Origin of the sequence: Paenilisteria newyorkensis, assembly GCF_000766145.1 — a bacterium.
In the GTDB taxonomy this organism is placed as follows: domain Bacteria; phylum Bacillota; class Bacilli; order Lactobacillales; family Listeriaceae; genus Listeria_A; species Listeria_A newyorkensis.
The window spans coordinates 1-108,493 of sequence record NZ_JNFB01000047.1 but is presented as its reverse complement, the minus strand read 5'-3'; the positions used below and the strand labels follow the sequence as shown (position 1 = coordinate 108,493).

Genomic DNA, 108,493 nt, shown 5'->3' with positions numbered 1-108,493 from the left:
ATTTTACTAGTATTACTTTTGGAAATAGCTTTCTATTTCCGCCCTGCGATTCTTACCTAGAAACATCACTGTCTCTACTGGTTTTATCTTTGTTTCTGTTCAGTTTTCAAAGGTCAATCTCTCATTCGCTTTCATCTAGCAGCGACCTTCTTATAGTATCATTAGGGCTAATCTTTGTCAACAGTTTTTATCTTTTTTTTGAATAAAAGTTTAAATGTTGTTTTTTAGCTGATTTTCAAACGAAATGCTTGGAAATCCTTTGCTATTAGCCGTTTTCCTAATTACTTATAAGAGGCACGATAACTAGAATACCATGTATATTCTATAAACGCAATAGTATTTCGTAAATTTATTTATAATTATTTATTCTATTGCATATTCACTATGTTGTATGGATAATCAAGCCTTTTTCTAAAAAACGATCCTTTAATGAAGAATCTAATTCATTTCCGGTGATGATGCTTGAAATATCAGCGAAATCTGCGTATTTGTATAGTGATATCCTTCCGAACTTAGTGTGATCCGTTACTAGGAAAACTTCTGTTGCGGAATGGAGCATCTGGACTTTTGCTGGCACTAGATACTCGTCGTAGTGCATGAGGCCTTTTTCTAGATCGATGGCTGGCGTCGTCACAAATGCTTTATGAACATGGAGATTCCGCAGGGTTTCTTCTGTAATCATACCGTTTAGCATGTAGGTTTCAGGATATAGAACGCCGCCTGTTACGATAACCTTGATGGAGGAATGGCGTAGTATTGTTGCTACGTTAATATCATTTGTGATGACTGTTAGCTTGGTTCGGGCTTGGATAGCTCTGGCGATATGGCCTGTTGTTGTACCGGAATCAAGAATGATTGTGTCGCCGTCTTCGATAAGAGATGAGGCGTAGGATGCGATACGCTGTTTTTCTTCATATTGGACTTCTTCGCGTTTTTGAAAATCTGGTTCGGATATGATTTTCTCTTCTATCATGACGCCGCCGTGTGTTCGCTTGAGTTTTTTTTCATCTTCTAGGGTTGTTAGATCGCGGCGAATCGTGACTTCGTGGACTTTGAAATGGCGGGCTAGTTCGTTGACACTTGCTATTTTTTTATTTTTGACGTAGTTTAGGATGGCTTGTTTTCGTTCGATGGACAGCATCTTTATCTCCTTTCGTGATGTGATTAATTAAAAAATCTGCGTGGCACTTCCTAGGTTCTGGAGGTTTCACGCAGATTTGGGATATTATTTCAAACGTTTTTCTAGTTCTGCTTTCATTTCTTCGTAGCCTGGTTTACCTAATAACGCGAACATGTTTGCTTTGTAAGCTTCTACTCCTGGTTGGTCGAATGGATTTACACCGTTTAGGTAGCCACTCACGCCAACTGCGATTTCAAAGAAGTATACTAGATAGCCGAATGAGTAGGCATCTAGTGATGGGATTTCTACTACAAAATTAGGTACATCGCCATCTGTATGTGCTAATAGGGTACCTTGGAAGGCTTTGTCGTTTACGTAGTCAACCGTCTGTCCTGCAAGGTAATTCAGTCCATCAAGATCATTGTCTTCTTTATTGATTGTGATTTCGTGACGGGCTTTGGTTACTTTGACAACTGTTTCGAAAATGTTGCGGCGTCCTTCTTGGATATATTGACCTAGGGAATGCAAGTCTGTGGAGAAGTTAGCACTGGATGGGTAGATTCCTTTTTGGTCTTTTCCTTCGCTTTCGCCGAATAGTTGCTTCCACCACTCGTTGAAATATTGTAGGCCTGGCTCGTAGTTAATAAGCAACTCGGTAACTTTACCTTTACGGTAGAGTACATTGCGGGCTGCTGCGTATTGGTAAGCGATGTTTTTGTCTAGTTCTGGGCTACTGAAATCTGCACGGGCTGCGTCAGCTCCTTTCATCATCGCTTCGATGTCTACGCCGCTTGCTGCGATTGGTAATAGGCCAACAGCTGTAAGCACGGAGAAACGGCCACCAACGTCATCTGGCACGACAAATGTTTCGTATCCTTCTGAGTTTGATAGTTCTTTTAATGCGCCTTTTGCTTTATCAGTTGTGGCGTAAATGCGGGATTTGGCTTCTTCTTTGCCGTATTTCTTTTCTAAAAGTTCTTTAAATACGCGGAATGCAATTGCTGGTTCCGTTGTTGTACCTGATTTAGAAATAACGTTAACAGAGAAGTCTTTGCCATCAATCACGTCGATTAGGTCGTGTAAGTAGCTTGAACTAATGCTGTTCCCTGCGAAAAATACTTGTGGTGCTTGGCGTTTTTCTTTATCTAGTACGTTATAGAATGCGTGATTTAGCGTTTCAATCGCCGCACGGGCGCCAAGGTAAGATCCGCCGATACCGATAACGATTAGGACTTCCGAATCTGCTTTGATTTTTGCTGCTGCTTTTTGGATGCGGGCGAATTCTTCTTTGTCGTAATCGCGGGGTAAGTTGATCCATCCTAGATACTCGTTTCCTGCGCCAGTGCCGTTATGTAGTGCGTCATGTGCTGCTGTGACAGCTGGTTGTAAATAGTCGATTTCATGTTGCTCGAAAAATTTCAATGCGTTTGAATAATCAAATTGAATATGTGTCATCGTTTTCCCTCCAAATTTAGTGCCTATTTATAGTACTTACTTTATATCAACTGTGCCGATTTAGCAAGAATTGTGTGTCCTAGTTTTCTTGTGGCAAAATATACGGAACACCGTTTTCTAGAACGAGTTTGTTGATTGCAACATCCTGTTCTTGAATGAGGTCATCTGCTTGCGGAATCGAGGTCCACCTAGCATGAAAAACGCTATCATCTTTTTCCACAGTCAGAAAATCTCCTGTCGCGGTTGCTTTATAGACAAATAAGCAGACGTGTTCCCAAGCCGTTCTGCGTTCTTTAACGTACAATAAACTATCAATCGTACAGCTAATTCCTGTTTGTTGTTTGACTTTCGAGATCAGCGCTTGTTCTAGTGTTTGATCGGTTTCAACCCGACCGCCTGGAAATGCCCATTTTAAATCGCGATTTTTCACGAGTAGAATGTCATCCTTTTTTTCATTGTAAATAAACCCCTTTACCAATAGTACCCTCTTCATGAACAAACCTCCCTTAAGGCCTTATATTTAAAATTATCTAAAAATTCAAACCCGCGAAGTAATCATTAACTATGTTGTCTAAAATGTTTGTTAATTAAAAACAGAAAACCTTATGATTAGGAAACTCCTAAGTGAAGTCTCCTAAGGTTCATTGGTTTTACTTGTCTGCTTTGTCTACCCATTCTTGTAGTTTGTCACGTAGCGTATTGAATCCTTCGTCTGGACCTGATGACATTTGTTGTTGCGGGCGTTTTGTTTCTTGTTTTGCTTTTGCTGGTGCTTCTTCTGTCGCACGGATGGACAGGCTGATTTTATTTGTTTCATTATTGATTTCTAGAATTTTGACTTTTACTTCTTGTCCAACTTCTAAAAACTCATGCACGTCTTTTACAAAACCGTGGTGGATTTCTGAAATGTGTACTAGCCCTTGTGTTTTGTCGTCCAATGCAACGAACGCGCCGTAGCCTTGAATTCCTGCTACCTTACCTGTAATAATATCGCCAACTTTAAATTCACTCATTCTCTATTCCTACTTTCTGACTTTCAATAATTACAAATTATATCACTACGCCCTAAAATACACAATTATTAGATTTGATTTTGTCCATTGTTTCGCATGAGATTATGATACAATGGGACTGAAAAGCGTATTTTCGAGGAGGATTTAGTGATGAGTCATTTTGATGAAGTAATCCCGCGTATTGGGACAAACAGCGAGAAATGGGACGATGTGAAGAATTTATTTGGAACGGAAGCTATTATTCCGATGTGGGTGGCAGATATGGATTTCAAGCCGCCGTATGCTGTTCACCAAGCCTTTCAAAAGTTGCTGGATCATGGGATTTTTGGGTATTCGATGACGGTTCCTGGTTTAAAGCCGAGCATTATTGACTGGTTGGCTACACGACACGGTTATCGGGTCGATGAGTCGGCTATTTTTCTGAATGCTGCGGTTGTTCCTTCTATATCTATGGCGATTCGTTCGTTAACGGAAAAAGGAGACGCGGTTTTGATGCATTCGCCGGTGTACCATCCGTTTTTCTTAGTGACTGCACAGACGGAGCGCGTTGTGACGTTGACGCCGCTAATTTATGAAGATGGCGCGTATCAAGTCGATTGGGCTGATTTTGAGGAAAAAGTGAAGCAGGTTGAGTTGTTTATTCTTTGTAATCCACATAATCCTGGTTGCCGTAGTTGGACGCGCGAGGAGCTTCAAAAAATGGTCGCGCTTTGTGAGCGTTATGGTGTGCCGATTATTTCGGATGAGATTCATTCGGACTTGACGATGCCAGGTGTGACGCATACGCCGCTTGCTGTTGCTACGCCGGATTATGAAGCGCAAATTGTAACCTTGATGGCGCCGACGAAGACGTTTAACTTGGCTGGGATAAAGGCTTCTTTTTTCATTACGACAAATCCGGAATTCCAAAAGAAGTTTGACTATGAGGCGAAATATACGTCACGTCCAGAGCTGAATTCGTTTGGTGCGGTTGGTATGGAGGCGGCTTATCGTTTTGGTGCTGAGTGGGTGGATGAGTTGCGCGATTATATTTTTGCGAACTATCAATATACGAAGGCTGAGATTGAAAAGCATTGTCCGGCGGTTGGCGTGACGAAGCTTGAAGCGACTTATTTGATGTGGCTGGATTGCCGGTCGCTCGGACTAGATGACAAAACGATCTTGCAAAATTTGATTGATGCTGGTGTCGGCGTGCAGATGGGCTCTGATTTTGGCGTCGCGGGCTCGGGCTTTGTACGCTTGAATATTGCTTGTCCGAAAGAGACGTTGCAAAAAGGTGTCGCTTGTTTGATTGCTGGCCTGAAAAAGTCCAATTGATCGGTTTTTCACGAGTTGTTTGTTATACTTGATGAGGAAAATTAAAAAAATGAGGAGTTGGAAAATATATGTTTTTAGGACTTCGTGAATTGCTTTATTCGAAGTTACGTTATTTTTTGGTGACGGGGATTATGATCTTGATTGTTCTGCTTTCCTTGTTTTTATCGGGGCTTGCGAATGGTTTGGCGTACGATAATGCGTCCTCGGTCGCGAATAATGATGTGCCATATTATGTTTTGGCTAAAGATGCGCAAGGCAAGGTGGAGCGTTCGCTTTTTCCTGAATCGGATTTAGCCGGGATTAAGGATGGCGAGAATGTGAAGGATGCGGCGGTTCTTGGTCAATCGATGCAGACGTTGAAACGCGCGGATGATGGAAAAAAATTCAGTATGGCGATTTTTGCGATTACGCCTGGTAGTTTTTTGGAACCGAAAGTGACGTCGGGCTCACAGATGAGTGTGACGAAGCCGGATGGTGTCATTCTTGATGCCTCGCTAAAAGGTGATTTGCAGGTTGGCGATGTGCTAGAGGACGATATTTTGAATAAGCAGATGACGGTTATTGGTTTTGCGAAGGACCAGAAGTATAGCCATGCTCCTGTTGTTTACATGAATATGGCGGTTTGGCAGGCGATTAACCCGAGCCTTTACCACCAAAAAATTCCGCAAACGAGTACGGTGGCGATTCTTGCCAAGGATGCGGATAAGGATGTTTCGATTGATAATAAGGATTTGACGGTTATTACGCATAAGGATTTCCTCAGTCAGATTCCTGGTTATTCGGCGGAGCAAATGACGTTGAACATGATGATTTTCTTCTTGATTGTGATTGGTGGCTTTATTTTGACGGCTTTCTTCTATATTATGACATTACAAAAAACAGGGCAGTTCGGAATTTTGAAGGCGCTTGGAACGAAGACGAGCTATTTAGTGGCAAGCGTTGTGTCGCAAGTAGTGTTGATTTCGGTCGTGAGTATTGGGATCAGTATCGCTGCAACGGCTGGACTTTCAACGATTATGCCTGACGCGATGCCGTTCCGATTAACTGGCTTGACGATGACGCTTTACAGTGCGCTATTTTTCGCCGTAGCGGTTATCGGTTCGCTTTTATCACTCATCAAAATTGCTAAAGTAGACGCGCTGGACGCGATCCGGGGAGGCGATCAATAATGACAGCTCTTTTAAAATTTGAAAATGTAACGAAAACCTATCCTTCTGGTCCAACGACGATTCATGCGTTGCGCGAAACTAATTTTGAAGCAAATGCTGGGGAATTAATCGCGATTGTCGGACCTTCTGGCTCTGGAAAAAGCACCTTCCTGTCCTTAGCTGGGGCATTGCTGACGCCAACATCAGGGGAAATTGCGATCAACGGGAAAGTCATCAGCGACTTGTCGAAAAAAGCGCAGACGGAATTACGTTTGTCCGAGGTCGGATTTATTTTTCAAGCGGCACATCTTGTTCCTTATTTAAAAGCACAGCAACAACTCGAGTTTATCGGCAAATTGGCTGGGCAGGAAAAGCAGGATGTTGCTCAGAAAAGTGAGGCCTTGTTGACGCAACTCGGACTCGGCGATCGGTTGCAATTTTATCCGAAAGATTTGTCTGGTGGGGAGAAACAACGGGTGGCGATTGCGCGCTCGCTGATTAATGAACCTGCTGTGATTTTGGCGGATGAACCTACCGCGAGCTTGGATTCTACGCGAGGTCGGGAAGTCGTGGAATTGTTGCGTGCGGAGGTTGAAGGTAAGGATCGTGCGGTTATTATGGTGACGCATGATGAACGTATGTTGGATTTATGCCATCATGTGTACCGGATGTTAGATGGCGTTTTGACGAAAGATTAATAGGTAAGCGGTATGCCTTGCGTATGAGGTGTGTCGCTTTTTTAGGCTCACAAAAAAGCTGGAGTTAGAAGCGGCGATTGCCAACTAATAACTCCAGCTTTGGTTCGTTTATTTATTATTCGCCCATTAATTTCAAAGCGTGATCTAAAACTTTTTCACCATTCATTGTACCGTAAGCTGTCATGTCGATAACATCAACTGGAACACCTTTTGGTTCAGCCAATTTATCGACCGTTGATTTTTGGTAACGAACTTGTGGGCCAAGCAATACAACATCAGCTGTATCAATAAGTCCATTGATTTCAGAGATAGAATACGCAGCAATTGTCGCTTCTAATCCTTTTGCTTCTGCTGCTTTTTGCATTTTTGTTACTAATAAACTTGTAGACATTCCTGCCGCACATACTAATACGATATTTTTCATCAAAAATCTTTCCTTTCGATTTTAGGGTGGCTTACTTTTGCTATATACTCATTATACTCATAATACAGCGTTTACACAAGGTTGAGCTCCACGCGCGCCGAGAAACGCTCATTTCCGTCGTTAAAAGCTCTGCTCCGATGCTCATGTACAAATCGTACACTCCGCTTCGGTGCTCGCTTTTGCCTAGGAGCTAAGCATTTCTCGGCGCGCGTGGGTTTTGTGGCTTATCTAAATTTTTAGCAATGCCGAATTCGATAAGACCGCATCTCTCAATCGAGCGGTTCCCGCCGATTTACAGGATAGTGATTTTGTCGATGGTTACGTCGTGGACTGGTTTGTCTTGGGCGCCTACGCTTACGGATTGGATTTCGTCTACTACGTCCATGCCTTCTACTACTTGGCCGAATACTGTGTGGCGGCCGTCTAGGTGTGGTGTTCCGCCGGCTTTATAGGCTTCGATTACTTCGGCTGGAAATCCTGCTGATTCCATTTGTTTCGCCATTTGTGGGTGTAGGTTTTTATTTGTTACGATGAAGAATTGGCTGCCGTTTGTTCCTGGGCCTGCGTTTGCCATGGATAGGGCGCCGCGCATGTTGAATGCGTTTGGTGAGAATTCGTCTTCAAATGGTGCTCCCCAGATGCTTTCGCCACCGTAGCCTGCGCCTTCTGGATCGCCTCCTTGAATCATGAAGTCAGCGATAACGCGGTGGAAAATGATGCCTTCGTAGTAGCCGTTTTCTGCGTGTGTTAAGAAGTTTTCTACTGCTTTTGGTGCGATTTCTGGGAACAGTTTGATTTTGATTGTTCCACGATTTGTTTCCATCGCTACCAGTTTTTCGTTTGCTGCTACTTCTTTTGTTAATTGTGGATAATATGTCATTTTTTAAATCTCCTCTTTTTGTTTTAGTTGACTGCTCTTATTTGAACCAGATTATGAGTAAGTTCACAAATACAGCGAGTACATATATACATAATAAACTAGCTGCGCCCCAAATAACAATTTTTTTGACCATGGTGCCTCCTCTTCCTTAGAGCGTTTATTTTTGTTTCTGTCCTTCTTTATTCTATAATGGAATTAGTGATTTGGAAACTAATAAGGAATAGAGATGGTTTTTATGTCGATTAAAAAACGGAATTTGTACATTTTAATGGTGGCGAATTTGTTGATTTCTGCCAGTACGACGATGATTATGCCGTTTTTATCGTTGTATATTGAAACGTTTGGTGATTATAGTGAGGCCTATGTGCAACGCTGGGCTGGGTATATTTTTGGGGTGACTTTTTTAGTCGCTTTTATTTTTTCACCGATTTGGGGACGGATTGGGGATAAGTATGGGTTTAAGAAAATTTTGATGTTTACGGCTTTCGGGATGAGTGTGAGTATTTTCCTTATGGGTTATGCTCATTCCGTCACATATATGATGATTTTGCGTATATTTATGGGGGTCGTGACTGGATTTATCGGGATTTCTAATGCTTTTATTGCGAGACAGACGGACCGGAATGAGGCTGGAAAAGTGCTGGGGACTTTGCAATTAGGCGGTGTGACTGGGATGTTGTTTGGTCCGCTACTTGGTGGGGCTTTGGCAGACTTCTTCGGGTTTTCGAGTACGTTTATTATTACGGGAATCGCGATTTTCGTTGCGGCTTTGCTTGTGACGTTTGGCTTGAAGGAGATTCGACCGGATTTAGAGGGTGTGAAAAAAGTGACCTATTCACGTCGGGAAGTGTTGAAGCATATTTTCCAATTACGCGTTTTGATGATGGTGATGATTATTTCGTTGTTGATTCAGGTCGCGAATTTCAGTGTGCAACCTCTACTCGCGCTTTATGTTGGGGAGTTGACGCATACGGATAATGTGGCGTTGTTGTCTGGGCTTGCTTTTTCGGCGGCTGGTTTTGGGAATTTAGTGATGACGCGAAAATGGGGAGAACTTGGGGATAGGTATGGGTACGAGAAAATTTTGAATATCTTGCTGATTATGGCGGCTTTGTTTGTTTTACCGCAGGCTTTTGTTCCGAATTTGTGGCTGTTTATTTTCTTCCGGTTCTTGTTTGGTATTGCGATTGGCGGGATGGTGCCTTGTGTAACGGCTTATATTCGGCTGTCTGCTCCGGGTCAGATGCAGGGCGAGATGCTTGGCTATAATCAAAGTGCTCGTTTTCTTGGGAATGTGATTGGGCCGATTCTTGGTGGGACGATGGCTGGTTTTGTAGGGATGAGTAATGTTTTTGTCTTTACGAGTTTTATGTTTGTCGTCGCGTTTGTGCTTCTTTGGTTTAGCTTGAGATCCGATCGAAAACGCCATGTAAACGTGGACTAATTGCTTAATCGTTGTTCTTTTTTCTAGGGCAACGATTTTTTTATTTTTCATCTTTCTACATATTTATAGAATTCGAAAAATATTACTCTTTTCACACGTAGCTCAAGATTCTACCCTTTTTTTCATGTAATTAAGTATGCTATAATAAAAAATGTGACAAACAACGCGTGTTCCATGTCTTATTTTCAAGACATACCCACGAGCACAGAATCACAGCCTATTCTTTATCTTCGGGTTTTTCAGTTGAAGCTTCTATGCTTTCATAAATAAATTGTGATGTTTCGTCATGTTATATCTTATTTTCACCAAGGAGGGAGAACTTTTGTCATTTCTACACCTCGCCATTTTCTTGCCATTTCTCATGGCCATGCTTATTCCCATTTTTTATCGATGGACTAAACAACTGCATACTGGATGGATTGTTTTGCCGATTCCTGTCATCTTATTTATCTACTTTTTGACGTTTATTCCGCAAACAATGGACGGGGTTGTCACACAGACGATGCCTTGGATTCCATCACTCGGTATTAATTTCACTGTCGTTGTAGATGGGCTCAGCTTATTATTCGCTTTGCTTATTACAGGGATTGGATCGCTCGTCACGTTTTACTCTATTTTCTACTTAGGTAAAAAGAAGGAGCGTTTAAACAATTTTTATGCATTTTTGTTTATTTTCATGACAGCAATGCTCGGAGTTGTGCTAAGTGATAACCTAGTTGTCCTCTATTTATTCTGGGAAATGACGTCGATTAGTTCATTCCTATTGATTGGATATTGGTATCATCGGGAAAGATCGCGTTATGGCGCGCGAAAATCATTACTTATCACCGTATTTGGAGGCTTAATGCTTCTCGGTGGGATTTTATTACTTCACCTTATTACTGGTTCGTTCTCATTACGCGAAATTATTTCGGAGGCCGCGCTTGTTCAAAGTAGCTCACTCTTTATTCCAGCGATGATTTTTATTTTGCTGGGGGCGTTCACAAAATCGGCGCAGGTTCCGTTTCATATTTGGTTGCCTGACGCGATGGAAGCGCCGACGCCGGTTAGTGCGTATTTGCATTCGGCGACGATGGTCAAGGCTGGTATTTATCTGGTTGCTCGTTTTACACCTCTTTTTGCGGTGTCGGGGGCTTGGTTTTGGACGATTTCGTTGGTCGGGATTGTAACGCTGTTCTGGGGTTCGATTTCGGCGACGAAGAAAACAGATTTGAAGGCGATCTTAGCCTATTCTACGATTAGTCAGCTCGGCTTGATTATGACGCTACTTGGTGTCGGGGCTGCTGCGCTTCATTTTGATTCTTGGCATGATAACATTTATATTGGCGCGATTGTGGCTGCCGTGTTCCATCTGTTTAACCACGCCACGTTTAAAGGTAGTTTGTTCATGATGGTCGGGATTGTCGATCACGAGACTGGGACACGGGATATTAAGCGTCTTGGTGGTTTGATGCAGATTATGCCGATTACGGCGACGATTGCTTTCATCGGAACGTTTGCGATGGCGGGCTTACCTCCGTTCAATGGTTTTTTGAGCAAGGAGATGTTTTTCCAGAGTATGGTCGATGTGACCTCGCTGAACCTGTTTCATGCTGAGACATGGGGCGTAGTTTTGCCGGTCATTGCTTGGATTGGAAGTATTTTTACGTTTGTTTATAGCATGATTATTTTCTTCAAAACTTTTGGTGGCAAATTAAAACCGCATTTGTTACCGAAAAAACCGCACGAGGCTCCGATTGGCTTATTGTTACCGCCAATTATTCTGTCAGCGCTTGTCGTCATTACTGGCTTATTCCCGAATTTGATTGCAAAACCGCTTCTTGAGCCTGCGGTGAAATCAATTATGCCTTCGCTTTATGGGACGGATTATTCGATTCATATTAGTTTCTGGCATGGCTTCACGATGGCGTTATTGATGACAGCTGGGGTTATTATTTTAGGGATTCTCCTATATAAAACCGCGAATTGGTGGCGACCTTTTATCTCGGAGAAAGTTCCGGCGTTTTTCCGTTGGGGCAAGGCGTATGATAATGGCATGTATTATATGGAGCAAGGCTCGTATCGCTTTACTTTGTGGGTGATGACTGGCTGGTTGCGGACGTATTTGAACTACATGTTGACGGCTTTCATTATTTTGATGCTCGGTACGATTTTTGCGACGGATGCGCTTAATTTCGATCTTTCGGCGATCTCGCGTGTGACGATGATGGACTATGTTCTGGTGCTTGTCGTGATGGTGACGCTTGTTGGTATCGTATTTTCGAAGTCGCGCATTACCTCGATTATTTTGCTCGGTGCGATGGGTTATACGATTAGTATTTTCTTCATTGTCGCTCGGGCGCCCGATCTTGCGTTGACGCAGCTCGTGATTGAGACGATTTCGGTTGTGCTTTATTTGCTGGTTTTCTATCACTTGCCGCAGTTCAGTAATATTGAGGAGAAACCGCGATGGCTTTCTGTGAAGACGTTTATTAGTGTCGGTGTCGGGCTCGTCGTTTTCTTGATTTCGCTTTCGGCCTACGATACGACGTTTTACGATTCGATTTCGCAGTATTATATTGACAACACGTACACGAAAGCAGCTGGGAAAAATATTGTCAACGTGATCCTCGTCGATTTCCGTGGCTTTGATACGCTTTTTGAAACGGCTGTGCTCGCGATTGCATCCATTGGTATTTTTGGAATGATAAAATTACGGTTAGCTAGGAGGGAAAAAAATGAAAACAAATGACGTATTGCTGCGTAATGTGACCAAGGTTGTTGTGTTTATTATTTTCCTGTTCTCGCTTCATCTGTTTTTAGCTGGGCATTACAATCCTGGTGGTGGCTTCGTTGCTGGCTTGATTTCGGCCGGTGCGGTGACGCTTACCTTGATTGCGTATGACTCGCAGACCGTGAGAAGTATGTTAAATATTAATCCGATTATGATGACAGGTGTCGGCTTATTGTTTGCGGTCGGCACTGGCATGATTGGTATTTTAGCTGGTGATCCTTTTTTGACGCATAAATTCGGTCATGTGGATTTGCCGATAATTGGGGACACATCGCTTCACACGGCGACGATTTTTGACTTAGGTGTTTATCTGGTCGTTGTTGGTGTGACGCTTACGATAATTCAGACGATTGGGGAGAGTGACTAGATGGAACTGTTGATGTCGATTTTAATTGGGCTCATGTTTATGGCAGCCACTTACCTCATTCTTTCAAAAAGTTTGTTGCGTATTATTCTCGGAACGGCGATTCTGAGCCACGGGGTTAACCTGCTTATCTTAACAATGGGCGGTTTGAAAAAAGGGAAGGCTCCCCTGCTTGATACACCGGGGCTTTCTGCTTACAACGATCCATTGCCTCAGGCGCTCATTTTGACGGCGATTGTTATTAGCTTTGGGGTGACGGCGTTCTTCCTTGTACTTGCTTATCGGGCTTATCAGGAACTAGACAGCGAGAGCGTTTCGAAGACAAGGGGGCATGAATCTGATGATGACTAACCTTGTTTTAATGCCCATCTTGATTCCGTTTTTCGGCGCGATTTTCTTGATGTTACTACCGCGAAAAGTGATTCTGCAACGTGTATTGGCTATCATTACGAGCGCTGTGCTGATTGGTGCTAATATTTTTCTCGTGTATTACGTCTATCAACATGGGATTCTCGTTGTAACACTTGGAAATTGGCCAGCGCCGTTCGGAATTTCGATTGTTGGCGATATGCTAGCGATTCTGCTTGTAACAACGACGAGCCTAGTGCTTCTCGCTACGCTGATTTATTCTTTCTACTCTATCGGAAAACCGCGCGAACGATTTCTGTATTATCCGGCTGTCTTATTTATGATCGTTGGTGTTAACGGCTCGTTCCTGACGGGTGATATTTTTAACTTGTTCGTGTTCTTTGAAGTGATGTTGATGGCGTCTTATGTGCTGCTCGTTCTGGGCGGGACAAAGGTTCAACTGAAAGCGACGGTCAAGTATTTGCTGATTAATGTGATTGGTTCTGCCTTTCTGGTCATGGCGATTGCCCTTCTCTACTCGATGATTGGTACGCTGAACATGGCCGACATTTCGCAAAAAATTTCTGAGATTCATGGCGGAAATACAGGGATGATCACGGTTGTTGCGGTGTTGTTCTTGTTCGTATTTGGACTGAAAGCTGGGATTTTCCCGTTATACTTCTGGTTACCCGGTTCTTATTTCGCACCACCGATTCCAGTTCTCGCTTTATTTGGCGCTTTGCTTACGAAGGTCGGGGTGTACGCGATTATTCGGGTTTACACGCTGTTCTTCTACAACGAGACGAGTTTTGCGCTACCGTTATTGTCTACGCTAGCACTCATTACGATTGTGCTCGGCGTCATTGGCGCGATTAGTTACAACGATATGAAGACGATTATGATTTACAATATTTTGATCGCGGTTGGTGTGATTCTATTCAGTGTCTCACTCATGACCCGCGAGGCTATGACTGGCGCGATTTTCTACCTGATTCACGATATGCTGATTAAAGGGACACTGTTTCTCGTTATCGGTACTATCATTGCGATTACCGGCTTTTCCAGCATCAAAAAATTCAGTGGCCTCATGAGCGTGAAACCATCGCTCGGCTGGACGTTCTTCATTGGGGCGCTTGGTCTTGCTGGTATTCCACCACTCAGCGGCTTTATTGGAAAACTGCTAATAGTGGAAGGCGCTTTTGCTGTTCAGAATTATGTTGGTGGCGTCGTTGTCCTTCTTTCTAGCCTGTTCGTCCTCCTTTCGATGATTAAGATTTTCTCCAAAGGGTTCTGGGGCGAGAAAAAAGGCACGTTTAAATTAGATATTCCGTACCGAAAAATGATGGTACCCGTCTTGATGTTGCTCGCGATTTCTGTCGCTTATGGTATCTTTTCAGAAGGTATGTATCCGCTGATTGAAAAAGCGGTTGATCCATTAGTTGACCCATCGATTTATATTCAAGCGGTACTGGGGGAGTGATGCAAAAATGGCGTTTCAATTAATTATTAATATTATTCTTGCCTGTTTGTGGATGTTCCTGCAGTCAGCTTTCACGATGGGAACTTTCATTCTTGGTTTTATCATCGGGATATTCTTGCTGTTCTTCATGCGCCGCTTCCTTGGCTCTCGCTTTTACATTTGGCGAATTTTAGCGCTTGTGAAATTGATTTTTAACTTCTTTAAGGATCTCATTATTTCGACCGTGATGGTGGCACGTATTGTTTTGAAAAAAGATATGAACATTCGTCCGGGGATTTTTCGATATGAAACAACGCTTGAAACCGACTGGGAAGTGACGATGTTGGCGATTCTAATTACGCTGACGCCGGGGACGCTTTCTATCGATATTTCTGATGACTATAAAGCAATTTACGTGCATTCGCTTCACGTTCCGAATATTGAAGAGGAAATTGCGACCATTCGTAAATCCTATGAAGGCGCGATTATGGAGGTGTTCCATTGATTATTATAAACACAGTCCTAGCCATTGCCCTGTTTATGTATTCTGTCTCGATTTTCCTTTACCTATATCGGATTTTAAAAGGACCAACGACCTCCGATAAAGTGGTGGCGCTTGACTCGATTGGGATGAACCTTGTCGCGATTGTCGCCCTGCTTTCGATGCTGCTCGATACAAGTGCGTATTTGGACGTTATTCTCTTGATTGCCTTGCTAGCCTTTATCGGGACTGTTTCGTTTGCTAAATTTGTAGAGAAAGGTAAGGTGATTGAACGTGAACGTGATAATTGAGATTATTATTTCGATCATGATTCTAATCGGTGCCTCGCTCAGTATTTTGGCCGCGATTGGTGTCATTCGCCTTCCCGATGTCTATACGCGAACACATGCAGCGGGTATTAGCAATACGTTTGGCGTCAGTTTACTGCTTTTTGCAACGGTTGGTTACTTTTTTCATTCAGGGGAAGGCTTTAACGCACGGGTTTTGCTTGCGATCCTGTTTATCTATTTGACCACGCCGATTGCTTCTCACTTGATTAACCGTGCAGCTTACGATACGGGTGTGCCACTGGCGATTCGAATTCGTGACCAACTGCGTTCCGTCAAAAAAGACGAGATTAAAGAGCGGAAAAATATTATTATTAAGCAAGAGCAGTTGGAGCGCGCGCGTCAAGAACGTGAGGAACTTGAGGAACAACTCGATTGGGACTTGCGTGAGGAGAAGATTGATCAGCGTGAAGAACTAGAGGATATTGCTCGTGAACAAGAGGAAACATTAATTGAGCTTGAATCTGATGACTCGGAGCAAGAGATAATCGAACTTGACGAAGAAAGTGATACAGATAAAAAAGAATAGAAAAAATGCCATGCCCCGCGAAAAAATGGGGACATGGCATTTTTTATGATCGTTTTTGTTTGATCGCTAATGTGCAGCGACTGATGGCTATTAGTTTATTGTCTGCCTCACTGCGAATCTCGACTTGCCATACGTGTGTCGTCCGTCCGATGTGGATTGGTGTCGCCGTAGCAAGCACGTAGCCATCTTGTACAGAGGCAATATGGTTTGCATTAATCTCAAGCCCGAATGCAATTTCGTTCGCGTCAACATGCTTTGTGGCCGCTATGCTCGCCGTCTGCTCAGCAAGTGCCACCGATGCCCCACCGTGCAAATAGCCAAACGGTTGCCGCGTTTTTTCATTGACTGGCATTCTCACGGACGCTGCATCCTTCGTCAATTCCACCAATTCCATTTCTAAGTATTCACCTAAACTCATAATCGTGTCCCCCCTCGCCTTACTTATTTCCCCATTATAGCCGAAAAAAGTGAGACTGACAAAAGCCAGGCTATCCATTTAATTAGAGCTAAAGTAGGTTTCCCTTCCCTTTTCTTGTGGTACAATACTAATATAACTGTTTACTAGGGAAGAGGAGATCGCCATGTTAATCAATGTACCTTTAATTGCTTCACTCATTGCTATTTTTTTCGCGCAATTTGTCAAAGTACCGATCCATTTGCTCGTTTATCGTAAAATGCAGTGGAGTCTGATGTTTTCAACGGGAGGTATGCCTAGTTCGCATTCGGCAGCTGTAACAGCGCTCATGACTACGCTCGCCATCACGTACGGGATTGATTCTCCTTATTTCGCGATTGCTGTTGTTTTCGGGATTATCGTCATGTTTGATGCTACCGGTGTTCGTCGCCAAGCTGGGGAACAAGCCGTCGCGCTCAATAAATTAGCCCGCGATTTCCATGAATTCGTCGAGCACGCAAAAGGGTTAACAGAACCTGGACAAGAAGAAAAGCAACAACACTTGAAAGAAATGCTCGGTCATAAACCAATGGAAGTTTTCTTTGGCGCTTTGACTGGTATCGCGATTGGCTTTCTTGTGGATTATTTATTCGGACTTTTATAGAACAACAAAAATAGAAGCAAGAATCAGGACTTTGTGAACCTGATTTTCGCTCCTATTTTTAATTTTATTTATAAAACTTAAATTTACCTTTATTCATCATGACACCAGTTCCACCAATTTGGTATAACGCGCGGTCATCGATTACTTTTTTCATCACAGACGCTGGGTAGCCTTTCAAGCTTCTGCCCATAACAACGCCGATAGCATCGTTGTCTCCGATAGAACATACTGTACCTTTTTCGTGGTATACGAACGGCGCTAAGTCATTCGTTAAGCCTTTTACCAATTTGGCAAGGTTCACCGCAGCAATATCCGCTTGTTGCATCGCGATTTGTGCTGTTGGTGGATACGGACGATCATTTTCAGGGTTAATCATTAACGAGCAATCCCCGATAATCAAAATTTCTTCGTTGCCTGGAACCGTCAAATCGTCGTTTACTTTCACACGACCACGGCCTGCTTCGAATCCAGATGCTTCGATAACGCTATTCCCACGTACACCAGCTGCCCAGATAACAGTCGCTGCTTTGATTTCCACATCTTCTGTTTCGCTTTTTGCGTATTTAATACCGTCTGCTGTAGCTTCCTTCACTGGCGTTCCAACGTTGAATTCTACACCACGGTCTTCTAAAACGCCTACGCCATAGTCTACTAGTTTTGCATCGAATTGTGGCAACACTTTTGGTGAAGCTTCCATACAAACAATGCGGACTTTTTCACGTGGCACGTCATATTTTTTCACAAGTTCTGGAATGCGGTTTGTTAGTTCCCCTAAGAACTCAATCCCCGTGAAACCAGCGCCACCAACGACGATAGTCAATAATTCATCGCGTTGTTCTGTTTTCCATTTTGCAAAACTGCCTTCAATTTGAGCACGAATTCTCTTAACAGAATCAATACTTGTAATCGTGTACGCGTATTCTTTCAAACCGCTGATACCGAAAGTTTCTGCTTCTGATCCAAGTGCAATCAGCAAGAAGTCGTACGAAATATCCCCTTTGTTCGTCAATGTTACTGTTTTGTCGTCTTTGTTGATCTTCTCCACAGTATCTTGAATGAAAGTTGTTTTTGTTGGGTTGACTACTTTCGCGATAGGATACATTAGTTGTTCTGCTTCTAATGTTCCTGCGGCAGCTTCATGTAACCATGTTGTTTCATGATGATAGTCATTTTTGTTCACCAATACTAATTCTGCTTCAACATTCAATTGTTGCAACTTACGCAACGTTTTCAAGCCGCCATACCCAGCTCCCAGAATGACGATTTTTGGCTTACTCATCTGTATCACATCCACTTTCCCATTGTATTTTTCTCACAAAAAACTGCACCAGGTCAATGCCTAATGACAATTATGTAGATTGCGCTTAAACATCTACGTCTCAAGAGGAAGGCAAAAAGCCCTCACCCTATATCATAGCTCTTTCAAGTCTTTTTTTCAAGAGAAGAAGCTCACAATGTAATAAAATTCTGAAAAGCTATTGCCATACTGTTTCCGTTGTTTTTGTGGTAGAATGGTTTTATTCGAGAGAACATTTATTATGGGAGGTTTTTTTGTGGACGATCAAACAAAAATTTATGATATAACGATTATCGGTGGTGGGCCAGCTGGGCTATTCGCGGCTTTCTATGCAGGTATGCGAAAAGCGAACGTAAAAATTATCGAGAGCTTACCTCAACTAGGCGGACAGCTTTCCACGCTTTATCCCGAGAAATATATTTACGATATTCCAGGTTTCCCGAAGGTCCGCGCGCAAGAGTTGGTCAATAACTTGGTCGCTCAAATGAAACCTTTTGATCCGACGATTTGTCTGGAAGAAGCCGTTGCAAGCGTTGAGAAACAAGCAGATGGCACGTTTGAGATCAGCACGAATCAGGATACGCATTATAGTAAAGCGATTATTATTACAGCGGGCAACGGTGCTTTTCAGCCTCGCCGTTTAGAGCTGGACGACGCAATGCAATACGAAGGCAAAAATCTGCATTACTTCATCAATGACCTGAGCCGTTTTTCAGGACGCCGCGTAGCCGTTTGTGGTGGTGGTGATTCCGCAGTAGACTGGGCTTTAATGCTAGAGCCGATTGCAAAAGAAGTTTCGATTATTCATCGACGCAACGCTTTCCGTGCCCATGAACACAGCGTTGAGAAGTTAGAACAGTCCTCGATTACAATCAAAACACCATTCATCCCGACCGACATTATCGGTGATTCCGAGAATTTGACGCAGATCGTTTTAGAAGAAGTAAAAGGCGACCGGAAAGAAGTTCTTGAGATTGATGATTTCATCGTGAACTACGGTTTCGTTTCCTCTTTGGGGCCGATTAAAGAATGGGGACTTGATATCGAGCGCAATTCGATTGTTGTCAATTCCAAAATGGAGACGAACATTCCCGGCATTTATTCCGCAGGCGATGTTTGTACGTACGACGGCAAGGTAAAACTGATTGCAACAGGATTCGGCGAAGCACCGACCGCAGTGAACAATGCGATGAATTACATCGATCCAAAGTCCAGGGTACAACCGATGCACTCGAGCTCGATGTTTGACTGAAGTGCTGAGACAGCCCGTTAGCCTCGACAGAAATTGTTAGAGGGCGCAGTGAAAGTCCTCCTTTGACTTTTATGGAGGCCACGAAATTTCCGAGAGGCTGGCTGTTGAAGCTGGATCCGAAGACGCCAGACATAAACTCACAGCTAACTTTGACTGAAGTGCTGAAAGAGCCCATTTAGACTCGACAGAATGCAAGAAACGAATGCTGGCTCTTGAAGCAGGATTTGACTAAAGCGCTGAGACAGCCCGTTATGTTGATTCACTAAATCAGCAGGCAGTTGAACAAAGTGAAACTGCCTACCTTGACTTTTACGGAGGCCACAAAATCTCCGCAAACCTGACAACTATATTACTACTAAATCAAAGAAATCTAATCCTAGAAAGGAAGTTTTCAAATGAACATATTAGTAATAGGAGCCCATGGACAAATTGGAAAACAAACCGTCGAGCTACTGGCCAAAAATGCAAATTTTACTGTTGTAGCAATGATTCGCAAAGAAGAACAACGAGAAGCACTAGAACAACTTGGCGCAAAAGTAATCATTGCCGATTTAGAAAACGACTTTAGTTCAGCCTATAGCGGCATCGATACGGTTATTTTCTCTGCTGGATCTGGTGGACATACCGGCCCCGAAAAAACCATTGCCATCGATCAAAACGCAGCGATTAGAGCCGTCCAGTACGCGGAAAAACATGATATTTCCCATTTTATCATGGTTAGTTCTGTCGGTGCCGATCAACCAGAACAAGGCCCTGAATCACTCAGAAACTATCTCATTGCCAAAGGAAACGCTGATAAGGCGCTCCAACAAAGCCAGCTAAATTACACAATCATTCGTCCCGTCACGCTCACAAACGAACCCGCAACAACACGAATTAGCGAGCATACGACAGGTCACACAACCATTACACGAGCCGATGTTGCCCTTTTCCTAAGCACCATTGTCGATAACACCAAAACATACAAACAAACCTATACCATTCAAAACGGTGAAACACCAATAGATCACTTTATTAAATAAAAATAGGCTAGTTCCGAAGCGTCGCCACACTCTTTGGAACTAGCCTATTTCCTATTAAAAAGGATTATCCTCTAAAAACTGATAAATATTCGCGACCAAATCTGCCGGTGTCTCTCCTCGAACCACTTCCCCATCCACTAGTGCAAACATAGAGGAAGCACACAAATCACAGTACGTCAGACAGTCGTACTCAATCACATCAAGGCTCGCATCAGCATCTAATGTATCAAATGCCTCCTGCGCCCCCGAAGCTAAATTATTCACACAAAACTCAACAATCGGATTCATGATTTCCTCCAATCCAATTTACGCTGGTTGATAGCCACGATCCGTCATCATCGCATAGATATCCTTCAACCGCGGATTCCCCTCAGCGATGACATCACCATCAATCACAATCACAGGATACATATAATCCTCTTCCACGATCATCGTTGCAATCCGCTTCATCTCAGCTTCTTCCTGTGGCGCAAAAATATCGACATATTCCACTTGAAACGGTTGCTCCGGAAACTTACGACCTATCGCCGCCCTAAGCCATTCCTCCGTCTCCTTAGAAGATGGAGATCCAACACAGCTCGCACAAATATTCGACGACCCATAAACAAAAATTTTCGCTTCTTTTTCCATCTTTGCTCACCTCTCTTTTATTCTACAAAATATAGGCTCCAAAAGCGAGTAAACCGGTTTCTTAATTGAATTATAAAACTATTTCGATATGTAATTGTTGACACGCTATTCTGTCTATATTATACTTACAGATAGTTACTTTAATGCGTTCAAGTAGTACACTAAGAAATCTTATTTGTTTGTTACCGTGCTTAATCCACACGGTTAACATAAAAGTAACACTCCCTTTTTTAGTCAGATTTACCCATCTGACTATATAAACTTGCCCCGTCCCTTCTTGAGCCTTAGGGACGGGGCATTTTCATTTGTTGTGGGGCATATACTATGTAAATCGGCGGCAAGCGTTCGCATTTCAAATAAAATTTAGTCGTTTTACGAGCAAAGAAAACAATAAAAAATTTATGCAGTACAATTTTAAGTGCCCTCAAAAAGGCAAGTTATTTTTCATATTTTTATTAACAAATATTTCTATTATCAGTTTCACTGGTCACTTCTTTAAAACCTATCCTCCGCTTTGGACACTATCCCTTTCTTTTTTTTCTGATGCTGTTATAATAGGGGATATAAGTGAGAATTATTCACAGTTAGGAAGGAGTCGAATGCCATGAATAGCGAGATGTATGCGGAAGTGGATACTGCTCTTAAGAAATTTAGACCTTTTTTAGTCAGAGATGGCGGCGACTATGAGCTCGTTGAAGTGACGCCTGATGGTATTGTAAAAATTCGGTTATTAGGGGCTTGCGAAACGTGCCCAAGTTCAGATATGACGTTAAAAATGGGAATTGAACTCACTTTATCGGAAAAGGTAATGGGTTTTAAAGAGGTTGTTCAGGTTTTTTAAAAGGAAGCTTGTGCCGATTTTGTTTGAGTTGGGAGAGATAGAAATGGTTGAGAAGCAAAGTGAATTAGAGAAAAAAGCGCGGGAATGGCTCATAGAACGCGGGGTAACAATCGATGATATCGCCGACTTGGTACTATTTTTGCAAAAACAATATCATTCTGCGTTGAGTCTCGATATTTGTCGTGAGAATGTGGAGCGTGTGTTGCGTAAGCGTGAAGTCCAAAATGCGATTTTAACTGGAATTCAGCTTGATGTCTTGGCTGAGGAAGGAAAGCTCGTCCAACCGCTACAAAACATTATCAGTGCTGATGAAGGACTGTACGGCATGGATGAAATTCTAGCGCTGTCTATCGTCAATGTATACGGTTCTATCGGATTCACGAACTACGGCTATATTGATAAAGTGAAACCTGGTATTTTAGCGAAACTAAACGAACATGATGGTGTGCAGGTGCATACATTCCTTGATGACATCGTAGGCGCGATTGCTGCTGCGGCCGCGAGTCGATTAGCGCATAGTTATCATGATGATATCGTACAATAAAAATACAGAAGCATCGCCGGTCTGATTCTAGACTTGCGATGCTTCTTTGCTTATTTTCACAACTTCGACTTGGCGAATCGAATTCTTGTTCATGCTTTGAATCATGAAGCGCCAGCCACATTCCTCTAAAAAATCTCCCGTTTCCAGATCAAAACGTTGGTAAAGTAACCATCCTGAAAGCGTATGAACACCCGGACTGCTCAGCTCGATTCCAAGTTCTTCCTCAACAGATACCAATGGCTCGTTGCCCTCGATAATGAAATGGCCCTCAGCAATCTTCCTGACTCCCTTCGGCGATGTCGCCTCTTCCATATCCCCGACGATGATTTCCATCACATCTTCCAGCGTAACGAGCCCTGACGTCCCACCATATTCATCGGTCAAAACAACGAAAGACTGCCCTTCCTGCTGCATTTTGAACAGCAATTCCTGTAACTTCATCCCCTCAAAAACCTGCATAATCGGCGTCATAAATTCCTCGATCGGCTGATCTAAAATCGCTAAATCACGCCCTAGTCCTGCCATCACAACACTTACTTGCAACATCCCAACAATGTGATCCTTATCGCGCTCCTCTGTTACCGGAAAGATATGATACGTCTCTTGTGCCGTTAACTCGAGCAAATCACGAACCGAGTCCAACTTACTAATCGTAATCATTTTTGTCCGCGGAATCATCACTTCTTGCGCTGGAACATCGTCTAATTTAAAAATATTTTGCATGTAGCGAAACTCTTGTGGGTTCAGTAAACCTTGTTGGTAACTGTCATCCAGTACGATTTTTAGTTCCGTCGGCGTCATCCGGTCCATATCCTCGTCACCCGACTTCACGCCGAATAACCTCGTAATCAAGTTGGCCGAGTGGTTGAGTAGCCAGTTGAGCGGGAACGTTATATAATACCACCAAATCAGCGGGCGCGCAATGAATAATGCTACTTTTTCCGTGCTGTGGATCGTGAATGTTTTCGGCGCGAGTTCCCCTAAAACCACATTCAAAAACGTAATCAAAATAAAAGCCGTGAAAACCGCGATTGGTCCTTCGATCGAAGCTGGGATTGGCAGCATATCAAAAAGTGGCTGTAACCATCCGCGCATCGTTGCCTCACCGACCCACCCCATGGCAAGCGCTGCGAGTGTGTTTCCTAATTGGCAAGCCGCAAGATAATCGTTCATTTGTGCCGTCACTTGCTCCACATATTTCGCACGCGGATTCCCGCTCATCACAAGCTGCCGCACCGTGGGCTTTCTAATCGCAACAATCGCGAATTCGCTCGCTACAAAAAAAGCTGTCATCACGATTAAAAATATGACAAAAATATCATTAAATACCGCCATCCCAACATCGCTCCCCATTAAATAAGAAAAGACGGCACTTTCATTAAGTATCCGCCTTTTTTCGTATAATTATAATTCCCATTCCGATAATTTCATCACGCGGTGAATCGGTTGTACTTCTTTTGTCGCCAATTGTTCTGGTGAGGTAAAACCAGTATGCACGATCAATGTATCAATGCCATAGCGAATCCCAGCTAAAATATCGGTCTCATAATTATCGCCAACCATGATGACACGCTCTTTTTTCACACCGAGTTTCGCAATCGCTTGCTCCATGATAATCGCTTCCGGTTTTCCAATAAAGATTGGCTTCATGCCTGTAGCAATAGCCACGACGGACGTGATCGAACCATTTCCCGGCAACAAACCGCGCTCTGTCGGAATCGCCGCATCCCCGTTCGTCGAGATAAACATCGCACCCGCACGAACTGCCATTGTCGCCGTTGCCAGTTTCTCATAGTTGATGTCGCGGTCAATCCCCATCACCACAAAATCAGGGTTCTCCGCCGTCAATTCAAAACCAGCTTTCTCGATTTCGTGTCGTACACCCTCTTCGCCAATCAAGTAAACCGTCTTTTTCCGATCTGCCTGCTCCAGCATAAACTGAACCGTCGCCTGCGATGTTGTAAAAACTTGATTCGTCGTAGCGGGAATATCGAATTTGCGCAAAGTCGCCGCTACCTGTTCTGGCGTTTTTGACGAGTTATTCGTTACATATAAATACGGAATATGCGCCTGATCCAATTTCTCAATAAAGCCCTGCGCCTCTGGTATCGGCTCACTTCCAAGGTACATTGTCCCATCCAAATCAATTAAATAGCCATCATATTTCACTATCGCCCTACCTCTTTCTCATTTTCGCCTATTTCACTACTTTTTTAATCACAAAATATTTGCAGCCAAAATTGCAGTACTCATACAAATACTCTTTTAACGTGCTAATTTTCGTATCGTAGGTCGCTTTTCGATTATCGTCATCAAAAAAACCTTTCAAACGAAGCTGATCATAGCCCCAATCGCCGACAATATAATCGTAGCGCGCCAAAATATCGCTGTATCGTTCCGTCAAAGCCTCTTCATCAAAAGCATCCCGGTTATCCTCAATAATTTCATACGTCGTATTCTGAATCGTAATCATGGTTCCAGTCAACCTCCCTCACCGTATTTTTCTTTTAATTTCCATGTCATCACATCACGTAATAACTCTGGCGTGTAGACTTCTTTTCCAGCCACCCGTTTAATAATCGGGAAAAATGGCGCATAGACAAATGTATCGTGCGTCACAACACGGTATATTTTCTCCGGATCAATCACTGCACCGTCCCATAACACCATATCCAATTCCGCATCATAGGTCATTCGTTTCGTCAAAATAGTCCCGAAAACCTCGCCACGAAAACCGAAACCGCGCAACGGTATATCACGTAACTCCGCTTCTTTTTCCGCAATCTCATGAATCAAAACATCGAGCTCCACGCCCGTCATCGAAAGCACAATAAAGTTCAGCGGATGAGGCAACAACTGGTGAATATCGTACGCCGTCACAGTCCCCTTTGGCAAATCGGTCATATAAATACCCGCATTCGTCAAAAAAGTCTCTGCACCAGTCCACTCACAAGCCGCTTCATGAAAGAGCTCGGAAATCTCGGAGCTTTTAAACCAATTATGCGCTAGTTGATGCGGAAGTGCAACCACTTTCTGATCCAATTCAGCCTTACCTTTTTCTAGAAAAGTAGCTACTTGAAGCTCTTCATCCGCAGGCGCCGGCAAATCTGCCACTGTGTGCACTCGCGCCTGTTTTGACACTAATTTGCCAGTCACTTCATCAAAATCGAGCGTCACTTTGCCAACATATTCACCCCAGCGACCAGCTGCAGCCAACAACGCGCCTCCTACTTCTTTCCCATGTTCCAACAAATGATGCGTGTGCCCGCCTAAAATAAGATCGATTTCCGGTATTTCAGCTGCAATTTTTTCGTCTAAAGGCAAACCGAGATGGCTGAGCAAAATCGTAACGTCCGCCTCAATTTGACTGACTTCCCGTTTAATCGCTTGAATCGGTTCTTCAATTCCCCATCCGAGCGATTCATAATACTCCGTAAAGCAAGCAGTTGCCCCAATAATCGCAATTTTGATACCGTCACGCTCTATATAAAGATGCCCTTTTGCGAAGTGTGCGAGTTCCGTCTGTGCCTGATCTTCGTACACATTACAGCAAACAACCGGAAATTCTGCCCGATCATATAAGTGCGCCAATTCCTCATGCCCCAACGCCGCGCCTTCATTATTTCCAATCGTCACCGCATCATACGGCAAGCCATTCAACAAGTCTACATTGCCTTGCCCCATCGAACCTTCTGTAAAAGGATGCACGCGATCAATAAAATCACCAATATCAAAAAATAAATCATCCTGCGCCGCCAATCGCTTTTCATGTAAAAAAGCAAAGATACGCGGCCATTTTTCCAGATGACTATGAATATCATTTGTATGCCAAATCGTTAAACGTTTCATGATAAACATCCCCTTCTTTCGTCTCCTTCTATTGTAGCCTAAATGGTCGCTTTTGACACGTCACAAAACTGCTTTTGTTCCTTATGTCCCTTTTCAATTACTCTAAAAAGGCGTATGATGAACAGTATACAATAAAAAGGAGGTCTGATTCCTTGGATATCTATCAAATTTTTGCCCTTTTACTCATTGCTATTTTTGCGGGCGTGCTTGGTTCCGTGCTTGGTCTTGGGGGTGGGATTATTGTCACACCAGCGCTTACACTGCTGTTTGGCATCGATATTAAATATGCCATTGGCGCCAGTATTATTTCCGTTATCGCAACGAGTAGCGGCTCAGCCATCGCCTACATAAAAGATCGTATCACCAATTTACGCGTCGGTATGTTTCTCGAAATCGCGACCACGCTTGGCGCTATAACCGGGGCGTTTGTCGGCGGTCTTCTCTCTGCCACGGCGCTCTACATGATTTTCGGCTTCCTGCTTCTCTACTCAGCCATCACAATGATAAAAAAAGTTGGCTCCGAGTTTCCAACCAATGTAAAGCCCGACCCAATCGCGACAAAACTGCGACTTCACGATACGTATTACGATAAAGCATTGCGGCAACAAGTCGATTATGAGGTTGCTAACGTTCCCGCAGGATTCGGCGTCATGTACGGAGCTGGGATTGCCAGTGGTTTACTCGGCATCGGAAGTGGCGCTTTTAAAGTCATGGCACTAGACGTCTTCATGAAAATGCCACTCAAAGTTTCAAGCGCGACCAGTAACTTAATGATGGGCGTCACGGCCGCAGCCAGTGCCACCGTCTACTTGTTCCGTGGCGACATCGATCCCATGATTGCAGGCCCCGTCGCAATCGGTGTTCTCATCGGCGCAACTCTCGGTACCAGAATCATGCAACGCCTAAAAAGCAAAGTCATCCGTCTCGTATTTATTCCTGTTTTAATCTACGTAGCACTGCAGATGATTTTAGAAGGATTGGGGTGGATCTAAATGACCGATAAATCAACAACAGACGAAGAAATGCACCGCGTAGAAGCAGTTGTCAGTGGCCTATTACGAATCGGTGTCCTTCTGAGCGCCGCAATCATTCTCATTGGCCTGCTACTACTCCTATTTACAGGAGCGAGCGGCTATCCAGGAACAACCTATCCAACAACGCTAACAGCCATTTTTACAGGCATCGGCGAATTCAAGCCATACGCGATTATCATGTTTGGGCTCTTCTGCCTCATTTTAACACCAGTCTTACGCGTGGTGGTATCTCTCATCACCTTCTTAAAAGAAAAAGATTACCTGTATGTCGCTATAACCGCGATTGTCCTCATCATCCTAGCAATTAGCTTTCTAATCGGCACTACAGGCTAACAAAAACAGTAGTTGCGCTCTGATATTAGAGTCCAACTACTGTTTTTTATCGCTATAAACTGGTGCTTCTTCTCGAATAAGCACATCATAATTCTGCTCCTGCGCCAAAATTCGATGCAGCACCACTTTCTTCTCATCTGTCAGCACTTCATAAAAGACAAGATACGCCTTACCAATCTGAACTTTACGATATTCGCGGCAATACTTCGGATCTTGTAACACCATTCCCATCAAAGGAAAAGTGGTAAGCCTCGCCTCAACTTTAGCCAACCTCTCAAAAAACTTCTCTTTCTGGCTCTCACTGCAGTACTGATAGTCTAAAAAGTGCATAATAGCCGCCACATCTTCTTGAAAAGCATCTGACCATTCTAATGAAATACCATGGCTCATATACTATACCTGTTTACTATTGACTCTTAGCTTTGCCCAGCCAATACTCGAGGTAACCGTTCGATTATTTTGCTTATCATCCTGTGATTCTCTTAATTTATTCAAAATATCTAATTCATTGGAAACTATGATTCTGTCCAGTGTCGGAGGGATAGTGTGTGTGTTATTTTTTCTTGTCATTTGTGTCGCTCCTTTTCTTTTAGTCTCTCTATCATAACACATTATGTGTACTATCTGCAAACAATATCCTAAAGGAGTGAAAATAGCTTTTTACATAGGAACAAGCTATTTTTTTCAGCTATTTAAATGTCTAAAAAATAAAAAGAAGGGGTAAAAAGAATCCCCTCCAAAAAATCATATATCAAATAAATTCATCTGCATTGGTGCAAGTCCTTCATAAGAGATATCTAACGCTTTTTGCAGTTGTTTCGCATTGTCGGCTGCATCTCCACCAGAATTATTATTAAAAATCACAATAACTTCTTTTGAATGTTTCTGTAAGTGTCTAATATTCTCTGCCCAATAATTGATTTCCTCGTCATTGTAACGGTAAAGCGTCCTAACTTCGCGCCATTCAGGACTATTTGCTTTCATCCAGCCCGCGCTGTTCCTACCATGCAAACGCACTAGTGTCATCGCTTCATTTGTCGCTCGTAGTACAATCGGAACGCTCCCATTCCCAACTTGTGGCTCATCCACAACTGTATGAATAAAACCCAAATCTTTTAACAAAGCCAGCGTTTGCGGTTCATTCGTCTCCGTGTACCAAGTCTTATTCCGAAATTCAATAGCAAGCGGCAAGTCTCCCATTTTTTCACGAACAGCTCGTAAATAGGTCACGTTTTCTTTCGTACAACCAAAATACGGCGGAAATTGAAACAAGATTGCCTTTAACCTTCCAGATTCACTCATCGGCGCAATCGCATCCATAAAACGGCGATACATCTCTGTCTCCGAATCATAATACTGCTGCCACTCTTTATGCTTCGTCATCGCCTGAAAAGCCTTCACAACAAAGGTAAACTCTTCCGGCGTCCGCTCGATCCATCGTTCCGTCGTAAGCGGTGAAGGAATAGCATAAAAACTCGTATCCACCTCCACCATCGGAAAATTGCCCGCGTAATCCTCTAATTTATGTTTACTCGTACTGGAATATAATGTAGCGTGATCACTCCACCCCGTAAGCCCAATCGTTATCATCGCAAAACTACCCCTCTCTACCGTTTAGATTTCATTGCTCGCGTAATCGTCAAACCTTCCTGATTCGCAAAATTTCGGTATTCTGGACTATCCATCGCCACTAACTTCACATACCCATCTTGATTAAAATGTAGCCCCCAACCGTATCGTTTTCCCAGTGGTGACGTCCGCATACACGCTTGACTCTTCCCAAAAAAAGCAGCTCTTTCCGATTCACGCGCCTCCTCAGGAATATTTTTATGCAACATATGCGTCTCAAAAAGCACTTCTTCTTGCGTATATTTATAATCATGCCCATTTAAGAGTTCAAACTGAATCTCACCAACCGTTTTATTTTGGCGCTTACCGTTCGGAATTTCACCATGATCCGCTCTAGTATCTTCTGCAACCAGAATAAACGTATTATAATAATTCAAATTCATTTTTCGCACCTACTTCTCATTTTTATTGTACAATAGCAAAAAGGAGGAACGCCATTATGATTTTAGAAAGCGCTCTACTTCAAGTCACACAAGGCGACACGACGGCGTTCGAGAAAGATTTCGCCACTGCATCAAAAATTATCAGCGCCATGCCAGGTTACATTAGCCATGAACTGCATAAATGCCTCGAGGATTCTACCGATTATTTGCTTCTCGTTCAGCGGAAAACCTTAGAGGCCCACACAGAAGGCTTTCGAAAGTCGGATGCCTACGAAAACTGGAAAACGTTGCTCCACCACTATTATAACCCTTTCCCCAAAGTGAAGCACTTTACACGAATTATTTAATACTAAAAACCCGAGGACACAGCACCCTCAAGTTTAGCTTCATATCATGGGTTCATTTTTGTCATTGGCGTAATGAAGCATTTTAAAATGAGCATCTAACACCGTCTGCGCGTCTTTTTGTAGTCGCTCTAGCAGTATTTTTTTATCGCCTTTTTTCGGTACTCGCACTTTTATGTCTAAAGATTGTGCTAATAATTTGGCGTCTAATTGTTCTGGAACTAGTAATTCTTTTGGCGGCAGATGATTCGGATCGTTGTAAAAAGCCATGAGAAAGCTTTCTATCATTTCGTTTACTTCGCCGACAAACTCAAAAACTTTAGAATTCCGTCCAACAATAGCTCCATTTCGGACAAAAATCAGCTGAATCGCGCAAAACTGCTCATGCTCGACAAATTGCATCAGATCACGATGCCCAACATCGCGCGTCCATACTTTCTGTTTTTCTGTCACGCGCTCTAAAACATGCAATAATTCGTGGCTTTCTTTCGCGCGCTCAAATTCCAAATTGTCCATTTGACGCTGCATTCGAGCTTCAAGTTCGCGTCTTACATCACGATACCCACCATTTAAGAAATCTGTAACATTGTTAATCTGCACCTCGTATTCTTCTTTTGAAACTTCCCGCGCACATGGCCCGATGCACATCCCGATATGGTAGTAAAAACAGGGACGACCTCTTTTTCCATTGCAATGGCATAATGGATAGATTTTTTGCAATAATTCCAACGTTTCCTCTGCCTTATAGCGACTGGCGTAGGGACCAAAATAAAGCGCGCCGTCCTTCGCTATTTCTTTTGTCAATTCGAGATGTGGATTTTTTTCATTCGTTATTTTGAGGTAGATGTATTGGATTTCGTCTTTTAACATGACATTAAATGGCGGTTGATACTTCATAATAAGCGTCATCTCGAGCATTAAAGCCTCTTGTTCCGTCTCTGTGATAATCAGCTCAAGATCGTGGATATTATGAACTAAACGCGCCGTCTTTCCCATCTGTTTTTTCGTAAAATAGGATTTCACACGCTGTTTTAGATTTTTCGACTTACCTATATATAAAATTTCACCTTTTTTATCCCGGTATATGTAGCAACCAGGTAGTTCAGGTAATGTTTTTAATTTTTGTTTTAAGGTTGTTTCCACGACTACACCTCCGAGACGTACGTTGACACTTTTATTTTAGACTTTGCCAGAGTTTTTGTAAAGCTTACTTGGATATACGAAAACAAAGCCTATTTCAAAAATAGACTTTGCGATTATTATTTATATGGAGTAGTTAACTTCTTACAGAACCAATTCCCATGGTCCCCATTCACCTGCACCAGGAACATCTCCTTGTGTCCACCATTTTGCTTTATACGTTCTACCTTGGTATACCGCAGTGTCTCCAGCAACATAAATGGTATCCGCTTTCCATGTATCTCCGGCTGGTAATTGGTTTACTGTTACTGACACTGCATTACTTGTTGCTGTGCTAGTTCCAGTAGCTGAACTGTCTGTGTTAGTCACAATGCAATAATAATAACTTGTGCCCACTGCGCTTGTTGGTGCATTGTATGTGGTACTTGTTGCGCCACTTATTGCTGTGCCACCAGTGTTCACTTTGCTAGAAGCCTTGTACCATTGATAGCTAAGTGTCCCTTGTGATACATTTGCTCCTATTGTAAGAGCTGATAATCCGCCCACAGTGACTGCCTTATCAGTTGGTTGAGTCGTAATTGTTGGTGTTACTGCACTACTTGTGGCGCTAACGACTACAGATACCGCATTACTTGTCGTCGTTGCAGTCTTGATTCCGGTTGCACTGTTGTCCGTATTCGTTATGACACAATAATAGTAGTTGGTGCCTTCTGTATTTGTTGGTGCATTATATGTGGCACTTGTTGCACCGCTTATTGCTGTACCGCCACTGTTCACTTTGCTAGAAGCCTTGTACCACTGGTAGCTAAGTGTCCCTTTAGATACAGAGCTCACTACCGTTAAATCCGCAGTCCCGCCTATCCTTACATTTTTGTCAGTAGGCTGACCAGAGATTGTCGGAGCTTTAGCATCTGGTGACGGTTGAACTGCATCATTTGCTGCTTTAATAATTGGAGAAATCGTGTTTACAAAGTTGTTTCCGTTCGCTTCATCCCATCCAATGGACCATGTCATAATTCCGCGGTAAGTAGGATATTTGGCAAGCAGTGTATTTAGAGCGGAAGCATAGACGGAAACGCTTTGTGCCCCATTACCTGCACCATTCGTGGAAGGAACGCCGAAAGCAACTTGATCAGGTCGTAATCCCGCAAAAGTCCCCTTATCCATCGTTACAAATCCTGTAATAAGCATCTCAGAAAGGCGCGTATATCCTTCTGCTGAGTAAACTTGGGCAAAAGGTGCACCGGCATTTGCTGATGGTTGTAACCAAGCGAAGTCACCGTTGAAACCGTTATAGTATTGTGGGTGAATATATGTCAAAATATCACGAGTGGCGTTAAGAACCGGAAGAAATGCTCCACCATTCCCTGTACTGATTGCCCCATTTTGAACATAGCAATACTCAGGAGCAGCGGAAATAATGAAATCAGATCCGTAAGTCGTTTTTAAATTACGAAGCAAATATTCAAGGTTTATGGACTGTTGGGATGTCAGGTTCCCAATTTTATCAGTACTCATAACTGCGATGGAACTACCCTCAAAGTCAACGTCAAAGCCATCAAATCCGTATTCATTAATAATATTTTTAACGCCATTCAGAAAAGTATCGCGCTGGGCAGCATTGTCCATGTGAACAACACCGTTTTGTCCGCCACAAGAAATAACAACTTTCTTACCTTGAGCCTGTAGCGTTTGAATGTCTGCTTTAAAAGCCGCTATCTGCTGAGCTTCTGTGCCTGCGTAGACTGCTGAAAGGTCCATTGATAGATTTGGAGTGTAGTAGTTCCCTTTCGTCTCAATAAATGAAACGTTAATGACATCCCAGCCAGAACTTGCTTGGGCCAATGTTTTTTTAGATCCCCCGTTACCGCCCAGCCAATAGCCTATAGTTACGTGTGGTTTAAGCTGTGTACTTGATGCCGCAGACACATGTGTTGTGAACGCCATCACAGCGGAAAGTACTAGAATAATAGCTAAGCCTGCTGTCAGAATATTTCTTTTCAATGATATGTTCATGAAAAATCCCCCTAAATATAATAATTCTTATTACCATGGTTGGATACTCTGATACTATTTCCCTTTAAAATAATTCTGTGAAAAGATTCCCTACATTAAATAAATGCTAACTTTGATAAGTAACCAGTCGATACTTTTTTCCGAATAGTTAAAACCATATTCTTTTACTCATATTCTTATTACACAATCACCCTTTCGTATCATGCTATTTTTCACTAGACTTTTCCACGTTGATAGGGAATCATCTGTGTATTAATTAACTAGTAGATGAACATATTCTCACTTCTAAAAGAATACGCTTCCATGAAGATTATTATCAAAAATTCCCATAGATTTATATTAAAATAAAGTTATATAAATGTCAATTTTAAGCGCTAATTGCTGATATGTTGGTGTAATAATTCTTTCTCCCTATGCATGGAGACATGTTCAGGTTATATATATCTACCACAAAATTGCGTAACATTAACAGATTCAGCTAGAAAGGTTAGATACGTTATTATCAAAATTAACGCTAATGCGGTGATGAAAATAAAAGAAAATGGAACATCCGTTGATACTAACCAACTTTTGTCCCATTCTCTTTAACTTATTCTATGTTTAATGCTATTCTCTTCACTTCTTGATGCTGTGCATTGTAACCAATTATACGTACAGATGCATTATTATTTGTAATAAGCGTATCCACATTTGTAAACGAATAGTTTCTAGTCTTTTTATCAACTGTCGCTGTTTGCACAATTTGCCCGCCTACTGATAATTTTACTTCTGTAATATCTTTACCGTAGTTTCCGTGGATTTTGCTATCTCCCAATGTATAGTCCTCAGTTGTCAATACATAATTATACAATGCCAAACCTGTCGTATCTATGTCAATACGGTTTATTTCTTTATATTGACTGTCTACAGCAACAACCTGTACAACATCCAATGGACTCGCGACAAAGGAAGCTATATTGGTAAACGTGTACTCTCCTGAAGACGTATTCGCTTGTGTAATTATTTTACCATTCACCCATAAGCGCACTTTGAAAACATCCTTACCATAGTTACCTGATAGCTTCTCATCTCCAATTCTGTATGTCTCTGCGGTAATTGTATTATCTATAGTTGAAGTACCAGTGAGAGTAGCTGCAATACGCTTCACTTCTGTATATTGCGTGTCCACACCAACAATTTCTACCTCATCACTTGTCATCCTGATATAACCTGCTACGTTAGTAAATGTATAACTGCCATCTGAGTTTGTTGTCGCTTGTGCCACAGCTTTACCATTTACCCATAATCGTACTTTCCAAATACTTTTACCAAATGTTCCAGTTACCGTATCACTGCCTATTTCGTAAGAGTCTACTGTAAGGGTATCATCAAACATCGATTCTCCAGATGCTGTAACTGTTATGCGGTTTTTCTCTACATACTTTGTATCAACACCAACAACTTCTATCTTATCTGTTGGTTTTATAATATAACTTGCAGCATTCAAAATTTCATATGTGCCATCTGCCTTAGTAATGGCTTGAGTCACAGCTTTACCATTTATCCACAATCTCACATAAGAAATTCCTGTGCCAAAGGTTCCAGTTAGCTTCGCATCTCCCATATTATACTGTTTTGCGGTTAAACCTTCTGGCGTTAAAACTGTTGTAATCTGTACGGCAATTGTTTTTACTAACTCTGGGTTTGATACTGAAGTTACTGTAATAACTGCTTCTCCTGCACCTTTTGCTGTCCAGTTTCCTGATGCATCCACCGTTATTACTTCTGAATCACTTGATTGATACGTTACAGCCTGATTAGCTTTAGATGGAGAAATGGTCGCTATCACCTGTCCACTATCTTGGTCGCCCGCTTGAATTTGATTCACGCTTGTTTCTATTGATGTTGCTGCCTCTTTTGGTAGTAAAGTTACATATCTATCTAAAAGCGTTGTCTTCATTGGTTCAGATAAGACATCAATAGCAAGAAGTAAATCATCTTTCACTTCTGCATAATCATTATTTACAATTAAAGGATTAGCTTGAATCATTTCCGCTAAAGTATGAATCCTGGCTACTAAGTCTTCCTCTGCATTATTTCTTAGATTGTCATTCACTAGACCTGCTTTGGTGACAGTGAACGTGTTCGTCTTTTGTGCTGTGTTCACAATTGGCAGGTTATCTACTTTCAATCTCACAGGCTCTGCATGGTATACTCGTACTTTATAACCAACCTTGATAGTAGGTGTATCTTTACTAGGCACTGTGCCTGAACCAGACATTGATTTCGTATAAATCACATTATTGTTCAAGTCTAATATTTCTAGCTTGGCATATTCTGTAGATCCAAAGTAAACATGTGGGCTGGTAGATGTTAATGCCATTGTCAATTTTTCTTTATTCAAATCAACAATAGCTGTGGCAAATTCACCGTCACCTAAACCTAAGAAATGAATCGTTTGGCTTATTAGAGGGCTTGCTTTTTTCGCAGTATAAGTGACAGTCACGTCGTTCGTTGCTTCTTTCACTCGTAAATAGTGCGTATCAAAGCTATATTTCACAGCTTTCCCTGTTGGTAAATTAATAGTATAGATTCCATTTGGCAATGTTCCAATATTTAAATCTTTGGAAGTAATCTTCACTCGTTTGATTTCTTTTGTACCGTTAGTTAGTACTAAATATTGACCTTCTAATTGCGAAAAATCGTCTATTTTCAAGTGAATCATCGCACTCCCAGAAAGCTCACTAGATGCCAATTGATCTGTGTCAACTAATGCAAAAGGTGTTTCAAGCCCTAATCTATTTTGAATTGTTGTTAGCTGAGAAGCTGGTACTAATTCTGTTATTGGTGCTACTGGTTTATAATTACGCGAACGGTTATCTTCTTGTTGTTGTGTAGACATCGTTCCTCCAAATGATAAGATGGTTGGAGTAAAATCAAAACCACTGGCTTGTCCATAATAACGGGAAATTAAATCAAGTAGGTAATGATTGCTGGGTTCATATCCAGGTGTGTTAGCCATTTTTCGATGCTCTTTGTTGAATAATATAAAGGCATCATCTCCAGCTTTATTTTGTAAAGTAACCATAGCAAGAAGCTTAGAACTTACATCCCAATTGTTAACAGGGGTATGTGTGGTTTGCCAAAGATTGATAACTCTTCTTTCCATACCAGGTTTATCTCCATAATTGTATAACCAGCCGTCTTGAAAAATTCTTGTTCCCATTGTTTTTTTCTCATAAGCAGCCGCATAAATATTATTCCACACCTCACCTACATTAAAACTACTGTCATTCATAAATGATCCTTGGTATCCATGAGCGATTTCATGTAGCCCACCCCAGCCCTTAGACAAATAAAAATCCGCTAATGAATCGCTGTTTTGTGCTGTGTGATCTCCACCATAGTAAGCAGCTCCAGCACCATGGGCGTTAGCTTTCATGAAATACTTATTAGAGATATTTTTATCTGTCGGGTTTTCAGGCGTAAATGATAGACCATCCAATTTGTTATATGTCTCAAAAACATCTGTATAATAGTCAATAAGACCATCAATAGAACTGAAATCTCTCATTCTTTTCATGTAGGCTTTGTCCTTTTTAGGAACAAATGTTTGGAAATATTTAGAGTATATCAAAGCGAATTCTGCATTCGAATTATCCCACTGTTGAAAGAATGCAGCTTCATTATCACCTTTATGATATATTGGTAATGTCTTCATCGTATTCGTTACTTTATATTCAAGAACAGGTGCTTCTTTTCCAAAAGTAGTGTCAATAAAAGGCACTGCTGTATAAGCATTGCTGACCACTTGCCAATTGGATGTAATGTTCACCGATTTCTCTTTTTGGGAATCATCATTTAATAATTCCATTGTTAACCTCTCTTGAAAATCAGGGTTGGTTTGTCTAATCTCTAGTTGAACATTAGCGGGCAGAATGATGCCTAAATCTTGCTTATCATGGTAAATCCCCTTTGAAATACCAGCATTATCTAACCATGTTGGTTTCTCTAAAACATATAAAGATTTCGTCTGTACAGAATCCGCATGCACTTGTTGCGCAAACCCTCCCAATACAATTAAAATCATTAATAATAAACTTGCTTGAATTTTTTTCATACCTGCTCCTTTTTGTAGTTTCATGATAACTACGTCCTTGTATTTTAGTCATATAATTATGTGACTCTCTCAGCATACCATCTGGGAATCAAATAAAAAATACAATATATCCACTGAATAGATAGATAACATGTAGATTCTATGACAATTTAATATAAATAGAGATACAGTATGAATAAAAAAATAAAGATTCTAGTCATTTAGACAATATCTCTAAACAGCTAGAATGCTTATTTTCTATTTTTGAAATTAACAAAGTGAACCTGAATAAAAATTGGTAACAGTATGTTTCAGACTTCCTCATAATCCTGATTATTACAGGGCCTTAGATTATCGTTATCATAACGGTAAAAAGATTCGCGTATTATCAAGTTCTTCTGTAAGGAAGAAATATATAGCTCATACATCTTCATCAATCATCATTTCTTGGTTGTGATTTTCTCTTGAAACAGCGACCAAAGCTAAACCACGGCTACTTCTAACTAATACATTGACAGCTGATGCAAAAAATCTGATCGTTTCTAAAAATTTTTTCACCAGTACTACACCTTATGTATATTGAGGAACACAAAATACGTGTCCGAGAATTTCGGACACGTATTTGCTAAACAGTTATTAATATCTATACAGATTACATGAAATAGCTTCTGAAATTTTGGTTCACAAGCTATTTGACAACCACTGCTAAAACCTTACCCAATACTACCTTCCATCTCGAACTTAATCAAACGGTTCATTTCGACGGCGTATTCCATTGGTAATTCTTTTGTGAATGGTTCAATGAAGCCCATGACAATCATTTCTGTTGCTTCTTCTTCGGTTACACCACGGCTCATCAGATAGAATAGTTGTTCCTCGGATACTTTGGAAACTTTCGCTTCGTGTTCTAAGGAAATGTCGCTATTTAGGATTTCGTTGTATGGAATCGTGTCTGATGTGGATGCGTTATCCATAATCAGCGTATCGCACTCGATGTTGGAGCGAGAACCGGCTGAGTTACGGCCAAAGTGCACGATACCGCGATAGGTTACGTTACCACCTTGTTTGGAAATCGATTTGGAAACGATGGTTGACGATGTGTTTGGCGCCAAGTGAAGCATTTTTGCTCCGGCGTCTTGACGTTGGCCTTTACCGGCAATCGCGATGGAAAGTGTCATACCGCGTGCACCTTCTCCGCGAAGATGAACCGCTGGGTATTTCATCGTTAATTTCGAGCCGATGTTTCCGTCAATCCATTCCATTGTCGCATTTTCATCACAGAAAGTACGCTTGGTTACGAGATTGTAAACGTTGTTAGCCCAGTTTTGAATCGTTGTGTAACGGCAATAGGCATCGCGTTTTACAATGATTTCAACGACAGCTGAGTGAAGGGAGTTCGTCGTGTAAACGGGTGCGGTACAACCTTCTACGTAGTTTACGCTCGCGCCTTCATCCACGATAATCAGTGTACGCTCAAATTGTCCCATGTTCTCCGAGTTAATACGGAAATAAGCTTGGAGCGGTGTATCCACTTTCACGCCTTTTGGAACGTAGATGAATGAGCCACCAGACCAAACCGCCGAGTTAAGCGCTGCGAATTTGTTGTCGGTTGGCGGGATTACTTTTGAAAAATACTCGCGGAAAATGTCTTCGTTTTCTTTGAGCGCTGAATCTGTGTCTTTGAAGACGATACCGATATCTTCTAGATCTTGCTTCAAGTTATGGTAAACTACTTCGGACTCGTATTGCGCGGAAGCACCGGCAAGGTATTTCTGCTCTGCTTCTGGAATGCCGAGTTTGTCGAAGGTACGCTTGATTTCATCGGGAACCTCGTCCCAATCGTTTACCGTGTGATCCGATGGCTTCACGTAATAGCGAATATCTTCAAATTTCAGTTCGGATAAGTCGCCACCCCATTGCGGCATTGGCATTTTATAAAATTGTTCTAGGGACTTCAAGCGGAAATCGAGCATCCACTGGGGTTCTTCTTTAATCGTCGAAATTTCGCGTACGATATCTTCTGTCAAACCACGTTCACTACGGAATACAGATGTATCTTTATCATGGAACCCGTATTTATATTCGCCCATTTCTGGAATTTCAGTCATAGTCAAGATCCTCCTTTAAACTTATTATTTCTTTCCTTCAAACTCGAAAATCGCACGTTCCATGGCTTTCCATGAAAGAGTCGCGCATTTGATTCGAGCTGGGAATTTCGCAACGCCTGATAAAGCTTCGACGTCACCATTTTCGTCGATCACATCGTGTTCATGACCTTGCACCATTTCTGAGAAGTCACGCGACATTTTGAGGGCTTCTTTTTCTGATTTTCCGATAATACTCTCGGTCATCATCGAAGCACTCGCCATCGATATCGAGCATCCGCTACCTGTGAATTTTGCGGCAGTGATAATTTCATTTTCCACTTTGAGATGGAGATGGATTTCGTCACCGCACGTTGGGTTATTCAGGTCAATTGTGACACTTTCGTCGTCGAGCGTGCCGTTGTTGCGCGGATTTTTGTAGTGATCCATAATAACTTGGCGATATAGTTGATCTAATTTGCGACCACTCATAGTCCGAAATACTCCTTTGTTAGCTTGAGGCCAGCAATAAACTGGTCGACCTCCTGCTTGGTATTATATACGTAAAAACTTACTCTGGCTGTGGAGGACGTGTCCAGCCACTTCATGAGCGGCTGTGCGCAATGATGTCCAGCGCGTATAGCCACGCCTTCTTCATCGAGCACCGTCGCAATATCGTGGGGATGTGCTCCTTCTAAATTAAACGTAATCAGTCCGCAGCGCTTTTTCGCGTCTAGTGGACCATATATCGTAATGCCGTCTAGCTTCTGCATTTCTGCTATCGCATAGGCGGTTAATTCTTCTTCATGATTGTGAATCAGGTCAAAACCGATCGTTTCCAAATAATCAATCGCGGCACCAAGACCAATCGCTCCCGCAATGTTCGGCGTCCCGGCTTCCATTTTCCACGGCAATTCTTTCCATGTCGCATCTTGCAATTCTACAAAATCGATCATTTCACCGCCAAATTCAGTCGGGTTCATCGCGTCAAGCAATTCTCGTTTCCCGTAAAGCGCGCCAATTCCAGTCGGAGCCATCATTTTATGACCCGAAAAAGCGTAGAAATCAGCGTCCAATGCGAGAACGTCGACCTTCATGTGTGGCACAGCTTGCGCGCCATCCACAACAGTAACAGCGCCAACCGAGTGCGCCAAATCCGCAATCTCGCGAACCGGTGCAATCGAGCCAATGACATTAGAAACGTGCGCAATCGCGACAATCTTCGTTTTTTCGTTGATTACTTTTTGGGCATTGGCAAGCGTAATCGTCGCGTCCGCGTCCAAATCGATATAGACAAGCGTCGCGCCCGTGCGTTTCGCCAATTGTTGCCACGGAATCAAGTTACTATGATGCTCCAAGTGGGAAATCACAATCTCATCCCCAGCCTGCAAATTCGCATCACCATAACCGTTCGCGACCATATTGATCGCCGTCGTCGTCCCGCGCGTGAAAATAATTTCCGCCGTTTCGCGAGCACCGATAAAGCGCGCCACCTTCGCACGACTACCTTCATAAGCATCCGTCGCGCGAGCAGCCAACGTATGCACACCGCGGTGAACATTCGCGTTTTCCCACTCATAATACTTCATGACCGCATCCAAGACCTGCTTCGGCTTTTGGGAAGTAGCTGCATTGTCCAGATAAGCAAGCGGTTTTTCATTGATTTCTTGCTTTAAAATCGGAAAATCAGCCTGAATTTTTTGGGTTAGCGTCATGTTAGCGCACTTTCCCTTCGATTACTTCCTTCAATTGAAGTTTCACGCTTTCGATTGGTAGTTGGCGCACCACTGGATCAAGGAAACCGTGAATAACGAGGCGTTCTGCTTCTTGTTTCGAGATACCACGACTCATTAGATAGAAAAGTTGCAACGGATCCACACGACCAACTGACGCCGCGTGCCCAGCTACTACATCATTTTCATCAATCAAAAGAATTGGATTGGCGTCTCCGCGAGCTTTTGGACTAAGCATCAATACGCGAGACTCTTGTTGCGCATCCGATTTCGACGCGCCGTGTTTAATATGACCAATACCGTTGAAAATTGTTGTCGCGCTATCTTTCATAACACCATGTGACAAAATCGTACCTAGTGAAGCCAATCCGTAATGCGTCACGCGTGTCGTAATGTTTTGCGTTTGTTTACCACGACCAACCGTCACCGTTTTCACGTCACTGACAGAGCCATTGCCCATCAAGTTCGTCGTATTTTCATTAATCGTGTCGCCATCGTTCATCAAACCAAGCGCCCACTCTACACGGCTATCATTGCCAACATGTCCACGGCGGCTAACATAAGTCGTAGCGCCACTTCCCAAGTTGTCCACCGCACCGAATTTAATTTGCGCATTATTTTCCGCAATCACTTCAGCGACAATATTCACGATACCTTTATTCTCCGCGTCAAGCGTCACATAGTTCTCCACGTACGTTACGGCGCTATTATCATCCGCAACCAATAACACATGATTCACGAGTGGAGACGCTGCGTTTCCATGTGCAAAAACCGCTTGAATCGGCTCTTTCACTTCCACGTTTTTCGGGACATACAAGAACAATCCACCATTCACAAGCGCCGTATGGAAGGCCGTCAAACGACTTTCATCCACTTTCACCGCTTCTGTCATAAAATATTTCTGCACGAGTTCCGGATGTTCCTTCGCCGCCGTGATGATATCCGTAAAAATAACACCCGCATCTGCTAACTCTTGGCTTAAATGAAGTCGCGCTGGGCGGTTATCGATTTGGACGTATACATTCGCGTCCTCCGCAATTAAAGCCTGCACACTTTCAGGTAACGCTTCGTTCGTCACACCCGTTTGAAAAGCCTCATAAGCCTCAAACTTCGTGAAATTCCAGCGATCAATCTTCGTTTTATCTACAAATGGCAATGCTAATTCTGATGCTTGTTGCCATGCGTTTATCCGTAGCTCTGTTAACCAGCCAGGCTCGCCTAAATCGCCTGAAAAAGCACGGATAAAATCATCTTTTACAGCTAAATTTTCTGTCATGATTTATCCCTCACTCTCTTATTTTTGGTCAACGGTTTCTTCTTCTTCGTCAAACTCGATACCAAGTTCTTGCTTAATCCAGTCATAACCTTCGCCCTCTAAGCGCTTCGCAAGTTCAGATCCGCCACTTTTCACGACTTTACCTTGCATCATTACGTGCACAAAATCAGGCTCGATGTAGTTCAGCAAACGTTGGTAATGGGTAATAATCAAGCAACCAAAACCTTCGCCGCGCATTTCATTAATTCCTTTTGAAACAACTTTCAGCGCATCGATATCAAGACCTGAATCGATTTCATCTAGAATCGCGATTGTAGGCTCAATCATCAATAATTGCAGAATTTCGTTACGCTTTTTCTCCCCGCCAGAGAAACCTTCGTTCAAATAACGCTCCGCCATTTCTTCGTCCATTTCCAAAATCGCCATTTTTTCGTCTAATTTGCGGATATATTGCATAAGCGGAATTTCTTTACCTTCTTCACGACGGCTGTTAATCGCAGCACGCATGAACTCGGCGTTTGTAACCCCACTAATTTCACTTGGATATTGCATGGCTAGGAATAGACCAGCACGAGCGCGTTCGTCAACTTCCATTTCGAGAACATCTTCCCCGTCAAGTTCGATTGTTCCTTGCGTTACTTCATATTTAGGATGCCCCATTATTGCTGAGGATAGTGTCGATTTACCAGTTCCGTTAGGTCCCATTATTGCGTGGATTTCCCCAGTAGAAATTTCTAGGTTTACCCCTTTTAAAATCTCTTTGCCTTCTATTTCAACATGTAAATCTTGAATTTTCAACGTTGACATTAAAAATTACCTCCTAATTTTTTCGCATTATTTTTCAGTACGTATGGTTCTAGTTTAGTATAATTCTAATCTAATTACAACTATCCGAAATACTTTCTTTTTTAAAACGTCTTACTTTGTGATGTAGCCTTGTTCTTCCCTCCATCGCTCATATTATCACTCACTCGCTGGCACTTGAGAAAATCACCATTCGCGTCCTCTACCAGTGTACCAAAATGCAACACCGAAAACACCCAAAAAGGTTTTAAAAAAGGATTGTCGAAACGAGCCCTATATGCTATGGTTATGTTAGCGTCATAATTTTGAAATATTCAAGAGTATACTTGATAATCAAGCAACAAGAATTAATGGAGGCATATTTAATATGAAGAAAGCCATCATCGCATTAACTTTGATTGTTCTATCGGTAGCTATTTTTTTAACCGCGTGCAGTTCGCCGAAATCAGAGTTCATGGCATCCTTTCGAAATATCGTAAAGAACAAACAATATACTGCTACATTCATGCTGCAACCTAAGGCAATATCCGGTTTTGAGGCACTCGACCGCTTGAATCCAGAAGCCCTAACCGCAAGCAATTTAACTGTGAAAACATCGCGTGATACAGAACGCGATTTAACCTATAGCACATTTGGCATCCATATCGGTGGTGCGCCAACGATGGATTTGACCGCGCATTCCTTCCAAAACGGGAGCACAGGAAAAACGTTTGTGCCTGTGAATGATTTTTTTGAAACAGCTGCACCCGTTACGAACATGCTGGATTTGGCGACCGATTCGGTTTACTCGAAAGTACTTTCTGAAAATGAAGATTTAAAGGGCAAATACATTGATCTACTTCAAACGTTGCAGAATGTCACGGGTCAAGTTATTGATGAAAACACGGTCGATGAACAAGCCGATCAACTCCAAGCTATCGAAGGAAAAACCGCTTTTCTTCTTTATAAGAAGTTAAACAGCTTGGATAAAAGTCATTATCAAACGGTAAATGGGACGATTAAACTCACGCTTAACAAGAAAGAACTCGCAGAATTGGCCAACGCTTGGCTGGAAGAATTCCATTCCAATCAGGATTTTATTAGTATTTATGCAGAAATAGCTGGCCTGACGGAATCTCAAGCGAAAGAAGGCTGGGAGAATCGTAGTAGCGAGATGCAAGACGCATTGAAAAGCCTGATTCAGAATAAGAAAATACAGCTTAGTACTATCATGACGGTGTACCCCGATTCTGATAAAGGCGTCAAGAAGCTCGTGATGGCCTTCGATTATGCCAATCAGGATAAGCAGCAGAAGCTAAAATTCGATTTTACGATGAATTTGCTAGATTTCGAGAAAATACCAACACCACCAACGAAAGAGGATATCCTCACGAAAAAAGAACTCGATAACGTGATGACGGACATCATCCGCGCCCAACGAAAATAGCTATGGCACATGTGCCATAGCTATTTTCTCATTTTACCGTCTCGCAATATTCACCGTCGTAAACACGAATTTATCATAGCGGTGGCGCGACTTCGAATACTCAAACGCCATCCCATTATTCAAATAAACCGTCTGCTCGACTTCAATCACGGGATCCATCTCCGAACAATCAAGGTAATCAAAATCGAGTTGCCCAGGCTTATCCGCTCGAATTTGCTTATAAGAACTGGCGATTTTCAAGTTTAACCGTTCGCGAATATACGTATAAATCGAATGCTCCAAAACTTCTTGCGTCACGCCCGGAATCAACGCAACAGGCATGCACGTGTGCTCCAAAACATAAGGCTCACCGTCCACAAGTCGCGCCCGAACAATATCGTAAATCGGCGTTTCCAAATCAATATTTAACCGCTCCGCTACATACTTATCCGGAAACGTCACCTGAAACTGCACGATCTTACTTGCCACATCGCGTCCTTCCAACAACTTCGTAAAGCCGTTCACTTCCTGGCTATGAATATTCAAGCGGTCCATATCCAGCGCAGACTTAATAATAAACGTCCCATGCCCGCGCTTTCGATACAGCAACCCTTCCAAAACAAGAACTTCCAGTGCCTTCTTCATCGTCATGCGACTACAATCAAATTCTTTGGCAAGCGTCATCTCATCCGGAATCGGTTTATCAAGCGGATATTTCTTCGCGAAAATACGCTTTTTCAACTCCTCCGCGATAAAACTATATTTAGTCTGATTATTGGCCATGACGCTAAACACCTCTTTTTCTTTCTATTTTACCATAAAAATTACTCGGCATCCTCAAAACCGTGATTATCAGAAAGCTCTTTATACCAACGCCCGGAAGATTTAATCGTACGCTTGTAATCTTGATCGAGATTCACTTCAACCAAACCATAACGATTTTTGTACGCGTTCGCCCAAGACCAGCAATCCATAAACGTCCACAGATGATACCCTTTACAGTTCGCACCTTCCGCCATCGCTTTATGCAACCACTTCAAATGATCCTTAATAAACGCAATCCGGTAATGGTCATCAATGTAGCCTTCCGCCGTACGATAACGATCTTCGCCCTCAACGCCCATCCCATTTTCAGAAATAAAGAACGGAATGTTACCATAATTATCACGCAGATTAATCGCAATATCGTAAATCGCTTTCTCAAAAATTTCCCAGCCACGATACGGATTCATTTTGCGATATGGCATTTCGTAGTTATCAAATAAGTGCTCCGGCATAAATGGCGCATCAGGATGAGCCGCATATTCCTTGGCTTTCACACGGCGCGGCTGGTAATAATTCACGCCCAGAATATCGATAATATTGTTTTTAATAATCGCCAAATCTTCCTTCGTATACGTCGGCAAAATATCATGTTCCTTCAAAATTTCTACCAAATCAGCAGGAAACTCGCCTTTTGTCACTGGATCAAGGAAACTGCGGTTGAAAATTAAATCCGCGATATGTGCCGCACGAATATCAGCAGGATTTTGACTACGCGGGTAAGATGGCGTCAAGTTCAGGATAATCCCGATTTCACCATGTTGCTCGAGCACATGGTACTCCTTCACCGCAAGCGCATGAGCCACCGTCGTGTGATACGCCACCTGTACCGCACGTTTGAAATCTACAACATTCGGATAATGCGCGTCATACAAATAGCCCATTTCAACAGGAACAATCGGCTCATTAAACGTAAACCAATGCTTCACACGGTCACCAAATAATTCAAAACACGTTTTTGCAAAAGTCGCGTAAGCACTCACAACTTCGCGATTTTCCCAACCACCGATTTCCTGCATCGACATCGGCATATCGAAATGATACAGATTCATAAACGGCTCGACACCATTCGCAAGCATCTCATCGATCACACGATTATAAAAATCCACCGCTTTCGGATTCACGTCCCCAATCCCATCAGGAATCAAGCGCGACCACTGAATCGACGTCCGAAACGAATTATGCCCCGTTTCCTTCATCAACTGAATATCCTCTTTATATTGATAATAAAAATTAGACGTGTTCACCGGCCCCACATTATTGAAAAAACGGCCTGGTTCTATCTCATACCAATGATCCCAAATACTCGGTTTTCTGCCATCAACAGCAGCAGCCCCTTCCGTTTGCGGACCCGACGCAGCACTACCCCACCAAAAATCTTGCGGAAATTCATATTTCATCATTTCTACCTCCAAGAGACGAGCAGCAAGTACCCGTTTAATATCTTTATTATACCCTATTCTTTTAAAAGTATAAACTTATAACTTGGTAAAGATGTATTTGGATTGAAAGCCAAAATAAAAACACCCATTTCAAAATGAGTGTTTTTCAGACCTTCAATTCAACTAGAGATGTACATGTTTCGTTTTTCTTGTTATAATAAAATCAGTAGAGGCGTAAAGATGGTGGCTATCAACATGAAGGTGGTGATGCTTATGAACATGAGCTCTAACCCTTTGGAAAGGACAACCATGTCTGTTGCAGAAGCGATTGCGCTCATGATTGGCTTTGGGAGCTTCTTAGTTTCCTTAATCGGTCTAGTAGTCAAGATTGCTAAAGCAGTGCAAAAAGACAAAGAATAGCCATCTACCTCAACTTTGACCGGTTGATAGATGGCTATTCCAGCACTTATAAATAAGTCACTGTTCTGAGAAACTTCTACTTGCGAAGAGGGTTGTGTTACTAGCACGACTCTCTTTTCATACCCATTATAACAAAATCTCCATCCTCACGCAACATTTCTTCTCCCAACCTCTTGCTAACCGCCACCAACTAGGCTAAAATAAACACATGTCGTATATGTCTAGGAATATGGCCCAGACGTTTCTACTTAGCTACCGTAAATGGCTAAACTACGAGCAATAGCATATCTCGATTTCTGTTTGAAAGCAGGATCGATTCTTTTTTGCGATGGCTCATCTTTGAAAAATGTGCGACAACACAATTCAGGGAGGCTTTTTTTAATGGAAAAATTGTTTAAACTGCGAGAAAATAAGACAACGATGAAAACAGAAATTTTGGCGGGGTTAACGACGTTCTTGTCGATGGCTTACATATTATTTGTGAATCCGTCCGCGCTTGCAACAACGGGCATGGATATGAGCGCGGTGTTCGTGGCTACGGCTCTAGCTGCTGTCGTCGGGTCGCTACTCATGGGATTCATCGCGAACTATCCGATTGGTCTAGCACCTGGAATCGGGCTTAGTTCCTTTTTTGCGTACACGGTTTGCGCGCAGTGGGGCATCCCTTGGGAAACGGCACTATCTGGCGTTTTAGTTTCAGGTTGCGTATTTATCGTCCTTACTGTAACAGGGATTCGTGAAAAAATTATCAACGCGATTCCAACTGAATTAAAATTTGCCGTTGGGGCTGGGATTGGGTTTTTCATCGCCTTTCTTGGTTTGAAAAATGCTGGGATTATCGTCGGAAATAAAGCGACACTCGTAGCGCTTGGCGATTTGCATAATAGCGCGGTGTTGCTTGCTGTTTTCGGCATCGTAGTTACGATTATTCTCATGACATTGAACGTAAATGGCGCGATTTTTATCGGGATGGCTTCGACTGCTGTTGTGGGCATGATTTTCCAGCTTATCGATGTTCCGACTCAAGTTGTAGCGCCAATTCCAGATATTTCGCCTACTTTTGGACAGGCGCTTTTCCATCTTGGTGATATTTTCACACCGCAGATGCTGATTGTTATTTTGACATTCTTCTTCATCGATTTCTTTGATACGGCGGGAACGCTTGTGGCTGTGGCGAATCAAGCTGGATTTATGAAGGATAATAAAATTCCGCGCGCGAGCCGTGCTTTGTTCGCGGATTCCTCGGCAACGATTGTCGGTTCGATTCTTGGAACGTCGACAACAACGTCTTACGTCGAGTCAACAGCTGGTGTTGCGGTCGGTGGCCGAACTGGTTTAACGGCGATTGTGATTGCGGTTTGCTTCGGTTTATCGATGTTCTTCTCGCCACTTCTCGGGGTCATCACAAGCGCTGTAACGACGCCCGCACTCGTGATTGTCGGGATTCTAATGATTGGTAACGTGGCGCATATTGACTGGTCCAAATTCGAAATCGCCGTACCTTGTTTCATGGTTATTCTGATGATGGTACTCAGCTTTTCGATTGCATCAGGAATCGCGCTTGGCTTCATTTTCTACCCAATTACAATGTTCTTCAAAGGTAGATACAAAGAAGTCCACCCGATTATGTATGTATTAATGGTCTTGTTTATCTGCTATTTCATATTTGTGGTTTAAAAAGGATTGGGCGTCTCGGCGCCCAATCCTTTTTAATTTTTTGTATAGTAGTCATAACCACGTCCGACATCTGCCAAACTGTGCGCGTCGGAACCATATACCAATTCAATCCCCAGCCCGCGCGCCTCGTTCACCACTTCAAGCGGCGGATATGTTTCCCCGCAAAACTCCTTGTAAAGTCCCGCCGTATTCCAATCCAACTGATATTTCCGCGCCTTGATATCCTTCAACAACTCCGAAACCTGTTGTCGCGTAGCCTTTTTTAATCCAGTATCTTCATCCGCAAAAAAGCGCTGAAACTTCTGACAAAGCGAAATATGCCCCAATCGCGTCGGTTTCGCTGGACCCAAATCCGCTAACAACGATTCCCGAATAAATCCATAATATTCCTTCTGAACCGCCTCAAAGCTACCATAGTGCTTCAAAATTCCCGCCTCAAAATCCTCCGCTGAAAAATCAATGAAACGCCAACCATCGATGCCTGGCATAAAGTGTAACGACAAGACACCATCATCCATCTGCGAACCATATTCCCTCAATAACGCTCGCGTATCCTGTTCAAAACCTGGCAAGAAATCCACTTCCAAGCCAACATGGATCCTAATCTGATTTTTATATTTTCGCTTCATCGCATGTGCACGCTCAAAATAAGCATCCAATTGATCCCACCGAATCGCGGCTGTCGCAATGTCTTCCATCGGGTTCGCAATAACTGCCTCAAAAACAGCTGGCATTGGCGGGTGTTCTGTAATCGAATAATCCGTGAATCCAAGCCCAATCGCTTTTTCAATCATCGCCTCTACCGTATCTCCCGTACCGTGTGGACAAAATTCCGTATGCGTGTGTCCATCCCATTTCTTCATCTTGCATCGCTCCTTTTTTGTCCATTGTATCATCACGCCACACAAAAATGCCATGATATCGACTATCATGGCATCTGATTGCAGAAAAATAATTGTACATGTTTTTCAAAAATTTCAACGTGGCGATAATAGATCGTTTTCAGAAAAAATCCTGTACTAGCATACTGGAACGAAGCCTTTAACATCGAAAATGACTGGCTCTAGACACACTGATATCCTACTTCATAGTGACCGATATACGCTTAATTTCTTTAAACTTCGCATCTACCGCTACAATTTCTAAATTATCCGCATTACTCGTAATTTTTTTGATGATATCATTGCATGTGTATGTCCCTGTAACTGGATCCAAATCAGCTTGTTTTGCGACTTCACCGTTCACAAAAAGACGCACATACTTAATATCCTTGCCATAAGTTCCTGTTAGCATCAGACTTCCAAATGCATAATCATCTGCCGTTAATTCAAGGTCAAGCGCAATTGGTTCAACAGAAACTTGTTCGCGACCTATTTCTACATAAGCATCATCCACTCCAACTACTTCCACCAAATCCGTCTCTTTCAAAATACTTCTCTTAGCATTTTCAAAAATATAGCTATAGTCTTCGTTTATCGTTGCTTCTTGTACTGCCTTGCCATTGACCCAAAGCCGCACTTTGCTGATGTTCTTACCAATTGTCCCAGTGAGTGTTTGTGTACCAAACTTATACGTATCCGCTTTTACCCAGTTCTCAAGTGGTGAACTTGTCACCTTCACTTTCACGCGTTTCACTTCCTTGTCTTGTGCGTCAACACCAACGACTTCCACAATATCTTTCTTTGATGCCACAAACTGTGCGATGTTTTCTGCCTGGTAAGTTCCATCTGGATTTGTTGTCGCTTCTGACACCGATTCGCCATTCACCCACAAAAAAACTTTCGCTATATCTTTGCCATAAGTCCCTTCTAGATTTGCCGTATCCACTTGATATCCATCCGCAGTTAATCCGTAATCTTTAATAATCGAGCCTGTGATTTCTCCAGAAACACGTGTTATCTCAACGAATTTTGAATCGACTGCTACGATTTCGATCTCGTCCGTCAGTGCTTTAACATAGTTCGATGCCATATCAATTGTAAAAGTACCATCTGCATTCAATGTAGCTTGTGTAACAGCTTTTCCGTTGACCCAAAGGCGAACTCGTGGGATATTTTTGCCGTAAGTTCCTGTTATTGTCGCTTCCCCTAGCTTGTAATCATTCACAGAAAGCGTGATATCCGCGCCTTTTGCTACGTAAATACTCGCTACATTCGCCTTACCGTTTAGTGGTTTTGTAATATATACTGTAAGAGTTGTGCCTACTGTTTGCTGTGGAATCGAAACGCTATACGCCCCATTTTCACCTACTATACTTGAGCCTAGAACGAGCGAACCATTTCGTACAACAACTCCTGCATTTGGTTCGCCAGTTCCCGTTACCATCGTTGCATTTGTCGTCACTGGATTAATCGTGATTGGTGCGATGATGTTGAATTCACTTTTTGCTTTATCTAAATCTTTCTGGATTCCTGCCCTTACCACATAGTCCATCACTAGATTAACTTGTGCTTGGGCTTTATTCAACTCTGTTTGGTTTGTTGTTGCCTTGACATGATTTGTAGGATTATCTTCTATAAAAAGTCCATTCACTAGGTAACGTGCAAGTTCTGCAGGTGTAGGAACTGCTGTCACCTCTAAGTCTGCAAGTAGGTAATACTTATTTTGTGCTTGTATCCAAACTGCAACTGTATCTCCAATTGCTAAGTTACTGGCTGATACAGCATTTTTTTTGTTACCGCTTACTGTACTCGTCGTTGTTATCGCGTTATTATTGACTGTAAAGCGGTAAATATACTCCACTTGCTCTGCATTGTCGAACGCAAAAATAGCTGCTTTATGATCCTCGCTCAATGTGATTCCTTGGAACGCATCACGTGCACCTACAAGCGTTTTAGCTCTGTCTAGATTTCCTTGTAACGTATCTTTTGCTGGGGATGCTGGTAAAACGGCAACTTTCATCTGAGCCTCTGCTACACTTGCTTTGCTCGCCGTCGTCGCAATCATTTTAGCAGGATCATTGTTGACAAACAGACCTAAAACAGCTGCTTCTGCTTCGTCATAAGGGATGCCGATAACTTCTTGTGTTGTATCTGCTGCCACGAAGCGCTGTCCTTTAGCGTTCAGTAGGTTCACATAGACTTTAACTTTCATGCCTTTTTCTAGTGCGACTGCTCCCATATCGAGCCACGAGCCGTCTTCGTCATAGCGGTTCACGCGATTTAGCGCTATTTTGTATGTATTGTCCTCCGTTGCCATGCCTGTTGTCATCGCGATTTTTTTACCTGTTGCGTTGTAAACTTCTGCGATAAAAACGCTCTGTGCTTCTAGTTTGCCAGTGATTTCAGTTGCGCCATTTAAAGCGGTATCTACCGTCAATGAGGCCTCGATTTTAGCTGCTAGTTGGCTAATCGCTTTATCCAAAATGAGGCGTAACTCTGCTTGTTGTACCGGATCTTCTAAAAGTGCCACATCTTCTATCGCGTCATTGACAGGTACACGATCAAGTCCCGCTCGAATATCGTTTTCTGGGTCTTTACCGATGAAAAGTGCGTTGATTTCTGCTTTCACTGTTCCATAGATAGATCCTTGTATTGATTGATTTGCTGCAGTTGCCCCAACTGGCGCAACTGCTATAACCGATGCTGCAAATACGTTTGTTGCTACTAAAAGTAATGCTGTTTGCTTCATTATTTTATTCATTCTCTTCGCCCCTTGCTTTTTTTATTTTGTAGAACTAACTTAATCGTAGCAGTAATTGGCGGAGGAAAAATACAATATTTCCGTTTTTTGACGAAAAACCATGACATTTTAGACATATTTGAATGGCAAGCTCGACTTATTTCTAGAATATTCTATGAACTTATTGATATACTGGAGATATTCTTCCTTTTGTATTTACAAAAACGCTTTAACCTGCTAATATGGTAATACAATAAAGTTAACGTGGAATGGGGCTTAGAAATATGAAATGGAATCGGAATTTACCTATTGGAACCAGAGATAAACTTTTTAAAGAGGCGGCGTCGGCTTATGATATGGAACATCTGGTGAATCGGTCGTTTCATGCGCGTGGTTATCAGCGGATCGAGACGCCGGTTATCGAATTTGATGATGTTTTTTCGGCGATTAATGACGTGAATTTGTATCGCTTTTTTGATAAAAAGGGGCGGTTGACGGTGTTGCGACCGGATATGACGTCACCAATTGGTCGGGTGATTAGTACGACGGGGGTGACGCCGCCGCTCAAGCTTTCTTATAGTGGAAAGGTGTTTCGGGCGAATGAGGAATTGGCTGGGGAACGCAATGAAATGACGCAAGCTGGGATTGAGATTATCGGCTTTGCTTCTATTAAAGCGGAGATTGAGTGCATTACGAGCGCAATTGCGGTTTTGAAGCAGCTGGGAATTAGTGATTTCCAAATTGAGATTGGGCACGCGGCGATTTATCAGGCGATTATTCAGACGCTGGATTTGCAGGGTAGTGATGAGGAGAACTTCCGCCAAGTGTTGCAGAATAAGAGTTTATTCGGGATTCGGTCATTTGTGGAAAGCCACCCGAGCGCGATGGATGATTTTATTTTGGCATTGCCGCGCTTGTTTGGTTCGGTGGACACGATTCGGGAGGCTCGGGCGTTGACGGAAAACGGTGTTATTTTGGAGGCGTTGGCGCAGATGGAGACGATTATCGGGGTCGTGAATGTGCCGGAGCATTTGTCGGTGGATATTGGATTGGTGCAGGAGCTTCATTATTATACGGGCGCAATTTTTCGAGGTTATGCGGACATGTCGGCGGTTCATTTCTTAAGCGGCGGGCGTTATGATTCACTTTTCGCTGAGTTTGGAGAGGATAATTGGCCGGCGGTGGGGCTGGCGCTGAATCTGGATGAGATTGTGTCGCTGAAACGGCGGACGTTGAAGGAGGATGCGCCGGACGCGAAAACGTTTATTCATTATTCGCTTGAGACGACGTATTTGGCGGAAGATTGGCTTGCGAAGACGCCGAACAGTTCGCTTAGTTTTTTCGATGATTTGGTGGAGAGCGTGGCGTTTGCGCGGAAATGGCAGTTTAGCAAGATTATTGATGTGAGCGGTCATACTGTGCGTGAGATTGATCCGGATGAGGAGGTTTTGACATGAAATCATTGCAAATTGCCTTGACGAAAGGGAGATTGGAGAAGTCGGCGGTGGCGCTTTTGGAGCGGGCTGGTGTGGATTGTGCGATGCTACATGAGAAAAGTCGGAAGCTGATTTTTAAGCGTGAGGATGCGCCGTATTCGTTTATTTTGGCGAAGGCGCCGGATGTGACGACGTACGTGAAGCATGGCGTCGCGGATATCGGGATTGTTGGCAAGGATGTGTTGATGGAGCAGGATAAGGAGCACTACGAGATGCTTGATTTGAAAATTGGACGGTGTCAGTTCTGCCTTGCGTCGACGCCGAGCTATGATCCGAGTGATTATAGGCGCAAAATTATCGCGACGAAATACCCGACGGTTGCGACGAAATATTTTCGTGAACGTGGCGAGGATGTCGAGATCATCAAGATTGAGGGCTCGGTTGAGATGGCGCCGATTTTGGGGCTGGCGGACGCGATTATTGATATTGTGGAAACTGGCTCGACGCTGCGTGAGAATGGTTTGGTGATTTTTGATACAATGTATGCTATTTCGGCTCGGCTGATCGTGAATAAGGCATCGCTAAAACGGAATAAGGCGCAAATTTTTGAGTTGATTGATTTGTTGGAGAATACGCTTGAGGAGGACGCGAAATGAGGTTTATTTCTGGGGATAAAGAGGCGATATTGGAGCAATTACATAGTGCGGCGAGTGCGGATACTCAGGTCGAGACCGAGGCGGCTGTCAAAGCGATTATTGCAGATGTGAAAACGAATGGTGACGCGGCGCTTGTTAGGCTGACGGAACAATTTGATGGGGTTCGATTGACGGATTTTAGGGTGGCGCAAAGTGTGTTGGATGATGCATTGAACCATGTTGAGGCGGATTTTACCTGCGCGCTAGAACAAGCGAAGGCGAACATTTTGTCGTATCATCAAAAGCAGAAACAATCGGGATTCGTTGATACAGAGAAGCCAGGCGTGATGCGCGGTCAGCTCGTTCGCCCATTGGAGACGGCTGGTATTTACGTTCCTGGTGGCACGGCGGCTTATCCTTCTTCGGTTTTGATGAACATTTTACCTGCCAAAATTGCTGGGGTTCCGCGGATTATCATGGTGACGCCGCCTGGGAAAGATGGCTTGAATCCGTATATTCTAGCTGCTGCCAAAATTGCGGGCGCGGATGAAGTTTATCAAATTGGTGGCGCGCAAGCCGTTGCTGCTCTTGCGTTTGGGACGGAGTCGATTCCAAAAGTGGATAAGATTGTCGGGCCTGGGAATATTTTTGTGGCGCTGGCAAAACGGGAAGTGTTTGGCATCGTGGATATCGATATGATTGCGGGGCCTTCGGAGGTGGTCGTGGTCGCGGACAGGGCGGCGAATCCTCGGTTTGTAGCGGCAGATTTGTTATCGCAAGCGGAGCATGATAAACTGGCGCGCGCGATTCTAATTACGACGAGTGAAGCGTTTGGTCAAGCGGTTGCCGCGGAAGTGGAGAAACAGCTGAAAACCCTGCCACGTGAAGAGATTGCGCGGGCTTCGATTGCCAATTTTGGACAGGTGATTGTTGCTGAATCCGTGGACGCCGCGTTTGATATTATGAATGAGATTGCTCCGGAACATCTCGAAATCCAGTTGGAAAACCCGATGGATTATCTGAGTTATGTGAAAAATGCTGGCTCGGTTTTCTTGGGCGCTTATGCCTCTGAACCGCTTGGAGACTATTTTGCGGGGCCGAATCACGTGTTGCCAACGAGTGGGACGGCGCGCTTCTTCTCCCCGCTTGGCGTCGCTGATTTTTGCAAACGGACCTCGTTTATTTCTTATACGAAAGACGCGCTGGCAAAGGAAAAAGACGCGATTGTCTTGCTGGCTGAAAAAGAAGGCTTGACGGCGCACGCTCGCGCTATCGAAATTCGCTTTGAGGAGGATGATGAACAATGAGAACAGCTAAAATAGAACGGAAAACGGCAGAAACAGCGATTAAAATGGAGCTTTATATGGATCAGCCGGAGAAATGTGAGGTTAATACTGGGGTCGGATTTCTCGATCATATGTTGACGTTATTCGCGAGACATAGCCGCATTGGGATTGTTTGCGAGGCGATTGGCGATTTAGATGTGGATTCGCATCACACGGCGGAGGATGTCGGGATTGTGCTCGGGCAATGTTTGAAGGAAGCGCTTGGTGATAAGGCTGGGATTAATCGTTACGGTTCGGAATACGTGCCGATGGATGAGTCGCTTGGCTTTGTGGCGCTGGATCTAAGTGGGCGTTCGTACCTCGTTTTTGATGCGGTGTTTGAGAATCCGAAGCTTGGTGCTTTTGATACGGAGCTCGTGGAGGAATTTTTCCAAGCGGTGGCGTTTAATGCGTCGATGAACCTGCACTGTCGCGTCCTTTACGGCAAAAATACGCATCACAAAATTGAGGCGTTGTTTAAAGCGTTTGGCCGAGCTTTGCGGCAAGCCATTACAGTGAATCCTGATATCGTAGGCGTTAACTCGACGAAAGGTGTGCTGTAAATGCGAATTGCGATTATTGATTATGATGCGGGCAATACGAAAAGTGTCAGCAAAGCGCTTGATTTTATTGGGATTGAAAATACGATAACGGCTGCGAAAAAGACGATTTTGGAGGCGGATGGCATTATTTTGCCGGGTGTTGGTGCTTTTCCGCAGGCGATGGCGGCACTTGAAGAACGCGATTTGATTGCGGTTTTGCAAGAGGTGGTGGCGCACGGGAAACCGCTGCTTGGGGTTTGTCTCGGAATGCAATTATTGCTGGATTCGAGCGAGGAATTTGGCTATACGCAAGGGCTTGGACTGATTCCGGGTCACGCGAAATCGCTGCCAGACACGGCGAAAATTCCGCATATGGGCTGGAATCGGTTGGAAGTGAAGCAGGACTCGCCGTTAACGCGGGATCAGGACGGTAATTTTGTGTATTATGTGCATTCGTATTATGCGGTTTGTGAGGAGAAATATGTATTGGCGTCGAGCGATTATTCGATGGAAGTTCCAGGCATCATCGCGAACGAGAACGTTTACGGCGCCCAGTTTCACCCCGAAAAAAGCGGGCAGGCAGGACTCGAAATTTTACAAGGATTTAAGGAGGTAATAGCATGCGGATTTTCCCAGCAATAGATTTGAAAAACGGTCGGTGTGTGCGGCTATATCAAGGTGATTTCGCGCAGGAAACCGTTGTGAATCCTGACCCGATTGCCCAAGCGGCGACATTTAGTGAACAAGGCGCAACGTATTTACATATTGTCGATTTGGACGGCGCGCTGGAAGGAAAACCGATTAATTTGGACGTGATTCGTGCGATGAAAAAAGCGGCTGGTCTCCCCGTCCAAGTCGGTGGTGGGATTCGGACGATGAAGCAGATTACGTTTTATCTGGAAGAAGCGGGTATCGATCGCGTCATTATCGGCTCGGCGGCGCTGGAAAATCCGGATTTAGTTCGTGACGCCGTGAAGCTTTATGGCGCGAAAATCGCGGTCGGCATTGACGCGAAAAATGGCTTTGTTGCAACGTCTGGTTGGCTCGATGTGAGCGCTACGGATTACCTTACTTTTGCGAAAGAGGTTGAAAAAAGTGGCGTGCAGACGATCATTTTTACGGATATTGCCAAAGATGGTACGCTGGAAGGTCCGAATTTAGAGCAGCTTCAAGCCTTGCAACGAGCGGTTTCTGTGGATATTATCGCGTCGGGTGGCGTGAGTAGCAAACAGGATTTGGAGCAACTTTCCGAGCTCGGTTTATACGGCGCGATTTGCGGTAAAGCCCTGTATAACGGCAATATTTCGATGGCAGAAATTACGGAGGTGGAGAATCTTGCTGACTAAACGCATCATTCCTTGCTTGGATGTAACCGATGGACGCGTCGTGAAAGGCATCAATTTCGTGTCGCTAACCGATGTCGGTGATCCTGTCGAAATCGCCAAGGCCTACAATGAAGCTGGCGCGGACGAACTTGTTTTCCTTGATATCACAGCAACCCATGAAGAACGCCGCACGATGATTGATGTCGTCGAACGCACGGCGGAACAAGTTTTTATCCCGCTTACCGTCGGCGGAGGCATCCATTCTGTCGCGAACATGAAAGCCCTCCTTCAAGCTGGCGCGGACAAGATTTCACTCAACTCAGCCGCCCTCAAAAATCCCGATTTAATCGCGGAAGGCGCCGCTAAATTTGGCAATCAATGCATCGTTGTCGCGATCGACGCCAAATATCACGCCGAAGATGATTCCTGGCACGTTTACAGTCGCGGCGGGCGTGATGATACCGGTCTTGATGCGATCCAATGGGCAAAAAAAGCCGTATCACTCGGCGCCGGCGAAATCCTGCTAACGAGCATGGACGGCGACGGAACTAAAGACGGTTACGACATCGCGCTCACCGACGCCATCTGTAACGCCGTCCCGGTCCCCGTCATCGCATCAGGTGGCTGCGGAAACGCCGATCACATGGCAGAAGTCTTCGCCAAAACGAGCGCTGACGCCGCACTCGCCGCATCGATTTTCCATTACGGCGAAATGACAATTCCAGAAGTCAAACAAATTTTGCAAGAGAAAGGAGTTGCGATTCGGCCATGACACTCGATTTTTCCAAAGGCCTCATCCCCGCGATTATCGTGGAAGACGCGACAGGTGACGTCCTCATGCTCGCCTATATGAACGACGAAAGTTACCAAAAAACGCTCGATACAAACACGACTTGGTTTTTCTCCCGTTCCCGTAACGAACTCTGGAATAAAGGCGCGACGTCTGGCCATTTCCAGCACGTCAAAGAAATCCGCTCCGACTGCGACAACGACACACTCCTGATCCGCGTCGACCAAATCGGAGCCGCCTGCCACACCGGCGCGCACAGCTGCTTCTTCAATCTAGAAAAGGAAGTGACCGAAAAATGACGATTCTAAACGAACTTTTCGACCAAATCAATGACCGGAAAACCACGCCAAAAGAAGGCTCCTATACGAATTATTTATTCGACCGCGGACTGGATAAAATTTTAAAAAAAGTTGGCGAAGAAGCGACCGAAGTAGTTATTGCTGCGAAAAATAACGACAACGCAGAACTCACATCGGAACTCGCCGATTTGACTTATCACGTCCTCGTACTCTTAGCACAGCAGGGCTTGACGCCAGATGACATCGCGCGCGAACTCGAAAAACGCGAAGGCAAACGGAGCGTCACGAAAGACCGCAAACCTATCGACGAATTATAAGGAGGTCCACCATGGTAAAATCATCGCTAAACACCCTATCCGCCTACAAACCGGGCAAACCACTAGAAGAAGTCCGCCGCGAACTCGGGCTCAAAAAAATCACCAAACTAGCATCCAATGAAAACCCGTTCGGCACATCAAAAGCCGTCACGCGAATCCTGAAAGAGAGCGCCATCGACTTATCCTATTACCCCGATGGCGCCGGCCGAATTTTGCGTGAAAATATCGCTGCTTTTCACGATGTTCCGACAGATAATATCCTGCTCGGCTCCGGTCTCGATGACGTTATCCAACTCATCTCGCGCGCCGTCCTAGAGCCAGGTGACAACATTATCGAAGCCGCGCCGACCTTCTCCCAGTACTCCCTACACGCCACGATTGAAGGCGCCGAAACGATTCGCATCCCAGTCAACGAAACGACCGGAAAATCCGATCTCACCGCTATGGCAAACACCGTCAACACGCGCACAAAAATCATCTGGCTCTGCAATCCAAACAACCCGACAGGCACAATTTCCACCCAACAAGAAGTCCTGGCGCTGCTCGAATCCGTACCCAAAGACGTCCTAGTCATCAGCGACGAAGCCTATTTCGAGTACGCCACAACCGCAGAATACCCAGACACACTAGCGCTTCTAGAGCCATTTCCAAACCTCATCATCATGCGCACATTTTCCAAAATTTACGGTTTGGCAGGCTTGCGCATCGGATACGCCATCATCCCAGACGCACTAATAGAGCCCTTCAACATCGTGCGGCTCCCATTCAACACCTCATCCATTGCCCAATCCGCCGCGACCGCCGCACTCGCCGACCAAGCATTCGTCGAAAAATGCGTCAACGCCAACACAACCGGCTTGCAACAATGGTACGACTTCCTAGACACACGCGGCCTCACATACTACAAATCCGACGCCAACTTCATCTTTTTCGACACCGAGCGCGACGCCACCGACCTATTCAACCAACTACTCCAAAAAGGCTTCATCGTGCGCGCCGGGCTAAAACCAAACTGGCTGCGAATTACCATCGGATCGACCAGCGAAAACGAAGCATGCATCCAAGCTCTGGCATCCATTTTAGATACAAAATAATACCTTCTAACACGTCTCTAAGCTTACTCTCATCACATTTTAATCTAATACGCGCAACCTGACAAAACTGTCACATTTCCGTTTCAAAATGTAAGCCAAAGCGATGTTAGAGCTCCCCATTTAACGTTATACTTATTTTATTGGAGCAAGTCATCTTTTCCCCAAGATGATGTGGCGGCGACGATAAATAAAAATGAGCTTTCTTTTAAAGACCTAATACACGCTTCAAAAGAAAACTCATTTCCTATTCAAAATAGACGAGCATTACTCGCTTTGCTCCATATGGAGAATGCATCCTATACCATAAAAATTCCCTGATATCCCTTTTATATCGTCGCCACCACACACTCCTAAAACTCCCTACAGGCACATGCGGTTCCCCCCGTGTGTGTTTTTTGTTGATGATTGTTACTCTTCTATATATTTTTTTCCTTGTCTTTCATAATCTCTAGCTAACTCCCTCATTGAACTTGCTAATCGGAAAAAATTATTTAGTTCAAGTTGATCTGCCTTTTCAAAATAGTGACTTGCTAATTGGAACTCTTCTGCTCCAGTCCTATCTATAAAATGAGCACCTCTCTCATTAAATATTTTGGTAGTATATGCATCCCTCATGATAGTTTCTTCTCTTTTATTTAACAGCTCTGCAACATTTTTATTAATCCAAAGTCCGTCCTTATCTGCGGGTGCATAATAAAGGGTCCCCCCTATAACATTTAGCCCCATATCCAATCTATCAGAATTAGCAGCCATTTCCTTCATTTCATCTATCCAGATAGTGAGTTTTTGTTTATCAAGCTCACCTATAGCCTCTGAACCAGGAATTATCCTCCACGAATTTAATAAACGATGCGCATTGATTGCTATAGTCTCTTCCTTTCCAGTAAGTACTCTCTTTTCTGCTCCCTTTTCTTTATACGCTAGACAAAGAATCTCGTTGAAGAAAGCAGGTTCCGTTGCCAATTTTCTTTCGAGTGTTACAGGAGTTAACCCCTCCTCGCCCATAATAGCCAGATACATCCATTCAATTCTAACTAACTCTCGCTCTGCTACCCCCTCTTGCTTTTGCAAATATCTAATTATTTTTCTAGTATTGTATAAAGCTACGCTCCTTTGACCATTAAGCTCTTCGGTAGCATCGGTCAAAGCTTTAAACGCTAAATCTGAGGGAACCCGCATTCCTTCATCAATCTGATATGTTATGCAATCTATTGCCTTAATTGGGCAACCAAACTCTATTAATTTTTGGATAGCATCATCTAATCCAACAGCTTGATATGGAAGAGCATCGACAAGGTTCCAGTACTCTTCTTGCTCATCCCCCATTATATTTTCAACCAAAATCCATGTATCAATATAAAATGGCATAGCAGCAAATATAATTGCTTTTTGAAACTTATCCATAACTTGAAAGGCAACTTCTTCAATCCAGTCAAAACCGCATAATTGATATTTCCCTACAACAAAGCCCCGAATGAAATCTATTTTTTTACTATCTTTTATATCTAAAAAAACAAATACATCATTACAACTTATAGAGCTTTGATCAACTTTTCCAAAACAAAATCCCAGAGAGTAAGAATCTTCTATTTCAGAATTGAATTTGAATAACTCTATTAACCCAGTTGGCAGAATCTCTTTTATAGCCTCTACTTGAAAACTAAAAATTTGTTTTGAATTTTCTTTACTATCCTCAGAGAAAAATAAATCATATCTACTAGATTTGAAAAAAATTCTATTTTTAACATTTAGAGCTTTCGGCTCAACTTTATCTCTCATTATCTCCATTCTTTTTATATCTATATCTGAAAAAGCCCAATCAGTATGATTATATCTTTTATGCCTATTTATAACTGTAGAAAGACGTTCCCAAATTATATACTTATATTCATCATCTCTTGCAACAATGCTGTCGGCACATATTACATTTAAAAATTTGACACGCCAGTCATCCGAAATATTATCCAATACATTAATCAAGTCTATTAACCTCTGACTATCTGATTCAGCATACTCTATGCTAAGATTTAAAAAAATTTCATTTTGCAAGTAATAATCTAAATTAGTTATCTTATGGTCTACTTCATCCAAAACTGTAGTTCTCCATTTTGGTTTATAAGTACTCGAAGTAGTCGTGATTACACCTGGAATTAATTTCATTAGTAATTTCCATCCAATATCAGCATACTCATTCAGTAAAATTTTTACAACAGTTTCTCGTTTAGATACGGGAGCAAGCGTTTGAGGTCGCCATGGTAAAAGTATTTTCGACAGTATATTCACTAGATTCGATTGTTCTTTGGAATCCTCACTGTTCATTACTTCTACAATCACGCAGCAAACATGGACAAAATTTTCAGGATCCCATGCAACTAGTTCTATCGCTCTAGTTAAGCCCCCAGAGTATGTCCTTGAAACAATATCATTCTCTGTTTCTTTAAATAATTGCTTCACTGCGAGTATATTTTCTTCAATAGATTTAATAAATACTGCAGGTGCCGCTTCTGCCAAAGCTGGTAAATACCATTCTAATCCCGCCCAAACTTCCCAATTCTTTGTATCTAGAATGGTATGCACTGTATTGCTAATTATATCTTCCAACATAACTCTACTACTGTTTGGAAATATATCCGTCATAGATGATAAAATAGGTAGTGCCTCTGCTAAACCCGTTCTTAACTGAGTTGAATATTTTGTATTTTTATCATAAAATTTGGACAGCCATCGTTCATCTGCCCTTAAATCAAACTTTGGATTTCTTTCCGACAATACCTCAACAATAACGGCTTGCAAATCATCAAAAATATAATCGTAGTAACTATTTTTCATATTTCTTATAAGGGTCTCTCTGCCTTTGGTACTCCAAATATTTTTATGAAAATTTATATAGGACCCTTCACCTTGAAGAACATCCTTTATCCTAATTATCCAAGAATCATATGGTTCTTGGATAAATTTTTCAATAATCTCTTTATCGAAATGATTAGTATGATTCCATCCACCTATTAGCGCAAATAAGGCTAAATCAGCAGAGTATTCCCTACTCGTTTCTTCTTTAAGCGATGGCAATATAGGCAGCTCTTGATTCTGTAAAGAAAAAATTTTCTCTAGATCATACCGATCAGCTATTGTATTTTTACTACCTTTTCGAATATAATACGTCCCAGCATTTACAATTGGATTATTTGAAGGATATGAATGGCTAGTAGCATAAGGTCTTAAATTGTTAGTTTTGGGTATACAAATATACCCAAAATCTAAATTCTCAAAAGATATCGTTCCAGTTGAAACACATGGCCTAGGGCTTATTTTATCTAGTAAATCTTGAAATGCCGCATCATCTGGCATATCTAATTTTAATCCAATTTTTCTCAAACGTTCATTTTCCACTCCTATAATAATGAACTTATCTCGATCAAGACTTTCAATACAATTCAAAAAAGCCAGCACATCTTTAATAAAATCTGCATATTTTTCCTTTTTATATGGAATCTGTTTGTAGTCAATAAAATTACATTCGTTTGGCATATTTGATAGGACTTCTCGTACCACATCATCTACATATCTCATAAACTACTCCTAGAAATTTTATTTTATTTAAAAATGGAGTACAGTTGCTTTGATACTCCATGGTCTATATCTAATATCCTTCTAATCAAAGCGGCTTCACAACAGTCGGCTGATAATCAATCAAAATCATCGACCGCTCTCCAGCCGCATCGCTACTCCCTTTACGAACCGCGCTCACATAATGGCTCACCGCCACATCCGCAACCCCGTAAGACTCCAAGCTTTTCGTCAACGCAAAATCCGCAAAAATATGCCCCGCATCAATATCTTCTGGGAATTGATCCACATCATCCACCGTCGCAATCACATTCTGACCACCAACGACATTCCGGCGCTTCACCAAATGTGCAAACGTAAACGGCTCCCCGTCCCGATGCAAACAGTTCGGCGATGAAACCGCCTCGTCCCCATCCTGCTCCACCTTCAACTTCACGAAATGAACGCCCACATTCACCGGCATCACCATATCCCGCGCATCCCAATACGTCTGAGCAAAATCAAACTGAATAATCCGCTTCAAAAGCTCATTTTCCAGCATCTCCTTTTGCAACATTGGAAAACTGCGATACGCATCCTTAAACTCCGGATTAAACGCGCCTTGGAAATACTCCGCAACTTCCTCCCCATCCGCATTCACCATCGCTGGCAACCATTCCACCCGATTCGACCACGGCAAAATAACCGCACGCGAAAACCGGCGATATCGATGAAGCCCAGCCGCATAAACATCGACTGGCAAATCCTCAAAAGCCCGCTCAATCTCGCCAAACTGCTCCACAATCCAAGCCGCATCCTTCTTATATAAACGACCAATATCCGCCCCCGCATCGAATCGAATAAAGCCTTTTTCTAACATTTCATCTTTGTACACTATCCATTCCCTCATTTCTTTTCAAAACTCCCTCCCATTGTAACATTCCGACGCCACTCAAAGAAAGCGTTTGTAAATTGCGCACCTTGTTAAAAAAATCAGAAAAATCGTTTTTTTACCTTGTATCCTTCCCATTTTTCATGTAAACTAACATTATAAGTGAAATTTCAGAACAGCCAAATCCTGAAAACCAAGAACAAACGCAGTCGGATATATCCCATTCAATGATACGTTTATTCTCACTTAAAATAAAACCACGAGGAGCGATTCAAGTATGGTACAACCAACAACAGTGTCAAAAGAAGTCGAGGCAGCCGAAGATTACACGGCGCGTATCTTTGAAACAGTCAAAAAACGCAATCCTTCCGAGAAAGAGTTTCACCAAGCAGTAGAAGAATTTTTACAATCCTTAGTCCCTGTTTTAGCGAAAGAGCCGAAATATGAGGCAGCTGGAATTTTAGAAAGATTGACCGAGCCAGAACGACTCATCACATTCCGCGTCCCTTGGGTAGACGATAACGGCAATGTCAAAGTTAACCGTGGTTTCCGCGTGCAATTCAATAGCGCTATCGGTCCATATAAAGGCGGACTTCGTTTTCACCCATCCGTAAACGGCAGCATCGTCAAATTTCTTGGGTTCGAGCAAATTTTCAAAAACTCCTTAACTGGCCTTCCAATCGGTGGCGGTAAAGGTGGTTCCGACTTTGATCCTAAAGGCAAAACAGACAATGAAGTCATGCGTTTCTGCCAAAGCTTCATGTCCGAATTACAGAAATATATCGGGCCAAATACCGACGTTCCAGCTGGTGACATCGGTGTCGGCGCTCGCGAAATCGGCTTCCTATTCGGCCAATACAAGCGCCTAAACGCCTTCGATGCCGGCACGCTAACAGGTAAGGGCCTGAACTACGGCGGAAGTTTAACACGTACCGAAGCAACAGGTTACGGCGTCGTATACTTCACACAAGAAATGCTCCAAGACAAAGGCGACTCCCTAAAAGGCAAAAAAGTCATCGTTTCCGGTTCAGGTAACGTCGCAATTTACGCCATCGAAAAAGCCCACGAACTTGGCGCAACCGTCATTGCATGTAGCGATTCAAGCGGCTACATCCTAGACGAAAACGGCATCAACGTCGCAACCGTGAAACAATTAAAAGAGCAAGAACGCAAACGTATCAGCGAATACACCACGCATCATCCAAACGCCACTTTTGTCGCAGATGGAGATATTTGGTCATTACCTGCTGACATCGCTCTGCCTTGCGCGACACAAAACGAAATCAACGCAGATCAAGCCGCAACGCTCGTTAAAAATGGCGTCATCGCTGTAGCAGAAGGCGCGAACATGCCATCCACACTCGATGCAGTTGCTGTTTTCCAAGAGAATAGCGTCTTATTCGGACCTGCCAAAGCTGCAAATGCTGGCGGAGTTGCCGTATCAGCCCTAGAAATGGCTCAAAACAGTATCCGGATGAGCTGGACTTTTGAAGAAGTAGATTCTCACTTGAAATCAATCATGAAAAATATCTACAAAAACGCTAGCGCCACGGCATCTGCTTACGATGCATCTGGTAACCTAGTCGTTGGTTCCAACATCGCCGGTTTCCTCAAAGTTGCCGATAGCATGTTGACGGAAGGTATTATCTAAATAGCTAAAAGACCGAATAATGACGGGCTACTTTTCCCGCACTATTCGGTCTTTTTTCTACTGTGTTCTTCGAGATTTCGCGTCAATGTACTGCCCGCGCCTACAACGACATTCGCTCCAATGCTGATATTCGGCACGACGACACTCCCGGCGCCAATCAACACGTTATCCGCAACGGTACATCCGCCCGTCACAACACTTCCTGGAGCAAAATGAACAAAATTCCCAACCGAAATGTCATGTTCCACGGTAGCGCCACTATTTACAATCACATGTTTCCCGAGTACGGTATTCGCCTGAACGATCGATCCAGCCATGACCAGACTACCTTCGCCGATTTCCACCGTTGCTTCGACAAACGCAGTCGGATGAACAATCACCGCGAATTTTTTCCCAGCTAAAGCCAATGTTCTAGCGATTTTTTTCCGAATCTCATTATCACCAATCGCTACAAAAAAAGCAACATCGCTATCCATTTGCGTCAAGCTCTGCAATTTTTCGTCCAATGAAGTGTAGAGAATCCCGTCTCGCGCCACAGGTTCAGGATACTTATCATCCCACACTTCGGTCAGCCGATATGTCCCACTCTCCCGAACAATATTCTGCACCATTTTACTATGTCCACCGTCGCCAATAATAATGAGCGATTCCACCGACGATGCTTTTTTCCTAGCTAAAAATGGCATCAACTTCTGCATATCTTCCCATTTCACAAACAATACATCGCGAAACGGCACTTTATATTTCCGTTTAAACCAAAATAGCATCGTCATCCCACAAAAGGCGTACGAAATCACCGAAGCAAACGCAGAACCATAAATATGAAACGATGGAATGAGCGCCACGTTCAAGCCGATGTTCAGTAGCACGCTAATAAGCAAGGTCGTGAAGTAAAATCGCCAACCGCCATTTGCCGAAAACAGCGTCCCAATAATTTTCGTATACACCATAAAAGGAACCGCCAAAAACATCCATACGACAATCGGGTACGCTGCTACAAAATCAGCTCCAAATAATAATCCCAATATTGGTTTTCCAAAAGCAATGACCAGAATCGCAACGGAAACAACCGCTGTGAAACCTAATCGAATCGAAAATGTCATGCGTTTGATATCATCTTTTCGCGCATTATGATGGAACATAACCTCTTTAAAAATATCCGGAATCATCCACGAATACTCCGCAAGCGCCACACCCGTACTATACAACCCAATATGATAAAAATCCACAGACATCATTTTCAAAATAATAATATCTGCTTGATAGTTAATCGCGATCAAGAAAGAAGTCAATAACGGGAGAAAGGCCAGCGCGGTCATCTTCTTATATTTAACCGGAACAATCGTAAACTTAAAATCCTTATCCCACAACGATGCTAAAGAAAACACCATCGATACATAACTTTTCAATCCGAAAATAATCAAAATCAGATACAAATTCTCACTCGTCAGAAAAAAAGCGAGGGTAATCAATGCCGTATTGATAAGCGACGAAATAATAATAATCATCGACTGCTGCTTCAAATTTTCCACGAGATTAATCTGTGTCACTTGCAAATTCAACACATTCACACTAATCAGCAACGCACTTAGACCTACAATCACATCTTTCGTGAAGACCAGAATAAGCATAGAAATAATCAAATACAGAAAAAACTGCAGAAAAGAATAGCTCACAAAGAGATTTTTCGCGCGCTTATCTTGTTTTCTAAAATGCGGGTAAATCAGCGAAATACCTAAGTTCAGAATCGTCGTTCCCACAATTACAACATTGACGATAAACATGTATTCCCCGCGCATCGCAGGCCCGAAGTATCTAGCCACCAGCATCAAACTAATAATCCCGTTAAGAACGACGAACCCCTTTTTAACGAAAGTCAGGAAGAAGGCATTATTGAACATTTGCGCGGCGAAACTCATAAAGATGTTTCCTGCGTGCGAATCACACGAGCTGGCACGCCACCAAGCACCGTATGTGGTTCAAAATCCTTCGTTACCACCGCGTTCGCTCCAACAGTCGTCCCTTCCGCCACCGTAACACCAGCATTAATCACCGCATGACTCGCGAGCCACGAACCTTTTCCAATGACAACACGGCTTGCTTTAGAATCCATCGAAACCGCACCATTTTCATACACATGTTTCGACGTCACAATCACGCACATCGGCCCCACAGAAACGTTCCGCTCAATCTTCAAACCGCCCGTCCCGTTCAAATAACATTGGTGCGCAATATACACATTATCCCCAATACTAATCAAATCCGGACGATTAATAATAACCCGCGCCCCAACCCGAAAATTAGACCCACATTGCTTGAAAAATGGACGCATCAACCGACCACGAATTTTCGTCGTAATATCCGTATTTGGCATCAGCGCAGTAATCAATTGAATGCAATGCATCGGTAACACATATCGGAAAAACAATTTTTTCTTATTCATAATGCACATCTCCTAGACGTTTCTTGTAAACAATTTTGCGATTCACATAGTACACGATTAAAAACAGAGCCAAGTTATAACTGAGATCATTGATAATATTCATCGTATTCTGTCCCATCAACATTCCCATTCTCGTACAAACTAAGGTAAGGAAATAGAACATCTCGATAGAACGCGTTTGATCAATTTTGGACTGAATGAAATAAGCGAGACACACCACTAACACAGATAACAACGGTGACAAAAGATATCCGAAAAACAGGTTTCCCTGACCAATCATCGGCAAAATTTGCGTCGCATGATCCGAATAAAAATAGCGTTGATTAAAGAAAATATTCGAATACTCAAACGGCAAATCTTTCACCAACATATTGACCCCAATCATCGGCCTGAAAATATCGAAAAATAGTACACTCCAATTCTGCGCTTCCGGGTAAATCAGTTTCGTTTCAAGCGCCATCGCCACATTATACGGCCCACCAAAATACACTTGCAAATTATCCGTGAAATCCGTAATCCCGCTCGTACCGCCAGATATCGATGCAATATTTCGCACCGTACTCATAATCAAGAGAATTCCAACGAGCATCCCGACGACAAGTAGCACAACGAGTTTAAAATACTTCGGAAACAACAATCGAAATGTCACTAAACTAACAATCGCAACTAACACAATATCTGAACGATTCGTACCGATAAATATTCCAATATTAGCAAATAAAGCACCTATCGCAATCCACACATAGAGTAACTGACTCGTTGCCCGGTGCCTCTTATGCGCCCACCACGTAACCATAATGAACACAAGTTGCTTCGCTAAAATAAACATATAACCGCCAAGCATGACCATCACATTACTGCCTTCCATCACATCCACCAAATCTGGTTTTGGAATAAAGAAACTAATCGATGAAATGACATTCGGTATCCCTAGCGCTGCCACAATAGCCACGACGATAAATACCACATAACCAAAATAACTTTTCGTTTCATCAAAAGGTTGCTGCGTATTTCTCGGCTTGTATTTCTTATTTTGAAAGTAATCAAGTATCCCAATGACAATCGTCACGACAATCAGCTCATACACCATTAAATAAATCGCAGTTTCCATCGAGCCTGCAAGCGGTGGTTCTGGTGATCTGCCTCCATAATAATCATTAAATACGATAAAATAAGGCAACACGACAAACCTAGCAAATCCAATACCAGTAAAGACAATGATAAATACTTTGAACCGCTGAAATAAGATTCGCGAAAAGACGAACAAGAAGCTGACCGTAAACGTCAATGGTAATAAATAGAGTCGATTATAGCCACTCGCATTGGTATTACCTGCCACATAGAAAGTCACAAAAACACCAATGGCTAACATGATTACATTTACTGCTATAACGTAGAATTGTTTAGGAATTTTTATTGGCATATTTATTCATACATCCTTCAAATTATTTGCTGAGAATTTTTTTTACTGCGTCAATCACGTATTCCTGTTCTTCTTGCGTCATCTGCGTGCTAGATGGCAAACATAACCCCGTTTCGAACAATTTTGTCGCCACATCTCCTGCTTCATCCGCATAAAACGGCGCATCTTGGAAAAGTGGTTGTTGATGCATTGGCTTCCACAATAAACGACTATCAATCCCTTGCGCCTTCAATAATTCCATCACGTCTTCCGGTGTTTTCCCATCCGTATCAAAAGTCATGGTCGAAAGCCACCGATTTCCTGTTGCAACATCCAATTCCGGCATCATCACTGAGCCCGGAACATCCGCTAATCCCGCTTCATACGCTGCAAATATCTCCTGTTTTTTAGCCACCCGGTCATTCAAAACGTCCATTTGCGCGATACCAATCCCAGCAAGCACGTTGCTCAAGCGATAATTATAACCAACTTGGTGATGTAAATAGTACGGTGCGTCCTCTTTAGACTGGCTAGCTAAAAAGCGGGCTTCTGCGATTTTCTCAGGTTGCTTAGCCACTAAAGCACCGCCACCCGATGTCGTAATGATTTTATTCCCATTAAAAGAGAAAATACCGAGGTCGCCAAGCGTTCCAAGTGGGGCATTTCGATACGTACCTCCAAGTGCTTCCGCGGCATCTTCTACGATTGGAACCCCGTATTCGTTAGCCAAAGCGATGATTTCATCCATTTTCGCGGACTGTCCATAAATATGCACAACGATGATTGCTTTTGGTAGTCGGTTCTTTTGTCGCGCGTCTTCTAATGCGGCTTTGAGAGCAAATGGGGACATGCACCAAGTCTCTTCCTCCGAATCGATAAATACTGGTTTCGCGCCAAGATACAACGCTGGGTTGATGCTAGCAACAAACGTAAATGTGGAGCAAAATACCGTATCGCCGGCACCAACATTTAAAAGTTGAAGCGCTAAATGAATAGCCGCCGTTCCAGAAGAAACAACCGCTGCATCCGAAACGTGATTATACGATGCGATACTTGCTTCAAATCCGTCTACATTCGAGCCCAATGGCGCAATCCAATTTTCCTGAAAAGCCTTCTGAATATATTTCTCTTCCATACCACTCATGTGAGGTACTGCTAACGGAATCATCTTCTTTGTTTTAAGCATGTTTAATCTCGTCCAACCTTTCCATCGTCACTTGCTCTGACGTATTCACATTTTCTCGACGAACCACTTTCAAAATCGTTTTTTTGTAGATGAGCATATCTAATTTCAGCGACTGATTTTCGACATAATAGAGGTCTAATTGAAATTTCTCCTGCCAGCTGATGCTATTGCGCCCGTTCACTTGTGCCCAACCACTGAGACCAGGCTTCGTGTTGTGACGTTTCTTCTCTTCCTCTGAGTAAAAAGCGAGGTATTCTTTTAGCAATGGTCGTGGTCCGATAAAATTCATGTCGCCCTTGATTACATTAATTAATTGTGGCAACTCGTCCAAACTCAGCTTCCGTAATGCGTTCCCAAAGGCATGAAGTCGTTCGTTATCTGGTAGCAATTTACCTTCTGCGTCCCGCTCATCTGTCATCGTTTTAAACTTATATATGTTGAAAATCTTTTCGTGCAAACCTACGCGTTCTTGCGAAAAGATGATTTTCCTGTCTAATTTCACCCATACGAGTAGGGCGATAACTAGTAACAATGGCGATAGTAACAATAGCATCACGATGGCTAGGCACCGATCCGTACTATTTTTCCATTTCGTATACATCTTGCTTATCGACCTCCGTTTCTCTGTAGACCTTATCTAACTCTTGCCAAATAATTTCCGATCTAAATTCCCGACCAACTCGCATGCGCCCGTTTTTGCTAAGCTTCTCGGCCAGCTCGTTATCTTCCAGTAGGGTCATCAGCGCTTTTTTCATACCCGCTACATGCCCCGCCTCGATTAGTAGCCCCGTTTCATTCGGAATAATCGCATCTTTTGCCCCCGTCACATTCGTTGTAACAACAGGCACATTCGCCGCAGCCGCCTCTAAAATAACATTTCCGAAGCCCTCACGATACGTCGGTAAAATAAACACGTCCATCAGGCGATAATAGGAAGCCGTTTTAGGGACAAAACCGGTTTTTACGATATGTGGATTTTCCTCGATTCGCTTTTGCGTTAGCAGTGAAACCATATCACCCGCTTCAAAATCACCAACCAAGAGTAGCGTGAGATTCGTGTGTTCCGCAGAAAGTTCCGTAAACGCGGCCACCAAATCATCGATGCCTTTATCTTTCGTCAACCGTCCCACATAACCAATGACCTTGCGCTGATTATCCGGCACGTATTGCTTCTTCAAACGCTCAACTTCCGCTGCGTCTAACTCGAATTCCGCTAGGTCTAGGCCGTTATAGCTCCCCGAACCCAACACGTGAATTTTCTCTCGCGGTGCTAGTCGTTCTTCTACCAAAACTTCCTTCAAGCTAGGGCTGACCGCGAGACATGTCGTGCTTAGTTTACATACTAATTTTTCAATGAAGTGTAGTAGTTTTCGTTTTTTTCCTGTACACGTTTCAAATCTTAGTCCAATTACCGAGTAAATGCGTGTCGGCGTACGTGTTAGAAATGCCGCTATCATGCAAAGTAAGCTGGCTTTTGGCGTGGATACGTTGGTGATGTCTGGCCTCACTTTTAAATAAATCATGATAATTCGGAGCAACGACAGTAGATCGGAAAATGGTGATATTTCGCGCGTCATGCTTACGTTGTGCACGGTGATATTCTCCGGTAGCATCTGATCTATCTCTCCACTTGGCGAGCAAATCAGATGCACGTCGTAACCACGGTTGCTAAAGTATTCTAGCTGTCCTCGGAGAAGTTGTAGGCTGATCGATGACGTCACGCCCATGAGTAATTTGGTCATATTATAGTCTCCAGTAGTCGATATGACTTGGTTTTTCCGCGCTATTTAACGCACCTTTCACATCCATGAAAATCCCGCCTGGCGCGACTAAATCTGCTAACCCTTCCCAACCTGTTGTCAGGAAATCTGCGTGTGGTACCGCCATAATCACCGCGTGGCTTGGCTTCAACTCCGCAAATGGTACGAGTTCATCCTCAAGCTTCGTTCCTTCCGCTGCCAATACGGTATCTGAAAGTTGTACCTCGATGCCAAATTGCTTTAATTCAGCGATAATATCCATCACTTTGGAGTTTCTCATATCAGGAACATTCTCTTTAAAAGTCACGCCTAGAATCGTAACTACGCTATTTTTAATCGGTAAGTCCGCGGCAATCATTTTTTTGATGAGAGCAGACACGATAAAGTGGCTCATGCCGTCATTAATTCGGCGACCGGCTAAAATCATATGTGGATCGTAGCCAAGCATCTGCGCTTTGTGTGTTAAATAATAAGGATCAACGCTGATACAATGCCCACCAACAAGACCTGGTGCAAAGGGCAGGAAATTCCATTTTGTTTTCGCTGCGGCTAACACTTCGGATGTATCAATATCTAACCGATCAAATATCATCGCAAATTCGTTCATGAGTGCGATATTTAAATCTCGTTGCGTATTCTCAATCACTTTAGCGGCTTCTGCTACCTTGATGCTGCTTGCTTTATAGACATCCGCTTGAATCACGGACTTATACGTCTCATAAATAATTTCTGTTATCGGTTCTGTTTGGCCAGATACAATTTTGTTAATAGAGGAAAAGGTGTTTTTCTTATCACCGGGGTTAATTCGCTCTGGGGAATAGCCTACATAAAAGCCTTGACCAGCTTTTAATTGGGAGTATTTTTCGAGGACTGGCACACATTCTTCTTCGGTCACACCTGGGTATACCGTAGATTCATACACGACAATCGTTCCTTCCGTTAGGTTCTCGCCAATGGTCTGGGAGACGCTGATTAACGGCGCTAAATTCGGTTGTTTATCGTTGGTAATCGGGGTTGGTACAGCGACAATAATAAAATCGCAGTCCTGTAATTTTGTTGCATCTGACGTAAAATCAATCTTTGCTTTTTTCAGGTTTTCTGTGGTTACTTCTTTTGTCGTATCGATATTATTTTGAAGTGCTTGGATGCGCCCTTGATTAATATCGAATCCGACGACGCTTTCCTTTTGTCCGAAGGCGACTGCTACTGGTAAGCCAACATAGCCGAGACCTACGACTGCAATTTTCCTAGCCATTATTATAATTCCTCATTTCGTTTGTTGTGTATGGTGTTTTTAAAATCCTGAAAGAATTGTTGTCTGATGTCTTGTAATCGTTCTCTCTGAAAAACTGCTGCTCGTTCAAAAGCCAACTTGGCGTATCGCTGTCGCTGTTCTCGATTGTTTGCAAGTTCGACTAATTTATCCGCTAGTCCAGCCGTGTCATTCGGCTCGTGTAGTTGTTCTTCGGTGATGAGTTCTGGAATGCCGCCAACGTTCGACCCTAAGCAACTGCAACCTCTTGATAAGGCTTCGATTAAAGCTCTTCCTTGCCCTTCCGTTTTGCTGGGCATCAGGAAAATATCGATATCATCCAGCCATTCGTAGACGGCTTGATGTGGTAATGTTCCTGAAAAAACGACGTGTTCTGTTAAACCTAGTTGCTCAATCGTTTCAAGCCAATCTTCTTTCGATCCACGCCCTAAAATGCGAAACTCGAACGGCGGTAAGCCCGCTTGAATACTTGCAAGCGCTTGGAAAGCAGTTTCAAAACCTTTGTAAGGCGAAGATAACGAACCATTCATGCCGATAATCAGTTTTTCTGCTGGCTTCGCATTTCTTGCTTGGCGTCGCTCGATTGTTTCTATTGCTAGTTTGGAAAGTTCTACATTGGAACAAGAGACGCTTTGAGCCTTCGTCGGGTAACGTTCTTGTAAGTGTCTGTCCGTGATGTAAAGCGTATGTTGGGATTTGCTAATGCTTCGCTTCATTTTCCGTTCTGCAAAAGGAGCGTACAATTTCCCTTTCCAATCGCCGTACGTCGCCATGGCGTTATAAGCATCGCCAACGACTTCGATACAGTAAGGCGTCTTCGTTTTCCGAGCTGCTTTGACTGCCATATAGCCGATTTCTGAAGGTAAGCGAGCGATGACGCCATCCGCTTTTTCAACCGCCGCGAGTATCGCTTTGTATCCTCGTGGAAATGGCGTAAAAGCCCTCATTCCATATGGATTTGGCATGCCTTCAAACACGACTTTTTCTCCACTTGAAAGATTTAAAAACTTCGTATCCAAATCCCCCAACGACTCCATGCGCGCCATGACAGTGAGCTGATCCACATGCGCCACATAGCGTTCCCAATTGCTATACGAGAAGGCCACTTCCGAGTATACTTGCCCATCTTCCGCTTCCAAGAATCGATTATCGTGTGCAAACAACCAGTTCAAACGACTCACCACCTAGACTTTTAAATTATTTTTTTCTTGCGTTACCTGTTTACTATTCGCTAGCGCCAACATCTCTTTGCGCAGTTCCTCTTTTGTCCACTTGTCGTTGTTTTCTAAAATTCTATGCAACGTTTCAAAACTCACAAATTTTGTCTTACCAACGTAGATTTTAGGATATATTTGTTGAGGCTCCAGTTCATTCTCTAGCAATAATTCTTCATATAGTTTCTCGCCTGGGCGTAAACCAGTGAATTTAATTTCAATGTCATCTAAGGAATAGCCCGATAATCGGATGATATTTTTCGCTAAATCTAGAATTTTGACTTCCTCACCCATATCTAAAACAAAGATTTCGCCGCCTTGTGAGAAAACACCAGATTGTAAAACGAGGCTCGCCGCTTCGGGAATCGTCATGAAGAATCGTGTCATCTGCGGATCGGTTACCGTCACCGGACCACCTTTAGCGATTTGTTTTTTGAACATTGGGACAACACTGCCGCGACTACCGAGTACATTTCCAAAACGGACCGCCGAGAATTTTGTAGCGCTTTTTTGTGCGAATTCTTGGATGATCATTTCACACATTCGTTTGGATGCACCCATTACGCCTGTTGGGTTGACTGCTTTATCCGATGAAATCATCACAAACGATTGTACGCCGAATCGATCCGCCGCTTCACTAATGTTTCTTGTTCCAATCACGTTGTTGCTAATCGCTTCATGTGGATTTGTCTCCATCAATGTTACGTGTTTGTGCGCTGCCGCGTGATAGATCGCATTCGGAGCGTATTCTCCCACGATTTCATGCATTTGTTGGCGATTTTTAATATCCGCGATAACCGGGATAAGCGTTGTATTCCCAGCCTTTTCACGCAACTCTTGCTCAATCAGATAAATACTATTCTCACCATGACCAAGCAGTATCAGTGACTTCGGTTCATATTTCAAAAGCTGGCGACACATCTCCGAACCGATGGAACCTCCAGCACCTGTGATTAATACCGTTTGCTGATGCAATTGCTGTTTGATAGCCGCATCATTTAACTGAATTGGTTCACGATTTAATAAAGATTGTGTTGGAATATCTGCTAAATTGATGAGCGGCTCATTTTTTAAAAGTAAGTCTTCAATGCATGGAATTCGTCTCAACTCTACGTCAGCAAGTTTACAAAGGCTCTCTATTCTTGTAAAAGCGATTCGATCCATGTTCGTAATAGCGACAATAACTAGCTTTATATCATATAGCTTGATCAACCGTTGTAAGTCTGCTAAAGTTCCGATAACTGAAACACCAGCTAGGCTAACGTCTTGTTTCTCTTTTGCATCATCTAGAAAACCAAGTATTTTAAATGTTCCCTCTTGTTCTTTCATGATTTTCTTAGCAATAATATGACCCGTGTCGCCAGCACCTAGTATTAACGTATTTTTTACTTGTTGAAAATTAGTCTGTTCCATTTATAAACGCATCCTTATCATTTAATAGACATAATAGTTTTTGCCCTGGCCTTGTTTTTTCACATCGTTTAGAATATATCCCATGACTTTACTATTAGATTGTTCTAGTATTTGTACACTTTTCTGAATCTCCGCTTTATATGTCTTGTATGCTCGTACGATAAGAAAAGTTCCATCTACCTTACTCGCTAAAATTGGTCCATCGGCAATATCAATCAGTGGCGGACTGTCAATGAAAATGAGATCGTATTTCTGTTTGCATTCTTCCAGTAGTTTTTCAAGTTTAGTCGAGGAAAGTAATTCAGCGGGATTAGGTGGAACGGGGCCACTTGGTAAAAAGTCGATGTTGTATTCTTCAATCGGTTGAATCGCTTCTTCCAATGTGTGTTGGTTGGCAAGCAATGTACTCAATCCGACATTGTTTAACCTGCGAAATAGCTTGTCTTGTGTCGGTCGTCTCATATCGCCGTCAATCAGTAATACCTTCTTATTTTGCTGACCAAAAGTCATCGCGATGTTCGATGTTATCGTGGACTTACCTTCTCCGGGAATGCTTGATGTGATAAGGTACACGTTATTTTGTCCCATGGAGACGAACTCGATATTCGTTCTAATAATGCGAAACTGTTCATTGACTGACTTATTTCCTCCCAACTGGGCTAGTCGATTCACTGGTGGTTTATTTTTTTTCCGAGATAGTGATAGCATACATTTTCTCCTATCAAAATTGATTTATATTGCCTAAATGGGTGGCTTTAATAATCGCTCGCAGCTCTTTTTCATCTCTGATATGCTGTCTCATCGTTTCTTTGATAACAATAATCGAGATAGCTACGAGGAGCCCGACAATGAATCCCACGCCAATCACCAATGTTTTATTCGGCTTAACCGGCGACATATTCTCAGTTGGTTTGGTCAAAACTCGGATATTATTGGCGGACATGATTTTATCGGATTCTTTCGTTGCTGCTTGGATCAGTTGTTGATTTATTTGTTTTGCTAGTTCACGATCTGCATTTAATACGTTGACAGTAAGCACTTGAGAGTCTTTCGAGTTCTCGATTAATATTTGTTTTGCTAGTTGCGCTGTTGTTTCTGGTAAGTCTAAATTTTTGATTACCGTCTCTAGCACAGTTGGACTTACTAGGATGATTTTGTAGGTGTTGACGAGCTGGATGTTACTCTGTGTTTCTGACGTTGTAGTCGTGTTATTTTTGGGTTGTTCTTGCTTAATAACTAATTGTGATTGAGATTCATAGATTGGGGTCATAAACTCTTTTGAAATAACAAATCCGCTCATTGCACCAACGATACATAGGATAATGATGAGCCAGAACCATTTTTTTAACACGTATAAAAAGTCGGCTAGTTCAATTGTTTTTTGCTCCAATGCTATTTAACCTCCACTTTCCATGAAGCCTTTTTATCTGAGTCTTGGTCTTTGTAGGTGATTGTGTATGGTGCATTGCCGTTCACTGTGAAATAGCCTGAACCGCTGATGGACTTGCCTGGTTTGATTTTCTCACCTAGGTTCTCGCCTGGATAAATCGCTAATTTCTTGCCTTTGCTGTCTTTAATCTCCATATCGATTGTTGTAAAGCCACGTGATGCAGCGGATTTATTTTCTACTTTCATATCTATTTTCATCACACTATTTTTGACGCCTTTGTCATTTTCTAAATAGGTGGCTTTTTCAAATGTAACAATCAGTCCTAGAAAATCTACATGATCGCCTAGTTTGACTGTTTTTTGGTCTGTTGCTTTTACTGTTTCTTGTTGTGCTACTTGTTTTGTTTCTGTTTGGTCTTTTTCTGATGATGGATTTCCACATCCTGTAAGTGCCGATGTGAGGCCAATTACTGCTACGAGTCCGATTGCTAATTTTTTCATTCTATTACCTCGCTTATTTTTATATACTAGGACGGAAAAACTGTGTTTCCCGTCCTAGCTCATTTTTTATTATTTTGTTAAAACTTTGGCTGTATTGACTGCTTTGTTGTTCTTGCTGTTAACTCTATTAAACCATTTTTGAGAATGGATTAGAAATCAGATTTGGCTTCAACATCCGCCATTCTATTATGTTACTGATTTCATATACTGGGACGGAAAACCGTTTTCCTGTCCCAGCTCGTTTTTTATTATTTTGTTACAACTTTTTCTGCTGAAATCCAAGTTCCAGTAGCATCTTTATAGTCTACTTTGACTGTATCGCCGGCTTTTAGATTTGCTTTTGTCCATGTGAAGTTACCGTTTGTTGCAGATACCATTGTTTGTGCAACGTCGTTTACCCATACTCTGACTTGTACGATGCTCGTTGGAACTGTACCGGTAACTACGCCTTGACCTTCTGTGATTGTATTGATGACTGGTGCCAATGTTGCATTACCTGTTCCAGTTGTAACTGTTACTGATTTTGGTGCTGTATATTGGTTTGTGTTTTCATTTAAAAGCTCTACGCTAACGACTGCGCCGGCTTTTTGTTTACCAATAAATTTGCTGTAATTTCCTGATGCGTCTGCTGTGATAACGCTAACTAGGTTACCGTTGATAGAGAATCTTAGTTTTGCTCCTGCTGGGGCTTTACCTGTAAGAGTATCGCCGTCTGTTGTCAATTCGTTCACTGTATATTCCGTGCTTTTTGGCGCTCCTGTTACAGTGATTGTTTTCGCAAGTTCGTATTTTCCTGTTTCAGGGTTCAGCATTTCTACCGCTACCATTGTTCCTACAAGTTGTGTTCCTACATATTTGCTGTAGTTACCACTCGCATCGGCTGTTCCTACGTTTACTGCTACACCGTTGATTAAGAACCTTAGTTTTGCATTCGCAGGGGCTGTTCCTGTTACCGTGTCATTTGCGTTTGTCATTGGTTGAATCGTAACATTCACTGCTAGTACGGTTGTTGTTACTGCAGCTTTGTATTTATTTGTTGCTGGGTCAAATACTTCTACACCGACAACTGTTCCTACTTTTTGTTTGCCAATATACATCGAGTAATTACCGTTTGCATCTGCATAACCAACATTTACTGCTTGACCATTGACAACATATCTTACTTTTGCATTTGGTGCTACTTTACCAGTAACTGTGTCATCATTTTCTGTCATTTTGTTGATAGTTACGTTGCTAGTTATTGGTGTTACCGTAATCGATGTTTTTGTATTGGCATTGTATTGACCAGTACGATCTTTGTAATCTACGCCGATAACATCACCAGCTTTACGGTTTCCAATGTTATATGAGAAGTTACCGTTAGCGTCAACCGCCACAACTGTGGCCGGTGCATTATTGATATAAATACGAATCGTTCCAGGATTGTATTGCGAAACATCTAATTTACCGCTAAATACTGTGTCTGCCTCTGTCATTGGGTTCAATTGTGGGATAGCAAGTATAATCGTGTTGCGATCATTTAGCTGTTGTTGTGCTTTATCTAAATCTTTTTGTAGGGCTGCTTTCTTATCTGCATCTGTGACTTTTTCGATTGCTGTCTTGGCATCATCAATTGCTTTTTGATTTGTCGCATCTTTGATTGTGTTTGCTGGATTATTATTGTTGAACAATTCGTTCACTGCTTTATCTGCTGCGTCTTGTGCTGCTTTTTTAGCATCTAATAAGTTTTGAGCTTTGTCCAAATCGGCTGTCAATGCTGCTTTTTTCGCCGGATCTGTGACTTTTTGTACCGCTGCTCTTGCGCTGTCAATTGCTGCTTGATTTGTCGTGTCTTTGATGGCATTGCTTGCTGGATTGTCATTGCTAAACAATTCCTTCACTGCTTTTTCAGCTGCATCTTGGATAGCTTTATCCCCTGCTTGCTTAGCGTTCAGTAGTTCTTGTGCTCTGTCTAAATCTTTTTGGAGAGCTGCTTTAATTGTTGCATCCTTCACTGCATTAATTTCTGCTTGTGCATCATCAATTTTTGCTTGTGTTGTCGTATCTTTGATAGCATCTGATGCTGGTGTATTATTTTGGAATAATTGATTTACAGCATATTTCGCTGCACCTTGTTGCCTTAACTCTGCTTCTTCTGCCGCTTGACGTGCATCTAGTAATTCTTGGGCACGGTCTAACTCTTTTTGTAATGCTACTTTGGTTGGACCTTCTGCTAAAATATCAATTGTTTTTTGTGCATTATCAATCGATTGTTGTTTTGTAGTATCTTTGATGGTATCACTTGCAGGATCATTATTAGTGAATAGTTCTTTCACCGCTTGATTTGCCGCATCTTGTTTTTGTTGTTCTGTTTGTGCTGCATTACGTTGGTCCAGTAACTCTTGCGCTTTATCTAAATCTTTTTGTAATGCTGTTTTTACAGTGCCATCAGCTAAAGTATTAATCGCATCTTGAGCTTTGTCAATCGCTGCTTGATTCGTTGGATCTTTGATAGCATTAGTTGTTGGGTCATTACTTGTGAATAATTCTTTTACAGCTTTAGTTGCCGCGTCTTGTTTTTCTTTTTCGGCTTGTGTTGCTGTTTTTTGATCTAATAGTTCTTGCGCACGATCTAAGTCACTTTGCAAGGCTGTTTTCATGTCTCCATCGGGTAAAATGTTGATTAAATCTTGTACTTTATCAATCGCTGCTTGATCTACTGTATCCTTTATTTTACCGCTTGTTGGATCGTCATTTGTGAATAGTTCATTCACTGCTTTTTTCATATCCAATAATTCTTGGGCGCGATCTAGGTCTTTTTGCAATTCTTTCTTCACATCTTCTGTCTTCACTAAATCAATTTGTTTTTGTGCATCGTCAATTTTTGCTTGTGTTGTTGTATCCTTGATGACATCTGTGATTGGTGAGTTATCTTGGAATAGTTGTTCCACCGCATACGTTGCTGCACCTTGTTGTTTTAACTCGGCATCTGCTGCTGCTTGACGTGCATCTAATAATTCTTGTGCACGATCCAAATCTTTTTGCATAGCTGTTTTAGCTGGTCCATCTACTAATAGATCAATCGCTTTTTGTGCATTATCGATTGCTTGTTGTTTTGTTGTATCTTTGATAGCATCACTTGCAGGCGTATCATTGATAAATAGTTCTTTTACAGCCTTATCTGCTGCATCTTTTTTAGCTTGTTCTGCTTGTGTCGCTGTTTTTTGATCTAGTAATTCTTGAGCGCGGTCTAAATCTTTTTGTAGCGCTGTTTTTGAATCTCCATCAGGCAGGCCTTGAATCAATTCTTGGGCTTTATCGATCGCTGCTTGATTCGTCGTATCTTTGATGGTATCCCCAGCCGGGCTGTTGTTCGTGAATAATTCATTCACTGCCTTCTCTGCTGCTTGTTTCGCATTCAATAATTCTTGTGCACGATCTAGGTCTTTTTGTAATGCTTTTTTTACATCTGTATTTGTCACTAAATCAATTTGTTCTTGCGCATCATCAATTCTTGCTTGTGTTGTCGTATCTTTGATGATATCTGTTGCTGGTGAGTTATTTTGGAATAGTTGGTTAACCGCATATTTTGCTGCACCTTGTTGTTTTAACTCTGCATCAGCAGCTGCTTGACGTGCATCTAGTAATTCTTGCGCACGATCCAAATCTTTTTGTAAGGAGACTTTCAACGGACCCTCTGCTAAAAGGTTGATTGCTTTTTGTGCATTGTCAATCGTTGTTTGCTTCGTTATATCTTTAATAGCATCTGTCGCTGGATCGTCATTTGTGAATAATTCTTTGACTACTTTCGTTGCTGCATCTTGCTTTTCTTTTTCCGTTTGTGCTGCATTTTTTTGATCTAAAAGTTCTTGTGCTCGGTCTAAGTCTTTTTGCATCGCTGCTTTTGTTGGCTCATCTGTTACCGAATCAATCGCATTTTGCGCGTTGTTGATTGCTGTCTGATCTGTTGTTGTTTTAATAGCATCTGTTGCTGGATCATCATTTGTGAAAAGTTCTTTTACTGCTTTATTCGCCGCATCTTGCTTAGCTTTTTCTGCTTCTTCTGCATTTTTTTGATTTAATAATTCTTGCGCTCTATTTAGATCTTTTTGCATTTCCGTTTTGATCGGACCTGCCGCTAAAAGATCAATTGCTTTTTGGGCATTATCAATCGCTGTTTGATTTGTCGCGTCTTTAATAGTATCTGTTGCTGGATCGTCATTTGTGAATAGTTCTTTCACTGCTTTTGTTGCTGCATCTTGTTTATCTTTTTCTGCTTGTATCGCTGCATTTTTTTGATCTAGTTGTTGTTGTGCTTTTACAATGTCCTTGTTTAATGCGTCTTTTTGCGTTTGGTCTGTTACTTTATTAACAAGTGTTTTCGCATTATCAATTTCAGCTTGCGTTAGTGTATCTGTAATATCGTTAATTGGGTTACTTCCCTTAAATAGATCATTTACTGCTTTTTTCGCTTGGTCTAATGTTTCAACATCTTTCGTTAATACAGAGTAGCTTCCTGATGCAATTTTACTAGCTGTTTTCGTATCAAAATTATTTTGGAAATCTGCATTGTTAGATGTAAGGTTACTTTTCACTTGGCTTAACACTTGATACGAAGCTGTAAATGGACCATTATAAGGTGTACCTGGGGCATTCAATTTTAAATCTGATGCCGTCCATGTTGTAATCCCTGTTGCGCTTTGGATTTTAACTGCTTGGCTTGTACTATATCCATCAATCGCTGTTTTCCCATTGTTTGTAGTGATAGAGAAATTAGCTTTTGGTTCTGCAGTAAACCCTTGTGTATTTTGTTTTTGACTAAGCGTAACAGCACTGTGACTTCCCGCCGTTGAAGTTGCTTCTATCTCAACATCTGAATTATCTCGCAAAATCATCGTACCAATAGTTAGCGGCCAAGTTGTAGAGGCTGAACTAATCTTACTCTTACTTCCTTCTAAAAATTCCAGTTTGGATATGTCACCAAGAATTGCCTTATCTTGAGAGTCGATATTCATTTCTCCAGATACCGTGATTGTTGCTGATTCAGCACCTTTTTGAACATTTATCCCATGCAACTTAGTTTTCAAATCTAAAGTACCGTCAACAATCATGTTACTACCTTGGTATAACCATATTCCAGACCAAGTCGTAGCAGCTGTATCTATATTTAGATAGCCCCCTTTTTCAATGAGAAGCGTAGATGGTCCGTACGTCGCATTCATGTCGATAGAAGAATATGCTCCTGAAGTTGGGTTGGTGAATTGGACGTTTGCCCCGCTAGCAATGGTTAGGTTACGACCTTCGAAACTATTATTTCCACCAGTAGTCGAATGTGTGATATTTCCCTCTAGCCTAAGCTCTCCTGCCATACGTGGCAAGTACCCACCTGATTGATTAATATCACGGTATACTAATTTCGTGCTTGTATTTTCAGAATAAAATAAGCTATAGTTATTCCCTGATGCACTTGTAATTGTCGCATTTTCTACTAAACCTGAAGCACCATCTGCTAAAAGTACTTTATAGCCTTTTAAGTCTATCAAATTACCGTTACCATGGATATTTTTGATAGCCCCTTTTGTTGTTGTAATAGATGCTGTCAATGTGAGACTATTTTTCAGCTGAATATCTGTAACTGTTGCATCCTCTAAAGCTGTTTTAAATTGGGCAAACGTTGCTACATCTACTGATTTCGTTAACTCTGCTGCACTTGCCATCATAGCCTCAGTTGTCATTAGGTTATATGGTAGAGATGCTAAACTAGATAAGGTAATTGCTGTAGCAGCTGTGATTTTAATAATCTTACTTTTGTAATTTTTTTTGGTTGATTGTTGCATGTTTATCTCCTTAGATTTGTATTTTGTTCACCTGATTTTGCTAGCCTCTTATCCTTTCTAACTCTGAATTTAAGTTTTTTAGGTGAGGTGGGATATACTAATAAACCCAGAATTATTATATTTTAGCTTTACTAAAAGTCAGAATACCATTATTATTTTTTTTTAATATATCCATTTTTTTTAGTTCTCTTATTATTCTGCTTGCGCTTGTTCTGCTTGTTCCGCAATATGCTGCGATATAATAACTATCGAGTCCTCTGGGTAAAGCGTATCTATTAATACTAATCTGTACCCCCATTTGTTCGAACAGCTTGATAACTCGCTCTCGCAATTCATATTGAAATTGCTGTGCATATAATTTGGCAAGTTCCTCATTGCGATTCAATGATTCTATTAGGACGTCCGTAAAGAATGGATGTGTTGCTAATATATTAAAGAATGTGTTTGCGTCTATTTTAGTCACTATCGCTGAACTAAGTGGTTCGTAGATAACACCCACCTCACCAGAAAACTGATTTCCCCAGACGATATCTGATGTGCTTAAGAAAGCCTGACAGACCATTTTATCTGCATCTTTTTCGTGAGCAATCATTTTAGCTAAATAGCCTTCTTTGATTATATAAATATTATTATCCGTATTTTGTACAATCCGCTCGCCCTTTCTAATAACGGCCTTTTGTAGAGTATTTTCTTCAAAATCGCTAGAATTTATAATACTCTGTAGAACGGTCTTATCACGAATGAGCAGCTTGTTTATTGTAAGGTAATCCACTACATCCCTCCATTCCGTTTCGGGATTACTAGAACTAATATTACTACCTTCCGTTCTTTTTTTTTACATGAAAATATGGTCAAAAATCACTTTCCCATATATTTTCAACTTGATACTACATTACTAATGATCATTTATTCCTTCTGTGCTAATCGTATTCCTTGCTAAAACACGGTTAAGTCAGCGTCACAATTTCGACTTTTTTTTATGACTTCTGAATGTCTTTGCCTATGAATTTACACTATAACTAAGTTTTATTGTTGATTTTATTACACTCGTTAGTTCTTGTTGTTAATTCTATTAAACCATTTTTAGTTTTCGATTAGAAATCAAATTTGGCTTCAACATCCGCCATTCCATTTTCAAATAAAAAACTCTAGTATCCGCAATTGCTGGCACTAGAGTTTCTCTCTACTATTTTATTATCTACAGGATTTCATCCATATAAAAAACGATACTCCTAATTTGCTCCCAATCATATTCTGTCGGTACCCGTTCAGTCTTATACATTTCACAATTCAGAATTTCATTATCATCCTTATAATTGCAGACAACAACATCCACATTAAGTTCTTCCACAATCTCATTAGTAGCGTGATGATTCGTAATAAGCGTGATTTCAACATTTTTAATATTGAACTTTTCTACTAATGTTGTTAAATAATTCAGGTAAGCGTTTGGACCATCGAATGTAAATAAAATATGTCGTTTACGTTCCTTGAGTTGTTGATTATATGCAAAATAATGAGTAAACATCGCCAGATTCACTGCGACATCTTCTATATACTCTATTTTAGCGATTTGTTTAATCGGGTCATTTGCCAATAGCTCTGTCCATTTATAAAACAAAGCCGCATGCCTACTTTTTATAAAACGATTCACTTCAAAAACATTTTTTTGAAATAGTGGTGTTAGTTTAGATAGTAATATTTGATTGCGTAGATAGGCAATGAAAACGGTTAATTCTGATTTTTCAGGCGAGCCTAGTCCTAACTCTTGAAAAGATTTCATTAGAAAAGCATCGACCGCATCCATTTCTGTCTTTGTATGAAAACCGCTTAACACCTTGTCTCCTGAATATACATAGGTGTCCATTGTCAACAAATCCATATAAACAATCTCATCTTCTGGTACACCCGCAGCAGGTAACATCGGAATTAAAATTTCTGCTAATTTGGCTATAACCTGGTAGGTATCCATTTGCGTTTGCAGTTTTTTTAGCTCTGGGTTTATTTTGACGAAATGCCCTTGTTTAATTCGTGTATTTACTACCATAATCCAGTATAGTGCCCTTCTATGCTGCAAAGTATTACTGATTTTTGTGATGTCGTCATATCCAGCTAATGCTTTCTTATGCAACTCATACTCAGCTTCTGTTGGGTGGCTTATCGTTGAGATATCATTCATACTATAGAAGAAGTTGAAAAAGAAATGTCGAATATTTACTTCCTCACCAAGAAATGCTATCGGCGTTAATGATAATTCAAGCTTAAATTCCTTTAATATATTTCTCAAGTATGTTAAATATCTGTGCAGCGTCGATGTCGATAGAAACAATTCATCTGCCCACTCATCGATACTTTTGGACTCTCCCTGAAAAACACCGTTCACAATAAGAAGCAACGGCGATTCCTCAGAGATTTTAACTATCAGATCATCGACGTAATGCGTGTGATTAATGGAATAGCCATACACCGTATTTAGTTCTAATATTTCTTGTTCTGGAAACGAGTGCTCGATATCCTTGATGTCTCTCGATAGCGTTCTTTTGGAAATATCCAAATCCTCTGCAATCTCATCTACTGTGAGAGGGAATTTAGCGTCGTAAATTTTCTGCAATACCTTGATTTGTCGCCTAACCTTTTTTTCTGCAATTAGTTGTAAAAAGAAATGATTCATACAAAACACCCCCATAAAATAAGTAAAAAAATTTACGTGTTCTTGCATCTCATTATACCCAGCCGATACAAAAAAGCAATTCACAGCTCTTTTTTGGCGCAACAAAATAGGACGCTAACTGATCTGTAAAAACCAGTTCGCGTCCTATTTCGTACTTCGTGGGGGGAGTTTGTGCAAAAATCTATGTGATGAGTTACTCATTTTTGTGATGCAATCCTACTTACTTCACAACTTTCACTCTTGTTGCAGAAAACTTATTTTAGGTTCAAAAATTGTGTGCCTACATAGCCTGTTTTGCCATTGTAAATGACTTTGCTCCAACCATGATTGTCTGCTACAAATGTTACTTTTTCACCTTTTTTCAGTGTTCCGAGGATCTTAGCTGTTTTACTTGCGTCAGCGCGAACGTATACGGCTGATTTAGCAGTGACTGTTTTTGTTGCGGCTTTTTTAACTTCTGGTGCTTTTTTCGGTGCTGTCGTTGCTGCTTTTGTTGAAGGTTTTGTTGGTGTTACAGCTTTTGCTGGTTCTGCTTTCTTCACTGTGCTAACTTGTTTGCCTGGGATGTTTAGGAAGCGAGTGCCGACGTAGCCTGTTTTTCCTTTATAAGTAACTTTACTCCATCCATAATTGTCTTTCACGAAGTAAACTTTTTCGCCTTTTTTCAGTGTGCCTAGTACTTTTGAAGTTGTGCTTTCACCTGCGCGAACGTTCACTGCTGATTTCGCTGTTACCATTTGTGGTTTCGCTGTATAGTGTGTTGTTTGTGCTGCATCTACCGTAAAAGCTCCTGCTGCTACTGTTGTAAATGCTAGTGTTAACGCCAATCCTGTTGCTGCCACCAATTTAGTTGTTTTTTTGCTCATTACGTTGTTCATCATAATCTCTCCTTCAAAATTAGTTTTTATGGGATAATTGCAGTTTTATAAGTTTTCTAAGGGGCGCCCTTTCGATATCTTTATATTACACCATAATTATTTCTAAGTCAATACTTTTATTACGTTTATATTACAATTATTTTATAAATATATCAGATGAACACAGGAAATATCCTGTTTTTTTATATTCAAAGCACTTATTTCGCTAAAAATGTGTTTTTAATCGCTAAAATAAGCACAAATCCAGAAACAATTGTAATAATTTCGTAACATAGTTTTATAAGCCTATACTTTTCTCCAGCTGTGCTATAATAATAAAGAAGATAACGCTTAAAGGAGGAAATGATTTATGGCTAACAAAGAAGCAATCGCCTACATTGGTACATACACCAAAGTAGAAAGTGAAGGAATTTATCGCCTTCATATTGATAAAAAAACGGGTGAAATTACGCAGAATAAGCTTGCTGGCGAAATGGATAATCCGACTTACCTGAAATTAACAGATGATCAAAAATACCTTTATTCCGTGGCGAAAGACGGTGAAAATGGCGGAGTTGCTGCTTTTGCGGTTAAAGAAGATGGCTCTCTAGACTATTTGAACCAAGAAGTCCAAGCTGGAAATCCTCCTTGTTATGTCGATGCATCGAAAGACGGCGCTTTTGTCGTTTCAGCGAACTATCATTTAGGAACAATTGTGGCTTACCCAACAGAGAAAAACGGCGCACTAAAAGCTCCAAGTTCGTCGGTTCAACACGTTGGTACTGGCCCGAACAAAGAGCGTCAAGAAAAGGCACATGCCCATTTTGCAGGATTCACGCCGGATGAGAAATTTGTCATCACGTGTGATCTTGGAACGGACTATGTGACGACGTATGCGCTGAACGATGGTAACCTTGAAAAAGTGAGCGATTTGAAAGTCAAAGGCGGAAGTGGTCCTCGTAACCTTGTTTTCCATCCTAATGACAAAATTGCATACATTATGACCGAAATGGCGGCTGACGTTGTTGTCGCGGCTTATGATGAAGCCACTGGCGCCTTGACGGAAATTCAAAGCATCCCTTCTTTACCAGCTGATTTTAGTGGTGAAAATAAAGGTAGCGCGATTCACATTTCCAACGACGGTCGCTTCCTCTATGTTTCTAATCGCGGGCAAGATGCGGTTGTGACTTTTGCGATTGATGCAGAAGGTAAATTGAGCTTGGCGGCAACTACTCCTGTGGAAGGCGTTGGTCCTCGTGACTTTGACCTTGATCCGAGCGGTGAAATTTTGCTAGTATCCAACGAAAACACGAATAATGTCACCGTATTTGGCGTGAATAAAGAAACCGGCGTGCTGACGTTACTTCAAAAAGACATCCACGTTCCAGAACCAGTTTGCGTGAAATTTATTAATGAGTAAATAAAACAAGAGGCCCCAGCGCGCAAACGTTCGGAGCCTCTTTCTTAGGAGGAAGATTTATGACTTTAACTATTGGTTATATCGGATTTGGGAAGAGCACGACGCGGTATCATATGCCTTATACGCTCATCCGCGACAATATCCGCATTAAGACGATTTACAATCACCGCCGCAAGCCTGAACTCGAGGCGGAATATGCGCAACATCAAATCGAGTTTACGGATAATCTGGATGTGCTTTTGCAAGACGGCGAAATCCAGTTGGTAAGCATTTGTACGCCGGCAAGCACGCATTATGACCTCGCTAAAAAAGCCCTAGAAAACGGCAAAAATGTGCTGGTCGAAAAACCGTTCTGCACGACTTCGGAGGAAGCGGAAGAACTATTCGCGCTCGCTAAATCAAAAGGCTTAATCGCGATGGCGTATCAAAACCGCCGCTTCGATAGTGATTTCCTAGCCGTTAAAGAAGTGTTAGCTAGTGGCAAATTAGGCGACCTTGTCGAACTCGAATCGCATATGGATTACTACCGTCCAGAAGCTCCCGACGCGCCCGGCGAATATTATGACGGCGCTTTTTACGGACTTGGCGTTCACATGATGGACCAGATTATCGATCTATTCGGCCGTCCGGAAGAAGTCAGCTACGACATTCGCTCCGTCCGCAATCCGAACAATCCTGATGACACATTCGAGGTGCAATTCTTCTATCCAACGTTGAAAGTCATCGTCAAAACGAGCCATTTAGTGAACATTCTCTATCCAAAATTCATTCTACACGGTACAAAAGGTAGTTTTGTCAAATACGGTATCGATCAACAAGAAACGTATCTGAAGGCTGGCGTGATGCCCGGCGAGACCGATTTTGGCGTTGACCCAGAAAGCAGCTATGGCACGCTCGTTTATGTCGATGCAAACGGCGAAACAGTAGAAGAAACCGTACCAACACCGCTTGGCGACTACGGCAGGCTTTACGATCAGCTCCACGACGCCATCCTAAACGGCACACCAAAACTAGTCAGCGATGAAGAAACGCTAACCAACATGACTATTCTAGAACAAGGCTTCACTGGCAAAAATCCACGCGTGATAACGTTATAAAAATAAGGTCCACCGCTCCTATTTTCGAGAGACGGTGGACCTTTTTAATTTACCAGACTAATTGCCATGTAACGCCGAATTTATCGGTTACCCATGTTACTTTTTTGAATGGTGGTAATTCGATAGGACCCATCATAACAGAGCCCCCGTCGGAAAATGCTGCGAATAAGCGATCAAATTCTGATTCCTCTTCGCATTGCACCAAAATCGTTGTTGCCCATGAAAATGGTGTCGCGTATTCGGCTTCCATATCCATGACCATAAATGATTGACCGCGAATCTCAAAGGTACCGTTGAGCAGTTTGCCGGTTTCGCCACGATCGTTCTCGCCAATATACGTCTTCCCTAACGCCTTCGCATCTTTGCCAAACAATTCAACGTAGAAATCCATCGCCGCCTCTGCCTCACCACTAAACGTTAAAAAAGTAGAAACTAAACTATTCGTTTTATACATAATTCTCATTCCTCCATCTCACTTATTTATTACATCACGCCGATTAATATCAATAAGAAGAAAATAATCCAGAACACGATATACGCCATCGAAATAATAAATCCGATAATTGGGAAAAAATTGCGTTCGCGTTCTCTAGCAATTCCTGAAATTGATAAAATCAGCGTTAAAACCGCCACTCCAAAAATCACAATAAACCAATTACTCGCCGTGACAAATCCAATCTCCACTGGCTTCATAAAAATCATAACAATACATAGAATTCCTAGTAAAAATGCCATAAAGCCTAAGAAAGTTGTTCGTTTTTTGATCGGTACTTCTTCCATGTCATTCATTGTTCTTCATCCCTTTATCTTAATTTTTAACGACCCCACGCGCTACGTATTGCATATCGTTCGCCGATTCCACCGTGTATTTGCCGTTTTCATAGCTGATTTTAGTCACACTCGCATTTTCAATCGGACCATCGACACGCGTTGGATCAAGTAGCGAAAGCAAGATATTAATGACCATCCCGTGACAAATAACGAGCACATTGCCATCCGATTGCTCACTACAAATCAAATCCAGCGACTGCAACAACCGCTCGGTGAAAATATCCCAATTCTCCGCCATGCCAGTCTCATCCATATCCGCTACCGCATCGATCATAACCCGCGGCGCATCGTGCTTATGTACTTCAAAAAACGCCTCCACAGAATCAAATCCGTGCATTTTACTCACCGTTTCCCACATAAACAGATTGTATTCGCCTTCAAATTTACCAAAACCGAACTCGCGCAATCCTTTCAACTGATTCACAGGCAATTCAAAAGCCCCATGTCGCATCACGATATCCGCCGTTTCAAGCGTCCGTCCACGATCACTTGTATAAAGCGCTTCAAACTTCGTATCCGCGAGTCCTCGTCCCAACTGCTCCGCCACAAGAACGCCCTCTGCTGTCAGTGGCGAATCCGCCCAACCTTGCACCCGCTCCGTCGTATTCAGCATCGTTTTTCCGTGCCGCGTCACATATAAAGTCACTTTCCCAGCCATTTTCACAAGCACCACCGTTTCTTAAAAAGATACCCTTAGTGTATCAAGCCCAGCGGCGTTTTGCAATGAAAGAAGGCGCTCTTCTCGCAATAAGAAAAACGCCCAATCTCATGAATCAATCCACGCCACGCATGTATTTTTTGAGCAGTGGTGCGCCGAGGAATAGTAAAATCGCGAACGCTACCGCACCAAATCCGAAAATCCCGAAGTACAAGATCTCCGTTTTTGCGTTGAAGAATTGCGTTGTTTGCGCGTTAAACGCCTGTGCCATCGAGTCTGACAAGAACCAAACACTCATCGTTTGGGAGGCAAATGCCGCTGGCGCTAGCTTTGTCGTGGCCGATAAGCCGACCGGTGACAAGCACATCTCACCCACGATACAGATAAAGAAGCTCAGCACCAGCCACATCGGACTCACCGCGGTGGTCGTGTTTCCTGCAAGCAATCCCGGCAACATCATAATCACGAACGATAGACCTGCAAAAAACAGACCTAGCGCAAATTTTCGCGGTGTTCCTGGTTGCCGTTTTCCAAGCTTCGTCCAAATCCATGCGAAAATAGGCGATAAAATAATGATGAACATCGGATTCAGTGATTGGAATACACCCGGCGATAATTCAAAACTGCCGACGCTAAGATCCGTTCGGTTTGCCGCAAATAGGGCTAGTGTTGTTGATCCTTGTTCTTCAATCATCCAAAACATGACCGAAATAAGGAACAGAGGTATGTAAGCTGTAAGTCGCGAACGCTCGTCCTTCGTCGTTTTCTTACTCGTCATCATGACAATAAAATAAATAAGCGGGATAATCACACCCATAATCGTGACCGTCATAATCACCGTTTGCAATGTAAATCCGCCTTGCAGCCAAGCCACAATCGTACCAATCGCCGCGATCGCAACTACTAATCCCAACGCCAAGCCAGACATTTTTTTCTTCTCGGCACTTTTTAACGGATTCGGAACTTTTTTCCCAGCATCGCGCAAATACATTTTTCCAGTAATCACGTATACAACGAGGCCCACAGCCATCCCAACAGCCGCGACACCAAACCCAGCGTGGTAACTATTAGCCGAATTCGACACGTTCGTCACGATAAATGGCGCGATAAAAGCCCCCAAGTTAATCCCCATGTAAAAAATACTAAACCCAGCATCGCGTTTTTGATCGCCTTTTGGATAAAGGTCACCAACAACATTCGACACATTCGGTTTCAAAAAGCCCGTTCCAATAATGATAAAGAACATCGACACAAATAACGCCGTCGCGCCCCCTGGAAACGACAGAGCGATGTGCCCAACCATAATCAGGACACCACCGTAAAAAATCGTGCGCCGCGGCCCTAAAATCCGATCCGCCGTCCAGCCACCGATAACGCCAGACATGTAGACAAGCGAACCATAAATCGACATAATCGCCGTCGCTGTAGCCTGTGAAAAGCCAAGCCCGCCATCGACAACCGCCGTATACATATAGAAAATAAGAATCGCGCGCATCCCATAATAAGAAAAACGCTCCCAGAATTCCGTAAAGAACAGCGTCGCGAGCCCTCTAGGATGTCCAAAAAACGTCTTACCACTACTATCTTGAATAGTCCTCATCCTGACTCCCCTCTTCCCTATTAAAATATACTCTCAGTTAGACGCCGAGCCTAAAAACCGCCCAGCGTCCCAAGAGTACAAGAAAAATTAGCCGATATTACAAGGCATTTTTATAAATTTCACGACTAACATCAAGCGTTTGATCCCCACGTTCAGAAACAGCCGTCAAACCATGTTTTTCAAGCTGCGAAACGAGCGCATCCACGACTTCCTCGCCAAGCTCATAATCACTGAAGTGCGTCGGAGCACCTAGTGATTCAAAGAAAGCACGCGTTTTATCGATAGCCGCTTGAATCTTCTCATCATCCGTCCCGTCCGTAATATGCCAAACACGTTCCGCATATTGCAACAACTTCGCGCCCTTCTGCTCTTTACGAATCTCAAGCAGCGAAGGCAACACAATCGCCAGCGTCCGCGCATGGTCAATATGGTACAGCGCCGTAATCTCGTGACCCAAACCATGGCTCGACCAGTCACCCGGAACCCCTTTGTTCAGCGTCCCGTTCAGCGCATAAGTCGCCGCCCACATAAAGTTAGCACGCAGATTATAGTCATGATTCGACTCATCCACCACGTCCGGTCCAATCTCGATCAGCGTCTCAAGCAAGCCTTCCGCAAATCGATCCTGCACCATTCCGCCGACCGGATACGTCATATACTGCTCCATAATGTGCACAAACGAATCAATCACACCATTCGCCAATTGGCGCTTCGGCAACGTATACGTCAACTGCGGATCAAGAATCGAAAACTGCGGAAACGTCACAGCGCTACCAAAACCAAGTTTCGCTTTTTTCTCCACAATGCTCACGACACCGCCACTGTTCATCTCAGAACCCGTCGCAGGAAGCGTCAACACCGTACCAAACGGCAATGCCTCCTTAATCGGAAGTCCCTCACCAATCCCACTACCAAAAATATTAATCGGCTCACTATCAAAAAGCGCGCCCGCCGCAACGAATTTCGTTCCATCAATAACAGAACCACCGCCGACAGCCAGCAAATAATTATAGCCATCCTTCTTCACGAGTTCAATCGCCCGTAACAGCGTCGCGTATGTAGGATTCGCTTCAATCCCACCAAACTCACCAAACGTGTGTCCAGTAAGCGCCTCGCGAACCTTCGCAAGCGTACCAAAACGCTCCACACTTCCGCCACCATAAAGCACTAACACCTTCTTGTCCGTCGGAATCAGTGTCGCCAGTTCGCCGATCCGGTCCTTGCCAAACACGATGTGCGTTGGGTTATAATAATCAAAATTTGCAATTCCTTTATTCATTGTATAAAGTCCCCGCTTTCTTTTTGCCTTAGATTTTGTCACGTATCCATATTATCACAATTCCCACCATCTGTAACGAATGGACCACTACACTATAAATACACCTTTTTACACCAATTCAAACAAAAAAACAGAAACCCCGAAAGATTCCTGCTTAAACTTCAATCATATCATACGACCCCGTCTGCCGCGTCACAACCAATTCCGAGCCACCGCCCCCACCAGTCCGCTTCATCTCACGGTGAAAATAACGATGCTGCTTCATCCACACCGTAAACTGCTCCTTCGACGCCCAGCGCGACACATTCATCACCGTCGACTTCCGCGCGCCTTCCTTCAACCAAACCTCATATCCTAAAAAGCCTTCAAATTCGGCCATTTCTTCGCGATGATGCGCCACAGATTGCAACATTTTTTCCTTATTACCCGTCTCAAACTCAATACTCACCGTTTCAATATGCATAACGCCACCTACTCTTTCTCACTGATAATCATTATCAATAATGTTTTCTCTATTCTAAAGGACACCCCATCGCATTGTCAACTAATTCATGCAGTCATTTCTATACAAATGCAACAAACTGGGGTAGAATAAAAGAGACGCATCCCATACTAAAAAGATTGGAGTGACCGAAATATGTTGATTAAAAATCTTTGCATCCCTAAAATCAACTTAACGACCATTACCGAAACCGCAACACTGAAAGAAACGCTGGACATTTTGGAAGAAGCCGGCTATCGCTGTGTTCCCGTTCTAGATAATAAAGGCGAGAAATTCATCGGGAACATTTACAAAATGCATATTTATCGTCATGCCGCAAACGGAGGAGACTTATCAGATCCAGTAACAAGTCTGATCAAAAACCAAACGAAACATATTGGCATTAATTCTTCTTTTTTCGAAGTTTTCTTCACAATCAAAGAACTGCCATACATCGCGGTCCTAAATGAACAAGGCGATTTTTACGGTATTTTAACACACGGTAAACTGCTCGGTGTTTTGCAAGACGCCTGGAACATCGATTCAGGAAGCTACGTTCTCACCATCGCAACCGGCGAAGTTCCCGGCTCACTAACAAAAATCACAAAAATCATTGACAAACACACAACGATTGCCAGCCTGATCACGATGGATTCTCAAGTAGAAGACTACATCCGCCGCGTTCTCGTAACGTTACCAGCAGGCATCACAGAAGCAGAAAAAGACACGATTGTCGCCAACCTCGAACGAAAAGGCCTACGCGTCATCGAAGTCGAACATTTGAAACTCAAGAAATAAGAACAATACATACAAGAAGTCGGGTCATCAGATTCGGCTTTTTGTGTGCGCAAAAAAATTATTTTCCCAAACCCCTTGAATAATCTCCAGACTACATCTATAATTATCTTATTGAGAATAGTTTTCAATTACAGGAGGTTTAAGGATGAAAAAGAGAAGATTAACAGCACTTCTACTTGTTGTTTTAACGTTAGGGCTGGTACTTGCAGCATGTGGCGGTTCAGGCTCGAGTGATGAGGCGAAGACAGAAGACAAGGCGCGTACACTAACCGATGCGCTAGATCGTAACGTAGTACTACCAGCAACACCGAAGAAAATCGTGGCCATTCAAAACGCGGGGGAACTTTACGCACTAGACATTAAACCGCTTGCCACAACAGAATACTACATGGGAATCTACCCAGACTTCCTAAAAGGCGTTGAAAATATCGGTGGCGACAAGCCAAACGTGGAGAAAATCGCTTCACTAAAACCCGATTTAATCATCATTTCCGATTACCAAAAAGACATGTTGACGAACCTGGAAAAAATCGCGCCCGTTTATGCAACGAAATTCGGCGTGACACCAGACGAGCAACTTACTGATATCGCTAATTTAGTCAATGCCAAAGACGCCGAAAAAACCTACCAAGAAAAATACGCAAAAGAATCCAAAGAAGCAAAAGCAACACTAAAAGACGCTGGCATTGAAAATCAAAAAGCGGCTGTTATCCAATTCTGGGGTAAAGAAATCTATATCCATGACCCAATTGTGTTCGACGGTATCTACACAGGAGCAGGTTTCACACCAACAGAAGCCGCTAAAAAGAACAAAGAAACGAAAGCCATTTCCGCAGAAGCCATTCCAGACTACGTTAGTGATGCCGATCAACTATTCATCCTCACACCAGAAGGCAAATCAACGGATGAGCTCAACACTCTTCTAACAGGAATTTGGAAAGACATCCCAGCAGTTAAAGCAAAACACGCATACACTGTGAACAGCGATGAATGGAGCAACTATACAGCCCCATCCAGAGAATACCAAATGCAAGACGCGATCGACAAAGTAACAAATAAATAAAAACAAAAGGATCAGATGCGCCCCCAAAACGCATCTGATCCTTTAATTATTCAACAACTGATAAATCCGATTATTTACCTTACCGAATGATTTGATATTATTTTGAATGTTCGAAAGCAGTACCACGACCGTTTTCCCGCTATGGCTAAAGCTATTCGACACGTTCCAACCACTCAAAATCCCGTGACTATTATAGCTCCCAGGATCGGCATAGAATCCCATTCCATATCCCGAAGCACTTCCCGCTGTGAACATCTTCTCAAAACTCGTATCATTGATTAATTTCCGTTCCGACAACGCCCGATCAAATAAATACATATCCGTCGCGCTCATATACATATCACCACATCCATAAAGCTGCGATAAATCCGGCAAATAAGGCGTTTTGTAAGTCCCGTCCTTCTGAATACTGTATCCAACTGACGGTTTCTTCTCTTTATCAAACGTCGTATACATCCCCGAATGTTTCATACCCGCTGGCTCGAAAATGTTCTTTTGCACGTAGGTCATCAATTTTTCCCCGCTCAACTGCTCCACAATATAAGCTAGCACGCTATAGTTCGAATCATTATAATCCCATTTTCCAGGCTGACGCTTAATGCCCTGCGCCTCAATATCCTTGATCAAGTCCTCCGGTGTAATTTTCACGTTTTCCTCGGTGTGTCCAACAATGCCCGACGTGTGGTTCAGCAAATTCCGGAGCGTTATGCGATTCCCATTCGGAAAATCCGGCAAATACGTTGCGACCGAATCATTGACGTTCAGCTTGCCATGCTCTTCCAATTGCAGTATCGCCGTTGCAATGACCGCTTTCTGAGACGATCCAATATAATAAACCGTATCCGGCGTATTAGTAACATCCGTATCCCGATTCGCCGCTTTATACCCCTTATTCAGCACAATCTTGCCCTCGCGATACACAAGCGCCGTCCCACTAAAACCGATGCTCTCCAAATACTCATCAATCGCCTTATTATCCGCAACCGTCGCCGTTTCCTTCTCCACTGGCTTCTTCGGTGCCTCCTGTTTCGGCTTCACAGGCGCCTTCTCCGCGCTCTTCTTCTCACCCGCATTTTCCAATTCCGCCGGCGTTATCCATTTCACAGCCACAAAAACCACGACCAACAACACGAAAATCAGCCCAATACCAATATAAAAATCACGTTTCTTTTTGTTGCGCCGTTTCGAGGAGCGGCTCATTTGCTGATTTGCCATGCTTTGTCCTCATTTCCTAGTAAAATTGCTCGCTTCGTCCCCACGAATTTTGACACAATACAATTCCCCGATTTGCACAACTCCTACCCAAAATACTAGCCCATTCACGCCAAAATTGCAACCAGATTCCCGAATTATTTTGTATATAACAATTTTGGTGTTAAAATAGGTTATGCAAGGACATGTTTTCAAAAGTCAAATCTAGGTTTGCGCCCCATTTTCTCAGGGTATTGTAATGAAGTATGCGTTCTAACTAGAAAAAGAAAGAAGGAGATTAGAGTTATGGTACAAATTACAAAAGGTAAATTCGATGGCTTACAAAGACTTTCTAATGATAAAGGAATTATTGCCGCACTGGCGATTGACCAACGTGGCTCCCTCAAGAAAATGATCCAAGAGGCAAAAGGTTCCGAAAGCGACAAAGATGTAGAGGATTTCAAACAAATGGTCTCCGAAGAATTGACACCTTACGCGTCTGCCATTCTGCTTGATCTTCAATACGGTACCCCTGCCATTAAAGCGCGTAACGAGAACTGCGGCCTACTAACCTCTTACGAAAAAACTGGCTACGATGCCACAACTCCCGGTAAACTTCCCGATTTAATTGCTGACTTATCCGCGCTCCGTATCAAAGAAAGCGGCGGCGATGCAGTGAAAATTTTAGTCTATTACGATCCAGATGAACCTGCTGAAATCAACGAAATCAAATACGCGTTCTTAGAAAGAATTGGCGCCGAATGTCGCGAAGTCGATATCCCATTCTTCCTAGAACCGATTACGTACGATGCCAAAGTAACAGATTCAGCCAGCGCCGAATACGCGAAACTAAAACCTGCGAAAGTCAAAGCATCAATCAAAGAATTCTCCAAACCGCGTTATGGTGTGGACGTATTGAAACTCGAGGTTCCAGTGAACTTCAAATATGTAGAAGGCTTCACGGACGGCGAAACCGTTTATACGAAAGAAGAAGCAGGACGCCATTTTGAAGAATGTTCCGATCTAAGCCCACTACCGTTCATTTATTTGAGCGCTGGCGTGACGGCTGAACTTTTCCACAAAACGATTGCCTTTGCGAATGAGCATAAAGTGCAATATAGCGGCGTGCTTTGTGGTCGGGCAACATGGAAAGACGGTATCGAAGTCTACGGTAAACAAGGCGACGATGCTTTGCGCGAATGGTTGCGTACACAAGGCAAAGAAAACATCACATCCCTTGACGGCTTACTAAACGCTGGAGCATCCCCATGGTGGGCGAAATACGGTTCATTTGAAGATGTACATGTGGTTGAAAAACAATAGTTAACCCGTTAAAACACGGTCTTGTCATGAGATCGTGTTTTTGCTTACGAAAAAACACCTCCAAAATTCGAAGGTGCCCCATCTTAGATCTTTCTATCCTGAAAATCAGCTAAAACTCGTCGTACCTCTTCCGTCGATTTCGTCTCCATTAACCTAATTCGCAAATCATTCGCACCAGGAAATCCTTTCACATAAATTTTAAAGAAACGGTGCAATCCGACAATCGAGCGCGGAACCAGTTCAGCAAATTCGTCCTGCAAATCCAACTGCAACTCCAGTAAAGCCAACAATTCCTCCGCCGTATGCTCTTTCTTCTCTTTTTCAAACGCAAACGGATTTTTAAAAATTCCTCGACCGATCATGATACCATCCACACCATATTTTTCAGCCAGTTCCAAGCCCTTTTCACGATCTGGAATATCACCATTTATCGTAATCAGCGTGTTAGGCGCGACACGATCACGAATCGCCATAATCTGGGGAATCAGCTCCCAATGAGCGTCAGCCTTACTCATCTCTTCCCGCGTCCGCAAATGAACAGATAAATTCGCGATATCCTGCTTCAGTAAATGAGTAATCCAGCCTTCCAGCTCCTCCAATTCCGCATAACCAATCCGCGTTTTCACACTAACCGGTATTCCCCCAGCCTTCGCCGCATCAATCAATTCCGCCGCCACTTCCGGCCGCAAAATCAAGCCACTCCCTTTTCCGCGTCTCGCCACATTCGGAACCGGGCAGCCCATATTAATATCAATCCCCTTAAATCCCATCTCCGCCATACCAATACTCATCTCACGGAAAAATTCAGGCTTATCCCCCCAAATATGCGCCACGATTGGCTGCTCATCCTCCCTAAAAACCAACCGCCCCCGCACACTCTCGATACCATCCGGATGACAATAACTATCCGAATTCGTGAACTCCGTAAAAAAGACATCCGGCGCACCAGCCTCTCTCACAACATGGCGAAACACAACATCCGTCACATCCTCCATCGGCGCTAAAACAAAAAAAGGCTTCGGCAACTCTGCCCAAAAATTATCTGCCATTATCTAATCTCCATTTCCTTGTGTCCTATTTATCCCTTGTAGTCAAAAAAACACTCTCCAATTTCTTGGAAAGTGCCTTTTCTAATGTCGATATATAAAAATATATTAACGTTTTGAGAACTGAGGTGCACGACGCGCGCCTTTAAGACCTGGTTTTTTACGTTCTTTCATACGTGGGTCACGAGTTAACAGACCTGCACGTTTCAATGGAGAACGGTAATCTGGTGCAACTTGTAGCAATGCACGTGAAATACCGTGACGGATTGCGCCAGCTTGACCAGTATAACCACCACCGTTTACGTTTACTAAAACATCATAGTTTCCTAGAGTTTCAGTTGCAACTAATGGTTGTTTAATAACTTCGCGAAGAGCCGCGAATGGAATGTAATCTTCCCAATCTCTACCGTTGATAACTACTTTACCATCGCCTGGTACTAAACGTACACGAGCTACTGAGCTTTTACGACGACCTGTTCCATAATATTGTACTTGAGCCACTATATTTCCCTCCTCTTCTAATTATCCGCGTAATTGATACACTGTTGGTTGTTGTGCTGCATGTTCGTGCTCAGCGCCACCATAAACGTGTAATTTCTTGAAAATTTGACGTCCTAGAGAGTTCTTTGGAAGCATTCCTTTGATAGAAAGCTCAAGTAATCTCTCAGGATTGTTCGTACGTAGGTCACCCGCTGTACGTGATTTCAAACCGCCTGGATATTGAGAGTGACGGTAGTAAATTTTGTCAGTTGCTTTTTTACCTGTTAGAGCAATTTTACCTGCATTAATAATAATTACGAAGTCCCCTGTATCAACATGAGGAGTAAATTGTGGTTTAATTTTACCACGTAAGATTGAAGCTACTTCACTAGATAAACGGCCAAGCGGAATACCAGTAGCATCAACAACATACCATTTACGTTCTACTTCGCCTGTTTTCGCCATATAAGTCGTACGCATAATTTTCCCTCCTAGATTTTAAGAAAAATGCGATCTGTAAACTGTTCCATAGCCCACGATCTGCTTTTCGATTTGATTTGTTAAAATTTCCATTGTTTTGTTCAACACAACAACCTTCCGGGGCTTATTGTGGGGCAAACAATACCATAGTCAATAATACAGTCTTTATCTCCAAAAGTCAATGCGATTGAAGAAAAAATTTCAAACTAATTTAAACCCGTCTGTTTTTTCGCAAAACCTATCAGCGCACCGACAAATGCTCAGATACTAGGCAAAGGCGAGTACCAGCGCGGAGTGTAAGATTTGTACATGAGCACTGGAACGGAGCCTTTAACGACGTAGATGAGCGTTTGTCGGTGCGCTGATATTACTTGTAGTGGACTTCCCATAAGTATAAGCCCTGTGGCGGTGCCGTTTTTGCCCCTTGCGTCCGATCGCGCGCTTCTAAATTCGCCTTAACCTGCGCCACTGTCAGCCGATCATTCCCAACATCCAGCAACGTCCCAACCAGAATCCGGACCATATTATACAAAAAGCCATTTCCCTTAAAAGAAAAAATCAGCGTGTCATCCTCTTCCATAATCTCAATCGCATAAATTGTCCGAACCTTGTTCTCACGACTCGATCCAGCCGCACAAAAACTCGTAAAATCATGCTCACCAGTCAGAACATCCGCCGCCTCACGCATCCGCGAAACATCTAATTTATAAGGAAAATGTAGCGTAAAATGCCGCGCAAACGGGTCAAAAAACTCCGAACATTGCACAAAATAGCGATATTCCTTTCCAGTCGTCCCGAAACGCGCATGAAAATCCGACGCCACTTCCTCCACAGAAACAATACTAATATCATACGGCGTGAAAGTCTGCAACGCTTTTCGATATTTTGCCGGTGGAATCGCAAGCGGAGAATCGAAATGAATCACCTGACCTTTTGCATGAACCCCGGTATCCGTTCTCCCAGAGCCAACAATCTTCACCACGTCACCTTTATGCATCCGCAGCAGCGCTTTTTCAATTTCCTCCTGCACCGTCCGCCCATTCGGCTGAATCTGATAACCGACAAAATTAGTCCCATCATATTGAATTACTGCCTTAAATCGCTTCATTTGTCACACCTCTTCTTAAGATCGCAGCCAAACCAACAATGCCGTTACAACCAACATCATCACTAGCAAAAATGTATCCGAAAACCGCCACGCAAGCAGTCTGAATTTCGTCCTGCCCTTACCGCCGCGATAACCACGCGCTTCCATCGCTACCGCCAAATCCTCAGCACGCTTAAACGCACTGATAAAAAGCGGCACGAGTAGCGGCACAATCGCCTTCATCCGGTCTTTTATCGGACCACTTGAAAACTCCACCCCACGGGCCTTTTGCGCCTTCATAATTTTCTCCGTCTCGTCCATCAGCGTCGGAATAAACCGCAGCGCAATGCTTAACATCAACGCCAACTCATGCACTGGAAATCGTACAAATCGCAGCAACGCCAACATATTCTCAATCCCATCCGTCAACTCAATCGGGCTCGTTGTGAGCGTCAAAAGCGTCGTCATAAAGATAATCAACACAAACCGCGCAAAAATCATCGCCCCGTTCATCAACCCGAGACTCGTCACATGAATCGGTCCCCACTCAAAATATGTCGTCCCACCCTGCGTAAAAAACACCTGCAACAACAACGTCAAAATAATCAGCCAAAACACCGGTTGCAGCCCTTTTATAAAGAACATAAACGGTACGCGCGACGCAAATAACAAACTCAATACAAACACAAATAATAACGCATATGTAAGCCAATTATTAGCGAGAAACACAATGATGATAAAATACATCACGGCTGTAATTTTTGCACGAGGATCGAGACGATGTAACCATGATTCGCCGGGGATAAACCGACCGAGAATCATCTTCTCCATCATTGGCTTGCCACGCCCTTCCCGAGGTGCGGCACCATTTCTCCCACCAACTCATCAATCGTCAAACACGTCTTACCAAGCTTCACAGCAAACCGCTCTTCAAAACGGCGTTGAAAATGTACCACATCAGGAACCGAGAGCCCTAAATCCGTCAACGCATCCGGCTGACTAAAAATCTCCCGAGGCGTCGCTACACGTTCCACCGTCCCGCCTTTCATCAAAATCACTTTTTGGGCATAAGTCGCCGCATCTTCCATGCTATGCGTCACAAGAATCGTCGTCAGCCCCTTCGTCCGATGCAGCGTCGCGAACATCTCCATGATCTCCTTACGCCCGTTCGGATCAAGCCCAGCGGTCGGTTCATCGAGCACCAAAACCTGCGGATCCATCGCCAGAACCCCAGCAATCGCCACACGTCGCATCTGACCACCAGAAAGTTCAAACGGCGAACGCGTCAAAATTTCCTCCGTCAAGCCAACCTCAACGATCACCTTCCGAGCCCGCGCCTTCGCATCCTCTTCCGACACACCAAAGTTCAGCGGTCCAAAACAAATATCTTTTTCCACCGTCTCTTCAAATAACTGCGCCTCTGGAAACTGAAAAACAATCCCCACACGCTCGCGCAAATCACGCAAACCCTTCTGCTTCACGCCAGCCTTAATAACCCGATCCCCAAGCGTCACCGTGCCCTCTGTCGGCAATAACAACGCGTTCAAATGCTGCAACAACGTCGATTTTCCAGAGCCCGTATGTCCAATAATCGCCGTATAACTCCCCGAATCAATCGTCACGCTAACATCCTGGAGCGCCCGCGTCTCAAAAGGAGAATTTTTCTGATAACAAAAACCTACTTGTTCGAATGTAATGTCCATAATTGATCCATCAACGCCCCTTCCATCAAGCTCCGATCCGATAGCGCCACGCCAGACTGCTCTAATTTTTCCTGCAACGACGTTATAAAAGGTACACCAAGTCCAATTCGGCGCATTTCATCAGCCTGCGCAAAAACCTCTTTTGGCGTTCCTTCCAGGTGTCGCTCGCCCTTATTCATCACGATAACCCGGTCCGCCATCACGACCTCATCCAAATCATGCGTAATCGAAATCACCGTAATCGCTTCCCGCTCCCGCATCACCCGAATCGTTTCCATCACCTCAGCACGACCACGCGGATCAAGCATCGACGTCGCCTCATCCAAAATAATCACGTCCGGCTGCAAAGCAAGAACCCCAGCAATCGCCACACGCTGCTTCTGACCGCCCGAAAGACGCGAAGGCTCATGTAATGCGTACCCCTGCATTCCGACCTCATCCAGCGCACTCTCCACGCGTTTCACCATCAATTCATGCGGCACTCCATGATTCTCTAAGCCAAACGCCACATCATCCTGCACCGTCGCACCAACAAACTGATTATCCGGATTCTGAAATACCATCCCGACCTGCTTCCTGATATCCCAAATCGTCTTTTCACCCAGTTTGAAGTGTCCAATTTTGACCATACCCTCCGTCGGAAAAAGCAGTCCATTCAACAGTTTCGCAATCGTTGACTTACCAGATCCATTATGCCCAACTAGCGCCAACCACTCGCCCCTTTTCACCGTAAAAGAAACATCCTTCACTGCAAAAATTTCTTCATCCTCATATTTATAACTAACGTGATCCAATTTTACAAAATCATCCGACATCACGCACACCTCACTCTCACACGATCCTATCTATACCCTGCCTATTATAGTACAAAAAAACACCCCACGCAAAGAAAGATTTTCCCGGCCACGCAATCATACAAACAAAATAAATACATTTTTCCCTTTTTAAACACCATAAAATCCACAAAATAGAACTATCAAAACCGCAGTAAATCACCATCTCAAAAATATTTCTGACATTCCAAGCAATAAAAGCCCTTAAAAGCAAACAATCCGACTCAAACTGTTCACAATATGTCCATGTACTTCGTTTTAGAGAGATGCTATACTTTATCAAAGTAATCAAATAAATTTCATTATTCATTGTTACTTGAAGCACCACTACTACAAAAGAAAGGAGAATTTTTGATGCACCCCATGACGAAACAACACGTTATTTATGCAATGGATAAAAACGCAGAACCGAGTATGACAGTTGATAATGGCGCAGTAGTAACGATAGAAACGTACGACTGCTTTGAAAACCAAATTAAATCAGAACATCAGCCATTCCATCGCCTTGATTGGAATAGAGTGAACCCAGCAACTGGTCCCATCTTCATTAAAGACGCAGAACCTGGCGACATATTGGCTGTAACTATAGAGAAAATTCAATTAATTGGCGACGCAACGATGTTAACGGGCCCAGATTTAGGAGTCCTTGGCGACGACCTAACAGAAAACACGATCCGTCAGTTTCCAATTGTAAATAACAAACTTATTTTTTCAAAAGAAATCACCGTTCCCATCAACAAAATGATTGGCGTTATCGGAACAGCACCAGCTGGCGAACCCATCTCATGCGGCACACCAGACGCACACGGTGGCAATATGGACTGCAAAGAGATCACAGAAGGCGTAACACTATTCCTTCCCGTTAACGTCTCTGGCGCCCTGCTCGCTCTTGGTGACGTACATGCAGCAATGGCAGACGGAGAAGTATCCGTTTCTGGCGCCGAAATCGCTAGCCAAATCACGATGCGCCTCCAAATCGTTAAAAATAAAAACTGGCCAACACCGAGTCTAATCAGCGACGAAAAAATCATCACCATCGCATCCGCACCAACACTCGACGAAGCCAGCCTAATCGCAACAAAGAACATGGTTCAACTTTTGACAGACGCAACAAAGACAACGCAAGCCGAAGCCATCATGTTGCTTTCACTTGCAGGCGACCTTCGAATCTGCCAAGTCGTTGATCCAAACAAGACCGTACGTATGGAACTACCACTCCAATACTGGTCTGAAAACCCATTTTTATAAAGAACAAGACACAATCGGTGCACACTATCCGGTTGTGTTTTTATTCATACACCATTCCCTGAAACTGCTTCCCAAGAAACACCGCCAACCGCTCCGCCTCAACGCTAATCCGCTTCCTATCACTCAACGAAACCCGCCCAAAAGCATAACAAGTAAAGCGAATCGTCTCCCCCTTCATCACATACCTCCACGTCCCCCTAATTTCCCCGTCAATCAGCACAACAGCCTCAATATGCCCCGCAGTTCGCCAAATCTCTTTTTCATATTTCGCATCAGCAAGCCATCCCTTATCAGCAAAACTCACAAAGAGCGGATCAAATTTTCCAAGCAATCTCACCTGCGGAATCACATCCCGCTTACCTACATCCAACTCCCCCTCTGGATAATAATAAGCCTTTCCATCAATATCAAAACGCTCCAATCCATCCTCAATCCTCCGAAAAGCCTCCAAAAATGCATAATTCGGCAACCCACTCCAATGCTTAAAATCAGCCAAAGTAGCCGGTCCATAACACGCTAAATAACGAAGTAAAAATCGGTCCATCGCATGCTCATCCACACTATCCCGCCACGAATCTAGCGACATCCCATCTATCCACTTCCGATGTGCATAAAATCGCGTACTAGGTCTTTCTGGCACAGCATAAATCTGACCAAGCAACGAAGCCTCAATCAAGACACCGCCCCACGTCATCAACTTTTTAGCCTGATCCCCCATCAACATCGCCAGTTCCTCTTTTGCTATAAACCGCTTCGATTTCCCGAGCCCGTCAATCCGCTCCAATATCGCATCTAAATCCACACCTAACTCTGCACAATGCTTCCTAACCCACGTTCTTCTTGGCGAATAAATCGCGTGTAAATTTCTCCAATCCTCCGGCACGTATAAATGCACCGTAGTCCGCTGTCCCCAAAGCTTAATAATTTCATTCCGATTATACATCCGATCCAAGTCATTCCTTGTCAATCCATCCACCCGATGAAACAAACTAATCTCACCAAACTGCTGATACTGCGCCTGAATCCCAATCAAATTAGCAACACAATCCCCCACTGTTTCAAAAACATTCCCCAGACCAGAATTAACAATCCGTATATTCTTCACCCCATCTAAATCCAAACCAATCACCCTCCAGTCCTATCTTAACCATAAAAAAATAGCCTACAAATCAATTACGATTTCATAGACTATCATACATCATTTGCCTGGCAATGATCTACTCTCACAGGGGGAAGCCCCCTACTACCATCTTCGCTGAGAAACTTAACTTCCGTGTTCGGGATGGGAACGGGTGTGACCTTCTCGCAATAACCACCAGACATTATTTATATCATATAAAAAGCTTCCAACCAGATTCGAACTGGTGACCTCTTCCTTACCATGGAAGTGCTCTACCTACTGAGCTATGGAAGCACTAATATCATCAGACTTCTAACACACCTCAAAATTCTTAGTAAACAAAAATAAGGCTCCACAGGCAAGACTCGAACTTGCGACCGATCGGTTAACAGCCGATTGCTCTACCAACTGAGCTACTGTGGAATAATACATTGCCCGGCGACGACCTACTCTCACAGGGGGAAGCCCCCTACTACCATCGGCGCTGAAAAGCTTAACTTCCGT

At 42.9% G+C, this 108,493-nt stretch carries 102 protein-coding genes, 2 tRNA genes, 2 rRNA genes and 1 riboswitch; of the genes, 39 read left to right on the top strand and 67 right to left on the bottom strand.

Annotated elements, in window-relative coordinates:
* Positions 1 to 382: 382 nt before the first annotated feature.
* From EP58_RS16835 to yugI, 4 genes are all read right to left on the bottom strand, one after another.
* A complete protein-coding gene (locus tag EP58_RS16835; RefSeq protein ID WP_036095156.1) occupies positions 383 to 1,141 on the bottom strand; it encodes a DeoR/GlpR family DNA-binding transcription regulator in 759 nt (252 codons plus the stop codon).
* Between the two features lie 84 nt (positions 1,142 to 1,225).
* On the bottom strand, positions 1,226 to 2,575 hold the full coding sequence (locus EP58_RS16830; protein WP_036095154.1) for a glucose-6-phosphate isomerase: 1,350 nt from the start codon (positions 2,573 to 2,575) through the stop codon (positions 1,226 to 1,228).
* Between the two features lie 79 nt (positions 2,576 to 2,654).
* The gene (locus EP58_RS16825) at positions 2,655 to 3,068 is read right to left on the bottom strand and encodes an NUDIX hydrolase (protein ID WP_036095153.1); all 414 of its coding nucleotides are present in this window, start codon (positions 3,066 to 3,068) and stop codon (positions 2,655 to 2,657) included.
* Between the two features lie 157 nt (positions 3,069 to 3,225).
* Complete coding sequence (yugI, locus tag EP58_RS16820) at positions 3,226 to 3,588, bottom strand: S1 domain-containing post-transcriptional regulator GSP13 (RefSeq protein WP_036077856.1); 363 nt, start codon at positions 3,586 to 3,588, stop codon at positions 3,226 to 3,228.
* Between the two features lie 150 nt (positions 3,589 to 3,738).
* On the opposite strand from yugI, the gene EP58_RS16815 reads away from it, so the two are divergent.
* The 3 genes from EP58_RS16815 to EP58_RS16805 all read left to right on the top strand — a co-directional run bounded on the left by EP58_RS16815 (position 3,739) and on the right by EP58_RS16805 (position 6,751).
* A complete protein-coding gene (locus tag EP58_RS16815; protein ID WP_036095152.1) occupies positions 3,739 to 4,905 on the top strand; it encodes a MalY/PatB family protein in 1,167 nt (388 codons plus the stop codon).
* A 68-nt stretch (positions 4,906 to 4,973) separates the two neighbouring features.
* The gene (locus EP58_RS16810) at positions 4,974 to 6,074 is read left to right on the top strand and encodes an ABC transporter permease (RefSeq protein ID WP_036095148.1); all 1,101 of its coding nucleotides are present in this window, start codon (positions 4,974 to 4,976) and stop codon (positions 6,072 to 6,074) included.
* A complete protein-coding gene (locus EP58_RS16805; protein WP_036095146.1) occupies positions 6,074 to 6,751 on the top strand; it encodes an ABC transporter ATP-binding protein in 678 nt (225 codons plus the stop codon). The genes EP58_RS16810 and EP58_RS16805 overlap by 1 nt, the downstream gene beginning before the upstream one ends.
* Positions 6,752 to 6,866: 115 nt before the next feature.
* Here EP58_RS16805 and EP58_RS16800 read toward each other — a convergent pair whose 3' ends face one another.
* Together EP58_RS16800 and EP58_RS16795 are read right to left on the bottom strand one after the other, a co-directional pair.
* Complete coding sequence (locus EP58_RS16800; RefSeq protein WP_036067319.1) at positions 6,867 to 7,175, bottom strand: PTS sugar transporter subunit IIB; 309 nt, start codon at positions 7,173 to 7,175, stop codon at positions 6,867 to 6,869.
* 292 nt (positions 7,176 to 7,467) lie between these two features.
* Positions 7,468 to 8,055: a peptidylprolyl isomerase gene (locus EP58_RS16795; protein WP_036095145.1), complete on the bottom strand. Its 588-nt coding sequence runs from the start codon at positions 8,053 to 8,055 to the stop codon at positions 7,468 to 7,470.
* Positions 8,056 to 8,290: 235 nt separating this feature from the next.
* Here EP58_RS16795 and EP58_RS16790 point away from each other — a divergent pair, with 235 nt between their 5' ends.
* The 8 genes from EP58_RS16790 to mnhG all read left to right on the top strand — a co-directional run bounded on the left by EP58_RS16790 (position 8,291) and on the right by mnhG (position 15,800).
* Positions 8,291 to 9,499 (top strand): lmo2377 family MFS transporter, encoded by a 1,209-nt coding sequence (locus EP58_RS16790; protein ID WP_036095143.1) that lies wholly within the window; start codon positions 8,291 to 8,293, stop codon positions 9,497 to 9,499.
* Between the two features lie 322 nt (positions 9,500 to 9,821).
* A complete protein-coding gene (locus EP58_RS16785; RefSeq protein ID WP_036095141.1) occupies positions 9,822 to 12,230 on the top strand; it encodes a Na+/H+ antiporter subunit A in 2,409 nt (802 codons plus the stop codon).
* Positions 12,217 to 12,639 carry a Na(+)/H(+) antiporter subunit B gene (locus EP58_RS16780; RefSeq protein ID WP_036095140.1) on the top strand — a complete coding sequence of 141 codons (423 nt, stop codon included), beginning with the start codon at positions 12,217 to 12,219 and terminating at the stop codon, positions 12,637 to 12,639. Before EP58_RS16785 ends, EP58_RS16780 begins: the two co-directional genes overlap by 14 nt.
* Positions 12,640 to 12,987 carry a Na(+)/H(+) antiporter subunit C gene (locus EP58_RS16775; protein WP_036095138.1) on the top strand — a complete coding sequence of 116 codons (348 nt, stop codon included), beginning with the start codon at positions 12,640 to 12,642 and terminating at the stop codon, positions 12,985 to 12,987.
* Positions 12,980 to 14,464: a Na+/H+ antiporter subunit D gene (locus tag EP58_RS16770; RefSeq protein WP_103034914.1), complete on the top strand. Its 1,485-nt coding sequence runs from the start codon at positions 12,980 to 12,982 to the stop codon at positions 14,462 to 14,464. Before EP58_RS16775 ends, EP58_RS16770 begins: the two co-directional genes overlap by 8 nt.
* Positions 14,465 to 14,471: 7 nt before the next feature.
* Positions 14,472 to 14,948: a Na+/H+ antiporter subunit E gene (locus EP58_RS16765; protein ID WP_036077833.1), complete on the top strand. Its 477-nt coding sequence runs from the start codon at positions 14,472 to 14,474 to the stop codon at positions 14,946 to 14,948.
* Positions 14,949 to 14,983: 35 nt separating this feature from the next.
* Positions 14,984 to 15,235 (top strand): Na(+)/H(+) antiporter subunit F1, encoded by a 252-nt coding sequence (locus EP58_RS16760; protein WP_260447338.1) that lies wholly within the window; start codon positions 14,984 to 14,986, stop codon positions 15,233 to 15,235.
* Positions 15,219 to 15,800 (top strand): monovalent cation/H(+) antiporter subunit G, encoded by a 582-nt coding sequence (gene mnhG, locus EP58_RS16755; RefSeq protein ID WP_036095133.1) that lies wholly within the window; start codon positions 15,219 to 15,221, stop codon positions 15,798 to 15,800. The genes EP58_RS16760 and mnhG overlap by 17 nt, the downstream gene beginning before the upstream one ends.
* A gap of 43 nt (positions 15,801 to 15,843) precedes the next feature.
* On the opposite strand, the gene menI is transcribed toward mnhG, so the two are convergent.
* Positions 15,844 to 16,218: a 1,4-dihydroxy-2-naphthoyl-CoA hydrolase MenI gene (gene menI, locus EP58_RS16750; RefSeq protein WP_036095130.1), complete on the bottom strand. Its 375-nt coding sequence runs from the start codon at positions 16,216 to 16,218 to the stop codon at positions 15,844 to 15,846.
* A gap of 163 nt (positions 16,219 to 16,381) precedes the next feature.
* Between menI and EP58_RS16745 the strand changes: the two genes are divergently transcribed.
* Positions 16,382 to 16,858, top strand: coding sequence for a divergent PAP2 family protein (locus tag EP58_RS16745; protein ID WP_221640912.1), 477 nt, complete (start codon positions 16,382 to 16,384; stop codon positions 16,856 to 16,858).
* Positions 16,859 to 16,922: 64 nt separating this feature from the next.
* Here EP58_RS16745 and EP58_RS16740 read toward each other — a convergent pair whose 3' ends face one another.
* Positions 16,923 to 18,137 (bottom strand): NAD(P)/FAD-dependent oxidoreductase, encoded by a 1,215-nt coding sequence (locus EP58_RS16740; protein ID WP_036095125.1) that lies wholly within the window; start codon positions 18,135 to 18,137, stop codon positions 16,923 to 16,925.
* 274 nt (positions 18,138 to 18,411) lie between these two features.
* Here EP58_RS16740 and EP58_RS16735 point away from each other — a divergent pair, with 274 nt between their 5' ends.
* Positions 18,412 to 19,407 (top strand): NAD(P)/FAD-dependent oxidoreductase, encoded by a 996-nt coding sequence (locus EP58_RS16735; RefSeq protein WP_036095180.1) that lies wholly within the window; start codon positions 18,412 to 18,414, stop codon positions 19,405 to 19,407.
* 395 nt (positions 19,408 to 19,802) lie between these two features.
* Positions 19,803 to 20,429: an SDR family oxidoreductase gene (locus EP58_RS16730; protein ID WP_036095122.1), complete on the top strand. Its 627-nt coding sequence runs from the start codon at positions 19,803 to 19,805 to the stop codon at positions 20,427 to 20,429.
* 54 nt (positions 20,430 to 20,483) lie between these two features.
* On the opposite strand, the gene EP58_RS16725 is transcribed toward EP58_RS16730, so the two are convergent.
* Both EP58_RS16725 and EP58_RS16720 read right to left on the bottom strand, forming a co-directional pair.
* A complete protein-coding gene (locus EP58_RS16725) occupies positions 20,484 to 20,717 on the bottom strand; it encodes a YuzB family protein (RefSeq protein WP_036095118.1) in 234 nt (77 codons plus the stop codon).
* Between the two features lie 18 nt (positions 20,718 to 20,735).
* The gene (locus EP58_RS16720; RefSeq protein ID WP_036095115.1) at positions 20,736 to 21,059 is read right to left on the bottom strand and encodes a YuzD family protein; all 324 of its coding nucleotides are present in this window, start codon (positions 21,057 to 21,059) and stop codon (positions 20,736 to 20,738) included.
* A 604-nt stretch (positions 21,060 to 21,663) separates the two neighbouring features.
* Here EP58_RS16720 and EP58_RS16715 point away from each other — a divergent pair.
* A complete protein-coding gene (locus EP58_RS16715; protein WP_036095114.1) occupies positions 21,664 to 21,900 on the top strand; it encodes a NifU family protein in 237 nt (78 codons plus the stop codon).
* A 43-nt stretch (positions 21,901 to 21,943) separates the two neighbouring features.
* Positions 21,944 to 22,444: a phosphatidylglycerophosphatase A family protein gene (locus tag EP58_RS16710; protein WP_036095113.1), complete on the top strand. Its 501-nt coding sequence runs from the start codon at positions 21,944 to 21,946 to the stop codon at positions 22,442 to 22,444.
* Between the two features lie 27 nt (positions 22,445 to 22,471).
* Here the strand turns inward: EP58_RS16710 and EP58_RS16705 are convergent, their stop codons facing one another.
* The 4 genes from EP58_RS16705 to EP58_RS16690 all read right to left on the bottom strand — a co-directional run bounded on the left by EP58_RS16705 (position 22,472) and on the right by EP58_RS16690 (position 26,293).
* The gene (locus tag EP58_RS16705) at positions 22,472 to 23,779 is read right to left on the bottom strand and encodes a hemolysin family protein (protein WP_036095111.1); all 1,308 of its coding nucleotides are present in this window, start codon (positions 23,777 to 23,779) and stop codon (positions 22,472 to 22,474) included.
* A gap of 69 nt (positions 23,780 to 23,848) precedes the next feature.
* Entirely contained in the window at positions 23,849 to 24,616 is a 768-nt protein-coding gene (locus tag EP58_RS16700) for a TIGR01457 family HAD-type hydrolase (protein WP_036095109.1), read from the bottom strand.
* 25 nt (positions 24,617 to 24,641) lie between these two features.
* The gene (locus EP58_RS16695) at positions 24,642 to 24,917 is read right to left on the bottom strand and encodes a YutD family protein (RefSeq protein ID WP_036095107.1); all 276 of its coding nucleotides are present in this window, start codon (positions 24,915 to 24,917) and stop codon (positions 24,642 to 24,644) included.
* Positions 24,918 to 24,925: 8 nt separating this feature from the next.
* The gene (locus EP58_RS16690; protein WP_036095178.1) at positions 24,926 to 26,293 is read right to left on the bottom strand and encodes a bifunctional metallophosphatase/5'-nucleotidase; all 1,368 of its coding nucleotides are present in this window, start codon (positions 26,291 to 26,293) and stop codon (positions 24,926 to 24,928) included.
* Between the two features lie 152 nt (positions 26,294 to 26,445).
* Between EP58_RS16690 and EP58_RS16685 the strand changes: the two genes are divergently transcribed.
* Positions 26,446 to 27,285, top strand: coding sequence for a sulfite exporter TauE/SafE family protein (locus EP58_RS16685; protein ID WP_036095102.1), 840 nt, complete (start codon positions 26,446 to 26,448; stop codon positions 27,283 to 27,285).
* Entirely contained in the window at positions 27,286 to 27,660 is a 375-nt protein-coding gene (locus EP58_RS16680; RefSeq protein WP_036095101.1) for a DUF1634 domain-containing protein, read from the top strand.
* A gap of 36 nt (positions 27,661 to 27,696) precedes the next feature.
* Here the strand turns inward: EP58_RS16680 and EP58_RS16675 are convergent, their stop codons facing one another.
* The 3 genes from EP58_RS16675 to EP58_RS16665 form a co-directional block, all read right to left on the bottom strand.
* Complete coding sequence (locus EP58_RS16675; RefSeq protein WP_036095100.1) at positions 27,697 to 28,050, bottom strand: type II toxin-antitoxin system RelE/ParE family toxin; 354 nt, start codon at positions 28,048 to 28,050, stop codon at positions 27,697 to 27,699.
* A 354-nt stretch (positions 28,051 to 28,404) separates the two neighbouring features.
* Positions 28,405 to 29,250, bottom strand: coding sequence for a DUF72 domain-containing protein (locus EP58_RS16670; protein ID WP_036095098.1), 846 nt, complete (start codon positions 29,248 to 29,250; stop codon positions 28,405 to 28,407).
* 17 nt (positions 29,251 to 29,267) lie between these two features.
* A complete protein-coding gene (locus tag EP58_RS16665; RefSeq protein WP_036095096.1) occupies positions 29,268 to 29,672 on the bottom strand; it encodes a DUF6157 family protein in 405 nt (134 codons plus the stop codon).
* Positions 29,673 to 29,728: 56 nt separating this feature from the next.
* On the opposite strand from EP58_RS16665, the gene EP58_RS16660 reads away from it, so the two are divergent.
* Positions 29,729 to 30,019, top strand: coding sequence for an antibiotic biosynthesis monooxygenase family protein (locus EP58_RS16660; protein WP_036095095.1), 291 nt, complete (start codon positions 29,729 to 29,731; stop codon positions 30,017 to 30,019).
* A 39-nt stretch (positions 30,020 to 30,058) separates the two neighbouring features.
* Here EP58_RS16660 and uvrC read toward each other — a convergent pair whose 3' ends face one another.
* From uvrC to sufC, 9 genes are all read right to left on the bottom strand, one after another.
* Entirely contained in the window at positions 30,059 to 31,159 is a 1,101-nt protein-coding gene (gene uvrC, locus EP58_RS16655; protein ID WP_036095093.1) for an excinuclease ABC subunit UvrC, read from the bottom strand.
* A gap of 141 nt (positions 31,160 to 31,300) precedes the next feature.
* Entirely contained in the window at positions 31,301 to 33,103 is a 1,803-nt protein-coding gene (locus EP58_RS17150; RefSeq protein WP_241481031.1) for a glycosyl hydrolase family 18 protein, read from the bottom strand.
* 658 nt (positions 33,104 to 33,761) lie between these two features.
* A complete protein-coding gene (locus tag EP58_RS17145; protein WP_052171493.1) occupies positions 33,762 to 37,295 on the bottom strand; it encodes an immunoglobulin-like domain-containing protein in 3,534 nt (1,177 codons plus the stop codon).
* A gap of 375 nt (positions 37,296 to 37,670) precedes the next feature.
* Positions 37,671 to 37,808 carry a hypothetical protein gene (locus EP58_RS17575; RefSeq protein ID WP_159106235.1) on the bottom strand — a complete coding sequence of 46 codons (138 nt, stop codon included), beginning with the start codon at positions 37,806 to 37,808 and terminating at the stop codon, positions 37,671 to 37,673.
* Between the two features lie 155 nt (positions 37,809 to 37,963).
* The gene (gene sufB, locus EP58_RS16640; protein ID WP_036095092.1) at positions 37,964 to 39,358 is read right to left on the bottom strand and encodes a Fe-S cluster assembly protein SufB; all 1,395 of its coding nucleotides are present in this window, start codon (positions 39,356 to 39,358) and stop codon (positions 37,964 to 37,966) included.
* Between the two features lie 24 nt (positions 39,359 to 39,382).
* Positions 39,383 to 39,826: a Fe-S cluster assembly sulfur transfer protein SufU gene (sufU, locus tag EP58_RS16635; RefSeq protein ID WP_036065802.1), complete on the bottom strand. Its 444-nt coding sequence runs from the start codon at positions 39,824 to 39,826 to the stop codon at positions 39,383 to 39,385.
* Complete coding sequence (locus EP58_RS16630) at positions 39,823 to 41,049, bottom strand: cysteine desulfurase (RefSeq protein ID WP_036095091.1); 1,227 nt, start codon at positions 41,047 to 41,049, stop codon at positions 39,823 to 39,825. The genes sufU and EP58_RS16630 overlap by 4 nt, the downstream gene beginning before the upstream one ends.
* A gap of 1 nt (position 41,050) precedes the next feature.
* Entirely contained in the window at positions 41,051 to 42,343 is a 1,293-nt protein-coding gene (sufD, locus tag EP58_RS16625) for a Fe-S cluster assembly protein SufD (RefSeq protein WP_036095090.1), read from the bottom strand.
* Positions 42,344 to 42,361: 18 nt separating this feature from the next.
* Positions 42,362 to 43,150, bottom strand: a complete 789-nt coding sequence (gene sufC / locus EP58_RS16620; RefSeq protein WP_036065799.1) for a Fe-S cluster assembly ATPase SufC — start codon at positions 43,148 to 43,150, stop codon at positions 42,362 to 42,364.
* Between the two features lie 364 nt (positions 43,151 to 43,514).
* Between sufC and EP58_RS16615 the strand changes: the two genes are divergently transcribed.
* Positions 43,515 to 44,573, top strand: coding sequence for an Lmo2079 family surface lipoprotein (locus EP58_RS16615; RefSeq protein ID WP_036095087.1), 1,059 nt, complete (start codon positions 43,515 to 43,517; stop codon positions 44,571 to 44,573).
* Between the two features lie 33 nt (positions 44,574 to 44,606).
* Here the strand turns inward: EP58_RS16615 and EP58_RS16610 are convergent, their stop codons facing one another.
* Both EP58_RS16610 and EP58_RS16605 read right to left on the bottom strand, forming a co-directional pair.
* On the bottom strand, positions 44,607 to 45,335 hold the full coding sequence (locus EP58_RS16610; protein ID WP_036095086.1) for a GntR family transcriptional regulator: 729 nt from the start codon (positions 45,333 to 45,335) through the stop codon (positions 44,607 to 44,609).
* A gap of 41 nt (positions 45,336 to 45,376) precedes the next feature.
* On the bottom strand, positions 45,377 to 46,774 hold the full coding sequence (locus tag EP58_RS16605) for a glycoside hydrolase family 1 protein (protein WP_036095084.1): 1,398 nt from the start codon (positions 46,772 to 46,774) through the stop codon (positions 45,377 to 45,379).
* Between the two features lie 255 nt (positions 46,775 to 47,029).
* Between EP58_RS16605 and EP58_RS17395 the strand changes: the two genes are divergently transcribed.
* Together EP58_RS17395 and EP58_RS16595 are read left to right on the top strand one after the other, a co-directional pair.
* A complete protein-coding gene (locus EP58_RS17395) occupies positions 47,030 to 47,176 on the top strand; it encodes a putative holin-like toxin (RefSeq protein WP_103034913.1) in 147 nt (48 codons plus the stop codon).
* Positions 47,177 to 47,367: 191 nt separating this feature from the next.
* Positions 47,368 to 47,469: riboswitch (purine riboswitch) on the top strand.
* Positions 47,470 to 47,557: 88 nt separating this feature from the next.
* On the top strand, positions 47,558 to 48,853 hold the full coding sequence (locus EP58_RS16595) for an NCS2 family permease (protein WP_036095080.1): 1,296 nt from the start codon (positions 47,558 to 47,560) through the stop codon (positions 48,851 to 48,853).
* A gap of 32 nt (positions 48,854 to 48,885) precedes the next feature.
* Here the strand turns inward: EP58_RS16595 and hisJ are convergent, their stop codons facing one another.
* Positions 48,886 to 49,716 (bottom strand): histidinol-phosphatase HisJ, encoded by an 831-nt coding sequence (gene hisJ / locus EP58_RS16590; RefSeq protein WP_036095078.1) that lies wholly within the window; start codon positions 49,714 to 49,716, stop codon positions 48,886 to 48,888.
* 217 nt (positions 49,717 to 49,933) lie between these two features.
* Positions 49,934 to 52,495, bottom strand: coding sequence for an immunoglobulin-like domain-containing protein (locus tag EP58_RS16585; protein ID WP_036095077.1), 2,562 nt, complete (start codon positions 52,493 to 52,495; stop codon positions 49,934 to 49,936).
* 263 nt (positions 52,496 to 52,758) lie between these two features.
* On the opposite strand from EP58_RS16585, the gene hisZ reads away from it, so the two are divergent.
* The 10 genes from hisZ to hisC are packed head-to-tail and all read left to right on the top strand — an operon-like array spanning position 52,759 to position 60,237.
* Positions 52,759 to 53,931, top strand: coding sequence for an ATP phosphoribosyltransferase regulatory subunit (gene hisZ / locus EP58_RS16580; RefSeq protein WP_036095075.1), 1,173 nt, complete (start codon positions 52,759 to 52,761; stop codon positions 53,929 to 53,931).
* The gene (gene hisG / locus EP58_RS16575; RefSeq protein WP_036095073.1) at positions 53,928 to 54,566 is read left to right on the top strand and encodes an ATP phosphoribosyltransferase; all 639 of its coding nucleotides are present in this window, start codon (positions 53,928 to 53,930) and stop codon (positions 54,564 to 54,566) included. Before hisZ ends, hisG begins: the two co-directional genes overlap by 4 nt.
* A complete protein-coding gene (gene hisD / locus EP58_RS16570; RefSeq protein ID WP_036095070.1) occupies positions 54,563 to 55,852 on the top strand; it encodes a histidinol dehydrogenase in 1,290 nt (429 codons plus the stop codon). Before hisG ends, hisD begins: the two co-directional genes overlap by 4 nt.
* Entirely contained in the window at positions 55,849 to 56,433 is a 585-nt protein-coding gene (gene hisB, locus EP58_RS16565; protein WP_036095068.1) for an imidazoleglycerol-phosphate dehydratase HisB, read from the top strand. Before hisD ends, hisB begins: the two co-directional genes overlap by 4 nt.
* A complete protein-coding gene (hisH, locus tag EP58_RS16560; protein WP_036095066.1) occupies positions 56,434 to 57,054 on the top strand; it encodes an imidazole glycerol phosphate synthase subunit HisH in 621 nt (206 codons plus the stop codon). It abuts the gene before it with no gap.
* On the top strand, positions 57,033 to 57,758 hold the full coding sequence (gene hisA / locus EP58_RS16555; protein WP_036095065.1) for a 1-(5-phosphoribosyl)-5-[(5-phosphoribosylamino)methylideneamino]imidazole-4-carboxamide isomerase: 726 nt from the start codon (positions 57,033 to 57,035) through the stop codon (positions 57,756 to 57,758). The genes hisH and hisA overlap by 22 nt, the downstream gene beginning before the upstream one ends.
* Positions 57,748 to 58,509, top strand: a complete 762-nt coding sequence (gene hisF, locus EP58_RS16550; protein ID WP_036095063.1) for an imidazole glycerol phosphate synthase subunit HisF — start codon at positions 57,748 to 57,750, stop codon at positions 58,507 to 58,509. Before hisA ends, hisF begins: the two co-directional genes overlap by 11 nt.
* Entirely contained in the window at positions 58,506 to 58,826 is a 321-nt protein-coding gene (gene hisI, locus EP58_RS16545) for a phosphoribosyl-AMP cyclohydrolase (protein WP_036095060.1), read from the top strand. The genes hisF and hisI overlap by 4 nt, the downstream gene beginning before the upstream one ends.
* A 2-nt stretch (positions 58,827 to 58,828) precedes the next feature.
* A complete protein-coding gene (hisE, locus tag EP58_RS16540) occupies positions 58,829 to 59,143 on the top strand; it encodes a phosphoribosyl-ATP diphosphatase (protein ID WP_103034912.1) in 315 nt (104 codons plus the stop codon).
* Positions 59,144 to 59,154: 11 nt separating this feature from the next.
* Complete coding sequence (gene hisC, locus EP58_RS16535; protein ID WP_036095056.1) at positions 59,155 to 60,237, top strand: histidinol-phosphate transaminase; 1,083 nt, start codon at positions 59,155 to 59,157, stop codon at positions 60,235 to 60,237.
* Positions 60,238 to 60,645: 408 nt separating this feature from the next.
* On the opposite strand, the gene EP58_RS16530 is transcribed toward hisC, so the two are convergent.
* Together EP58_RS16530 and EP58_RS16525 are read right to left on the bottom strand one after the other, a co-directional pair.
* The gene (locus EP58_RS16530) at positions 60,646 to 63,807 is read right to left on the bottom strand and encodes an ATP-binding protein (RefSeq protein ID WP_036095054.1); all 3,162 of its coding nucleotides are present in this window, start codon (positions 63,805 to 63,807) and stop codon (positions 60,646 to 60,648) included.
* Between the two features lie 85 nt (positions 63,808 to 63,892).
* Positions 63,893 to 64,693, bottom strand: a complete 801-nt coding sequence (locus EP58_RS16525; RefSeq protein WP_036095052.1) for a 2OG-Fe dioxygenase family protein — start codon at positions 64,691 to 64,693, stop codon at positions 63,893 to 63,895.
* Between the two features lie 259 nt (positions 64,694 to 64,952).
* On the opposite strand from EP58_RS16525, the gene gdhA reads away from it, so the two are divergent.
* Positions 64,953 to 66,326, top strand: coding sequence for an NADP-specific glutamate dehydrogenase (gdhA, locus tag EP58_RS16520; RefSeq protein WP_077917972.1), 1,374 nt, complete (start codon positions 64,953 to 64,955; stop codon positions 66,324 to 66,326).
* 41 nt (positions 66,327 to 66,367) lie between these two features.
* Here the strand turns inward: gdhA and EP58_RS17140 are convergent, their stop codons facing one another.
* The 16 genes from EP58_RS17140 to EP58_RS16440 all read right to left on the bottom strand — a co-directional run bounded on the left by EP58_RS17140 (position 66,368) and on the right by EP58_RS16440 (position 88,275).
* Positions 66,368 to 68,245 (bottom strand): NeuD/PglB/VioB family sugar acetyltransferase, encoded by a 1,878-nt coding sequence (locus EP58_RS17140; RefSeq protein ID WP_052164776.1) that lies wholly within the window; start codon positions 68,243 to 68,245, stop codon positions 66,368 to 66,370.
* Complete coding sequence (locus tag EP58_RS17135) at positions 68,242 to 68,769, bottom strand: acyltransferase (RefSeq protein ID WP_052164775.1); 528 nt, start codon at positions 68,767 to 68,769, stop codon at positions 68,242 to 68,244. Before EP58_RS17135 ends, EP58_RS17140 begins: the two co-directional genes overlap by 4 nt.
* Positions 68,762 to 70,192: a hypothetical protein gene (locus EP58_RS16505; protein WP_036095051.1), complete on the bottom strand. Its 1,431-nt coding sequence runs from the start codon at positions 70,190 to 70,192 to the stop codon at positions 68,762 to 68,764. Before EP58_RS16505 ends, EP58_RS17135 begins: the two co-directional genes overlap by 8 nt.
* A 22-nt stretch (positions 70,193 to 70,214) precedes the next feature.
* Positions 70,215 to 71,357, bottom strand: coding sequence for a DegT/DnrJ/EryC1/StrS family aminotransferase (locus tag EP58_RS16500; RefSeq protein WP_036095050.1), 1,143 nt, complete (start codon positions 71,355 to 71,357; stop codon positions 70,215 to 70,217).
* Positions 71,350 to 71,958: a sugar transferase gene (locus EP58_RS16495; protein WP_036095049.1), complete on the bottom strand. Its 609-nt coding sequence runs from the start codon at positions 71,956 to 71,958 to the stop codon at positions 71,350 to 71,352. The genes EP58_RS16500 and EP58_RS16495 overlap by 8 nt, the downstream gene beginning before the upstream one ends.
* The gene (locus EP58_RS16490) at positions 71,936 to 73,099 is read right to left on the bottom strand and encodes a glycosyltransferase family 4 protein (RefSeq protein ID WP_052164774.1); all 1,164 of its coding nucleotides are present in this window, start codon (positions 73,097 to 73,099) and stop codon (positions 71,936 to 71,938) included. Before EP58_RS16490 ends, EP58_RS16495 begins: the two co-directional genes overlap by 23 nt.
* 1 nt (position 73,100) lies before the next feature.
* Entirely contained in the window at positions 73,101 to 74,372 is a 1,272-nt protein-coding gene (locus EP58_RS16485) for a nucleotide sugar dehydrogenase (RefSeq protein WP_036095048.1), read from the bottom strand.
* A 2-nt stretch (positions 74,373 to 74,374) separates the two neighbouring features.
* Positions 74,375 to 75,562, bottom strand: coding sequence for a glycosyltransferase (locus EP58_RS16480; RefSeq protein WP_052164773.1), 1,188 nt, complete (start codon positions 75,560 to 75,562; stop codon positions 74,375 to 74,377).
* Positions 75,563 to 75,574: 12 nt separating this feature from the next.
* Positions 75,575 to 77,017 carry a polysaccharide biosynthesis protein gene (locus tag EP58_RS16475; RefSeq protein ID WP_052164772.1) on the bottom strand — a complete coding sequence of 481 codons (1,443 nt, stop codon included), beginning with the start codon at positions 77,015 to 77,017 and terminating at the stop codon, positions 75,575 to 75,577.
* A 21-nt stretch (positions 77,018 to 77,038) separates the two neighbouring features.
* On the bottom strand, positions 77,039 to 77,725 hold the full coding sequence (locus EP58_RS16470) for a CpsD/CapB family tyrosine-protein kinase (protein WP_036095046.1): 687 nt from the start codon (positions 77,723 to 77,725) through the stop codon (positions 77,039 to 77,041).
* Between the two features lie 13 nt (positions 77,726 to 77,738).
* The gene (locus EP58_RS16465) at positions 77,739 to 78,407 is read right to left on the bottom strand and encodes a YveK family protein (RefSeq protein ID WP_036095043.1); all 669 of its coding nucleotides are present in this window, start codon (positions 78,405 to 78,407) and stop codon (positions 77,739 to 77,741) included.
* Positions 78,408 to 78,409: 2 nt separating this feature from the next.
* Positions 78,410 to 78,907, bottom strand: coding sequence for a DUF4352 domain-containing protein (locus EP58_RS16460; protein ID WP_036095040.1), 498 nt, complete (start codon positions 78,905 to 78,907; stop codon positions 78,410 to 78,412).
* A gap of 248 nt (positions 78,908 to 79,155) precedes the next feature.
* Positions 79,156 to 84,723: a toxin Cry1Ac domain D-VI-related protein gene (locus EP58_RS16455; protein ID WP_036095037.1), complete on the bottom strand. Its 5,568-nt coding sequence runs from the start codon at positions 84,721 to 84,723 to the stop codon at positions 79,156 to 79,158.
* A 115-nt stretch (positions 84,724 to 84,838) separates the two neighbouring features.
* On the bottom strand, positions 84,839 to 85,495 hold the full coding sequence (locus EP58_RS16450) for a Crp/Fnr family transcriptional regulator (RefSeq protein ID WP_036095035.1): 657 nt from the start codon (positions 85,493 to 85,495) through the stop codon (positions 84,839 to 84,841).
* A 426-nt stretch (positions 85,496 to 85,921) separates the two neighbouring features.
* Complete coding sequence (locus EP58_RS16445) at positions 85,922 to 87,394, bottom strand: AcpB/EbpR/MafR family transcriptional regulator (protein ID WP_036095032.1); 1,473 nt, start codon at positions 87,392 to 87,394, stop codon at positions 85,922 to 85,924.
* Between the two features lie 254 nt (positions 87,395 to 87,648).
* Complete coding sequence (locus EP58_RS16440; RefSeq protein WP_077917968.1) at positions 87,649 to 88,275, bottom strand: SH3 domain-containing protein; 627 nt, start codon at positions 88,273 to 88,275, stop codon at positions 87,649 to 87,651.
* Between the two features lie 346 nt (positions 88,276 to 88,621).
* On the opposite strand from EP58_RS16440, the gene EP58_RS16435 reads away from it, so the two are divergent.
* Positions 88,622 to 89,671 (top strand): lactonase family protein, encoded by a 1,050-nt coding sequence (locus EP58_RS16435; RefSeq protein WP_036095028.1) that lies wholly within the window; start codon positions 88,622 to 88,624, stop codon positions 89,669 to 89,671.
* A gap of 59 nt (positions 89,672 to 89,730) precedes the next feature.
* Complete coding sequence (locus EP58_RS16430; protein ID WP_036095026.1) at positions 89,731 to 90,768, top strand: oxidoreductase; 1,038 nt, start codon at positions 89,731 to 89,733, stop codon at positions 90,766 to 90,768.
* 49 nt (positions 90,769 to 90,817) lie between these two features.
* Here EP58_RS16430 and EP58_RS16425 read toward each other — a convergent pair whose 3' ends face one another.
* The 6 genes from EP58_RS16425 to EP58_RS16400 all read right to left on the bottom strand — a co-directional run bounded on the left by EP58_RS16425 (position 90,818) and on the right by EP58_RS16400 (position 95,599).
* Positions 90,818 to 91,222 (bottom strand): VOC family protein, encoded by a 405-nt coding sequence (locus EP58_RS16425; protein ID WP_036095024.1) that lies wholly within the window; start codon positions 91,220 to 91,222, stop codon positions 90,818 to 90,820.
* Between the two features lie 29 nt (positions 91,223 to 91,251).
* Positions 91,252 to 91,557: a hypothetical protein gene (locus EP58_RS16420; protein ID WP_036095022.1), complete on the bottom strand. Its 306-nt coding sequence runs from the start codon at positions 91,555 to 91,557 to the stop codon at positions 91,252 to 91,254.
* 19 nt (positions 91,558 to 91,576) lie between these two features.
* Positions 91,577 to 92,263, bottom strand: a complete 687-nt coding sequence (locus tag EP58_RS16415; protein ID WP_036095020.1) for a histidine phosphatase family protein — start codon at positions 92,261 to 92,263, stop codon at positions 91,577 to 91,579.
* A gap of 109 nt (positions 92,264 to 92,372) precedes the next feature.
* Positions 92,373 to 93,857, bottom strand: a complete 1,485-nt coding sequence (locus EP58_RS16410) for a peptide MFS transporter (RefSeq protein WP_036095019.1) — start codon at positions 93,855 to 93,857, stop codon at positions 92,373 to 92,375.
* A 97-nt stretch (positions 93,858 to 93,954) separates the two neighbouring features.
* Positions 93,955 to 95,136: an iron-containing alcohol dehydrogenase gene (locus tag EP58_RS16405; RefSeq protein WP_036095018.1), complete on the bottom strand. Its 1,182-nt coding sequence runs from the start codon at positions 95,134 to 95,136 to the stop codon at positions 93,955 to 93,957.
* Between the two features lie 154 nt (positions 95,137 to 95,290).
* Positions 95,291 to 95,599 (bottom strand): antibiotic biosynthesis monooxygenase family protein, encoded by a 309-nt coding sequence (locus EP58_RS16400; protein WP_036095015.1) that lies wholly within the window; start codon positions 95,597 to 95,599, stop codon positions 95,291 to 95,293.
* A 174-nt stretch (positions 95,600 to 95,773) separates the two neighbouring features.
* Between EP58_RS16400 and cbpA the strand changes: the two genes are divergently transcribed.
* The gene (gene cbpA, locus EP58_RS16395) at positions 95,774 to 96,415 is read left to right on the top strand and encodes a cyclic di-AMP binding protein CbpA (protein ID WP_036095013.1); all 642 of its coding nucleotides are present in this window, start codon (positions 95,774 to 95,776) and stop codon (positions 96,413 to 96,415) included.
* 145 nt (positions 96,416 to 96,560) lie between these two features.
* Positions 96,561 to 97,478, top strand: a complete 918-nt coding sequence (locus tag EP58_RS16390; protein WP_036095011.1) for an ABC transporter substrate-binding protein — start codon at positions 96,561 to 96,563, stop codon at positions 97,476 to 97,478.
* 42 nt (positions 97,479 to 97,520) lie between these two features.
* Here EP58_RS16390 and EP58_RS16385 read toward each other — a convergent pair whose 3' ends face one another.
* Entirely contained in the window at positions 97,521 to 98,693 is a 1,173-nt protein-coding gene (locus tag EP58_RS16385; protein WP_077917967.1) for a serine hydrolase domain-containing protein, read from the bottom strand.
* Positions 98,694 to 98,975: 282 nt separating this feature from the next.
* On the opposite strand from EP58_RS16385, the gene EP58_RS16380 reads away from it, so the two are divergent.
* Complete coding sequence (locus EP58_RS16380; protein WP_036095009.1) at positions 98,976 to 99,992, top strand: tagatose-bisphosphate aldolase; 1,017 nt, start codon at positions 98,976 to 98,978, stop codon at positions 99,990 to 99,992.
* Positions 99,993 to 100,075: 83 nt separating this feature from the next.
* On the opposite strand, the gene EP58_RS16375 is transcribed toward EP58_RS16380, so the two are convergent.
* The 7 genes from EP58_RS16375 to EP58_RS16345 all read right to left on the bottom strand — a co-directional run bounded on the left by EP58_RS16375 (position 100,076) and on the right by EP58_RS16345 (position 105,603).
* Entirely contained in the window at positions 100,076 to 101,041 is a 966-nt protein-coding gene (locus EP58_RS16375; RefSeq protein WP_036095007.1) for a tRNA dihydrouridine synthase, read from the bottom strand.
* 105 nt (positions 101,042 to 101,146) lie between these two features.
* Complete coding sequence (gene rpsI / locus EP58_RS16370) at positions 101,147 to 101,539, bottom strand: 30S ribosomal protein S9 (RefSeq protein ID WP_036065752.1); 393 nt, start codon at positions 101,537 to 101,539, stop codon at positions 101,147 to 101,149.
* Positions 101,540 to 101,560: 21 nt separating this feature from the next.
* Positions 101,561 to 101,998 (bottom strand): 50S ribosomal protein L13, encoded by a 438-nt coding sequence (gene rplM / locus EP58_RS16365; RefSeq protein ID WP_036095006.1) that lies wholly within the window; start codon positions 101,996 to 101,998, stop codon positions 101,561 to 101,563.
* 367 nt (positions 101,999 to 102,365) lie between these two features.
* Entirely contained in the window at positions 102,366 to 103,106 is a 741-nt protein-coding gene (gene truA / locus EP58_RS16360; RefSeq protein ID WP_036095005.1) for a tRNA pseudouridine(38-40) synthase TruA, read from the bottom strand.
* Between the two features lie 15 nt (positions 103,107 to 103,121).
* Positions 103,122 to 103,919 (bottom strand): energy-coupling factor transporter transmembrane component T family protein, encoded by a 798-nt coding sequence (locus tag EP58_RS16355; protein ID WP_036095003.1) that lies wholly within the window; start codon positions 103,917 to 103,919, stop codon positions 103,122 to 103,124.
* Positions 103,916 to 104,788, bottom strand: a complete 873-nt coding sequence (locus tag EP58_RS16350; RefSeq protein WP_036095001.1) for an energy-coupling factor ABC transporter ATP-binding protein — start codon at positions 104,786 to 104,788, stop codon at positions 103,916 to 103,918. Before EP58_RS16350 ends, EP58_RS16355 begins: the two co-directional genes overlap by 4 nt.
* Entirely contained in the window at positions 104,764 to 105,603 is an 840-nt protein-coding gene (locus EP58_RS16345) for an energy-coupling factor ABC transporter ATP-binding protein (RefSeq protein WP_036095000.1), read from the bottom strand. Before EP58_RS16345 ends, EP58_RS16350 begins: the two co-directional genes overlap by 25 nt.
* Positions 105,604 to 105,975: 372 nt before the next feature.
* On the opposite strand from EP58_RS16345, the gene EP58_RS16340 reads away from it, so the two are divergent.
* On the top strand, positions 105,976 to 106,869 hold the full coding sequence (locus EP58_RS16340) for an acetamidase/formamidase family protein (RefSeq protein WP_036094999.1): 894 nt from the start codon (positions 105,976 to 105,978) through the stop codon (positions 106,867 to 106,869).
* A gap of 40 nt (positions 106,870 to 106,909) precedes the next feature.
* On the opposite strand, the gene EP58_RS16335 is transcribed toward EP58_RS16340, so the two are convergent.
* The 5 genes from EP58_RS16335 to rrf (EP58_RS17920) all read right to left on the bottom strand — a co-directional run.
* Positions 106,910 to 107,989, bottom strand: coding sequence for a winged helix DNA-binding domain-containing protein (locus EP58_RS16335; RefSeq protein WP_052171491.1), 1,080 nt, complete (start codon positions 107,987 to 107,989; stop codon positions 106,910 to 106,912).
* Between the two features lie 84 nt (positions 107,990 to 108,073).
* Positions 108,074 to 108,189 (bottom strand): 5S ribosomal RNA (rrf, locus tag EP58_RS16330).
* Positions 108,190 to 108,210: 21 nt separating this feature from the next.
* Positions 108,211 to 108,283: transfer RNA gene (locus tag EP58_RS16325), tRNA-Thr, on the bottom strand.
* A gap of 56 nt (positions 108,284 to 108,339) precedes the next feature.
* Positions 108,340 to 108,412, bottom strand: a tRNA-Asn gene (locus EP58_RS16320).
* Between the two features lie 10 nt (positions 108,413 to 108,422).
* A 5S ribosomal RNA gene (rrf, locus tag EP58_RS17920) occupies positions 108,423 to 108,493 on the bottom strand; the annotation flags it as partial.

Excerpts from the sequence above, each read along its gene's own strand:
- EP58_RS16835 (WP_036095156.1), bottom strand. The coding sequence starts at position 1,141 with ATGCTGTCCATCGAACGAAAACAAGCCATCCTAAACTACGTCAAAAAT.
- EP58_RS16830 (WP_036095154.1), bottom strand. The coding sequence starts at position 2,575 with ATGACACATATTCAATTTGATTATTCAAACGCATTGAAATTTTTCGAG.
- EP58_RS16825 (WP_036095153.1), bottom strand. The coding sequence starts at position 3,068 with ATGAAGAGGGTACTATTGGTAAAGGGGTTTATTTACAATGAAAAAAAG.
- yugI (WP_036077856.1), bottom strand. The coding sequence starts at position 3,588 with ATGAGTGAATTTAAAGTTGGCGATATTATTACAGGTAAGGTAGCAGGA.
- EP58_RS16815 (WP_036095152.1), top strand. The coding sequence starts at position 3,739 with ATGAGTCATTTTGATGAAGTAATCCCGCGTATTGGGACAAACAGCGAG.
- EP58_RS16810 (WP_036095148.1), top strand. The coding sequence starts at position 4,974 with ATGTTTTTAGGACTTCGTGAATTGCTTTATTCGAAGTTACGTTATTTT.
- EP58_RS16805 (WP_036095146.1), top strand. The coding sequence starts at position 6,074 with ATGACAGCTCTTTTAAAATTTGAAAATGTAACGAAAACCTATCCTTCT.
- EP58_RS16800 (WP_036067319.1), bottom strand. The coding sequence starts at position 7,175 with ATGAAAAATATCGTATTAGTATGTGCGGCAGGAATGTCTACAAGTTTA.
- EP58_RS16795 (WP_036095145.1), bottom strand. The coding sequence starts at position 8,055 with ATGACATATTATCCACAATTAACAAAAGAAGTAGCAGCAAACGAAAAA.
- EP58_RS16790 (WP_036095143.1), top strand. The coding sequence starts at position 8,291 with ATGTCGATTAAAAAACGGAATTTGTACATTTTAATGGTGGCGAATTTG.
- EP58_RS16780 (WP_036095140.1), top strand. The coding sequence starts at position 12,217 with ATGAAAACAAATGACGTATTGCTGCGTAATGTGACCAAGGTTGTTGTG.
- EP58_RS16775 (WP_036095138.1), top strand. The coding sequence starts at position 12,640 with ATGGAACTGTTGATGTCGATTTTAATTGGGCTCATGTTTATGGCAGCC.
- EP58_RS16770 (WP_103034914.1), top strand. The coding sequence starts at position 12,980 with ATGACTAACCTTGTTTTAATGCCCATCTTGATTCCGTTTTTCGGCGCG.
- EP58_RS16765 (WP_036077833.1), top strand. The coding sequence starts at position 14,472 with ATGGCGTTTCAATTAATTATTAATATTATTCTTGCCTGTTTGTGGATG.
- EP58_RS16760 (WP_260447338.1), top strand. The coding sequence starts at position 14,984 with ATGTATTCTGTCTCGATTTTCCTTTACCTATATCGGATTTTAAAAGGA.
- menI (WP_036095130.1), bottom strand. The coding sequence starts at position 16,218 with ATGAGTTTAGGTGAATACTTAGAAATGGAATTGGTGGAATTGACGAAG.
- EP58_RS16745 (WP_221640912.1), top strand. The coding sequence starts at position 16,382 with ATGTTAATCAATGTACCTTTAATTGCTTCACTCATTGCTATTTTTTTC.
- EP58_RS16740 (WP_036095125.1), bottom strand. The coding sequence starts at position 18,137 with ATGAGTAAGCCAAAAATCGTCATTCTGGGAGCTGGGTATGGCGGCTTG.
- EP58_RS16730 (WP_036095122.1), top strand. The coding sequence starts at position 19,803 with ATGAACATATTAGTAATAGGAGCCCATGGACAAATTGGAAAACAAACC.
- EP58_RS16725 (WP_036095118.1), bottom strand. The coding sequence starts at position 20,717 with ATGAATCCGATTGTTGAGTTTTGTGTGAATAATTTAGCTTCGGGGGCG.
- EP58_RS16720 (WP_036095115.1), bottom strand. The coding sequence starts at position 21,059 with ATGGAAAAAGAAGCGAAAATTTTTGTTTATGGGTCGTCGAATATTTGT.
- EP58_RS16715 (WP_036095114.1), top strand. The coding sequence starts at position 21,664 with ATGAATAGCGAGATGTATGCGGAAGTGGATACTGCTCTTAAGAAATTT.
- EP58_RS16710 (WP_036095113.1), top strand. The coding sequence starts at position 21,944 with ATGGTTGAGAAGCAAAGTGAATTAGAGAAAAAAGCGCGGGAATGGCTC.
- EP58_RS16705 (WP_036095111.1), bottom strand. The coding sequence starts at position 23,779 with ATGGCGGTATTTAATGATATTTTTGTCATATTTTTAATCGTGATGACA.
- EP58_RS16695 (WP_036095107.1), bottom strand. The coding sequence starts at position 24,917 with ATGATTACGATTCAGAATACGACGTATGAAATTATTGAGGATAACCGG.
- EP58_RS16690 (WP_036095178.1), bottom strand. The coding sequence starts at position 26,293 with ATGAAACGTTTAACGATTTGGCATACAAATGATATTCATAGTCATCTG.
- EP58_RS16680 (WP_036095101.1), top strand. The coding sequence starts at position 27,286 with ATGACCGATAAATCAACAACAGACGAAGAAATGCACCGCGTAGAAGCA.
- EP58_RS16675 (WP_036095100.1), bottom strand. The coding sequence starts at position 28,050 with ATGAGCCATGGTATTTCATTAGAATGGTCAGATGCTTTTCAAGAAGAT.
- EP58_RS16670 (WP_036095098.1), bottom strand. The coding sequence starts at position 29,250 with ATGATAACGATTGGGCTTACGGGGTGGAGTGATCACGCTACATTATAT.
- EP58_RS16665 (WP_036095096.1), bottom strand. The coding sequence starts at position 29,672 with ATGAATTTGAATTATTATAATACGTTTATTCTGGTTGCAGAAGATACT.
- EP58_RS16660 (WP_036095095.1), top strand. The coding sequence starts at position 29,729 with ATGATTTTAGAAAGCGCTCTACTTCAAGTCACACAAGGCGACACGACG.
- EP58_RS17150 (WP_241481031.1), bottom strand. The coding sequence starts at position 33,103 with ATGGCGTTCACAACACATGTGTCTGCGGCATCAAGTACACAGCTTAAA.
- EP58_RS17145 (WP_052171493.1), bottom strand. The coding sequence starts at position 37,295 with ATGAAACTACAAAAAGGAGCAGGTATGAAAAAAATTCAAGCAAGTTTA.
- sufB (WP_036095092.1), bottom strand. The coding sequence starts at position 39,358 with ATGACTGAAATTCCAGAAATGGGCGAATATAAATACGGGTTCCATGAT.
- sufU (WP_036065802.1), bottom strand. The coding sequence starts at position 39,826 with ATGAGTGGTCGCAAATTAGATCAACTATATCGCCAAGTTATTATGGAT.
- EP58_RS16630 (WP_036095091.1), bottom strand. The coding sequence starts at position 41,049 with ATGACGCTAACCCAAAAAATTCAGGCTGATTTTCCGATTTTAAAGCAA.
- sufD (WP_036095090.1), bottom strand. The coding sequence starts at position 42,343 with ATGACAGAAAATTTAGCTGTAAAAGATGATTTTATCCGTGCTTTTTCA.
- sufC (WP_036065799.1), bottom strand. The coding sequence starts at position 43,150 with ATGTCAACGTTGAAAATTCAAGATTTACATGTTGAAATAGAAGGCAAA.
- EP58_RS16615 (WP_036095087.1), top strand. The coding sequence starts at position 43,515 with ATGAAGAAAGCCATCATCGCATTAACTTTGATTGTTCTATCGGTAGCT.
- EP58_RS16610 (WP_036095086.1), bottom strand. The coding sequence starts at position 45,335 with ATGGCCAATAATCAGACTAAATATAGTTTTATCGCGGAGGAGTTGAAA.
- EP58_RS16605 (WP_036095084.1), bottom strand. The coding sequence starts at position 46,774 with ATGAAATATGAATTTCCGCAAGATTTTTGGTGGGGTAGTGCTGCGTCG.
- EP58_RS17395 (WP_103034913.1), top strand. The coding sequence starts at position 47,030 with ATGAACATGAGCTCTAACCCTTTGGAAAGGACAACCATGTCTGTTGCA.
- EP58_RS16595 (WP_036095080.1), top strand. The coding sequence starts at position 47,558 with ATGGAAAAATTGTTTAAACTGCGAGAAAATAAGACAACGATGAAAACA.
- hisJ (WP_036095078.1), bottom strand. The coding sequence starts at position 49,716 with ATGAAGAAATGGGATGGACACACGCATACGGAATTTTGTCCACACGGT.
- EP58_RS16585 (WP_036095077.1), bottom strand. The coding sequence starts at position 52,495 with ATGAATAAAATAATGAAGCAAACAGCATTACTTTTAGTAGCAACAAAC.
- hisZ (WP_036095075.1), top strand. The coding sequence starts at position 52,759 with ATGAAATGGAATCGGAATTTACCTATTGGAACCAGAGATAAACTTTTT.
- hisG (WP_036095073.1), top strand. The coding sequence starts at position 53,928 with ATGAAATCATTGCAAATTGCCTTGACGAAAGGGAGATTGGAGAAGTCG.
- hisD (WP_036095070.1), top strand. The coding sequence starts at position 54,563 with ATGAGGTTTATTTCTGGGGATAAAGAGGCGATATTGGAGCAATTACAT.
- hisB (WP_036095068.1), top strand. The coding sequence starts at position 55,849 with ATGAGAACAGCTAAAATAGAACGGAAAACGGCAGAAACAGCGATTAAA.
- hisH (WP_036095066.1), top strand. The coding sequence starts at position 56,434 with ATGCGAATTGCGATTATTGATTATGATGCGGGCAATACGAAAAGTGTC.
- hisA (WP_036095065.1), top strand. The coding sequence starts at position 57,033 with ATGCGGATTTTCCCAGCAATAGATTTGAAAAACGGTCGGTGTGTGCGG.
- hisI (WP_036095060.1), top strand. The coding sequence starts at position 58,506 with ATGACACTCGATTTTTCCAAAGGCCTCATCCCCGCGATTATCGTGGAA.
- hisC (WP_036095056.1), top strand. The coding sequence starts at position 59,155 with ATGGTAAAATCATCGCTAAACACCCTATCCGCCTACAAACCGGGCAAA.
- EP58_RS16530 (WP_036095054.1), bottom strand. The coding sequence starts at position 63,807 with ATGAGATATGTAGATGATGTGGTACGAGAAGTCCTATCAAATATGCCA.
- EP58_RS16525 (WP_036095052.1), bottom strand. The coding sequence starts at position 64,693 with ATGAGGGAATGGATAGTGTACAAAGATGAAATGTTAGAAAAAGGCTTT.
- gdhA (WP_077917972.1), top strand. The coding sequence starts at position 64,953 with ATGGTACAACCAACAACAGTGTCAAAAGAAGTCGAGGCAGCCGAAGAT.
- EP58_RS17140 (WP_052164776.1), bottom strand. The coding sequence starts at position 68,245 with ATGAGTTTCGCCGCGCAAATGTTCAATAATGCCTTCTTCCTGACTTTC.
- EP58_RS17135 (WP_052164775.1), bottom strand. The coding sequence starts at position 68,769 with ATGAATAAGAAAAAATTGTTTTTCCGATATGTGTTACCGATGCATTGC.
- EP58_RS16505 (WP_036095051.1), bottom strand. The coding sequence starts at position 70,192 with ATGCCAATAAAAATTCCTAAACAATTCTACGTTATAGCAGTAAATGTA.
- EP58_RS16500 (WP_036095050.1), bottom strand. The coding sequence starts at position 71,357 with ATGCTTAAAACAAAGAAGATGATTCCGTTAGCAGTACCTCACATGAGT.
- EP58_RS16495 (WP_036095049.1), bottom strand. The coding sequence starts at position 71,958 with ATGTATACGAAATGGAAAAATAGTACGGATCGGTGCCTAGCCATCGTG.
- EP58_RS16490 (WP_052164774.1), bottom strand. The coding sequence starts at position 73,099 with ATGACCAAATTACTCATGGGCGTGACGTCATCGATCAGCCTACAACTT.
- EP58_RS16485 (WP_036095048.1), bottom strand. The coding sequence starts at position 74,372 with ATGGCTAGGAAAATTGCAGTCGTAGGTCTCGGCTATGTTGGCTTACCA.
- EP58_RS16475 (WP_052164772.1), bottom strand. The coding sequence starts at position 77,017 with ATGGAACAGACTAATTTTCAACAAGTAAAAAATACGTTAATACTAGGT.
- EP58_RS16470 (WP_036095046.1), bottom strand. The coding sequence starts at position 77,725 with ATGCTATCACTATCTCGGAAAAAAAATAAACCACCAGTGAATCGACTA.
- EP58_RS16460 (WP_036095040.1), bottom strand. The coding sequence starts at position 78,907 with ATGAAAAAATTAGCAATCGGACTCGTAGCAGTAATTGGCCTCACATCG.
- EP58_RS16455 (WP_036095037.1), bottom strand. The coding sequence starts at position 84,723 with ATGCAACAATCAACCAAAAAAAATTACAAAAGTAAGATTATTAAAATC.
- EP58_RS16445 (WP_036095032.1), bottom strand. The coding sequence starts at position 87,394 with ATGAATCATTTCTTTTTACAACTAATTGCAGAAAAAAAGGTTAGGCGA.
- EP58_RS16440 (WP_077917968.1), bottom strand. The coding sequence starts at position 88,275 with ATGATGAACAACGTAATGAGCAAAAAAACAACTAAATTGGTGGCAGCA.
- EP58_RS16435 (WP_036095028.1), top strand. The coding sequence starts at position 88,622 with ATGGCTAACAAAGAAGCAATCGCCTACATTGGTACATACACCAAAGTA.
- EP58_RS16430 (WP_036095026.1), top strand. The coding sequence starts at position 89,731 with ATGACTTTAACTATTGGTTATATCGGATTTGGGAAGAGCACGACGCGG.
- EP58_RS16425 (WP_036095024.1), bottom strand. The coding sequence starts at position 91,222 with ATGTATAAAACGAATAGTTTAGTTTCTACTTTTTTAACGTTTAGTGGT.
- EP58_RS16420 (WP_036095022.1), bottom strand. The coding sequence starts at position 91,557 with ATGAATGACATGGAAGAAGTACCGATCAAAAAACGAACAACTTTCTTA.
- EP58_RS16410 (WP_036095019.1), bottom strand. The coding sequence starts at position 93,857 with ATGAGGACTATTCAAGATAGTAGTGGTAAGACGTTTTTTGGACATCCT.
- EP58_RS16405 (WP_036095018.1), bottom strand. The coding sequence starts at position 95,136 with ATGAATAAAGGAATTGCAAATTTTGATTATTATAACCCAACGCACATC.
- EP58_RS16400 (WP_036095015.1), bottom strand. The coding sequence starts at position 95,599 with ATGCATATTGAAACGGTGAGTATTGAGTTTGAGACGGGTAATAAGGAA.
- cbpA (WP_036095013.1), top strand. The coding sequence starts at position 95,774 with ATGTTGATTAAAAATCTTTGCATCCCTAAAATCAACTTAACGACCATT.
- EP58_RS16390 (WP_036095011.1), top strand. The coding sequence starts at position 96,561 with ATGAAAAAGAGAAGATTAACAGCACTTCTACTTGTTGTTTTAACGTTA.
- EP58_RS16385 (WP_077917967.1), bottom strand. The coding sequence starts at position 98,693 with ATGGCAAATCAGCAAATGAGCCGCTCCTCGAAACGGCGCAACAAAAAG.
- EP58_RS16380 (WP_036095009.1), top strand. The coding sequence starts at position 98,976 with ATGGTACAAATTACAAAAGGTAAATTCGATGGCTTACAAAGACTTTCT.
- EP58_RS16375 (WP_036095007.1), bottom strand. The coding sequence starts at position 101,041 with ATGGCAGATAATTTTTGGGCAGAGTTGCCGAAGCCTTTTTTTGTTTTA.
- rplM (WP_036095006.1), bottom strand. The coding sequence starts at position 101,998 with ATGCGTACGACTTATATGGCGAAAACAGGCGAAGTAGAACGTAAATGG.
- truA (WP_036095005.1), bottom strand. The coding sequence starts at position 103,106 with ATGAAGCGATTTAAGGCAGTAATTCAATATGATGGGACTAATTTTGTC.
- EP58_RS16355 (WP_036095003.1), bottom strand. The coding sequence starts at position 103,919 with ATGATGGAGAAGATGATTCTCGGTCGGTTTATCCCCGGCGAATCATGG.
- EP58_RS16350 (WP_036095001.1), bottom strand. The coding sequence starts at position 104,788 with ATGGACATTACATTCGAACAAGTAGGTTTTTGTTATCAGAAAAATTCT.
- EP58_RS16345 (WP_036095000.1), bottom strand. The coding sequence starts at position 105,603 with ATGTCGGATGATTTTGTAAAATTGGATCACGTTAGTTATAAATATGAG.
- EP58_RS16340 (WP_036094999.1), top strand. The coding sequence starts at position 105,976 with ATGCACCCCATGACGAAACAACACGTTATTTATGCAATGGATAAAAAC.